Raw genomic sequence first — 115343 nt, 5'->3', positions numbered from 1 at the left:
CTTGAAACACACCAATTAGAAATTGAAACTCAAGATGCCCATGATCTTGTTAATAGTTTAAATTCGGAAATAAAAGCGCTAGGCAATATAAATCTTGATGCAATTGAAGATTTTGAGACCACATCAAATCGACTTGAAAAATTAAAAACTAGTCAGCATGAACTTGAAGTGGCTAGATCAAAAATTTTAGAAGTAATTTCTGATCTTGACAAAATTATAATCGCAAAAACTCAAGAAATTGTTGACCTTGTAAATTCGGAATTTAACTTAGTTTTTCAAAATATGTTTGGTGGCGGAAGTGCTAAAATTTACTTTAGTGACAAAAATGATATTTTGAATTCTGGAATTGAAATAAGCGCTCAACCGCCAGGCAAAACTATCAAGAATATCCGTCTTTTTTCAGGTGGTGAAAAAGCAATAATCGCAATTTCACTATTATTTTCAATTATAAAAGCCCGGCCAATTCCACTCTGTATTCTTGACGAAGTTGAGGCTGCCCTTGATGAGGCTAACGTAATTCGCTATGTTGAATTTTTAAAGCAGCTAAAACAAAAAACACAATTTTTAATTATCACTCACCGTCATGGGACAATGTCACGCGTTGATCAACTTTTAGGAATTACAATGCAAAAACGTGGAGTTAGTTCAATTTTTTCTGTTGAACTTTCCAAAGCAAAAGAAATTTTAAAAGATGAACTTCAATAATTTTGCAATTTGTTATAATAAAATGCAAAATTATGTTATAATTATATATTTACTAAGATTTAAATTTTTTTAAAAGGAGCCAAAATGCCAAGAGAAGGTCTAACATTAAGATGCATTGATTGCAAAATGGAAAATTATATCACTAAAAAAAATAAAAAAACAAAGCCTGAAAAAATTGAAGTAAAAAAACACTGCCATAAATGCAACAAACACACTTTACACCGTGAGAAAAAATAATATGAATCCTAAATATTTAAATAAAGCTTTTGAAGAAAATAATTTAGATGTTATAATTTCATTTTCTTACCAAACTCGCCTTTGACTCACAAAAGTTTCAGCTACTGATGGACTTTTATTTATTCAAAAGAGCGATTCTTATTTGTTTGTTGATGGTCGTTACATTGAAGCAGCCCAAAAAAACGCTAAAAACTGCCAAGTTTTACTAATTACAAAGCAAAATCTTGAAGACTTTTTATCCCAAAAAAACTATCACCGAATTGGAGTTGAGGCTGAATATTTAACAGTTGAACAACTCAATAAAATCAAACAGTGATTCCCTAATTCTGAGATTATCAATTTATCAGCTCAGCTTTTTCGAATTATTAAAACTGACGAAGAAATTCAAAATATCCAAAAAGCAGTTAATATTTCACTTGAAGCCTACAGCAAAATTTTACCAAAAATTCAACCAGGTTTGACTGAAAAATCAGTTGATATTGAACTAAATTATCAAATGAAATTACTTGGGGCTGAAAAAGAATCTTTTGATTCAATAATTGCAACTGGTCCAAATTCAGCAATGCCTCATTGAAGAGCCAGTTCGGCAAAAATTCTTGATAATGATCTTCTAAAAATTGACTTTGGTGCTCTTTATAATGGTTATTGCGCTGATATTACTAGAACTTCATATCTTGGAAAACTTGAGTCAAAAAAAGAAGAAATTCTTGAAATAGTCAAAAAAGCTGCAGAATTAGGCCGTAAAAAAGTTGCCCCTGGTGTTAGAGCATCAGAAATTGACAAAGCCTGCCGTGATTATATCGACCAAAAAGGTTATGGACAATATTTTGTTCACTCAACTGGTCACGGAGTTGGAATTGATATTCACGAATTGCCTGTTGTTAGCGCTAACAGTGATACAATTTTAGAACCAGGAATGGTTATAACTGTTGAACCTGGAATATATATCCCTGGAGTCGGTGGTGCTCGAATCGAGGATGTTGTTCTTGTAACTGAAAAAGGATTTAAAACACTTTCTCGAGAAGAAGAATCATAAAAACCTTATTTTTTTGCAATTAAAATTAGCAAAAAAATAAAAAAATTAATTAAAAATATGTTATAATATTTAATTAATTTGGTGGATGTGGCGAAGTGGCTAACGCATCGGGTTGTGGTTCCGACATACGCGGGTTCGATCCCCGTCATCCGCCCCATTTCTTTAAATAGACCAAAAACAAAACTAGACTTTAACCAGTCTAGTTTTTTATATTTACAATTTTTCCCTGACTTTGGCAGTTTAATTGCAAAAGTTCACTTTTTAGTGAATGTAAATATGACAAAATACCGCTAAATCCGGGTTTTTTGACCTAAAATCTTAATTTTTATAATTTTGAAATTAACCTTTTGCAAAAAAAAAAAAAAAATGTTTAAAAATTAAGTTAATATATTAATTTCAGACACATTCAAAAAAGGTGTGTTAAAATGAAACAATACAAATTTACAGTTGAAGACAAATTTAAATACATTAAAATTGCCGAATCTAAAGGGCTAAAAAACGCAATTTTGGATTTTGCAGAAGAATTTAGAGAAATTTACAAAAACAAATCTAAAAGTAAAAAAGCGGATAAAGAATGAATGTTGCATATATACGCTAATAATTTGATAAGAAATTGGCAAAAAAAGTTTTATAATAATGATATGAAAAGTTTAATTAGTACTCGTGGAAAAATCAAATCTCCACGCAAACCAAAAAAGAAATATACAATTAACGATCTTTCCGAAAATGATCGTGGAATTTATCAAGAAATAGTGGAGAGGGTTCTTAAAAGATCCGGAATTGACCCCGCAATTATTCTTGAGGAGCTCAAAAAATTAAAACAAGAACAAGAGAAAGATAAAGATAAAATCGAAAATTGCACTAGAATTTGTAGCGTTTTTAACGTTAATCGCACTTCTATTTATGAGAAAATAAGGGTGAAAAAACCACCAAAGAAAATGATTTATGATGAAGACTTACTTGAGTGAATTCGTGAAAATTTCTATTTATATCGAAAGGTAAAAGGCCGCGACATCCTATATAATATTTACATAAATCAGGGAAATTATGTAAGCACGTACGTGTTTCAAAAACACTACGAATTTTTAGGATTAAAATCAATTGCTTATAAAAAGCAAGGAAAACCGGCACCAAAAGAGAAAAAGTTTACACGAATTTGGACTGAAGATCATATCAAAGGTGAATTTAGCTCAGAAAATTTTGGTGAAAAATGATTTGCTGATATTAAATTTATCAAAATTAACAACGAATGATTTTACCTACACTCAATTATTGAAACAAAATCCAATTACTTGCTCAATTTTTCGATTTCTAAAACAAGATTTTCAGAAGAAACTATAAACTTAGTAAAACAAACAATCAAAAAGTATAATATTAAACCAAAATTTTTCCATTCAGATCATGGCGTGGAATATGCGAACTACAAATTTGCTAATTTTTTAAAACAAAACAATATCCAACAATCAATGTCACCAAAAGGCAATGCCCTTGCAAACAGACCTATTGAATATTTTTATGCAGTTTTTCAACGAGAATTGCTTAATATTGAGGGCGAAAATTTTGAAAATGTAGCTATTGCTTATCAAAAAATAAGTGAATTTATTGATTGGTATAACTATGAAAGGCCTCAAAGTTGCTTATCATATAAAACTCCAAGCTATTATATGAGGTAAATTATTTGTCCAAATTTTTTAAAATGAACATGCTAGAAAAAATTAACAAAAGTGGTGCAATCAAAATCATAGGTAAAAAACTAATTGTCTGAGATTTTTCTACTTATTTATGTTTGGTCAAAAATAAAGTTGTGTTATAATAAGTCACACTAAGAATAGAGATTAGAATTAAGGGGAATTAGTTATGTTTTTTGTCTAAAAAATCAGAAAATGCGAATTATCCATTATATTTTTAAATGTGATGGAATGCCTTAAATTTAACCGTTTAGAAATCTATAAATTTAGGGTTTTGGTTATTGTTCTTTCAAAACTTCATATGTTTTTTAGGCTCGCTGCAAATAAAAACGAGTTTTCTATTCCCGAGTTTCCCAGTTTGAAGCGCAAAAATTCACTTTTTAGTGAATATAAATATGAAAAAAGACCCGTAAATCGGTGCTTTTTGAATGTAAAACCTTAATTTTAATTGGTAGCATTTGGTAGCATTTTAAGTAATTTTATGGTATAATTATACATTATGAAAAAACAAAATTTGTTTTTATTTAGTGTTTGAGGATCTTCAAAAGATAAACCATATAAATATGTTGGCTGAACACAAGGTTATTCCAAAGATCCAAAACGTTGATTTAGTTTAGGAAATGAGCGGAATTTGGAAAAAATTAATCCAAATGCTGTTCAAATTATCAAAGAAAAATTGAAATTGTTTTCAAATTTAGATGACAAAGATAAAGTCAAGGCTATTTTACTTGATTCTATTAAAAATTCAAGCATAATCGAAGGTTCGGTTTTTGTTGGCGGGGAATTAATTGAAAAACTTATTGAAAAGCACAATATTTTTGAATCACTTCCTAAAAGTAGACATAAAAATATGAAGGAAATTTTTAACTACTTAATTTCAAAACGGATCACTGATCCTGGCAGCATTATTAATGCTTTTGATAAAAAGGATGACTACTCAAATCAAATAAATACTTCCAAAAATAGCTTTTATAGACTTTTAGATCTTGTCTATGAGTCACAAAATCAACTTTTAAATAGTGTCAACAAAATGGTTATAAGCGAACTTGGAAAAAGGGACAGTGAATTTTATTTTGATTCATCAACAGTCTATTTTGAGACATTTGAAAGAAATGGATTAAGAATTCCTGGTTATTCTAAAGATGCTAAATTCAAAGAAGACCAAATTGTCATTGGCTTAGCGTGTGATAAAAATGGTATTCCTTTTCATATTAAAGTTTTTAAAGGAAATACCGGCGATTCTAGTACATTAATCCCTTTTGTATTAGATGTTGAATCCAAATATAATATCAAAAATATGACAATAATCGCTGATCGTGGCATGTCAACTGCCGCAAATATTCGATTTCTTGAATCAAGAAACTATAATTTCATTATTTCTTATCGTGCAAAGGTAGGAACTCAAAAATTCAAAAATTATTTACTAGATCCAAGCGATTATGTTAATGTAAGTGCGGATTTTAAGTATAAAAAGAAGAATTTTATTCATCTTATAAGAATAAAAGATACACCGAAAATATTAGAAGAAGAATTATTACTTACAGTGCAAAAAAGAGCGATAAAAGACAGCAAAGCTCGCGAAGAGCAAATCGAAAGTTTTATTAAAAAGCAAAATAAAGATGGTTTTATTGAAGTAAACAAATTGTTTGGCAAAAAACCTAAATATTTTAAGGAAATTTCAAACATGAAATTTGAATTAGATCAAAGTAAAATTGACAAAGACAAACAATTTGATGGTTACTATGTTTATGAAACAAATATACTAAATTCAAATGTCTTAGACATAGTTGAAAAATACCAAAAACAGTGGAATATTGAAGCTAATTTTAGAAGTCTAAAAGGTTTGTTGAATATTCTACTCGTATTTTTAAGAATTGACGAGCACATTCTAGCTCATACACTTTTGTGTTTTATCTCACTAGTTATTTTAAAAACTATAATATTTAAAATCAACAAACATATTAGTGATAACAAGTTATTTCAAAACAATCAATTAACTGAGGTTAGTTTAGTAACGATGTTGCAAAAATTAAGACAAAGGGTCGAATTTAACACTTTAGATCAGCAAATGATATTTAAAAATCGAGATGGTGTTCCTAGTGATCCGAATATTTGAAATAGGTATGATTTTTACTATGATGTGTTAATAAATCAGTAAAAAAATTGTTATTAACTTTTACCGAAAAACTTAAAAAAGTACCTAAAACCAGATGCTTTTTTAAAATTACCTTATGAAACTGGGAAACTCAGGTTCATATGTTTTTTTAGGCTCGCTGCAAATAAAAACGAGTTTTCTATTTGCATTGAGTTTAAATAGTAGTTGTATTTTTTATGGTTTTTGTTGTTTTATCGATAACTTGATTTTGCTGTGTTTTAAAATAGGTAATTAACTTTTGCCAAAAAAGTTAAAAAAGCGCCAAAACCAAACACCTTTTTAAGATTAGCCCATCAAATTGTGAAACTCGGGATTTTTTCTGTTATAATAAAAAACCCTCAAAATCAAAGGACTTTATGATTTTGAGGGTTTACTTAATAATTAGGAAAATTTTTAAACATGCAAATTATTAAGAGTTCATAATTTGACGAATTTTATCGATTATTTTTTCTTTTGTAATTGTGTGGAAATTTTCACCTTTTGCTAACGGAACTGTAATGTCATATCCAGTAAGACGAGCAGGAGCTGCTTCTAAATATTCAAATGCTTTTTCGTTAACACGAGTTATAATTTCGGCTGAAACTGAAAAAGATTTAACAGCTTCATGAACAACTAAAATACGTCCAGTTTTCTTAACTGATTCGATAATAGTTTCGGTATCAACTGGCTTAATTGTTCTTAAGTCAATTAGTTCAACATCAACATCTTCAAGTCCAGGAGTTGAACTAAGAGCTTGAATAGCGGCGATTGATTCATGAACTTGAGCACCGTAAGTTACGAGTGTTAAGTCACTTCCTTCTTTAATTACATTAGCTTTTCCGATTGGAACTTCGTAAATTCCAGCAGGAACTTCTTGTTTAAATGCACGGTATATTTTTTTAGGCTCAAGAAATACAACCGGATCTGGGTCATTAATTGCGGCAATTAAAAGACCTTTTGTGTCATATGGAGTTGAAGGCATAACAACTTTTACTCCAGGAATGTGGGCAAACATTGCTTCAATTGCTTCTGAGTGGTGCTCTAGAGCACGAACTCCACCTGCCATTGGCATTCTTAAAACCATTGGCACAGTAAACCGACCACGAGAACGGTTACGATAACGGACTGCGTGAGCAAAAAGCTGTTGAAAGGCAGGGTATGAGAAACCTTGGAATTGCATTTCTGCAATTGGACGTAGCCCGGCAATGGCTGCTCCAACTGCAACACCACAAATAGATGCTTCAGCTATTGGGGCGTCTCAAACACGATCAATTCCGTATTTTTTTTGTAATCCTTCAGTTGCACGGAAAACTCCACCTTCAAATCCTGCATCTTCTCCTCAAAGAACAACGCGAGGATCTTTTTCCATCATTAAATCAATAGCATTTGTAACTGCACCGATATTATTTAGAGCGATTTTATCTGAATTTGCCATTATTTAGCTCCTTTAAAAAATTCGATTGCTTCTTGTTTTTGTTCTTCAAGTTCAGGAGGTAAGGTCTCGTAGGTGTAATCGAAAATTTCATCGATTGTTGAATCTAAACCAATTAGAGATTTTTCGTAAGTTTCTTTAACAACAGCTAAAGAATCATCTCAAATTTTTTGTTTTTCTTCTTCAGTTAACATGTCACGATCAAACATGTATTTTTCAATACGGTGCATTGGCTCTCATTTTTCGTGTTCTTTTTCTTCTTCTTCAGTTCGATAAATTCTTGGGTTATCGGAAGAAGTGTGAACACCTTGACGTCAAGTAACAAATTCAACAAGAACAGGGCCATTTCCGGCACGAGCATAGTCCACTGCTTCTTGAATTACTTCGTAGGAAGCTAAAAGGTCATTTCCGTCAACACGAACTCCAGGCATTCCGGCGGCTTTTGCTTTTGCAGCGATTGTTGAAGCGGCATTTTCGTATTTATTAGGGGTTGAAATTGCTCATTGGTTATTATTTACGCAAAATACAACAGGTCATTTTCAAATACTTGCAATATTTAGAGCTTCGTAAAATTCACCTTCAGCAGTTCCACCATTACCAATAAAACTCATTGAAACAATTTTTTTACCGGTTAATTTTGCAGCATAAGCGATTCCGGCAGCATGTGAAAATTGAGTTCCGATTGGAATGTTAATTGGTAAAACATTAACATCTTTAGGAATTACGTTTCCTTTTTCACTTCCGTTTCAGTATTGCATTTGATTTATCATTGGAACACCAAGATATAACATTGTTGCATTTGAACGGAAAGCAGGAACGAATCAGTCTTCTTTTGTAAGCGCCATTCCTGAAGCAACTTGGAGAGCTTCTTCACCAAAGTTAGGGGCAAAAGTTAACATTCGACCTTGACGTTGAAGTTGGGTCATATAAACATCTTGTTGACGTGATAAAACCATAAATTCATAGGCTTTTTTGATTTGATCAGCAGATAATCTAATATCTTTTTTCTCATCAAGTTCGCCAAAAACAGTCGAAGTTAAGAGATTTCCATCAATATCGAGATACCTAATCATTTCATGGTCTTTGTCCATAATTTGGTCAGGTTTGACGTAACGAAATTTTTCCATGAATCTCCTTTTTTATATTTTTTTAATATTTTAAATTATAAACTCAAAAAAAACAATAAATTTTTTTAATTTGAGCTTATATTAATATTATAACAAAATTTAAAAATTTTGCTACTTATTTTTTAAGGCTAAAAATTACTTTATTTTAATGAGTGAAGTAACCTCATAATTTTCTAATTTTTTTCGACCTTCTAATTGTTCGAGCTCAATTAAAAAGATAATTTTTGAAACAATAGCTCCGGCATTTTCGATCATTTTTGTGATGGCATTTACAGTTCCTCCAGTCGCGAGCACATCATCAATAATAGCCACTTTTTGGCCTGGTTTGATCATTCCGGTTTGAACTTCTAAAATTGCAGATCCATATTCTAAATCATAGGCAAATTCTTCGACATCACCTGGCAATTTTCCGGCTTTTCTAACCATTATGAATGGTTTTGAAAGAAAAGCGGCTGTTGGTGTTCCGAATAAAAAACCTCGAGCATCTGGTCCAACAATAATATCTACATCTTTTGCAAGCGATGCCATTTCAACAATTGCATAATTTAAAGCTTTACCATTTGCAAGTAATGGCGAAATATCTTTAAAGCTAATCCCTTTTTTTGGGAAATTATCAACTGTGCGAATATAATTTTCTAAGTTAATTTTCATAACTTTCTTATATTATATTTATAATTTGCTTTTTTTAACAGTTTTTTTTATTTTTTTTGTTAAATAGGCTCAAAATACCGGAAAAACAGGAACAATTATAAATAAAATAAGAACAATAACTTTTGTAACTCTAGTTTTTAGAATTAAGTTAAAATTTTCAATCTCAGGTTGATAAATCAAAATTGTAAAAAGATCGACAATTGGCACAACAACTGCAAATAATAAAATTAATGAAATGCAAATTACGGAAATATAACCAAAAAACAGGAAGTATTTTTGTTTTTCGATAGCAATTTTTTTTGTTTTTCGATTTTTAATGCAACCATAAATGGCAGCAGCAATCAGTAAAAAACTAATCAAAGCCGATCAATTTCCAGTAATATCAGCAAATGAATATAAATTATTTAATTTTTGACCATAAGTTCCATATTCTTGATCATCAAAGCCAAAAACACCAATAAGTGTAAAAATAATTAGAGCCAAGACTGAAAAAATAATTAAAAAATAAGTTGAAACAACAGGTTTATTTAAATTTACATATTTTTTTCACCTTTTGAGCAAAAAAAACTCGTTTTTGTGAATTAATTCCTCAAGTGCCCGCGGACCTCACAATGTAAAAACATTGATAATTCCAAGAAGACTAATTCCAATTAGTAAAAAAGTTGTTCCTAAAATTAATTTAATTGTAAGTGGATGCCATTTTAATTCATTTTTTGCAATATTAATAAATGACGAAATTGAACCATCGCCAACAATTGAAGTTGCAATTGCAATAAAAAGATATATTATTGTGGTGATTCCGATTCCTAAAAGAATAGCAATTGGTGTTTTTTTAGGCTCCTTCATTTCTGATTGCAAACCAGCGGCAGTAAAAAATCCTTCATATGAAAAAAATATTCCAGCCATTGAAATTAAAACTCCAACGCCAGGCAAACTTGAGGAAATTGAAACTCCTTCAGTTTTTATTTTTTCAACACTTGCAAATTCAGGTTGAGAAAGAAGTTTGTTCGAACCACCTTGAAAATATAGAATAAATCCGACAATAACTGTCACAAAAATAGGGATAAATTTTGCAATTAAAATAATTTTATTGTGAAATTCAGCAACTTTTGTGTTTAGACTAATTATAAAAAAGTAAATAACAATAGCAATTGAAACAACCAAAACAATAACTCAGTCAAATTTCATATTTCAATCACTAGATGATTCAAGGCCAAAAGCTGCAATTGCATCTTGCAAAATTTGCATAAAATAAACAGGCAGAACAAAATAAGTAAAGGGTAAATATAAATAAATTATGAAATTTTTCGAAATTTGAAAAAAACTCTCAGAATTAAAGAGTTTATTTCAAATAATGACAGATAAATTTGATTTTTTTGTTGCAGATGAAATTTCAATTAATGCAATTGCCATCGCAACAATTGCAAAACAAGCAAAAACTCAACTTCCAATTGCAAGTCCAAGATTATAACCTGAATTTTCAATAACAGCCTTGGATTTAAAAAAGATTCCCGCACCAATACTTGCGCCAAGGACGATTAAAAGAGCGCCAAAAAAGGTGATTTTCTGAGACTTGTTCTTTCCAAGCGTTCCTGTTGCCATATTTTTCCCTTCTTGAAGTTGGATAATATTATATCATATTTTTCAAAAAGTTCTATAAATTTAAAGGTTTTTTACTCTTGAATCAATGGCAAAAAATATTTTTTCACTAAATTTGTCTTGTCTTGCCCCATAATTAAAAAAGGTGATTCTATCCCGAATTCATCGTATTTATTTTTTAAATTTTCTGTAAAAAATTGGAAAAATTTGGCATAAGCTAACTGGTTATTTATATAAAGTTTGGGTTCATTTAGAAAAACATAGTCAGAATTCATCGAATAGTGAATTTTAGGGTCAAAAAACTCTTTCAAAAATTGATTAATTTCATTGGCTAATGACTTTAAAGTTAAAAAATTATTTTCTTTAACAGTTTTTAGTTTTTCTTTAAGGGCTTGAATTTCTTGGTCAATTTTTTGAACTAAAGCGGAAAAATCACTCTTTTCAGGTTTATTTTTGTCTTCTTTTTCAGATTTGGTTTTTAAGTTTTCTTTTTGTTCAAAAAGTTCTTTAATTTGCTGACTTATTTTATTTTCTTCCTTTTTTGAGTCATCTAATTTTATAGCAAAATTAATGATTGAAATAATAATATTTCTTGTAAGTTCTTGACTTAATTTAATAAAATGTAGGTAAAATCTAGCAAAATTTATGTGCAAAATTAATTTAATTACCGGGTTTCACTGTCTTTTTTTGGCTATTAGTTTTTCTTCGATAAAAAGGTGTTTTTCCTTATTTTTTAAAAATTCATCTAAACTTTTTGATTTATATATGTTTATTTGTTCTTGGTAAAATTTTTTATCATCTAAATTATTAATGTTTAAGTCTGTTATATCAATAGTTCCAAAATTTTCATCAAAATATTGGCCATCATCATTTGCGCCAAGATTTAAACTTAGGTCAATATTTTTAATTTTTTCTTTTAAATTAAGAAAAAGAACCTTTTTTTGGCTAAAATCGATGTTACTATAATATGTATTAAAAAATTGAACTAGAATTTCTTCAAGACCAAAATAGTCTTTTTCCTCAATTTGGCCAATTTTTAGCTCTTCAATTTTGCTTTGATCTAAAATTCCGCTAAATTTTGTCCTTGGTTTTTCCTGATTTTTTGGCAATCCTTTCATAATTGTTTCAAAAACAAACGGTTTTAATTTATCTGTGCTACTTTTTATTTTCCCCTTGTTTTGTGAATGAATTGAGTTTATATTAATTTTAAAGCAACTTGCAAACAAAAAAACCGGCAAAATCCAGGTTAATTTGAAAAAAAAGAAAATTTTAATATTTTTTTTGAGTTTATGCATTATAATTTATATTTACTGTTTTTATCTATATTTTTTTAAAACAGTGAAAAAAGCGATTTTTTTACTTTTTTTGGGAAAAAATCCAAATATAATTGATTTTAATTTGGTTGTAGGTTAGGCAAATTAAAAAAATATTAAAAAAAAACTTTTTTTCTTTTTTTTATGATATAATGTTATATGCTTTTAACTGATAACTGAACAAACCATTAGTGCTCGAGTGGTGGAATGGTAGACACAAGGGACTTAAAATCCCTTGGGAGTAATCCCGTGCTGGTTCGAGTCCAGTTTCGAGCACCAAAAGCGCCCTTAGCTCAGCAGGTAGAGCAAATGACTTTTAATCATTGGGTCAGAGGTTCAAATCCTCTAGGGCGTACCATTTCAAATTTATTTGTCCAACGTTTTTTATAATTTTTCATTAAAAAAGGCTTAAAATGTCAAAAAAAATAGCAATTTTAACTTCTGGTGGTGACTCACCAGGAATGAATTCTGCTATAAGTGCTCTTGTTAAGTCCGCACTTAATTCAGGATTTGAACCATATTTAATTTTAGAAGGCTACCTTGGAATTTTAAATAAAAATATTATATCAGCCTCTGAATTTCCGTATAACGGTATCTCTAGTTTTGGTGGCACAGCAATTGGTTCTACCCGTTTTCCGGAATTTAAAGACGAAGAAATTCAAAAAAAAGCCGCAAAAATCTTAACAGATATGGGTATTTCTTCTTTAATTGTTATCGGTGGAGATGGAACTTACAAAGGTGGTTATAAACTTCATTTGCAAGGAATCAAAGTAATCGCTCTACCAGGAACAATTGATAATGATATTCAATTTACTGATTATACAATTGGATTTGATTCAGCTTTAAATACAATTGTAGAAAGTGTTGATAAATTAAGAGATACTGCTAATTCCCATCGACGTTGTTTTGTTGTTGAAGTAATGGGTCGTCATTGTCCAGATTTAGCTTTGTATTCAACAATTGCAACCGGAAGTGAACTTGTTATTACTAACACAAATCCTCTAAGCGCAGAAGAAGCATCAAAAATTGTTCTTGAACAATTTAAAAAAGGTAAGCCGAGCGTTATTATTACAGTTTTAGAGTATGTTTTACCAAATTTAAAAGAATTTGCTGCTCAAATTGAAAAATTAACTAATATAACAACAAGAGCTTTTGAAGTTGGGCATATTCAAAGAGGCGGAAGACCTTCGGCATTTGATCGAATATTAGCAACTAAGATGGCAATTAAAGCAATTGAGTTAATTGATGAAGGTAAATCAGGACTTGCAATTGGTTATTTAGATGGAAAAATTCAAGCTCACGATATAACCAAAGTAGTGTCAACCTCAGTTGAAAGAATAGGTGAATTAGCTCAAAAAATTAACAAAATTAATCAAAATTAATTTAGAAAAGGTATAAAATGCGTAAAATTAGAAAACTTCAAATGCAAAAAAGGCGAGAAGCACGAAGACTAAAAACTTCTAAAGCCGCTAAAAAATTAAATGCAAAATTACAACTTTTAGTGGAAAAAAGTTTGCAATAATTTAAAAACAGTTAAATAAAAAAAGGTGATTTTCACCTTTTTTTATTTAAGAATTTGAACTGAAAAACTAAAAATTAACTATTTTTTTAGGAAATCAATAAAAATTCTGTTGAAATATTCAGGATTTTCTGTATAAATTAAGTGACCAGTTTTTGGGATGATTTCGGTTTGGACGTGTGGAATTAGACTTTCAAAATATGATTTAGTTTCTTGTTGTAGAACAATTCCATCTTTTTCACCTAAAACAAGAAGTGTTGGACATTTTATTGATTTAATTCCGTCCTCAATTTGATCCATCATATTATTTTTTAGTAAATTTTTGCTGAGAGTTACAATATAGTAATTATTAAAATATTCGTAATTAAAGGTGGCTTTTGCTCATTCTAAATATTTAGGATCTTTATATTTTTCTTTATCATATTCATAAATTGGCAAAAATTCTAGCATTTCTTCAGGTGTTTTTGGGAAGAATTTTTCGTAAAATAAATCTTTCAGTGGCAAATTAGCTTTATTCATAGGGCCAATGAAAACCATTTTTGAAATTAATTCAGGAATTCTTTTATAAACCAAAGCTCCATATCCGCCTCCCATTGAGTGGCCGACTAAAACAACGTTTTTAAGGTTTAATTTTTTAATAAATTCAACTGTCAAATCTGCATAATAATCTACATAAAGTTGTTCGTCTTTTGCGGGAGTTAAATTATTTCCTGGAAGTGTGTAGGCATAAAAATTTACGCCAATTTCTTTGCTAATTGAGTCAATTACACCGCCAAAAACTTTATGACTTGAGTTAAAACCGTGACAAAAAACAATATTAATTTTGTTGTATGGACTTTGATTCATTATAAAAGGGTATGGTCAAATTGAATTAGACATTTTACTTCTCCTTCGCGATTTTTTCTGTATTTAAATATGTATTTAAAATAATTTTTTGTATATTTAAAAATAATTATAAATTAAAAAAATTTTTTCAACTTTTTATTTCAGAAAAAAAATAAAAAGTGATATAATGTTAGTGCCACTAAAATAATAACCTTGTAACCTGGTCAGGATAGAAATATAGCAGCCATATCGAGAAGTATTGTGTTTAGTGGTCTTTTTAATCTTTGAAAAGGTAAAAAAACACTATGTCTTCTCGACAATCTAACAAATCAAGCAACGGACATTGTTCTTGTTCTAATCAGAAAAACCATAATTTAGCTAAATGTTTAAAAAATCAACTTGTTTTACGTGCAGAACGTGAAATTTTTAATCATAATCAAAGCAAAATAAACCTGAAAAATTTCTGGAAAAGACGAACCCTTTCAATCACAATGATGGCTATTTCGGCATTATTTTTTACATTAGGGGTCATTTTTTTCTTAGGAGTTGCAAAAACTGTCCCAACAGGTGTCTCAGCAATTCCAGCACTTACTATAATAATAATTAATTCTCAATATCAGGTAAGTATTGGCTGAAGTTTTGCAATAATTTACTTTGTTATTAATATTCCTTTAATAATTTTTATTCTTGTTAAAGTCTCGAACAAAAGTTTTAGCTATCTTACTTTCATTTGACTTTTTTTTCAAATCGTTTGAAACCAGGTTTTTTCTCTTGACACCCCAATAAGAACATTTTTAATTAACAATATTTTAATTACAGGTCAACAAGGTTCTTGGACTATTTTCTATTATACAATTATTGGTGCCATTTTGTCTGGTTGATCTATCGGAATGGCTTGAAAATTCGGTGGTTCTTGTGGAGGAACTGATTATATAACTTATTATATTGCGCTAAAATATCGCAAACCTATTGGCAAAATAATGTTTAGTATTTCGATATTTTTTGGGCTTTTTTCAATTGTTATCCTTTATTTTTTTGAACCTTCACAAGTTGATGGTCAACTTTTGGGTCAAAAATTAGCGGCTGTTTTTATTTATTTAATTGTAAGTTCGTCAATTGTCAGCCGAATTTATCCAAAATACGGAAAAATTCTTTTAAAAATTTACACTAATCACCCAGATAAAATTGTTGAACATCTTAAATCAATAAAATATTGGCACTCATATAATATTTGAGAAGGTGTTTCTGGATACACCGGTCAAAAACAATGAAGAGTTGAAACAATTATTTACATAATTGAAAAAAATGCGATTTTAGAAGAAATTGCAAAAGCAAACGTTAGTTTTTGGTATTCAGCAACTAAAATCTTACAAACAACAGACCGTTTTGATGCAACAAAAATTAATTAAATTTTCACTTTTTAATTAATTTTTTGCTTTTTTAGTTGAGTATTTTTACACTAGTTTTAAATTCAGCAAAGATTTTTTGATAGTCTAATTAAGACTGTTAAAAAATCTTTGCTTTTTGTTTTTAGTCTTAAATTAAAGTCTGAAATTTTTTTAAATTTTTCCTGAATTCCCCAGTTTTATGGCGAAATTGGCTTTTTAGTGAATATAAGCATGCAAAAATACCGGTAAATCCGGGTTTTTTGGCTAAAATCTTAATTTTTATATTTTAAGATTAACTTGTTGCAAAAAAAAAAAAAAAAAATGTTTGGTTTAAAATAAAATTATGTTATAATAAGTCTCACTAAGAATAAATTAATAAATTTTGATATTGAATTAGGGGGAATTAGTTATGTTTTTTGTCTAATAAAATTAGATAGTGCGAATTATCCATTATGTTTTTAAATATAATGAAATGCCTTAAATTTACCCGTTTAGAAATCTTAAAATTTAGGGCTTTTGGTTATTGTTCTTTCAAAACTTCATATGTTTTTTTAGGCTCGATGTAAGTAAAAACGAGTTTTCTTTTTACATTGAGTTTAAATAGTAGTTGTATTTTTTTTATGATTTTAGTTATTTAGTCCATAAATTGATTTTTGCCAGTGTTTAGACTAAAAAAGGGTAATTTAAATATTTTGTAATTTTGCTTTTTAAGTTAAAAAAGTGCCTAAAAACCAGACACTTTTTTAAGATTACCTCATCAAACTGGGAAACACGGGAAATACTGAAATTTTTTTAAATTTTTTAAACAAAATGTTCCAGTTTGATATTTTTTTAAATTTTTACTATATAATTTTAAGCAGAGTTATTAACTCTGTACACATTTTTAAAATTTAGGAACTAAATTATATGAATGATAATTTTATTTTAAAATTTGCTTCAAAAAACATAAAAGAAAAAAAATTAACTTTCAGCACCGGCCTAATTCTGTGAGCGTTAATTGTTTTTGCTTATATGATTTTTGTCATAAATTGAGGATTTGCATCAGCTGGACTCAACGGAAAAGCTGGTGTAAGTGGATATTTAGGACATTTTTTTCCAGATGCTAGTGCTGCGCCTGGAACTGTGGTTAATCAAGCAGTTAACTGAGGAATTACAATCGGTCGTGGAATTGGATCGATTCTAGTTGGTTGATTTATTGTAAAAATTTCGCATAAATATACTGTAGTATTGTCGCTCGTTTTAATGCTTTTTGGAATAGCAGCGCCTTATTCACCAACTTATGCAGGGTTTATAATTTTAAGAACTATTTTTGCAATTGGTGGAACAATGCAAATTGTTTTAATTCAACCAGTTGTTTCAAATTACTTAAATCCACGTCAAAAAGCGGTAATTTCACAGTTTTCACCGTTTTTTTACCCAATTGGAACAATAATTACACTTATTCCTTTTATATTGAATGATGTAATTCAAGCTTCTGTTCGTTCACATTGACAAACAATTTTCCTAGTAATTGGACTTTTAACACTTATTCCTTTAATTGGTTACATAATTTTAGGAGCAAAATTTGACCTGTATCCTTCAGCTTTAGCAAATCAAGCTAAACAAGAAAAGCTAACTTTAACAAGCTTTTTTAAACAAAAAGATACTTGATATTGAACAATTGTTTATGGTTCATGACTTATTGCGGTTGTTTTCCCCTTTACATTTTCTAAGCCAATTTTTGCTCGTCTAATTGGTGATAGTGCCAATACTTTTAACCAAAAAATCTCAGTTTTCCTAATTGTTTTCTTATCAGGAATGTTTGTTGGCCCATTTACAGTCGGACTATTTTCAAAATATAAACTTCAAAGACGTAAATATATAACAACAGTTATTTCCCTTGGTGTTCTTTTTTATGTTCTTGCTACCGTTGTTTTTGTTACAAAAGTAGGAAAAGACCCTCTAAGTGCAGAAACTTACAAAGATGGTTGAACTTGATTATTTTTAATTTTAGGTCTTTTCATGGGAATTTGTCTCTGAGGTATTCAAGGTGTAATTCTTAATTTACCTCACGAATATCCAGGCGCAAATCCTAAAAGAGTTGGATTCCAATTTGGTCTTATTTGAGGACTAGGGTATGCTGCCTTTACAGTAGCAACAATAATAACTTCATTAATTAATACGCCTCCAGGGGTAGATCTAAAAACAGCAGTTAGTGCCGAAAATGTTGATGGATATGCCTTAGGTGCTTATATTGTAATTATTGGATTTTCACTTGCTTCTGCAATCGGTCTTGCCTTTATAAAAGAGCCTCATCCAAACTATAAGAAACTCTTAAAAATCCGTAAACTCTCAGATATTGAACGTATTTAATATTAAAAAAAATTTCATTTTTTTCAATTAATTTGTAAAAAGCAAGCAAAAGTATATTTTTGCTTGTTTTTTATTCAAAAATGTATTAAAATTTTAGACGTAACATTAATATTTAATATTTTTGTTATAACCATTATAAAAAAACTAGGAGATACAATATGAAGCCAATCAAAATCGCTCTAATCGGCGCAGGAAATGTTGGAAATTCATTTCTTTATGCAGCAATGAATCAAGGTCTTGCATCTGAATACGGAATTATCGATATAAACCCTGATTTTGCAGAAGGAAATGCATTTGATTTTGAGGATGCCTCCGCTTCACTTTTGCGTCCTTTTTCAGTTCGCCGTTATGAGTATAGCGACCTAAAAGATGCAGATTTTATTTTAATTACAGCAGGAAGACCTCAAAAACCAGGTGAAACTCGACTTCAATTAGTTGCAGATAATATTCGAATTATCCGTGATATTGCTTTTAAAGTTAAAGAAAGCGGCTTTAGCGGAATTACTGTTATTGCCTCAAACCCTGTTGATGTTATTACTCGCGCTTACCGTGATGCTTCAGGATTTTCTGACCAAAAAGTTATTGGATCAGGAACAATTCTTGATACTGCAAGACTTCAATTTGAAATTGCAAAAAGATTAAAAATCGCCCCAAATTCAGTTCAGGCTTACGTAATGGGTGAGCATGGTGATTCATCTTTTGTTGCATATTCTAATATTAAAATTGCAGGTGAATGCTTCTGTCATTTTTCAGAACTAACCGGAATTAACAGCTCAAATTACGAAACAGAGCTTGAATATCCAGTTTCACGTCGTGCTTATGAAATAATTAACAGAAAAAGAGCAACATTTTACGGAATTGGTGCTGCATTAGCGCGAATTGTAAGCAACATTATCCAAGACACAAAGAATATTCTAATTGTCGGTGCGAATTTACGTGGTCAGTACGGCTTTGATGGCGTAAATATTGGAGTTCCAGCGGTCCTTGGTGCAAATGGTATTGAAAAAATCATTGAAATTACACTCAATGATAAAGAAAAAGAAAAATTCGCAAAATCAGTCGAAATTGTCGATACTATTTACAAAGACGCTATGAAAAATCTTTAGTTTTCAAAGTCACACACTTAAAATTTAAAGAAAAGCACTCCAAATCGGAGTGCTTTTCTTTAAATTCTTTTTAATTCTTGGCTCACCAGTTTGATGGCAAAAATACCGGTAAATCCGGTTTTTTACGGTAAAATCTTAATTTTTATTATTTTAAATTTAAGCTTTTACAAAAAAAAAAAAAAAATGCTTGGCCTAAGAAAAAATTATGTTATAATAAACATCACTAAGAATGAATTAATAAATTTTGATATTGAATTAAGGGAGGGAATTATTATATTTTTTGTCATAAAAAAATAAGATAGTGCGACTTTTCCATTATGTTTTTAAATATGATGGAATGCCTTAAATTTAACCGTTTAGAAATCTATAAATTTGGGGCTTTTGATTATGGCTCTTTCAAAACTTCACATATTTTTTTAGGCTCAATTAAATAAAATGAGTTTTCTATTTGCATTAAGCTTAAATAGTAGTTGTATTTTTTTATTATTTTTGTTAGTGTTTTAAACTAAAAAAGTAGTTAAAAATTTCATAATTTTGCTTTTTAAGTAAAATTATAGCTTTTTTAGTTTGCTTTATTTGATTAATAAATAGATTTTTCTTTCACGAGTGTTAGATTTAAAATTTAGTGTTTTTGTTTTGATAGTTATTTTTTCTGAGTTTTGCAGTTTAATAGCAAAAATTAAGACAAAGGGTTGAATTTAACAGTTCAAATTTAAAGAAAAGCACTCCAAATCAGAGTGCTTTTCTTTAAATTATTTATAATTAAATTTATAATATGATGAGGTATACTATATTTGGTGGCTCATATCGGACTCGAACCGATACGCATTGCTGCAGCAGGTTTTGAGTCTGCCGTGTCTACCATTCCACCAATGAGCCGTAAAAAGTTTTTAAAATTTATTGTTTTAAAGATAATTATAATATAATTATATCAATCATGGCAAAAAAACAAAATAAATCTTTGAAAAAAATACTAATTAAAATTCTCCCGCTAGTTGGAATTTCAACTACATTTTTTATCGCTTCTTGCACACCGCTTGGTGCGGTCAATGGAATTCTCAAGCGAACACTTGAAATTGGCCAATCAAACCCTTGAGATCAAGAACTGAATCTAAAGAACCCTTTAGATTCAATAATTTCAGGTAAAGTTGCTTTAGGTAGCAGACTTAAGGCATCTGATTTTTTAAAACAGTATTCAACCTTAGATTTAGATGATAATTTGAATGGAATAACTCACCGCATGTTAAATAGGAGAAGTTCATTTTTAGATTCAGCAATTCTTTGAACTTTTATCCCAGGTGTTGATAATTTTGACTTAAATGCAAAATTTGACTTAAAAATTACCCCAGTTACAAATTCTGCTAATGATTTTTACGGTTCAATTAAAGTTAAGGTTGACTCTTATAATAAAGACACACAAACTTTGGTTCAATCAAAAGAGTTTGTTGTTAACGGCTTTGAAACTGATCAAACCGGAATTTATGCTTATAAAGAAAGAATTCAAACCGCTTTTGAAAAAATAGATACTTTAGAATTAAAAAATCAAGAAACTTTTGATATTGACTCATTAAAATCTGACTCAGATATTTGGGAATATATAAATTTACCATCAAATTTTGAAAAAATTGACATAACTAAGCTTAGAAATTCAGATCAATTTGATGTTCCAGGTCAACAACAAGGAGTCCCAAACATTCAAGATATTGCCAAAAATCCTTACCGTTTAAAGGTTAAAAATTTTTATTATTTAAAAGCAACAATTTTAAAAGACTCATATGATTCCCAAACTGGCAATGTCGATGTTGTTCTGTCAATTTATCATGATTCATACCATAATTTTGTTTCAAAAATTGTAAAACTCAATATTAAGCCAAGACAAAATCTAAAAAAATTAACTGAAATTAAAAGTTTTAAACTTAAAGATGAGTATTCTAACTTTTTGCCATCTTTTTTAATAAATTCCTCTGAAAATTCAGGTGAGGAATTATCTAAATATATCGATTTTGCTGATTTAAATCACACAATGTATCACATCAAAAAAGTTCCCTCACTTTCAAATGATCAAAATGGTGATTTTTACCTAATTTTAAGTCCAAAAGAAAACGACTTAACTTCAGGTCCAACAAGTCCTGGTCAAATTATTAAAGTTGAAGGGTTTAACTCATATGATAAGATATTTGCATCAAGCGAATTTACAAGTCAAATCAATTTTAACTTTATTGATTCTTGATATAAATTACCTACTACAGCAAATATTTCAGAAAAACTAAAAAATATTTCACAAAGTTTAAACTCTTCAAGTGATGCACTTTTATGGCCACTTTTTGGTCAAGCAGTCAAAAAAACACTATCAGAACCGACACTTTTTAAAAATACTGCAGAATTAAGTAATTTTGAAAAATTAAATTATAGTTATGGTAGATTAGCTGATTTTAAAATCGATGAGTCAGGAGTTTCATTTCACTTTGGTAATTCAGTTGAAGACTTTTACAGAATTAACGTAAAATTTACCAACACTAACGAAAGTAAAAATATTATTGAAGATTTTGGTGCAAAAGTTCTTGGAAAAAATATAATTAATGACTCATTGCGTTCAAGATCAATGGTAATTCAGTTACGTTCAAATGCTTTTGACCCAAGAACTAATTCAAATACAACCCGAATTACCTCAGGAACAGCTTGAGTTTTTGATCGAAAATTAAAACCTGACCCTGAAAATTCAGGAAAATTTTTACCTACTAACACTTATTATCTTGCCACAAATCTGCATGTTGTTTCAGATTTAATTAACAAACCGGATCAAATTTATTCATTTTCTTATTTACTTGATGGAAATTTGCAAAAGTTAGATGACATTAGTTTTGATGATACTAATTTATTCCGTCGTTTTGATCGAATTTCAAAAACTGAAGGAAACAGAGATTTTTTACCCCCTGAAGGATTTCAGTATATAAACTCTGAGTCAAAAAAATTCTGAAATAATTTAAAAATTAATCCAATTGGCCTAGATATGCCCGACAGAGGAAAATTTCGTGATATTGCAATAATTGAAGTAACTTTTCCTGATGATGAACAGATAAAAAATCCATTTAATATTGGCATTCCCTTTTTAGATACTGACTTGTTTGGCGTGGATCAATACATAAAAAATATTCCTGATGCTGTTCGACATTACAATGAGGCTCCACTTGATGTTTTAGTAACAAATAAATTTCTCCCTACCTTTACAAAAGGTAGCCAACTAAAGACCTCAAAAATTGAATCAGCTTTACCATTGCATGCTTATTTAGGTGGCTTTTTAGGTGGATTTGACTGAATTACTGACGATAAAAATTCATTTGTTACAGTTGACGAGCTAAAAAAAGACAATCAGTTCAAACAAGATAATTCACTTAAACCTTTTCAAGGGGCAACTTCAATTTCACTTCCTGGACTTCGTGGTGGGCGCGGAATGTCTGGTTCGCTCGTTGTAAATGAATATAACCAAGTTATCGGTATTTTTTGGGGTGGATATTTCCCGCAGACAACTCCAGGGAGAAGTCAACTTGTTAAAGGAATTGGCCAATTTGACCCAATTGGTGTAAAAGTTGACAATAATCCAACAGTTTTAGCAAAATGACTTGCTCAGACAAAAGACATTCAAACTGATTTGGACAAAACTTCAGACAAAGTTTTTTCCTTTGAGGATCCAGTCCAAATTGAAAGACTAGCTCACTCAGCACGTTGGCTTAAATTTTCTAGCAATCAAAATCCTCAAGCAACCGCCGATGTTTAACTTTTATTTTTAAAATTTATAAAAAAATTAAAATTTTAAAAATAAAAACGTAGGTGGACTAACAATGGAAAAAAAATTTTTAGACTCTTTAGAAAAAATTCACAAAAAATATCAAGACTTAAGTCAGCTTTTACTAACTGATGAAGTAATTAATAATCAAAAAAAATATTTAGAAATCGCAAAAGAAATTTCTTCAATTGAAGAAATTTCTTTGACTTTTGATTTACTTTTAAAAAATCAGCAAACACTTGAAGATGCAAAAATACTTCTTAGTCAAGAAAAAGACCCTGAATTACAACAGTTAGCAAAATCAGAAATTGCAACTGCCAATAAAAATATTGAAGCACTCGAAGAAAAGCTCTTAATTTTAATGCTTCCAAAAGACGAAAATGACGATAAAGACGTAATTGTTGAAATCCGCGGGGCTGCTGGGGGTGATGAGGCTAATATTTTTGTTGGTGATCTTTTTCGCATGTACCAAAAATGAGCTGATTCCCAAAGGGCAAAAGTTAAAGTTCTTAGCTCATCACTTGCACTTGCTGGCGGTTTTTCACAGATTTTTTTCCAAATTTCTGGTCAAAATATATACTCAAAACTTAAATTTGAATCAGGTGTCCACCGTGTTCAACGAGTTCCTGAAACTGAAACAATGGGCAGAATTCACACCTCAACTGCTACAGTTACCGTGATGCCAAAAATTGACAGCAAAATTGAAGTCGAAATTAACCCTTCAGATCTTAAAATTGACACTTATCGCTCTTCAGGGGCTGGTGGTCAGTCTGTAAATACAACCGATTCGGCCGTTAGAATTACCCATATTCCCACCGGAATTGTCGTCACTTCGCAAGATGAGCGATCCCAAATTGGTAACAAAGAAATTGCCATGGGAATTTTGAGGTCAAAAATTTATAACTTGGAAGTTCAAAAAAGACTTGAAACACAAGCTAATTTTCGTAAACTTGCCGGATCAGGGGCTCGTTCTGAAAAAATTAGAACTTATAACTACCCTCAAGACCGCCTCACCGACCACCGAATAGGATTTTCTTGTTCATTAAAACCGGTCATCCAAGGAAGTCTAAATCCAATAATTGAAGCCTTATTATCTCAAGAAAGAGCCGAGTTAATCTTGCAAAGCTATGGAGATAAATAGTCGAAAATTGGAACTTTTAAAGGAAAAACAACGTTATAATTTGCCCTTAGAAGTTTCCAAACTTGAACTTTTAAAGTTAGAAATGAACTATCCAGTCCAAAAAATCATTGGATTTATCGAAATGGAAAATGTTCGAATTTTTTTGGATCAAAAAGTTTTTATTCCCCGTTATGAAACACAAGAATTACTGCAAAAAGTAAAAAAAGTAATTAAAAAAGACAGTTTTGTTCTTGATTTGTGTTGTGGTTCAGGATTTATTGGCCTTGCTCTTGCCAAATTTAGTGGTGCAAAAATTACTTTGGTTGATATTAGTGATGAGGCAATTTTGCAAACAAAATTAAACGCAAAATACAACAATTTAGATGTAAGTGTTGTAAAATCTGACCTTTTTAGCAATATTAGTGGCCAAAAATTTGACATTATTGTCTCAAATCCTCCCTATCTTAGAAGGCAAAAACTTGATGAGTCAGTTATTAATTTCGAACCTGAGTCTGCATTATTTTCTGAACCGGAGCCTTTTTCATTTTATCAAAAAATAATGGATCAAATTGATAATTTTCTGAATGATAAAGGTTGAATTTTTTTTGAAATTGACAAAGATAGTGTCAATTTTTTCAAAAAAAATTTTCCTGAATTCAAAATTGAAAATGATATAAATCAAAAACCAAGATTTGCTTATTGGCAAAAAAACTCAAATTATCCTATAAATTTATAGCATAATTTGAGTTTTGCAATCTAAAAATTGAAAGGAAAAAATGAAAATTAGAACACGCTACGCCCCTTCACCAACTGGATTTTTGCACATTGGTGGAGCTCGGACTGCGCTTATTAATTATCTTTTTGCAAAACATCACGGTGGCGATTTTATTTTACGAATCGAAGACACTGACACCCAAAGAAATATCAAAGACGGTGAGCGCTCGCAGATTGAAAATTTAGAATGGCTCGGAATTTTTCCAGATGAAAAACCTGGAACAGTTTCAGAATATGGACCATACCGTCAGTCAGAAAAAATTCAGCGCTATCAAAAATTAGCCCAAGAACTGGTTCAAAAAGGTTTTGCATATTATGCTTTTGACAATGCCAGTGAACTTGAAGAGCAAAAAAAAGAGCAAGAAAAACAAGGTATTTTTAGTTTTCGCTATGACAAAAACTGACTTAAAATTTCTGAGACTGAAAAGCAAAAACGTCTAGAAAATAACGAGTTTGTTATTAGATTTGCTGTTGATAAAAACAAAAATTATTGCTGAAATGATTTAGTTCGCGGAAAAATTTGCTTTGAAGGTTCTGCCATTAGCGATTGAGTTATTATAAAATCTGACGGATTTCCAACATATAATTTTGCTGTTGTTGTTGATGATTATGACATGAAAATCACTCATATTTTCCGTGGAGAAGAGCATATTTCAAACACTCCAAAACAAATTGCGCTTTATGAGGCTTTTTCATTTGAAAAACCAGAATTTGGTCACCTTACAATAATTACCGATAAAAATGGTAAAAAACTGTCAAAAAGAGACTCATCACTTTTCCAATTTATCGAGGACTATAAAAATCAAGGTTATCATAGTCATGCTGTTTTTAATTTTTTAGCACTTTTAGGTTGAACTAGCGCTGATTCTCGCGAATTTTTTGAGCACGATGAATTAATTAAAGCCTTTGATTTTAAGAGACTTTCAAAAGCACCTTCATATTTTGACACTGAAAAATTAAACTGGTTTTCAAAATCTTACATTTCAAAAATGGAAACAGACCAAATTTTACCGCATTTAAATCTTGAGACAAACTCTGAATGAAATCGCTTTTTTGTTGAAACATTTCAAAAAAGTGCTGTAAAATACAGCGACTTTTTTGAAAATCTAGATTTTTTCACAAAGCCCCAAGACTCAATGAGCCAAAAAATAATCGATTTGCTTGAGCAATCAAATCACCAACCAATTCAACTTTTTTCACAAAAAATTGACTATGATGACTGGCAATTTTCAAAAATTGAAAATTTAATTAAGGAAATTGGCCAAACCTTAAAAATAAAAGGTAAAAATTTACTGTTGCCTTTACGACTGGCAACAACATGAGCTGAATCTGGTCCTGAATTAGCAAGGGCAATTTGACTTTTAGGTCCGCAAATAATTCAAAAAAGGCTTAAAAAATGAAAGTAAGATTTTCTCTTAGAACTATTATTGGCGACCAAGACACAAAAATGGTCGAATTTATCAACGCAATTTACATTTCAAAGCAAAGAATTAATAACACCGAAACTGATGTTTATGAAACGCAAAATCCTGAAAATAACATGATGATAAGATTTGAAATTTTTGACAAAAATTTAACAGTATTTTCTGGCGAAAACACATTATTTTTTGAATTAAATAACTATGTTGAAAATATGTTTATTACTAATGGAATGGAACTTATAGTCAATACTCTTTTAACAAAATTAGAAATAAATTCAGAATTTATTAAGATTGAATATGACCTTTTTCTCAAAAATAATGGTTCAGAAGATTCGAAAATTTCAACATATCTTACCACTTTGGAGTTTATAAATGATTAACATTGTGCTATTTCAGCCCGAAATAGGCCCAAATACAGGCAATATTATCCGTTCTTGCTTTGTTTTAAATATGAAACTGCATATAATAAAGCCTATTGCATTTGATCTAGATCCAAAACACTTAAAAAGGCCAGCGGCTGGAATTCTTTTGTCTGAAATTCAACATGAAATTCACAGTGACTGACAAAATTTTGAAAAAAAATATAGCACAAAAAATCTTTATTTTATAACTCGTTATGGCCAAAAAGTTTATTCGCAAATAGATTTTAAAACCGAATTTAAGAATAATAATAGCGAGATTTTCCTCATTTTTGGTAGAGAATCAACTGGAATTCCAATTGAAATTCTGAAATCAAACAAGGAAAAATGCCTACGAATTCCAATGTCACCTCATGCTAGATCGCTCAATTTAGCAAATTCTGTTGTTATTGTTGCATACGAAATTTATCGCCAACTTGATTTTAGCGGACTGTCTTGCTTTGAGGTTCAAAAAGGTAAAAATTATCTTGACTAATTGTTTTTGTTATATCTTTTAAAAAAATTCTAAATCTTTTATCAAAAGTTTAGAATTTTTTGCCATTTTTTTATTTTTTCCCGAGTTTGACAGTTTGATGGCAAAAATTCACTTTTTAGTGAATAAAAATATGAAAAAATACCCGTAAATCCGGGTTTTTTACGCTAAAATCTTAATTTTTCATTATTTTAAAATCAACCTTTTGCAAAAAAAAAAAAAAAATGCTTGGCCTAAAATTAAATAAGTAGAAAAATCTCAGACAATTAGTTTTTTACCTATGATTTTGATTGCACCACTTTTGTTAATTTTTTCTAGCATGTTCATTTTAAAAAATTTGGACAAATAATTTACCTCATATAATAGCTTGGAGTTTTTATATGATAAGCAACTTTGAGGCCTTTCATAGTTATACCAATCAATAAATTCACTTATTTTTTGATAAGCAATAGCTACATTTTCAAAATTTTCGCCCTCAATATTAAGCAATTCGCGTTGAAAAACTGCATAAAAATATTCAATAGGCCGGTTTGCAAGGGCATAACCTTTTGGTGACATTGATTGTTGGATATTGTTTTGCTTTAAAAAATTAGCAAATTTGTAGTTCGCATATTCCACTCCATGATCTGAATGGAAAAATTTTGGTTTAATATTATACTTTTTGATTGTTTGTTTTACTAAGTTTATAGTTTCTTCTGAAAATCTTGTTTTAGAAATCGAAAAATTGAGCAAGTAATTGGATTTTGTTTCAATAATTGAGTGTAGGTAAAATCATTCGTTGTTAATTTTGATAAATTTAATATCAGCAAATCATTTTTCACCAAAATTTTCTGAGCTAAATTCACCTTTGATATGATCTTCAGTCCAAATTCGTGTAAACTTTTTCTCTTTTGGTGCCGGTTTTCCTTGCTTTTTATAAGCAATTGATTTTAATCCTAAAAATTCGTAGTGTTTTTGAAACACGTACGTGCTTACATAATTTCCTGATTTATGTAAATATTATATAGGATGTCGCGGCCTTTTACCTTTCGATATAAATAGAAATTTTCACGAATTCACTCAAGTAAGTCTTCATCATAAATCATTTTCTTTGGTGGTTTTTTCACCCTTATTTTCTCATAAATAGAAGTGCGATTAACGTTAAAAACGCTACAAATTCTAGTGCAATTTTCGATTTTATCTTTATCTTTCTCTTGTTCTTGTTTTAATTTTTTGAGCTCCTCAAGAATAATTGCGGGGTCAATTCCGGATCTTTTAAGAACCCTCTCCACTATTTCTTGATAAATTCCACGATCATTTTCGGAAAGATCGTTAATTGTATATTTCTTTTTTGGTTTGCGTGGAGATTTGATTTTTCCACGAGTACTAATTAAACTTTTCATATCATTATTATAAAACTTTTTTTGCCAATTTCTTATCAAATTATTAGCGTATATATGCAACATTCATTCTTTATCCGCTTTTTTTACTTTTAGATTTGTTTTTGTAAATTTCTCTAAATTCTTCTGCAAAATCCAAAATTGCGTTTTTAGCCCTTTAGATTCGGCAATTTTAATGTATTTAAATTTGTCTTCAACTGTAAATTTGTATTGTTTCATTTTAACACACCTTTTTTGAATGTGTCTGAAATTAATATATTAACTTACAAACATTAAATAAGTAGAAAAATCTCAGACAATTAGTTTTTTACCTATGATTTTGATTGCACCACTTTTGTTAATTTTTTCTAGCATGTTCATTTTAAAAAATTTGGACAAATAATTTACCTCATATAATAGCTTGGAGTTTTTATATGATAAGCAACTTTGAGGCCTTTCATAGTTATACCAATCAATAAATTCACTTATTTTTTGATAAGCAATAGCTACATTTTCAAAATTTTCGCCCTCAATATTAAGCAATTCTCGTTGAAAAACTGCATAAAAATATTCAATAGGTCTGTTTGCAAGGGCATTGCCTTTTGGTGACATTGATTGTTGGATATTGTTTTGTTTTAAAAAATTAGCAAATTTGTAGTTCGCATATTCCACGCCATGATCTGAATGGAAAAATTTTGGTTTAATATTATACTTTTTGATTGTTTGTTTTACTAAGTTTATAGTTTCTTCTGAAAATCTTGTTTTAGAAATCGAAAAATTGAGCAAGTAATTGGATTTTGTTTCAATAATTGAGTGTAGGTAAAATCATTCGTTGTTAATTTTGATAAATTTAATATCAGCAAATCATTTTTCACCAAAATTTTCTGAGCTAAATTCACCTTTGATATGATCTTCAGTCCAAATTCGTGTAAACTTTTTCTCTTTTGGTGCCGGTTTTCCTTGCTTTTTATAAGCAATTGATTTTAATCCTAAAAATTCGTAGTGTTTTTGAAACACGTACGTGCTTACATAATTTCCTGATTTATGTAAATATTATATAGGATGTCGCGGCCTTTTACCTTTCGATATAAATAGAAATTTTCACGAATTCACTCAAGTAAGTCTTCATCATAAATCATTTTCTTTGGTGGTTTTTTCACCCTTATTTTCTCATAAATAGAAGTGCGATTAACGTTAAAAACGCTACAAATTCTAGTGCAATTTTCGATTTTATCTTTATCTTTCTCTTGTTCTTGTTTTAATTTTTTGAGCTCCTCAAGAATAATTGCGGGGTCAATTCCGGATCTTTTAAGAACCCTCTCCACTATTTCTTGATAAATTCCACGATCATTTTCGGAAAGATCGTTAATTGTATATTTCTTTTTTGGTTTGCGTGGAGATTTGATTTTTCCACGAGTACTAATTAAACTTTTCATATCATTATTATAAAACTTTTTTGCCAATTTCTTATCAAATTATTAGCGTATATATGCAACATTCATTCTTTATCCGCTTTTTACTTTTAGATTTGTTTTTGTAAATTTCTCTAAATTCTTCTGCAAAATCCAAAATTGCGTTTTTTAGCCCTTTAGATTCGGCAATTTTAATGTATTTAAATTTGTCTTCAACTGTAAATTTGTATTGTTTCATTTTAACACACCTTTTTTGAATGTGTCTGAAATTAATATATTAACTTAATTAACTTACAAACATTTTTTTTTTTTTTTTCAAAAGGTTAATTTCGAAACTATAAAAATTAAGGTTTTAGCCTCAAAAAACACTGATTTATGGGTATTTCTGCCTATTTATACTCGCTAAAAAGTGAATTTGCCATCAAACTGTCAAACTCAGGACTAACTATTTAAAAAGTTTTTCAAGGAAAATTCATTTATTTTTTTGACATTTTTTCAAAAAATAAATGAATTTTTTTAAATTTAAAATAAAATTACTTTAAATATGAATCTAATAAATTTACACACAAGAAGCGAATATACATTTTTATCATCAACAATCAAATTAGACTCTTTAGTTGATTTTGCACTAAAAAATAATCTAAAAACATTAGTTTTAACTGATTTTAACACAATGTTTGGGGTTCCAAAGTTTTACAAATTATGTAAAGAAAACGGGATTAATCCTGTAATTGGTCTTGAAATTGAAATTGAAAAATTTCATTTTATTTTGCTTGCAAAAAACTATCAAGGCTATGTTTTTTTGTCGACAATCTCAACCAAAAAAACAAAAAATGAGGACATTTTTCTCAGTGACTTACAAAATCAAGACAATATAATTATTATTGACCACCCCAAAAAAGGGTTTTACTGTCAAAAAAAGGTGCAACTGTCAACCTTTTTAGGACAAAACAGTTTAAAAAACTACTATATTGTCGAAAATAATCCCAAAATTAGCAATGCAATTTATGTCCAAGAACGAAATGTACTTCATGCATCAGAGAAAATTTATTTAGAAGCGCTTTACAAAATCAAAGGCGAAGTTTTTGATGCTAGCCAAAAATTGTACGATTTTGATGACTGAGAAGTTGAAATTGAACCTGAAATTATCAAGAGAACCAACGGACTTGTTGAAAATATTAAAATTGAATTTCCTAAATTTGGCATTAATTTGCCAAATTTAGACAAAACAGGCCAAAGTGATCCTGATATTATTTTAAAAAATGTTCTAATTGAAGCAATAAACAAAAAAAGAGCTGAGCTTGAAAATTACAACTACTCCTCAAGGTTAAAATATGAATATAAAATAATTTCTGAACTAAAATTCAGTAACTATTTTTTGATAATTTGGGATTTACTTAAATGAGCCAAACAAAATAATATTCTAATTGGGCCAGGTAGAGGTTCGGCTTCTGGATCGCTGATTGCTTATTTATTAGATATTACCGCCGTTAATCCTTTAAAATACAACCTAATTTTTGAAAGGTTTTTGAATCCTAAACGAATATCAATGCCCGATATTGATATTGATATTCAAGATACCCGTCGAAATGAGGTAATTGACTATCTTTTTCAAAAATACGGTCCAGAACATTGTGCGACAATTATCACTTTTTCGACACTTGCGGCAAAAAGTATTTTTCGTGATATTTCAAAAGGTTTTGGTATTCCTGAGGTTCAAATTAATAAAAATGCTAAATTAATTAGCCCAAATACGACACTAGCTCAACTTTATCAAAATACTAAGTCCGAATTTTATAAACTAATCCAAAAAGGTGACAATTTTCAAGGTCAAGACAACAGCGTTATTTACAAAAAAATCTATGAAATCAGTGTCTTTTTGGAAGGAATGCCCCGTCAGTCCTCAACTCATGCAGCCGGAATTGTGCTTTCAAAAAGACAAATTTCTGAGCTAGTTCCGCTTCATTATTCAAAGGAAAATCTTAATCAGATTCAGTATTCTGCTGAATTTATTGAAGATTTTTCACTTTTGAAAATTGACCTTTTAGGTCTCAAAAATTTGACTATTGTGGCAAATATTCTTGCCGAAATTAATAAAAAAGGTCACAATTTACAATTTAATGAACTTCCGATCTATGATAAAAGTGCAAATAAACTTTTATCTGAAGGAAAAACAAGCGGGATTTTCCAACTTGAGTCGCCTGGAATGACAGCAAGTATTATAAAAATCGGTGTAAATTCAATTAATGATGTTGTTGCGGTAATTTCACTTTATCGACCTGGACCAATTAAGCAAATTCCGACCTACGCAACAAACAAAAAAAGTAGAAATTGACCTAAATATTTTCCTGAATATGACAAAATTCTTGAGTCAACTTTTGGAGTTATTATTTACCAAGAGCAAATTATGGAAATTTGCCAAGTTGTTGCAGGTTTTGATTTGGCTCAGGCGGATATAATTCGTGTTGCTATTTCCAAAAAAGATGAATCAAAACTGGAACAAATTAAGAAACATTTCCTTGAAGGAGGCGCTAAATTAGGGCGTGATCCTAAATTAGTCGCTGAAATTTATGATAAAATTTATGAATTTGCTGACTATGGTTTTAATAAAGCCCACGCGGTTGCTTATGCAAATTTAGCCTATAAAATGGCTTATTTAAAAGCTAAATTTCCCCTTTATTTTTTTGCCGAGCTTATTTCAAATGAAAACGGAGCTCAGGCAAATATTAAAAAATATGTTCAAGAAGCAAAAAATTTTGGCATTCAGATTTTACAGCCAAATATTAACTTTTCGTCCCACAAGGCGACTTATTCTGAACAAAATAACAGGATTTACCTCCCACTTTTAATGATAAAAGGTCTTGGAGCAATTGCGATTAAATCAATTGTTGAAGAACGTGAAAAAAATGGAAAATATAAGTCTTTCCTTGATTTTATAAGACGAATGAAAATAATTAATTTTTCAAAAGTTGCAATTGAAAAATTAATTTATGCAAATTCACTAAAAGAATTTGCAAATCAAGAAACTTTAGCTCATAATTTAGATTTACTTTGAAATCATGCTACTTTAGTCTTAACTGATAAAGATGGAAATTTGGTCGCCCTTGAAAATAACAGCGAAACTGAGTCAAATTTGCTTGAAAAACTACCTTATGATGAAGAAGAAAACTACAAAAATGAAATAAAATATCTCGGGATGTCTTTTATTGAAAAAAAGCAGGCTCCGATTGTTGCAGGTCAAATTCCACTTAAAGATTTAAGACCTACTAATGAATATTTATTAGATCTTGAGTTAAAAAATGTAAAGGAATATGTTGCAAAGAATGGTTTTACATTTTATTATCTAACTCTAACAGATGGTGAAACGACAATCAAAGCCTATTCAAACAATCCAGATTATTTATCACTTGAATTAGGAAAAAAGTATAAATTTAAATTGTTTCTATCAGATAAGGGAAAATATAAAATAATAAAATAAATTAAATAATAAAGTTGACAATTATGGATAAAAAAATTTTGCTAATTGATGGAAATTGACTTGCTTTTAAGTCATTTTTTGCTGGCTACTACGGAAATCAGCTAGTTAATTCTAAAGGTGATATGACTTTTGCAATTCATATTTTCTTTAATACTGTTTTTAAATTAATTAAACTTGTTGAGCCAAACAATATTTATTTTGCATTTGATTTTGGCTCCACAACTAGTCGACACCAAAGCTATCCTGATTACAAAAAAGGTAGACAAAAACCGCCTGATTCTTTGTTTCTCCAAATAAATATAATCAAAAAAATCCTTAGTTTATCAGGATTTTTTTGATCACAAGACAGCGAATTTGAGGCTGATGATTTAATTGCATCTATGCAAAAAATAATAAGAAATGCCGATCCTGAAACAGAAATTTTCATTTTTAGTTCAGATCAAGATTTACTACAATTAGTTGATGAAAAAACAACTATTATTAATAAAATTAAAAATGACTCTATTAATGCAGTTAATTTGGAAAATTTTCACCAGAATTTTGGAATTAATCCTGAGCAAATCGTTGATTTTAAAGTTTTAGCAGGCGATAGTTCTGATAATATTAAGATAATTGATGGCCTAGGAGTAAAAGGTGCAATAAAATTACTAGAAAAATATAAAAATGTAGATAACATTTTAGAAAATATTGATAAAATTAGTGCAAAATTGTCAAAACAGATCGACGAAAAAAGGGACAAAATATTGTTTTTTAAAGATTTTATTAGATTAAATTATGGTGCTAAATTTAATTTTGATATTTTTGAGAGTTTAAATATCAAAATTTGTCCTGATTTACTAGAAATTTTAAACGAACTTGAGTTGAAAAAAGTTAGTGATGCTCTAATTGAATTATCTAAAAGGAAAATTAATTAACAAAATTTAATCTAAAATGAAAAAATCTATTTTATTCCCGCTTATTTTTGCAGGATCGGCGGCCGCTATTGGTGCTGCTGGATATTATATTTATAGTACATCTACCGGAGAACAAAATGGAACGGGAGTTATTATAAATAAAAGTGAAACATTGCCTAAAAGTGACTTGTCTACTTCGAATGATGAGGATCAAAAGCAAGATCAAAATCAAGAAAAAATCCAAGAACCTGAAAAAAATGTAGAAAAAGACTCATCCTCATTAAGCGATGAAACTCAAAAGCAAGAGAAAAATCAACAAAAAAGCCCAGAACCTGAAAAAAATCTGCAAAATAATAATATCCAATCAATTCGTGTTGGTTTTTGAAACGTTTTAAATTACACAAATAAATCAAAAAAAAATACAAATACTGCCAAAACTTATGCTCTTGCCAATGTTATAAATTCATCCGGAAGTGATGTTGTTGGTCTTGCTGAAATTACTTCAACTGGTGATGGGACTGATATTATAAAAGAACTTGAAAAATTAAATCCCTCCGCTGGTTGAAAACAAATAACTACTGATAAGTATGGAAAGAGAAACCAACAAGAAAAGTACACTTTTTTATATAAGTCTTCGCTTCTTGAAACAATAAATTTTGAGGGAAAATCTAATCCATACTTAATTCAAGACGGCAAAAATTTGACATGAGCTCGACCAGTTGCGGCTATTAAATTTCAAACTAAAACCAATATTAAAAATGATTTTACATTAGCAATCGGGCATTTTGATGCGCCAGGTGTAAGTAAAAATCGTAACGAAAAGGCCGATTCTGATGCTTCTGGTCAAGGTGATCAAGAAGCAAATGAGGCTCGTGATTTAGTTAATGTTTTAGCTGAAATTGACAAAAAAGATGGACCAAACAATGAAATAATCTTCATGGGTGACACAAATATTCGCACTGAAAACACTGATAAATTATTTAAGTCAACATTAGAGTCATACCGTTTACTCCTTGATAAAGATGAAAAAACAAGTTTATCTTCTAAAAATTTTGGCGAATATGCAAATTCTTATGACAAAATTTTTTATAAAGGCGATTTAAAGACAAAAAATGCGCAAAAATACAACATATTCTCAATTTTTGAGAAAAATGTAGTCGATTTAGAAAAATATGACAAAATGCGTAAACAAGATGGCAGATCAACAAATTATAAAACTACCAACCCAAAAGATATAAATAGAATTAGGGGAATTTCAGATCATACAATGGTTTATTTTGACCTTGAATTAAGCGAATCTGACAAAAACTAAAATAGATAATTTTCTCCCGATAAATCAAAAAAACCTATGAATTTCAGTGTTTTTCCTCCAAATATTAGTGTGCACTGATAAAAAATCCAAGCTTAATTTATTGTGGCTTACATAATTGTACTTTTATTGCTTTTTATCAAGACCAAAAAGTGCAAATTCGAATAGCAAAAAATAATTTTGTTGATTGACAAAATGAAAAAAATTTCATTCAAAATGATCCAAATTTACCAAAAGGGAAATTACATTAAAAAATGGATTGAAAGCCAAATTTTAGATTCTAAAAACTTGGATTTTTATATTAAAAAGTTATGCACTGAACTTTCAAAGTTTCACCAACAAAAAAATCAAAAAATTAGTAAATTTGACTGACAAATTGACGAAATTAACGATGAAAAATACAAAAAACTAGTTCAAAAATATCAATTTGATCCTCAAGTAATTTGTCATAACGATTTACAGTTTAAAAATATTATTGTTTCTAAAACAATAAATTAGTAGAAAAATATAAAAATGTAGATAACATTTTGAAAAATCTTGATAAAATTAGTGCAAAATTGTCAAAACAAATCGATGAAAAAAGGGACAAAATAGTGTTTTTTAAAGATTGTATTAGATTAAATTATGGTGCCAAATTTAATTTTGATATTTTTGAAAATTTAAATATCAAAATTTGTCCTGATTTACTAGAAATTTTAAACGAACTTGAGTTAAAAAAAGTTAGTGATGCTCTAATTGAATTATCTAAAAGGAAAATTGATTAACACAAATTTAATCTAAAATGAAAAAAGCTATTTTATTCCCACTTCTTTTTGCAGGATCGGCGGCAGCTGCTGGCGCTGGTGGATATTATATTTATAGTACATCTACCGGAGAACAAACTGGAACGGGAGTTATTATAAATAAAAATAGTCAAACATCGCCTAAAAAAGACTTGTCTGCTACAGTTGATGAGACTCCAAAACAAGAGCAAAATCAGGAAAAAACTCCAGAACCTGAAAAAAATGTAGAAAAAGACTTATTTGCTTCGGTTGAAGAAACTCAAAAGCAGGACCAAAATCAGGAAAATAACCAAGAACCTGAAAAAAATGTAGAAAAAGACTTGCCTGCTACAGTTGATGAGACTCCAAAGCAAGACCAAAATCAAGACCAAAATCAAGACCAAAATCAAGACCAAAATCAGGAAAAAACTCTAGAACCTGAAAGAAATGTAGAAGAAGAATTGTCTGCAACAGTTGAAGAAACTCAAAAACAAGAGCAAAATCAGGAAAAAACCCAAGAACCTGAAAAAAATGTAGAAGAAGAATTCCCAACCTCGATCAACAAGACTGAAAACGAAAAGGAAAATCAACAAAACACTCAAGAACCTGAAAAGGATTTGCAAAAAGGTAATAACCAATTAATTCGCGTAGGTTTTTGAAACGTTAAAGATTACACAAACAAAATAAATAGTAAAAAACAAACAAATACCGCCAAAACTTATGCTATTGCTAATGTTATAAATTCATCCGGAAGTGATGTTGTTGGTCTTGCCGAAATTACTACAACTGGTGATGGAGCTGATATTGTAAAGGAACTTGAAAAATTAAACCCCACCGCTGATTGAAAACAAATGACTACTAGCAAGTATGGAAAAACAAACCATGAAGAAAAATACACCTTTTTATACAAATCTTCGCTCCTTGAAATGATAAATTTTGAAGAAAATTCTAATCCATACTTAATTCAAGACGGTATAAAATTGGAGAAATGAACTCGACCGGTTGCTGCTGTTAAATTTAAAACTAAAACTAACATTAAAAATGATTTTACTTTAGCAATCGGCCATTTCGATACCGCGGGACCATATAAAAAATCTAAGAAAAATCGTAAGGAAGAGCCTGATTCTGAAGCTCACAAGCAAGGTCAACAAGAAGCAGGTGAAGCGCGTGATTTAGCTAATGTTTTAAATGAAATTGATAAAAAAGATGGCTTAAATAATGAAATAATCTTCATGGGTGACACAAATATTCTCGCTGAAAACACCGAAAAATTATTTAGGTCAACATTAGAATCATACCAATTGCTTCTTGGTAAAGACGAAAAAACAACCTTATCTTCTAAAAAATTTGGTGAATATGCAAGTTCTTTTGATAAAATTTTTTATAAAGGTGATTTAAATACAAAAAATGCACAAAAATACGACTTGTATTCAATTTTTGAGAAAAAAATAGTCGATTTAGAAAAATATGACGAAATGCGAAAGCAAGATAAGAGAGACACAAAGTATAAACCTGGTGATCCAAAAGATACAAAAAGGATTACAGGAATTTCAAACCATACAATGGTTTATTTTGACCTTGAATTAAGTGAATCTGACACAAACTAAAATAGATAATTTTTCCCAATTAATCAAAAACAACCTATGAATTTCAGCGTTTTTCCTCAAAATATTAGTGCATTGATAAAAAATCCAAGCTTAATTTATTGCGGTTTACATAATTGCACTTTTATTGCTTTTTATCAAGGTCAAAAAGTACAAATTCGAATAGCAAAAAATAATTTTGTTGATTGACAAAATGAGAAAAATTTCATTCAAAATGATCCAAATTTTCTTTTTTACCAAAAGGGAAATTACATTAAAAAATGGATTGAAGGACAAATTTTAGATTCAGAAAACTTAGACTTTTATATTGAAAAGTTATTCACTGAACTTTCAAAGTTTCACCAACAAAACAATCAAAAAATTACAAAATTTGATTGGCAAATTGACGAAGTTAATGATGAAAAATACAAAAAACTAGTTCAAAAATATCAATTTGATCCTCAAGTAATTTGTCATAACGATTTAAAGTTTAAAAATATTATCGTCTCTAAAACAGATCTTTATTTTATTGATTTTGAGTGAATTAGGTACAATGATCCTTATTTTGATTATGTTTCTTTGCATCTAAATTTAGGAGTTCCCGCTGATAAGATCATTGAATTTTTTGGTCTAAGCACTGAAAAATTCAGTGATTTTATATATTTATACAAGATTTTTACAGACTTTTGAAATAAAAAGTGGTATGTTTAGCATTAATTTTGGCAACCTATTTTACAGCTAAGTTTAAATTTTTAAACTGATTTTGATAGTATTTCTTCTTATTTTTTAACTTATTTTTTAAAATTATTAATTAAAAAATAAGTTAAAAACACTTGCGTTTTTTGCTTTTTATGGTAAAATTTTAACGTAACCTGTCGGAGAAAAATATAATGTCAAAAGATTATCAAGCTGAAAATATTGTTGTTTTAGAAGGTCTAGAAGCTGTTCGCAAACGACCTGGAATGTATATTGGTGGAACCGGAATTAACGAATTACACCATTTAGTTTGAGAAGTTGTTGACAATGCTGTTGATGAAGCGCTTGCTGGTTTTGCATCTAAAATTACCTTAACAATTATAGATGATAATACAATTAGTATTGAGGATAACGGTCGTGGAATTCCGGTTGGAATTCACCCAAAACACGGTGTTTCGGCTGCTGAAGTTGTTTTTACCGTTCTTCATTCAGGTGGAAAATTTGATGGAAAATCCTATAAAGTTTCAGGCGGACTCCATGGAGTTGGTGCCTCTGTTGTTAATGCCTTAGCTAAAAATTTAAAAGTTTATATTAAACGTGAAGGCAAGTTGTGGTTTCAAGAATATATAAATGGCGGTCAAAAACTTGCTGATTTAAGTCCGATTGCTGACTTGGAAAAAAACGAAACAGGAACAACTATTATTTTTCAGCCCGACTTTGAAATTTTGGAAAAAAATAATTTTCAACTTTTAACAATCGTAAATCGTATTAAAAACACAGCCTACTTGACTCAAGGAATCGAGTTTGTAATTATCGACAAGAGAAACGGATTTAATCAAAGTTTTTGCTACAATGGCGGAATTCGTGATTATGTTTCTGATCTTAGCAAGGATTTTGAAAAAGTTAGTGACAAAATCATTTATGCTGAAGGTGAATTTGAGCATAATGATGAAATTATTAAAATCGAAGTTGCGCTAAATTATATAAGTGAAGATCACGAGCAAATTAAATCATACACAAATAATATTCACAATATCGAAGGTGGAACTCACGAACTGGGACTATCAGACTCACTTCTAAGAATTCTGAATAATTATGCAATTAATAACAAATTTATTAAATCTGAGGCAGACAAGTTTGACAAACAAGATATAAAAGACGGTCTAATTGCAATTATTTCGGTTAAGCATACGAACCCTATTTTTGAGGGTCAAACAAAAGCAAAACTAAATAACAAAGAAGTTCGTCCACTTGTAAACAAAACTCTAAGTGCTGTTCTTGAACGGTTTTTAGCCGAAAATCCAGAAAATGCCGATAAAATTATTAAAAGAAATCTACTAGCTCAAAAAGCAGCTCGGGCAGCTAAATCTGCTCGCGAAGCAGTAAAGCGCAAATCAGCCTTTGATGTAGGTACGCTTCCAGGAAAACTTGCAGATTGTTCAACAAAAGATCCCCAAATCGCCGAATTATATATAGTTGAGGGAAACTCGGCTGGCGGGAGCGCCAAAATGGGTCGTGATCGCAATTTTCAAGCAATTTTACCTTTACGAGGAAAAGTTATTAACTCACAACGCTTTCAACTTGAAAAAGTTTTACGCAATGAAGAAATTATTTCAATGATCACCGCTTTTGGTACTGGAGTTGGTCCTGAATTTAATATTAGTAAGATTAGATACCAAAAAATTATAATAATGACTGACGCTGATTCAGATGGATCTCATATTCGCTCGTTACTTTTGACATTTTTATTCCGTTATTTCAAAAAGTTGATTGAATATGGCTTTGTTTATATTGCAATTCCACCGCTATACAAAATTTCTTACAATAAAAAGATCGAATATGCCTATAATGATGCAGAAAAAGAGGCTATTTTAAGCAAAATTAGTGGCGAAAATCTTAAATTTAATATCCAAAGATACAAAGGGCTTGGAGAAATGAATCCTGAACAACTTTGAGAAACAACAATGGATCCAAAAACCCGTCGAATGACACAAGTTCAAATTCATAATATCCAAGAAGTAGCACAAATTTTTGACTCACTAATGGGTACAGACGTAACTTTGCGTAAAATTTTTATCGAAGAAAATGCCCAATATGCAAAAATTGACGTTTAGTTTTTGCATATTGTAAAAAAAAGAGATAAAAGCTAGAAGTAATTTTTCTAGTCTTTATTCTTTTTTTTCGAGTTTTCCAGATGGACTAAACAGCAAAAATCACAAAAAATACAACTACTATTTAAACTCAATGCAAAAAGAAAACTCATTTTTATTTACATTGAGCCTAAAAAACATATGAAGTTTTGAAAGAACTAAAATTCAAACCCTAAATTTATATAGATTTCTAAACAGTTAAATTTAAGGCATTCCATCATATTTTAAAATATAATGGATAATTGGCATTTTCTACTTTTGTATGACAAAAAACATAATCAATTCACCCTTAATTCATATCAAAATTTATTAATTCATTCATAGTGATGCTTATTATAACATAATTTTATTTTAGACCAAGTATTTTTTTTTTTTTTTCAAAATGTTATTTTAAAATAATAAAAATTAAGATTTTAGCACAAAAAACACGGATTTACAGGTGTTTTTGCTTATTTATATTGACTAAAAACTAAATTTTTGCCATCAATCCGGCAAACTTAGCTCCTTTTTTTTTTTTTTTTTAGTTGAAAATTAGTATAATTACTATGTATAATTATGAAAATAAAATTAGTTTATAATTTAAACTATTTATTTTTTTATTTTTAGTACAACATAGGAGGTTTCTATGAATAAATCATCAAAATCCAAAACCCTTTTGCTGGCGGGGGGGATTTCGGGACTTATCGGGGCTGGTATTGTTGGCCTTACAATCGGTCTTACAGTAAATATAAAATATAATTCTGAAAATCCAAGAACTCAAGTAAATCAGTTTGCATCTCGTGTTTCAAATTTGGCCTTTAATTTAAGTGCTTTTAATGCTGATTCAGATTATAAAGACGTAAAAGCAGCGCTTTTAGATGACAGCAATAAAATTAAAAATGCCGAAAATGCGCTTGAATCCTTTTCTTTTTTTGAGAAAAAGGGTGGGAATTTAGAAAAACTAGACTTTTCTGACTCAGAATTTTCTGATGCAAAAATTAGCTACCAAATTCTAGAAATTCTCCCAGATGATGCTAACCAAAATTTTAAAGTTAAATTTCAAGCTAGCCAAAAATTGCAAAATGGCGATGTTGCCAAATCTGACATTTATGAACAAGTTGTTTCTTTTGTCAAAGAATCAACTATTTTAATTGCCGAATTTAATTTTTCCTTACAAAAAATTACCAACAGACTTAATCAACAAGTTCAAAATTTAATTTCTGCTCGAACCGCAAATTTCGCGGATCAAAATTCAGCAACCTCAAATCCAACAGATCCTAGCACAATTAGACCAGTTGATTTTCAACATGACCTAAATAAATCAAAAGACTCAAAAGAATTTGGTGAGAAAATTAGCTCATATTTTCCTTCGCTTAATAATTTATTAGCTAGTCTTAAAAACTCACAGGAAAATAAACTTCCAAATTCAATGGATACAATTTTTAATTTTGATTTTGCCCGTGATAAGTCAACCGGTCAATTTGTTAGTCTTCAAAATCAAGTTCCTTCATTTTTTTTAGAGGCAAATCTTACTTCAACTGCTAGACAAATGCTTGACTCAAGTTCAAGTTTTTCTACCGTTGTAAATGCAATTAAATTAGAAAAAAACGATAAAAGTTCTTATTTTTTAAATTATTCAGATTTTTTTGATAATTTAAGTTTGAAAAATTTAGATAAAACAGACTTTAAATCAGACATGGGCGACAAACTGGCTGTTGAATTTTTAGCCCAAATTAAATCTGGATTTTTTAGCGACCCTGCTGAGCGCTCAGAGAGTCTAAAGTCAGAAATTTTAGAACTTTTAAAAGACAAAAAACTTGCTTTTAGTTTTGGTAACTTTGGTCAAAAATTTAAAAACCACAACTCAAGCCAAGCTCTTAAAGTTTCATTTGATCCTTTAGAAGCAAAAATTGATGAAACTGACAAGACTAAAGTTTTAATTCCTTATACAATTTCAGTTAATAGTCAATTTTTCATGCCAAGCAATTCTCCTCTCGAAATTAGTCAAAAAACTGGAACTCTAGAAATTGGCGGACTTAAACAATTAGAAAACTTAGGTCAGTTAAATAGCGATATTTTTAAAACACGCTTTTTAGAAGGACTTGGAAAAGAAAACAAACAAAAACAGGCAGTTTTTGACCAATATGGGGCAGGAATAAGAACATCTTCACGCAAGGTTGCAAAAGAAGAAATTGAAGCTCTATTTAAAGACAGTCCAAAAACCAATGAAATTCGCAATATTTTAGAACGTAATTACGATTTAGACTTTGGACCTTATGTTTCTTTATTAGACTCTTGAGTTGGAAAAATTAAATTCCCAAGTTTATCAGATATTAAAAGAATGACCAAAGACGGGACTCAATCAACTAGAAACGCCGGAGTTTCAAGTATTGAGTCTCGTAATTTTTTCCGTGATGGACACCAAGTTGCTAGTTTTTTCCAAGATTTACTAACAAAAGACAGAAAAACCTTCCTTGAAACACTTTTTGAACTTTCCAAAAAATGAGGACTTATTGCTGAATCAAGTCAAATACCTCAAAGTCTTTTAGATTCTAAAGACAATATTTTTGAAGAAGCAAATAAAATTAGTTTGACTGAAGGCGATATCAAAAAACTTTCATTCAATAATTTATGAAGAGATAACGAAGGTATTGGATTTTATGGAACTTTGGTTCTGCCAACAAGTGTTAAAAATGAGCTTGGAAAGAAAAAAGGTGACTCATCACTTTTTGAGTATTTAAAAACTCAAAAAGTGATAACTAAAGAATCAAATGGGACTGGAACTAATACAGAAAATTATGCCAAATTTGAAAAATTTGGCGATGTTTTATCAGCATTTTTCCTAAAAGCTGGTCAGTTTGACAACTTTAAATCTTGGGCAAAACTTGATGACAATTTAAAATATACACTTGAATTTACCAAAGAAACTGAACAAGAAAAAGATGAACTGTCTAAAAAAATTGAAGAAGTAAGCCAAGCACAGGAAGAAAGCATGAAAGCCGAAGGCGTACAAAACCAAGGTAAAAAAGCTGAGGGTGCGCAAAATCAAGGCAAAAAAGCTGAGGGAGCACAAAATCAAGGCAAAAAAGCTGAGGGAGCACAAAACCAAGGGAAAAAAGCCGAAGGTGCGCAAAACCAAGGTAAAAAAGCTGAGGGAGCACAAAACCAAGGGAAAAAAGCCGAAGGTGCTCAGAACCAAGGTAAGAAGGCTGAAGGTGTTCAGAATCAGGGTAAAAAAGCTGAGGGTGCGCAAAATCAAGGTAAAAAGGCTGAAGGGGCTCAAAACCAAGGCAAAAAAGCTGAGGGTGCGCAAAATCAAGGCAAAAAGGCTGAAGGAGCTCAAAACCAAGGTAAGAAAACAGAGGGTGCACAAAACCAAGGGAAAAAAGAGAAAGTTTTACCTGTTAAATTTAGTTTCAAACTTGAAACCAACGACGGAAGTATATTAAATGTTAAAACTCCAGAAATAAAAGTATTTGTAGAACTTGAAGATGAAGACATTTATAAAAATAGAAAAGAAATTAACGAACTAGATAAAGCTGTTATTCAACTTCAAGGTCAATTTAGAGAAACCAGTCTTGACTCAGACGGTTATTCAAAATTAACTTTCCCTAAAAAAGCTGAAGGCGCACAAAACCAGGGGAAAAAGGCTGAAGGAGCTCAAAATCAAGGTAAAAAGGCTGAAGGAGCTCAGAACCAAGGTAAAAAGGCTGAAGGAGCACAAAACCAGGGGAAAAAAGCTGAAGGAGCTCAGAACCAAACTGACCAAAACAGCCTTACAAGTTACCTTCCTGAATTAGGAAAAAAAGTTGAAGAATATCTCGAAACTCATTTTAAAGATAAAAATTATAAAACCCTAGTTGAATCAATTTCAGACTCATTTGGCAAAACTACTAAAGATCTATTTTTTGTTTTAGTAAAAGATGACTCAAGTTCTACTTCAGGTTCGGAATCATCTACAACTTCAACAACCCCTCAAAAAAAATCAACTCTAAGAGTTAAAATTACTATTAGTAAAACTGAAACCGCCTCAACAACAACAACAACAACAGCAGCAGCAGCAGGGACTGTCAGTAGCAGCAGCTAAATAATTTTCAAAATAGGAGAAAAAAATGAAACTATTAAAAAAGCCTTTTTGATTAGTATCAACAATTTTAGGATCAGCAATTGCACTAAGCGCTGTTATTGGGATCCCCTTAGGTCTAAAAGCCTATAATAATTCTTATTATTCATTTTTAAATGAAAGCCCAACAGAGCAAGCCCTTGCAAATACAGCCAGTGTTTCAAGTGAACAATTTAGTACAATTGTCTCAAATTTAAAACTAAATCCAAATATTGCTAATATTTCAGCAAAAACTGCGCTTGCAGCAGCCAAAAGTAGACTTTACCAATTTGACTTAAGTTCAGGTTTTGATTTTGGCGATCTAAAATCAAAAGATTACCAAATTAGTTTTAATTTTGAAAATGCTATTGCTGAAGATACTTCGATTAAAAATGTTGTAGTTTTTGCCCGTTCAGAAAAAGAACAAATAACTTATTCAAAACAAATTGAACTCAAAGGTTTTGCAGCTAGCGATCAAGCCAGTGGTGATCTTGATAAATTTCAAGTTGATGAATCCAAATCTTTTATTGATGTCTCAAGAAGCAATCTTTTACAAAAAGAATTTGAAAATAAACTAAAAACAAATTTCCAAAAATCAACAAGAATTGTCAATAATTTTTCCAAACTTGAAAGCTCACTGGCTTCTTCTGGGGCTAGTCTTAGTCTTTATAATTCTTTAGATGAACCAATTTTCTTGGATAGTGATTATAGTCTTGAAGTTGTTCTTGATTCTAAAAACCAATTATCTTTTACAGAAAAAGATAAAAAATTATTTTTAGATGTTAATTTAGTTAATAAAAAAGATAACAAAACTAAAAAATTAAGTCTTGAAATTCGTGGTTTAATTGATCCTGATGAGTTCAAATCAACTCTTATGACTTGACTTAAAGATCATTTTAGTGGAAACATTAAAATGAAAGAAGCCCTTCAAGATGCACTAATCAAAGATAAAACCACATTAGTTGATTTTTTATACAATAAAAAATCAGGAACAAATACTGAAGAAATTATTCAAAAACCAGTTAGTGAACTTTTTGAAATTGACTTAACTCAGTTAAGTCCAAGAACAAAATTTGGGACTTTTGATCTCAAAATTGAACCAAAACTTTTTGATGCAACCAAAATTAGCCAAGCTGACCAACAAAAACTTCTTAAAGACAAAAAAGTTCGCTTTGAATTTGATATTAACTTTAGCCGTCAAGACAGCACATTAGAACAAAAAATAACTGTTAATCTCGATGTAGTTGTTGATTTAAATAAATACGAGCAAGCCCTAGGACAACTTCTTGGATCAGTAAATTCAGTTCAAGAATTTAGTCTTAAAGATCAAAGTGGACCAAGAACGCTTTCAACTAATGAAATTAAAGAAACAGTTGACCAACTTTTTGAACTAGCAAAAACTACTACCAATTTAGAAGATCCTAGCGATGAAGTTGTTACAAAAGTATTTTTACTTGACAATGGTAGATACCCATCAACTAGGGAAATTACAAAATCTAAAAATGAACTTAAAAAAGTAATAGAAGAAGCTAAAGCAAAAGCTAGCTCAATTAGTTCACAATCTGTAAATGCTTCTAATTTTGCTGATGAAGAATCAACTACGACTGGTGAATCAGGTAATGGTTCAACTCCAACTCCAGCTCCTGCTCCAACCCCTGATTCTGCTCAAAAAATTGGAACTAATGTTTGGACAACACTAAATACAGCTTCAATTTATAATCTTAGTGATGCGAAAATTGAATACCAAATTGAAGTTCAAGAAGATCACCAATTAGTTTTTGACTTTAAATTAGTTTCAACTAATGATGATTCAAAAGTTCTTGCTTCTTCCCAAATTGTTGTTAATAATGTTATTAACTCTGAAAAATCAGCTTATGACATTATTAAAAAATATAATCCTTCCTTATTTTTAGACCCAGTTAGTTTAGAAAACACTGATAAAGATGGCAAAGTTAATTTATTTGACCCTGAAAACAAAAGACTAGCTTTCCAATCCGAACAAGCAAGAAGAACTGCTGATGGTCTTGAGCTTACAAAACCTTTAAAATTTCAAAATACTGAACCTGAAGGTTCTAAAACCGAAGCGACAAAAACAGAAGCTACAAAAACTGAAGCAGCGAAACTTATGGCCACAAAAACAGAGGCTACTAAAACAGAAGTCGCAGAATCTGCATCTATTTTGAAAGAGGCTCCTGCAAAACCATTTTCGCGTCTTGATTCAGGTGCACTTTATTTAGCTTTTAGTGCCAAAGGTATTTCTGATGGAAAACAACACTATCTTTTATCAGATAAAGACGGAAAAGGAATTTTTATCCAAAAAGTTGCATCAAATGGGGATCAAAAACCGGTTTATGTTATTGGAATGGATTATAAACAGCTTTCGAATTATGCTTATTTAAATAGACGTTTTACCGACAGGAAACTCGGATTTAGCGCTTATACTCAATTTTTTGGTGGATATGCTAATTTATTAAAAATTCTTGACAAACAACAAGTTTTAGTTACATCAGGAATTTCTAGAAATAATACAGTTTCAGGAAATAACCGTTCTAATAATCCAAGTCTCAAACCTTCTTCATACTTGTACAAGTCATGAGATGGTGTTGGTTTATTCCCTAACGATAAACCAACAAAAATGCTTTATGAAAAAACTGAATATTTTGTAACAGTGCCAACAGAGGCAAAAGTGCCAACAATTAATGACACTGCAAATAACGTTTATTTTAGCCAATCTTTTTACTCACCAAAAGATGCTGATGTTACAAAAAATAAAAATTTAATTGAAGAGGATTCAAATCTTTTATTAGAAATAATAAAAACCCCTTTTTCAATAACTCTAAGTTTATATTCTTCAAACAGTCAGGATCCTAAAAATTACAAAGAAGTAGGCGATGTTATTTATAATATCGACCCTTCAAAAACTTGAAATCCTTTCCCAAACTACTTTAATTTAGATTGAACCCAAATAGGTCCAGTTGAGCCAACACCAGCAACCGCCGAACCTGTGCCTACAACACCAAAAGAACCAGCTCCTACTGCTCCAAAGGAACCAGCACCTACAGCGCCGGCGGCTCCTCAAACTAACGAGTCTGGTAAATCTCAATCTACAATTACATTAAAAGCTTTTGCCGTTTTTGATCATCCTGATTTTACAAATGGTAAAACTTCTCTTGCTCGTCAAGAAATAGTTGATGCATTTATTGATGCTTACATTAAAAAATAGTTTTTATTAAAGTTAACCAAAAAAACCTATGGATTCATAGGTTTTTTTGGTTTTTGAGAAAGAAAAAGTTAAACAATTCTGAAATCCCGAGTTTCCCAGTTTTAAGGCAAAAATTCACTTTTTAGTGAATATAAATATGAAAAAACACCCGTAAATCAGTGTTTTTTGAACGTAAAACCTTAATTTATATCAATGTCATTTAATTGCATTTTAAGTAATTTTATGGTATAATTATAAATTATGAAAAAACAAAATAAAGATGGTTTTATTGAAGTAAACAAATTGTTTGGCAAAAAACCTAAATATTTTAAGGAAATTTCAAACATGAAATTTGAAAAAAGTTATTTGGAAACAATCAATAATTTGATATCTTAATAAATTACTAATAAAATTGTAATTAACTTTTACCAAAAAACTTAAAAAATTGCCTAAAACCAGATGCTTTTTTGAAATTACCTTATCAAACTGGGAAACTCAGGACAATTCTGAAATCAAACTTAAATTCTTTATCTTTAAATTTATTCTTGAAGCAAAAATTTTTTAAAACTGAGTGTAAATTTGACCAAAAATTGCCACCATCTTTAGATTAAAATCATCATCAACAATAACAAAATTTGCCTTTTGGCCAACTTTGACTGTCCCAAAATAATCTAAAAGATTGTGAGCTTTTGCAACGTTATACGAAGAGCAAAAAACAATTTCTTGTCATGAAAGTTTAAGGTTTTGCTTTAAATTTTTGAGAATACTAAGATAGCTCATACCACTTCCGGCGATTTGTTGTGAATTTTTCAAGTAAAATAAATCGCCTTTTTTCTCAGTTTCTAAGTCTCCTAAATTATAAAATCCGTCTTTAAGTCCTTTTTGGGCAAGCGAATCTGAAACAGCAATTCAATTTTCCTTTTTAAGATTTTTTATTGTGAATTTTAATGTTGAATTTCTAATATGAAGTCCGTCGGTAATTAGCTCAACTAGAAAATTTCTAGGTAATTTTGATTCAAAAATTAGGTTAGTAAGCGATTGACTTCTATGATCAAAGTTAGAACTGCCATTAAAAAAGTGTGTAAATCTACGGTAGTTTTTTAATTCATGACCTTTTTCAAAGTCAAAACAATTTGAATGGCCAATTGCAAAATTAATTGACTTGTGATAAAAATCAATTAATTTTGCCGAGTTTCTTTCGGGGGCAACTACAACTGTAATTTTTTTAGCAAATTTTTTTGCCAAAAATTCAAAATGAAAATTTTTAGCCGAAATAATTAAGTTTGCATCATGAGCGCCCTTTTTTTCAACAGAAATAAAAGGTCCTTCTAAATACCAATTTAGCAAAAAGTATGGATATTTTTTAAGCAAAAAACTAAAAAACTCAGAATTGTGTTGAATTTTAGATCAAGATTGAGTGACTGTTGTTCCAAAAATAGCCGCTACACCTTCAAATTTATGTAATTTTTCTTTATACTCAAGAAAATTTTTTTCTCAATCTGGGTTAGAAAAATCCTCAAAAGAAAAACCATAACCACCATGAGTGTGCGAATCGATAAAAGCTGGTAACAAAATGTTATTTTTACAATCAATACCTTCAAAATTGGTATTTCCACGTCCTAAATTGACAATAGTTCCGCTCTCATCTAACTCAATTCAGCCAAAAAATTCTTCTAAATGACTTATAATTCTTAAATTTTTGTATAACATTTTTGAAGTTTACCTTTATTTTTAAGCTATTTTTAGAATACTTGAATTTATTAAATAATTGTATCATTATTTAATAAATTAGTAGAAAAATTAACAAAACTGGTTCAATCAAAATCACTGATAAAAAACTAGTTGCCTGAATTTTTTGTACTAATTTAGTGTCCGGTTTTGTGCACTTTTTTAACTTTTTTAGCAAAAGTTAATTACCTATTTTAAAACACTGAAAAATCAATTTATGGTAAAATAACAAAAATCATAAAAAAATACAACTACTATTTAAACTCAATGTGAATAGAAAACTCGCTTTTATTTACATCGAGCCTAAAAAAACATATAAAGTTTTGAAAGAACAATAACCAAAAGCCATAAATTTCTAGATTTCTAAACGGTAAAATTTAAGGCATACCATCATATTTAACAATATAATGGAAAATTCGCATTTTCTGATTTTTTTATGGCAAAAACATAATAAGTCCCCCTTAATTCAATATCAAAATTTATTAATTATTCTTAAGCAAACCTCATTGTAACACAATTTTATTTTAGACCAAACATTTTTTTTTTTTTTTTTGCAAAAGGTTAATTTCAAAATAATAAAAATTAAGATTTTACCCCAAAAAACACGGATTTACCACTATTTTTGCGTATTTGTTTTCACTAAAAAGTGATTTTTTTGCAATCAAACTGTCAAACTCGGGAAATTCTTCCTAAAAACATAAAGTTGCAATTTTTAAGACTTTAAATCCAGCAATTTTAATGTACTTAAATTTGTCCTCAACTCTAAATTTGTATCGTTTCATTTTGACACACCTTTTTTTAATGTGTCTGAATTAATATACTAACTTTTTTTACTTTCTTATACTTTTTTTTACTTTTTTTTTTTTTTTGTCTGTTTTGATAAAATTATAATTGAGCAAATAATAATAACAACTTTTATTTGCTATTTTAAATTGGAGAACATTAAAATGAAAATATTAATTTTTAAAAAATTAACTGACCTACACAAATATTGTGCATACCTTTTTATTGAACAAATCAGAACAAAACCTAATTCAGTTTTAGGTTTTGCAACCGGGGTTTCACCAATTGAAACTTATAAACTTTTAATTGAAGACCACCGCCAAAACGGGACTTCCTGGGATAAAATTACAACATTTAATCTTGATGAATTTGTCGGAATTGACCAAGATCATCCAGAGGCATTTATCAAACAAATGAAAACTAATTTATTTGACCATGTTAATGTTCCAGTCTCCCAGATTAATATTCCTAACTCAAAAGCGGTAGATCTTGAACAAGAAGTAAAGCTATATGAGCAAAAAATCGCTGAAAATCCGATTGATTTACAATATATTAGCATCGGAGTCAACGGTCATATGGCCTATAATGAACCTGGAACACCTTTTGACTCAAGTACTCATGTTACTAATTTAACAGATGAGACAATTATTGATATGGTTAAAAAAGGGAAATTTTCCGATTTTGACCAGTGTCCAAAACAAGCAATGACAATGGGAATTCAAACAATTTTAAAACACACAAAAAAAGCAATTATGGTTTCTTTTGGTGCACATAAAGCCGATGTGACAAAACAAATGTTAGAAGAAAAACCTAATTCAGAAATTACTGCTTCTTTTTTACAGTTGCACCCAAATTGTATTTTTATTTTAGACAAAGAAGCTGCCTCTAAATTATCAAAAGAAACACTTGATAAAGCAATTTTTTACTAAAAAATTAAGAGGTGTTAAATGACCGTTAAATTTTCTGGTAAAATTAAAAAAATTACTCCAAAACAAAAATCACATAAATCAGAAAATTCGGTTTTCAATCGAATTTTAAACCAATTACAACGACTTGGAAAATCACTAATGTTTCCAATTGCAGTTTTGCCAATTGCTGCACTTTTATTAAGAATTGGCGCACTGATTCAAGATCCTTCAGCAAATGGTTCTATCGGAATTTCCGAGGCACAAAAATTTATCGGGCGACTAATTTCAACTCCGGGTGGAATTGTTTTTGATAATTTGGCAATTATTTTTGCAATTGGAATCTCGTTTGGTTTTGCTAAAGATAATCGCGGCGAAGCCGCACTTGTTGGTGCTGTTGTCTGATACGGAATGACAGCACTTTTAAAACAAAATCAACTTGCTGAGGCAATTTATTCAAAAGTTTTAGTGGCCGACTCGGGCGAACTTAAAGGACTGACGCAACTTTTGTATTTCCTAAAAGCTGGCAAGCCCGTCTACCAGTTAGACTCGGGAGTTATTGGCGGTATTGTTGTCGGAATTGTTGTCGCGTTTTTGTATAATAAGTACAAAAACGTTAAATTACCACAGACACTTTCATTTTTTGGTGGTAGACGATTTGTGCCAATGTTAGGAATTTTATCAATAATTCCGCTTGGGTTATTTTTTGCAATTATTTGACCTTGGGCTCAATACGGACTAATTAAAATTGGTTCAGCCCTTTCAGATCAGAGCGCGAATCGTTATGCCCGGGGATTTTATGTCTCAGTTTATGCATTTCTTAATCGACTTTTACAGCCTTTTGGACTTCATCATATTCTAAATACTTTTGTTTGATTCCAATTGCCAATTGAAGGTGTATTAATTAGTCCTGTTGTTGATTCAGTGGGAAAAACTATTGCAAATGCTGGCGATATTCATACTGTAAATGGAGATATAACTGCATTTAATACCGGAATTATTGGTTCTGGTGGATTTACAACTGGATTTTTCCCTTTATATTTAGGTGGACTTCCTGGTGCTGCTGTGGCAATGATTTTTGCCGCAAAACGGGAAAATCGCAAAACAATTACTACATTTTTGGCAGGGGCAACACTTGTAAGTTTTCTTACTGGAATTGATGAACCCTTAATTTTTACTTTTATTTTTATTTCACCACTTTTATGACTTTTAAATGCTTTTCTTACTTCATTAATTTATATGTTCGTGACATGAACTGGAATGAGTATCGGAATTGGATTTAGTGCCGGATTTATTGACTATATTGTCTCTTTCCCACGTTCTTGAGCCTTTGCCAAAAATGCTGGAATTCTGGCAAATCCACTATGAATTTGGGCATTTTCAGCAATAATGTTTTTAATTCAAGGCTCAAGTTTTTACTTTTTCATTAAAAAGTTTGACATTAAAACCTTAGGTCGCGAAGACAAAATTGAAACACAAATAAGCGAAAATAATGAAAATTTAGAAACTGACAGCACTAAAAAAACAGACTCACATAATGAAAATATAGCCCAAAACACTGATAAAGTTAGTGACAAATATGAAAAAATGGCACTAGACTTTATTGAAATTATAGGCAAAGAAAACATTGAAGAAGTCTCAAATTGCGCAACAAGACTGCGACTTATTGTTAAAGATAATAAAAAAGATGATCAGTTAGATGCAAAAATTCTTGCAGCTGGTGGTCGAGGAATTGTTCGTGTTGGCAATAAAGGTCTGCAAATTATAGTTGGCACTGATGTTGAATTTGTTGCCGATCACGTTCGCAAAATAATAGGAAAATAATAGGAAAATAATGGCACTTATTGATCCAAGATCTGTATTTTTGAAACTAAATGCAGAAAATAAAGCAATTTTTGCTTTTAATGTTTTAAATTTAGAAACACTTTTGGCCGTAATTAAAGCAGGCGAAATTTCCCAAAAACCTTTAATTATTCAGGTAAGCCAAGGGGCGATAAAATATTCGCGCATTGAAATTTTAGCACCTATGATTTTATCAGCGATTCAAAATTCCTCTGGTAAATTTATTTTTCACCTTGATCACTGTGATGATTTAAATCTTTTTGAAAAATACCTTGAATTTGGTTTTAATTCTGCAATGTTTGATGGTTCAAATCTTCCAATTAATGAAAATATCGAAAAATCACTAAAAGCTAAATCAATTGCTGATAAAAAAAATGTTTTTCTTGAGCTAGAAATAGGCCAAATTGGCGGCAAAGAAATTGGACATCAAGAAAATACTGAGCAAATTCTTGAAATTGATAGTGTTAAAAAATTCTACCAAAAAACACAGCCAGATCTTCTTGCAATTGCTTTTGGAACCGCGCACGGAATTTACAAAAAAAAGGCTAACTTAGATTGAGATTTAGTCAAAAACTTTAAAAAAGACTATAAAATCCCACTTGTTATGCACGGAACCAGTGGCCTTTCTCTAGAAGAAATTAAAAAAGCAATCAATTTTGGAATTAATAAAATTAATGTTGGCACTGACCTTTTAGTTAGTTTTTCTAACGAAGTTGAAAAATATTTTCAAGAAAATGCTAAAAGTTATGACATTAGAAAAATTAATCAAAAAGGAATTGAAAAAATGATCCAAAAAGTGCTTTTTTACCTTGAATTATCATAAAATCTTATGATTTTATATTTAATTTTTTCAATTTTAATTGCCATTTTTCTATTTTTGATTGCTGTTTTTCTGTGATTTTATCAAAAGAAACGCAATCAAAACTGATCAGATTTTAAAAAAGAGATAATTAGACTTGTAATTTTTATATTTATTGTGTTTGGTTTTGTCTTTATAATTTCAGGTTTTTATCTTTTTTTTAAAAATTAACCTAAAAATAAATTTCTAAACAAAGTTAGATAAATTTAGCCATTTTCAAATGACTTTCAAATTTGAAAATGGCTTTATTTTATATTTGAAGAATAAAAAATATTTAAGAGTTTTTTGTTTGAAAACCACAAAAAAACCTATGAATTATAGGTTTTTTTGATTTTTAAGAAAGATTATTTATTATTTAATTTATAATGTCGGTTAAAAGCATTGGCACAAGTTTTTTTCTTTTATCTTCAAATTCTTTATTGTCAATGTCGTTAATGTCAGTTTGGGTTATTTCATTAAAATCAATTTTATCTTGAATTTCTTCTAAATTAGAATATCCAGCAAAATAAAGGTCTCCTTGTTGAACATCAACTCAACAAACAGCTAAAGTTAAATTTTTTTTATTTATTTGATTTTTTTTGAAATATTGATTATAACCGCTTATTAATAATTGGGTTTTTTCAGGATCTAAATCTTTATAATTTTTGATTTCAAAATAAAAATAATTTCCATCTTTGCTAACCAAAAAATCAGGATGTGATTTTGCAATTTCATGTCCGTTAATGTATTGAAAGCCTAATTTAGTATGGATTGGGTTTTTAGCTCAAAAATGAATATTTCGCTTTGCTTTACTAATTCTTATTAGTTCTTTTGCAAAAAACTGTTCTGCATTTGAATCTAACGGAAGATTATCTTCTGATGTTTTGTCATCAATTTTTTCATAACCAAAAGAAGAATCATTAGTTTTTACCAATTTATCATTTTCAGCACTATTAAATTCAATTTCTTCAGGCAAATCTTCAAAAATTAGTTTATACTGAGCGTTTTCAACTTGGTCTTTAATTGTTTTTTTATAAATTTTAGCAAGCTCTCGCCCGAATTTTAACAAAATAATTAAATCTAAAATTTGTCTATTTGTTTTTTTATTTGCTAAAAATTTTTGTTTCATTTGGGCAAAAAAATCTTCAATTTTAGAAGTAAAATATTTTTTTAAATTGTTTTTAAGTCTAATAATTGCTAATTCTAATTCAATAATGTTGGAAATTTTTGATTTAATCAGTCTTGCTGAACCATATTCTTCAGTATCGATAGAAATGAATTTATTGGTATTATAGGCTTCTTCATATTTTTCCAAATGATAGTTAAAAAAATCGCTAGCTTTTTTGTCATTGGTGTATTTGTTAAATTCATTTTCAAAATTGTTATAATATTGATCTTCATTAATTATTTTAGTTCTATTTTCAACAGGTGTTCCAGGAAGTTCGATTTGACCTGATATAAATATGTCATTTTTATATTCTTCCTTCAAAATAAGTCTAAGCACATTTTTATCTTTAGGGTCGACATTACTATAGATAAAATATTCATGAGCGATGGAATTATGTTTCAAATCTTCATACAAAGGGCAAGGATTTCTTTTTATTCTTCCAATTGTTTGAATACTTAAATTAGAAGATGAAATATTTCTAAGTTGAACTAACATACATGCTCTTGGAATATTTCATCCTGTTGCAGGGCCAATTTTAAAAATTATTACATCAACCGAGGACATATTTTTAGAAATATCTCGTAATGTGAAATTAGATTTTTGACGCAAATTACTTTCTTTTTTATTTTGGTCAAAATATTTGACCCAACTAAGATTATGCTTTTCGAGTATTTTAATTATTTTTTCAATATTTTCATCAAATTTTTGTGCTTTTTGGTCATCTTTTTCACTACTATTGTCAATTTGGATTAGCATTGCAGGGTTAATACCGACTAAACCAGGCTCTTCAATATTATCATTATATTGTTTTTTGATTTTGTTAAATTTTTTACAAGCTATTCCCAAAATTTCTTCATCATCATAATCTTTACCTGTTTCTAAGTCAAGATTATGATGTTTTGTAGTTTTTAAAAGCCGAATATCATCTTTTCTTAAATCTTTTTCAGATAATTGAACTAATGGCAAGTCAGTTTTTGGGGTTGCTGTCATTTTCAATATAAATGATGCATTTTTTTGCATTTTTTCTTCAAAAGATTTCTCCTTTGAAGTAATTTTAATATCAGAACCAATATGAGCCTCATCTCTTATATAAATAAGAATTTGCCCTTTTCGTTTAATTTCGGACAAAAATGCTTCAATTGCTCCTTGTTCACGTAAAATAGATTTTTCTTTAAAAGACGCTCCACCCATAATAAAAACCGAATCTGGTGTGGCAAAAAATTCATAGTTTTTATCAACTTTTGCCGTTCTTTTCAAGTTTGAAGGACTTTCAATTCTTTCTATATTCAAATTTGAATTTTCGATAAAAATTTTATATTCATTAAAACTTTCTTCCATTTGCTTAGGCAATTCAGCACTTGATAATGTTACAATTACAAAAACTAATTCTTTACCAGCTTCTTGTTTATTTCATTGAATTAATTTATCAATATAGTTCAGAATCATGAAAGTTTTTCCCGATCCAGTTGGCACTTTAAAATAAATTGCATTTTTTAGCTTTGCTGGATTTGTTTGGTTTTTATCATTCTGTAATTTTGTCTCAATTTCTTCGCTATTAGTGAGATATGAAGTTGTTTTTTCAACTAATTGCTCAACAACTTTAAGTTGGGATTGCGTTAATTTCATAATTTTATACATCCTTTTCTTGTGGTTTTAGCGCTAAAAGATGATTTAAAAGTTCAACATACTTGGTATTTTTAGTGTTTATATGATTTAAACTGACTTTAATATCAAAATCTTTAAAAAGTTTTAAAAATAAATTAACCAAATCATTAAGTCCACTTTCTGAGTCAAAAATTTGAGTATTATAATAAGAAATGTCAAAAACCTTTAAATTTTCCAAGTAAGGTTTGTTATTTTTGCTTCAGTTAAATTCTTCATTTTTGGTTCCTTTGCCGTTTGAAACTCGGAAAAGTCGTTCGTATGTTACATCTGTTGCAATATTATTTTGATTGTTGGTTACCAAAGTAAAAGTTCTTTCCCCTCCATCTTGGCGGTTTAAATTCCAAACTGCGTGACCAGTTGTCCCACTGCCGGCAAAAAAATCAAGAACTCTTGCATTTTTATTGGGATGAATATTAATTAAATGACTAATTAGTTCAACTGGTTTGGGAAAATCGAAGATATTTTTACTATTAAAGATTTCTTTAAGTTCTAGGCCTCCATTTAGTGAATAAAAATCACTAATAATATTTTTAAATGGTAAACCAGCTTGAATTTGTTCAATTTTTTTAGTTTTAGGATTAAATTTAACATTTTGATACTGTTTGCGTTTAGCGACTCAGTCGCCACGAGAATTTTTAACAATTTCAATAAATCCGTGTTTTTCGCCTTCGACAAAAGTGTCTTTTCCTCAAGTATAGCATGCTGATTCTGGGCTGTTTTTATTTAAATATAAAGTAAAACTGGTACCATCTGGGGCAATAATAGGATAATCTAAAGACTTTATATATTTAAATGCGCCAGTAGAGGATGTATGATGAAGGTCAATCAATTTATAATAACCTCTTTGCTCGAAATATTTATCTTTAAGCGTATAACCTAATTTTTTAAGAGTTTTTTCATCATGTTTTTGGTAATTGAACTTGCATTTGTTTAAATTTTTAGCGTAGGTAAGAATATATTCTGTGTTTTGTGTTATTTTATAATCAAAACTAGTGTTTCCACCTGGACTATTTTTTTTAACTCACACAATATTTGTAACAAAATTTTCCTCACCAAAAATTTCATCCATTAAAACTTTTAAGTAGGCGTGTTGATTATCATCAATTGAGACAAAAATTATTCCATCTTGTTTTAAAAGTTTTTTGGCTAAATTTAGTCGTTCGTTTAATAAATTTAGCCAACCATTTCGTGAATATTTATCTCGGTAAATAAATTTTGAAGGTAAGATATTTTCTTTATCGTTTGCAACTTGATTACCTTCGTCAAAACTAGCCTGGGTATTATAAGGTGGATCAATGTAAATTACATCATAACCGGGCGCGGTCTCTCTCTCTCTCTCTCTCTCTCTCGAGAACTACAAGATTTTTAAGAGCATCATAATTTTCACCTATTATTAAGGTATTTTCTTCAGATTGGTTTTTGTCTAAAACAAAAGATTTTTCATCGTTTTTTTGTAAAATTGCAACTTGATTCGAATCAGATTCAGGAGCTGCATCAAAACGAAATCCAGTTTTGATTCGTTGAGAAATAAACTGAAAAACATATTCGAGTTTACTTGGTTCAAATTTTTCTAAAATTTGAATTGCTAAATTTTTTTGGTCTGAATTTAGCTCTTTTGAGGAAATTTCCTCAATTTGCTTTTTATATTTTTCTAAGAGATTATTTTGATTCATATTTTAGGCCTTTTTAGTTGTATTTTGTAATATTTTACCATTTTTCGGCTGTTAAGGCGATGGAAACAGAATAAAACTAGAAAAAAATAGTGCAAATTTTCTCTTAAATTAATATATTAATTTAAAAAATTCAGTCACTTTTTGGTTCGCCTCAGCATAATTAAGTCCTATGTTAAAATATGCCATTTTTAACGATTTTTTATCTCCGCTCTAAAAAATAAAATACCAAATATTTTGAAAAAAATATTTGGTAGTAAATTGTCTATTTTTAAAAAATGATCGTTAAAATTGATCGAATTTTAGCAATTTTGTGACAGGTTTTCTATAATTAATCCATGAAATCAATAAGTAAATAAATGAAATTATAAAAAACATTGCTATTCATATTATGAAAATTAACATTACTATTTGTGAAGTCGAAGGATATATGGCATCTTCACCGAGTATTTTAATGTAAATTTTTGGAATTAAGGGGAGAGACACTGATAAGTTAATGACTAAAATTAGAAATGAAATTATAATTATATTTAATCAATGATAAAGAAAAATCTGCCATGTCTTAGCGCGAAGCGCCTTTAGGATTCCAATTAATTTTACTTTTGAATCAGTTAGATTTTTTGTATAAAAAATCGTTTGTATTAATAAAATTACTATAAAAACAATTAAAATTGCTCCTACAATTATATTTATAAAATTTTGTAAATTATAAGTTAATTTTGATACACCTTTTAATGAGGAGTCAACATTATACTCTTTATTATTCTCAATAAAATTATCAATATTATTTTCCAAATTATCATTTTCAAAATACAACCTTAAAATAATTGGTTCTATTTTTTTGGTCTGACTGGTTTGTGAATTGTCTGGTTCCCTGTTTTTGCTTTTTTGTAATTCGATATCTTCACCAAATTTATGATGCAAAAAACTTAGGTTTAAGTTTTTTGCATTAAGCAAATTATTTATTCCAACAACTTTTAATGTTTTTTTATCTTTGGGACCAGTTAAGACAGCAATTTCTTGTTCTTTTGGTTCTTTGATATCTAATTCTGTAGCCACTTCTTTTGAAATTATAATTTCATCTATGTTTTTAATGTTTCTTCCTATTAAATTTTTTTGATCAAAATTGAACCTATTTTTAAAAAATTCACTTTCATCAATGTAATCAATATGTGCTCCAAGCTTTCTTTTGTCATTATATTCAAAACCTAATGATGGGAAAGTAAAGAAAGGAATAATTTTTTTTATTGATTTATTTTTTTCTCTGAGATTATTAATGTCATTATGTGTGAAGGTTGCCACATCTCTCTCTGATTTTTTGCTAATTAAAACAGAATCAAGTTGCAATTCATTAACTTTAAGAGAATTAGAAGCAAAAATATTTAAATTTAAAACACCAAATAATAATGTCCCAAAAATACTTGTTAGAAAAAGTATTACAAATAAAATAGTTGAAACTAATTTTGATTTATAGTCTGACAGAGTAAGCAATAAACCTGTTTTTAATTCTTGCTTAATTTTTGCAATTTTCGAATAGGAGGAACTCTTAAAAGAAACTAATTGACTACTTTTTTCATGGTTAATTGCTAAATTTTCTTCAGTTTTGTCAATATTTTCTTCGGAAATTTTTCCTTTTTCAATACGAACGATCTTGTCGGCATATTTTTTTGCAAATTCTAAATTGTGGCTGACCACTAATATTGTTTTATTTTTTACAATATTTTTTAGATTTTCAAATACAGAAACACCGTTTTCAAAATCCAAATTTCCTGTTGGTTCGTCAAGCAAAATAAAATCACTATCTCTTGAAAGCGAACGGAGAATTGCTATTCTTTGTTTTTCGCCGCCAGATAAATTATTTACTTTTTGCTTTAATTGCTGAGTTTCAATTGACACGTATTTAGCCTGTTGTTGCAATTCTTTTGGGTCTAAAAGTCTGTTTATTACATTATTTGCAATTAAAATGTTATTTTCTGATGAAATATTAGTGATTAAATTGAAGTCCTGAAAAACAACATCGACTAATGGTTTTTTAATTTCAGAACCATTTTCATCCAAAAAAGAGATTTTTCCACTATCTTTTTTAGTAAAACCGGCAATTAAATTAATAAGAGTTGTTTTCCCTATTCCTGATTTACCAATTATAAACGTTATTTTTCTTGAAGGTATATCAAGATTTAGATTATCGAAAATGATTTTCTTATCAATCTTTTTCGTTAAATTTTCAATTTTTATCATTTTGCTCCGAGTTTATTGTATTCTTCTTATTCAACATAATAAAATTAAGGCTTTTGATAAAAAAATATAATTTTAATAATTTTTAAAAATTATTTTAATAATGCCACAATATCTTTTTTATAAGTTATATAAGAAATTAATGAATATATGATTGATAAAATAAGGAAACTAGCAAACCAGATAATTATAAAAATAACGCTAATTTGCTGATAATCAGGAAAAATTGAATTTTGATGTGAAATTGCACCATAAATTAAAGGCACAAAAGAAATTGAAAATATAATACCAAAAACGAAAACAAAAGCAGAAAGTATTACCAAATTTAATCAATGATACAAGAAAATTTGTGATGTTTTGCCACCAAGAGACTTTAGAATACCAATTGATTTTTTCTTGAATTTAGAAAGATTAGTTGCATATAATGACACAAAAATTAACAAACTTATTCCAAAAATTATTATTGACACAAAAATAATTAATAACAAAGTATATTGAGAGGAAATTGCTCGATTTAGAATTTGATCCGGGCCGCCATTTGTCGAGTAATAACGACTAACGCCCAGTTTACTATATTTATTTAAAAATTCAGTAATATTATTATATAAATTATCATGATCAAAATAAACCACAGCAGCTATTGGAAGTAATTCGTTGGAATATTTTTCAATATTATTGTTAAAAATAGCAATATTTTCCTCATCTTTTTCAGGATCAAAAACTCCAACAACTTTAAAAATTAAAGTATTTTTATTGTTAGAAATTTTTAAAAGTTTTCCTGTTTTGTCAGTTATATTCGAGCTAACTGCTATTTCATTAAAATTTTTAGGCAATGTACCATTTTTTAAGTTTATTGAATTGGCTTGATTTGAATTCTCATAGAAAGACTTATGTATTTTATTGGGTTTTGCAAGTGTCTCGTCAGTTTCTACGGTTGTTGGCCTACTAAAAACATACTTTTCAAAGTCTAATGAAAAATAATCATCAGGTAAAAAATCAAATTGATCAAATTTACTTTCTTTTTCAATTGGTTTTGATTTTTGATAAACTGACTTTAGTTTATCTATGTGAACAAGCGAAAAATTGTTACCATCATCAAGAGACTTATCTAAAATTCCCACAATTGTTGCTGATTCAGAAAAGGGAACTAAATCTTCAAGGTTTTCCCCTAAATTTAATGAATTAAGGTGAACAATTTTAATTGTTTTTCCGATTGGATTATCAATTTCTAATTCTTCAATTAATTTTTGTGAGAGGATAACTTCATTTGGATTGGTAATAAACCTATTACTAAAATTTCCATCTTTACTAAATGAACTAAATCTGTTTTTAAAAAAATCGGATTCATCAGTTGATCGAATAGAACGATTATTGAGAGAAACATTATCATTATAGATGAATGTATAATCTTTAAGGCTACTATATAGTAAACTAGTGTGTTTTATTTTGGGGTTATCCTTTTTAAGTTGGTCGATTTCTTCAGGGGCTAAAGAAATAATATCCTTTTCGCGAATTGCAATAGCATCAAAATTTGATTGGGCAAGCGTGTCAGTGACTATATTTTTTGCTGAAACATGTAAGTTCATGAAAATAACCATGCTAAAAATTAAAGCAAAAAATGTTACTAAAACTAAAATAAAACTCGTAATTTTTGACTTAAAATCCGCGAGCACAAGCAATAAAGCTACTTTAAATTTTTGTAAGAAACCAGGTTTTTTATAGACTTGGTTTGATATTGGGTTTGAGTGTTTATTTTTTGATTCAACATTAATTTGTTTGTTATTTTCTATAACATTAACGGATAAATTTTCTAAATTAATAATTTGATCAGCATATTGGTTTGCTAATTCTAAATCATGACTAACAATTAAAATTGTTTTACTTTCAGAAGCTTTAACTAACAAATCGAGTAAGGCAATGGAATTTTCATGGTCCAAATTACCAGTTGGCTCATCAAGCAAAATAAAATCACTTTTTCTTGATAGACTTCTTAAAAATGCAGCACGTTGTTTTTCACCACCCGATAAGTTTTTCGCTAGCTGATCTAATTTGTTGGTTTCAATACCGATAGAATTCGCGGCTTGTTGTATTTCTAAATCATCTGATTCACGATTCAAAATGTGATTTGCTATTAAAATATTATTTTTTATGCTTAATGACTCAATTAAATTAAAGTCTTGAAAAACAACATCAACTAATGGTTTTTCCAATTCAGAACCATTTTTGTCAAAAAAAGAAATTTTTCCACTGTCTTTTTTTGTAAATCCGGCAATTAAATTAATAAGCGTGGATTTACCAATTCCAGATTTTCCGATTACAAATGTAATTTTATTTAAAGGGATTTCCAGATTTAAATTATTAAAAATAAAATTATTATCAATTTTTTTAGTTAATTTTTCTATTTTTATCATTATTAAAATTTACTTTTTTTATCCATATAATGCGGGAATATGGCGGGTCTGTAATTTGAATTTTTGTCGCGAATCAGCGGGTTATTTGTTGCGATTGAAGTATATTCATAGTCATCTATCACTAATCCGGTTGCATATTGACCGAAATCTGATATTTTGTAATTCCATCCAACACCTTGATAATTCATTACTAGTCTATCAGCATTTCTTTTTTCAAATGTTTCTATTAATTCATAGGAATTAAATTCAAATTTTACTGATGCACCAAGTTCAGCAGTTACTTCCCTTTTTTTAGTAGCATAAGCTACCTTACCATTTATTACAAAAGACGGGGTAGCTAGTCCAGAAATTCAAGAATGCGTCTTTAAATTAATTTCATCTGGTTTATAATTATAATAATAATTATAATAATTGGAAAAATTTCTGTTTTTGGTGTACTGAATTTCTGCTCTTCCTAATCACGCAGCTTTATCTTGCCAAAATAATCCGCCCCAATATACAACTTGTTTAACGCCCTTAATAAGAATTTCTAATTCTCCTTGATCGGTTATTCGGATTTTGTGATTTTCTTCAAAATCAAGTTCTTCTGGATTAAAATCTTTTGGATTAAAGTAACTATTGTAACCATTGTAATCATTTTTTTTAGATAGTCCCTTGTGATTTGATCCGCGAAGTTCGTTTAAAATAAGCTGTGCTTTTGTTGCTCTTCATGCTTTGTCTGGTTTATAATATGAAAATAATTGAGGTTGCGATTTTTCGCTTGTTAAATTTATGTTGTTGTGGACGCTACTATAAGAAAAAAATGTTACAGGAATAAGACCAATAAAAGTGAAGCCTAAAATTTTTTTTAATTTTGAAATAATCATAATTGTGCCTTTCTAAATAATAATAATAATAATAATAATAATAATAATCATTTTTTTTTTTATATTTTTACTATTATACCATTTTTACAAAATATTTTTGTATTTCAAATTAATTTTTTAATTAAAGTCTATAATTTGCTAAGAAAGTAAAAATTATTTAATTAGAAACATGTTGATTTTAATTTTATCTACAATAATTTTTTATAATTTTATAAAAAAGTAGTGACTGTTTATAATTTTGTTTTTAAATGTAATTCTCCATTCTCTCAATTTGACGCTGTATTCTTGATTTTTTTGAAATTAATATAGTAATTTATCGAATTTTTGAACTTATTTATTTATATTTATAGATTTTTTGCCATTAGTTGCTTTTTTGTGGTAATATCATTTTAGATATTAACAAAAAATTTAAGAGGATTGCTATGAAAAAAATTGCTAATTTCTTGATAATTGAACAAAAAAATGAAATTTTTACTATCTATTTAACGGCCGAATTACAAGATGATCTTGGAACAATCGGATTTTTAAAATTTACTAATAAAAAACAACTAGAAAAAGATGATGTTGTCGCTAAAATTGAAGCATCAAAAACTGTTTTTTCAATAAAAACACCCTTAAAATGTAGAATTATTGAACTTAATCAATTAGCTGAAAAGGATCCAAAAATTTTGAATTCGCATGAGTCAGATAAAAATTGACTTTTTAAAGCAAAAGATATAGACCAAAGTGAATTTGATGAACTTGAGGACTTTTAGTATACTAGATCAAGCGATAGAAATTAAGAAAATCCTTGATTCAGCTGATGCAATTGTTGTTGGAGTTGGTTCAGGACTAACAAGTGCAGATGGAAATAATTATTATGGATCAAAATTCAGTGATAAGTTTAAAGATTTTATCGAAAAATACCATTTTTTAGATATGCTTCAAGCTTCGCTTTATGATTTTGGATCATGAGAAGTATACTGAGCTTTTCATAGTAGATTTGCAAAAGTTAATTTTTTAGATCTTAAAGAATCAGAAAGTTTTTTGAATTTGAAAAAAATTTTAGAAAATAAGAATTTTTTTATAATAACCACAAATTCTGATAGTTTTTTTGAAAAATCAGGATTTGACAATCAAAAAATTTTTTACATCCAGGGTAAATATAATTTAATGCAGTGCTCAAAAATGTGTAAAAATTTTTTATACCAAGATGATGAATTGATTCTAAAAATGGTACAAAATCAAAAAAATATGAAGGTTGACTATAATTTATTGCCAAAATGCCCAGAATGTAATGCCTTTTTAGAAATAAACAAAAGAATTTCGTTTAAAGGAATGGTAGAAGACCAAAACTTCGACAACCAAAAAGCAAATTACAATAATTTTATTGAACAAAATAAAGATAAAAACTTAGTTTTTCTTGAAATAGGGGTTGGATTTACGACCCCGCAATTAATTAAATTGCCGTTTCAAGAGATGACAAAAAAATTCAAAAATGCAAAATATCTAGTTATAAATCAGAAAAAATACCGTACTAACAAGGATATTCTTGAAAAATCCTATTTTTTTCATGAGGATATTAAATTACTTCTACAAAAAATAACAGAACAGGAATAAAAATGTACTTAATCGAACCAAAACGCAATGGAAAATGAGTTTTTGACGGTGCAATTTTGCTCGCAATTCAATATTGAGCAATCAAAAACTTAAAACTAGATGAAACAATCGTTTTTCCTTATATTTGTGATCCACATGTCCAAATTGGTTATTTCCAAAATCCAAGTGTTGAAGTTAACCTTGAACTTCTAAAGCAAAAAAATATTGAAGTTGTTAGACGCGACACTGGTGGTGGAGCAATTTATTTAGATAGAAATGGAGTAAATTTTTGTTTTTCATTCCCATATGAAAAAAATAAAAATTTACTCGGAAATTATGCACTATTTTATGAACCGGTTGTTAAAGTTTTGCAAAACTTAGGGATAAAAAATGTGCAATTTAGTGGAAAAAATGACCTTCAAATTGAAGAAAAAAAGTTTCTGGTGCGGCAATGTCGCTTGTAAATGATAGAATTTATGCAGGTTTTTCACTTTTATATGATGTAGATTTTGATTTTATTGGCAAAATTCTAACTCCAAACCAGAAAAAAATTGAAGCAAAGGGGATAAAATCTGTTTCTCAACGGGTAACTAATTTGAAAAATAAGCTTTCAGAAGAATACCAAAATTTTTCCATTTTTGAAGTGAAAGACTTATTTTTGACTGAATTTTTGAAAGTAAATTCAGAAGAAAAGTTTAAAAAATACGAACTTACTGATAGTGATTGAGTTCAAATTGACAAAATGGTTGCTGAAAAATACAAAAATTGGGATTTTGTTTGAGGACTTAGTCCAAATTATTCGTTCAACAGATCGATTAGAACAAAAGTTGGAACAATAACATTTTCTTTAGAAATTGATGAAGGAAAAATTAGCAAAATTAAAATTTCAGGCGATTTTTTCCCGAAAAAATCACTTTTAGAGTTAGAAAATTTCTTAATTGGGACAAAATTAACTCATGATCAACTATTAAATCGGCTAAAAGATGCAAAATTAGATGATTATTTTAGTCAAAAAATTGATGAAGAAGAAATTTGTAACTTACTTTTAAACTAAATATGAAAAACAAACTTTTTAAACCGTATCAAATTGGTAATTTCACATTAAAAAACCGATTTGTTTTTAGCCCAATTAATCTTAATCTTTCTGAAAAGGGCCAAGTTTGCCAAGCAGATTTAGATTTTTTTAGTGCTAGAGCTCATAGTGCGCCAATGACAATTACAGGCGGAGTTTATGTTTGTAAATCAGGTAGTTTGTTCAAATATGGTCATAGTATCGAAAATGACAGCGATATTGAAGGTCTAGCAAAACTTGCAAAAGCAATAAAATCAAAGGGAAGTATCGCAATTTTGCAATTAATTCATGCTGGTTCTCACTCTGTTTCAAAAATTGAAAAAGATGGTTTTTGCTATGGGCCTAGTGCTGAAAAGCGAAATTATCCTGTAAAATACAAGGTTTTTCGTCTTACACAAAAACAAATTCAAAAAATTGTTAGCCAATATGCAGATGCTTGTCTAAGGGCAATTAAGGCTGGTTTTGATGGGGTTGAAATTTCTTCAGCCCAAAAATTATTACCGCAAGAATTTTTCTCACATTATACTAACAAGCGAAATGATAAATATGGCTGTCAAAATATTGAAAATAGATCTCGGTTTTTAGTAGAAATATTAGAAAAGGTACAAAAAACTATTTTAAAATCAAAAAATCCTAATTTTTTGTTAGGTTACCGGGCAACACCTGAGGAACGAAGAGGCGATAATTTAGGTTACACAGTCGAAAATTTCCTAGATTTCTTAGATTTAATCGAAAAAAGGGGGATAAAAATTTCTTACCTTGCAATTGCCGGTTGGGGTTTTGACGTTTTTCGTGACAAAGTTCGTTCAAAATCAAATAATTTTAACCGCTTAATTTCCGATGTAGTTTATGAAAAATTACAAGGAAAAATCCCGGTTATCGCTAGTGGTTCAATAAATTCCTTAGAAAAAACAGTCGAAGCTATTCAATTTTCTGATTTTGTCGGAATTTCCTCAGCATTTGTACCTGATCCTGATTTTGTTGAAAAAATTGAGAAAAATCAGCCAATAAAATTAAGTCTCGAACCAGAAGAATTTGAAAAATTAAAAATAAGTAAAAATGCCTTTAAGGAAATTGGCCATTACTTTGAATATGGCAAATCTTTGCCTGAAAATGCTCGAAAAACTATTTTAAATAATTCAAAAAAACCAGAATAATTTTTTTTGCGAGTTTCCCAGTTTGATGAGATAATCTTAAAAAAGTGTCTGTTTTTTGGGCACTTTTTTAACTTTTTAGCAAACAAAGGAAAAATAACTATCAAAGTAAAAACACTAAATTTTAAATCTAACACTCACGAAAGAAAAAAACAACTACTATTTAAACTCAATGTAAATAGAAAACTCGTTTTTACTTAAATTGAGCCTAAAAAAATATATGAAGTTTTGAAAGAACAATAACCAAAAGCCCTAAATTTAAAGATTTCTAAACGGGTAAATTTAAGACATTCCATTATATTTAAAAACATAATGGATAATTCGCATTTTCTGATTTTTTTATGACAAAAACATAACTAATTCTCCCTTAATTCAATATCAAATTTATTAATTATTCTTAAGTGACTCTAATTATAACAGAATTTTTTTCTAGACCAAGCATTTTTTTTTTTTTTTACAAAAGGCTAATTTTAAAATAATAAAAATTAAGACTTTAGCTAAAAAAACACGGATTTACCGTTATTTTTGTATATTTTTATCCACTAAAAAGTGAATTTTTGCCACCAAACCAGGAAACTCTGGAAAATGCAAAATAATTTTTTTTCTTTGAAAAATAAACAAAAAAATATATAATTATACATTTATTAATTATATATTTTTTTGTGTGAAGTAATATGATTGTTGATTTAAAACTAATTTTTGAAAAACAAAAAATTTTAGATAAACTTTTTGCTGAATATAGTTATGGTAATGATTTAATTACAAAGGTTGATCACCAATGGCAAGATAAGGTAATAATTGCTGCGATAGTCGAAATTGCTGAATTTGCAAATGAAATTGAAAGCTTTAAATATTGAAAAATTAACAAAAAGTCTAATTTTGATAAAACTATCGAAGAATTTGTTGATGCAATTCATTTTCTTGTTTCAGCCGGAATTCACTTTCAGAGCCAACAAGTTTTTGAAACAAAATTTGTTGAGAACGAAGATATTAACGAACAATTTAAAAAAGTCTTTATTTTAGCCTCTGAGTTTTTGCATAAAAAGGAAAAAGAAACTCTTGTGAATTTGTTTGAATATTTCCTTGGCTTTATTGAAATTTTGAACTGAAATATTGATCAAGTAACTCAAGCTTATTTGGAAAAGTACAATAAAAATCTTGAAAGAATTAAAAATCAATATTAAATTTAATTTTTCAAAATAATTTTATTTTGAAAAATTAAACGGCACAAGACTCGCAAAATTCATAGTTTTCTGAATCTTCAAGGACATCTTGGCGAATTCTTACATAATAAATTGACTTGCAACCTTTTTTAAAGGCATGAATATATGCTTTATTTAAGTCGCGAGTTGTTGCTTTGTCAGTTAAAAATAATGTCATTGAAATTGACTGGTCCACGTGTTTTTGGGCCTCGGCGACCATGTTAATAATTGGAATTGGTCCAAGTTCGTATGCTCCTTTTTGATAAAAGTCATATGTTTTTGGTCCTAATTGATATGAAGGAACATAAATTCGCCCTAATTTCCCTTCTTTTCTAACTTCAACAGGGGCAACAACCGGCTGCAATGAAGGAGTACAAGAATTAAGATAAGAAATTGACCCAGTTGGAGCAATTGCCATTAAATGTGAATTTGCAATTCCGTGAGTTTTAATTTGCTCGACAAGTTCAATTCAGTCTTGTTGAGAGGGAATTTCAACTTGATAGTCTTCAAAAAGTTGCTGAATTCTAGCGGTTTTTGGTACAAAAGTGGACTTATCAACTTTTGTATATTTTTCAAAATATTTGCCGCTGGCAAATGTGGTTTTTTCAAAACCAGCAAAAGGCCCAAATTTTTTTGCCAATTCTAAAGAAGACTTAAAAGCAGAAAATGCTAGACAATAAAAGAAAATATTTGTAAAGTCAAGAGCTTCTTCTGAGTCATACATTATTTGGTTTTTGGCCAAAAAACCGTGTAAATTCATAGCTCCAAGTCCAATTGCGTGGTTTAAATTATTCCCTTTTTGAATTGAAGGGGCAACTGAAAGATCAGAATTTCTTGAGACACTATCAAGTCCGACGATTGAATAGTGAACCATTTTTTGAAAATCTCTACCTGATTCCATGGCTTTGTCAATATTTAGTGAACCTAAATTACAACAGATATCTTGGCCAATTTCTTTAAAACTTAAGTCAGGAAAATAAGAACTTGGAGTTGAAGGTTGAGTAATTTCTGAACATAAATTTGACATTACAACCCGATCAGGATGAGCATTTGCATCATTAACAGTGTCTTCAAATAAAATATAAGGATAACCGCTTTCAAATTGTAGTTCAGCAATTGTTTGAAATAATTTTCTTGCTGAAATAAAGGTTTTTTTAATTTTGGGATTATCTAGCATTTTGTAGTATTCTTGGGTGATTGAAATGTCACTAAAAGGTTTTTTGTAAAATTTTTCGGTGTCATAGACAGAAAAAAGTGCCATTTGTTCGTTGTTTTTAGCCAAGGTCAGTGTTATATTTGGGATTATAACGCCTAAAGACAGCGATTTTATTCTGATTTTTTCATCAGCATTTTCCCTTTTTGTATCAAGGAAAGACAGAATATCAGGATGGTGAACATTTAAATAAACAGCACCAGCACCTTGACGTTGACCAAGTTGGTTTGCATAGGAAAAAGAGTCTTCAAGTATTTTCATGACAGGAATTACACCTGTTGCTTGATTTTCAATGTTTTTAATTGGCGCCCCTAGTTCACGTAAATTTGTCAGCAAAACACTAACTCCGCCACCACGCTTTGAAAGTTGCAAAGAAGTTGTAATTGCCCGCGAAATTGATTCCATATTGTCTTCAACTCTAATCAAATAGCAAGAAACAAACTCTCCTCTTCTTAGTTTTCCTGCATTTAAAAAAGTTGGGGTAGCTGGTTGAAATCTGCCTAACATTATTTGCTCAAGAATTTCTCTGGCGTCTTCAAAATTTCCGTTAGCCAAAAATAAACTATTTAACAAAGCTCGGTCAGGAAAATGTTCTAAATATGTTAGATTATCATCAGATTTTAGGGCATATGAAGAATAAAATTTAAAAGCACCCATAAATGAAGGGAAAAAATGATTGTAACTTCAAGCTTTTTGATTTAATTCCTCAAGTTGTTCAAATGAGTACTGATTTATGACTGCAGGGTCATAATAATTTTGGCTAAGCAAAAAATTAATTCGGTCTTTGAATGAATTAAATACTTTAAATCGAGGCTCAATATGTTCAGAAATATATTTTTGCCCGGCTAAAATATCAAATTTATATGCATCTGGATTTTTTGAAAATAATTTGGCCTTTGCATTTAGGCTAATATAACTTTCAGAACTACTAGAACTAAAAGCATGATTTTTGTCGTGTGTTTTCATTTATTTTTCCCAAAAATTATTTAATATTGTCTTAACATTAATAACATCGTCAGAAGTCCCTAAGAGCTCAAAGTGATATAAAAAAGGGACATTCAATTTTTTTGACAAAACCGGGCCAGCAAGAGCATATGTATCGCCAAAATTAGTGTTTCCAGAGGCAATAACTCCTTTACAAAATTTACGGTTTTGTTCATTATTTAAAAATTTTATTACCGGTTTTGGCACCGAACCGCTTGTTTCACCTTTTCCGCCGCTGTAAGTAGGACAAAAAAGTACATAATCTTGATTGACTTCAATTTGCGAGTCAAGATCAATTGGAATTCTTTGATTTTTAAAGCCAAGCTTTTCAATAAAACGGTGAGTATTATTAGAAATTGAAGAGAAATAAACAAGAAAAATTTCACCTTTAGGTTTAGAATAATCACCTAATTCATAGGGTTTTTTGTTATTTTCCATTTTAAAACTCCCAGTCTTCATCTTCAGTTTCTTCAGCAAGGGCCATTACATAAGAAGAACCATTTCCTGAGAAAAAATCATGATTCTCGTCTGCCCGAGCTGATAATTGACTAAAAACTTCAGGTTCAATTTCAGTTTCTTCTTTTGTAAAAGGTGAGTCATATCCTAAATTTTGTAAAAATTTGCCAGCATTATAAAGACTAAATTTTATTGCAGATTCAGCAATTCCAACTTCAGAATATAAGTCATATAAATAATCTTTTTCTAAGTCGATTAATTTATAAAGTAAATCAAAAACAAAGTCTTTCATTTCTTTTTGTTTTTCAGGACTTAGTTTTTCAACTTTTCTTTGATATTTATAGCCTGAATAATAATTGTGGATCACTTTGTCGCGTAAAATTAAACGAATTATATCAGAAGTATTTGGCAGTTTTGATCTTGAAGAAAGGTAAAAAGGGAGATAAAAACCGCCATAAAGTAGAAAACCAGGCATTAGTGCGGCAGCAACTTTTGATTTTAAAGGATCTTTTCCAACATAAAAAGGGATTAGGATTCTTGCTCTTTTTTGTAATTTTTCATTATTTATTACTCAATTGTGTGCCTCTTCGATTTCCTCGCTTGAACAAAAAGTTGAAAAAATCGAACCATAAGAACGAGCATGAACTCCCACCATAAAGGCAAAATTAGCATATATAACTTGCTCGTGATCGGTCAGAGAATGACCAATTTGGGCTACATCACCAATTGTTGCTTGAATTGTATCAAGCAAAGTTAGACCTGTAAAAGTTCGGGTTACAAGTTGTTGTCATTCTGGTGACAGACTTCTTCATGATTCTAAATCGTTTGAAAGCGGAATTTTTTCTGGAATTCAGAAATTTTGAACTACACGGGTTCAAACTTCTAAATCTTTAGGATCATTGATGACATTTCAGTTTACTGACCGCATTTTGCCCGAAAAATTGTTATAGGCATATTCCAGAGGCGAAACTGAAAGGTTATAGTAATCATTTTTTTGTTTAATTTTTGAATTGTTGTTTTCTTGACTCATTTTCCCACCTCTAAATAGCTATTTAAATAATTAAAAAATTAAATGGAATATAATTTTACCAAAAAGAAAAGGTATTTAAGAAAAATTTATTTTTTAATTTAATTTTGTTTGTTTTTTTGGCCTGAAAAATTAAAAAAACCCTATGAATTTATAGGATTTTTTTGTATTTGGGGGGTAAAAAAGGAAAAATTTTATTGTCAATTTTTTGAACCTTTTGGAAAAAACTAAGAAAAAATAATTTTAAAGACAAAAATAACAAAATTAGACTTATAAAGTTGTCAAGGTGTTGCCAAATACAAAAACAAAACCGCCAACAACAAAAATTACACACAAAAAAATATGGGCATTGTATTTTGCTCTTTGTCAAGCAGGTAAAAACATTTTTGTCTGCTCGTAAGTAAAATGTTTTTTGCCCGGATTTTCTCTTTTTCAATCTTCCATTTGAAGTTCTTTGTATTGTTGAATTTTTTTTCTTGTATATTTGTGAAATGAAATTGAAACTATCGCAAGAACAAAGAAAATAACAGAAAGACTAATTAAAACTGGTTGTGGAAGATCTATTAGTCTAATTCCAGAATAAAAAGGATTTATGTTTTTTTGCATAATATAATAATTATAATGATTTATTTTATATTTTAATGTAAACTGTTGTTATTAATGTAAAAAAGTAAACTTTTGCCTTTAAAAGTTTACTTTTTAATTTCTCAATTTTTTATTAAAAAATTATTTAATGAATTTTTTAATAAAAAGATTATTTAAGGTTGAAACTGTTTCAACATTTGTTGCTAAAGTAGGTGAGTCATAAACTGCAAAACCTTTGAACAAGATTTGAGTTGGAGATGCAGTTTGAGCAGTGTTAGTTTGAGTTTGAGTTTCTCCGGATGTGGTTGAACTTGTTTCAACTTTAGGACCTAAATGAGTTCAGGTTAAATTTTTAGCGTGATCAACACGTGAAAAACTTAGGTCTAAAGAACTAGAAATTCTTTGACTATAAGGATTTTTTGCTTTCGTTGAAGTAAGTCAAATTGTCCATTTATTTTGATTTTTTATTAAAGTTAGGAACATTAAATCTCCATCTTTAATAAAGTCAAAGTCATCAGCTTCTTCCTTATTTACATTAGTTTGTCTGAAAGGATTTGGTGGAGCAAATCCAAAAATTAGTTGAACTATATTTTCTGCCTCAGCGGTAGACCCACTACCTGAACCACCACCAGAACTAGAAGCTGAACTTGGTTCTTTAAATTGGAGTCTTGTATCAGCTTCTCCATCAGCACCGGAAATTAAAGCAACAATTGAGTCAACTTTTTTACTTCCATCAGAAGAAGTATAACCCGGATTTTCATCAAGTCCTAAAACAAATTTCTCAGTTTTTCCGTCGCCTAATTTGGTTTTCTTAATAAAAATACCTTTACCGTCTTCAGATGCAATTAAATAATGTTTTTTATCATTGTTAATATTACGCGGTTGGAAAGCTAAAAATATTACTCCAGATTCAAGAATTTGTTTTTTAGGTTCAGGAGTAGGTGTTGGTGTTGGTGTTTCAGTAGTTGCTACTGTTGTACTTGCTTCTGTCGTTTCAGCTGCATTTTCCTGACCTGGACTTGTAGGAACCTCTTTAATTTCAACAGCTTTTTTTACTAATAATCCATCTTTAGTCGCAACATTTTCTTTATCATTTTCAAGATCAATTGTTACATCACCACGGTTAAGTGGTTGTATTTTTGTAATTTTGTCACTTCCATCTGTTTTTTGATTTTGACGAAAATCAAAAAATACGGTTGGATTATAACTTCTTAGAACATCATAATCAGCATCATTTTCTAATTGTGTAATTGAGAAAATAGCTTTAGGATTTGAATCTTTTTGCTCTGTTTCAGTTTTTCCAAAACTAAGAATTACATCAATTTGACTATTAGATTTTGTAACTACTTCTGCTTGATAATCAGTTTGACCAAGTGCAGAATAATTAGATTTTTGTAAAAATGCTCAAAGTTCAACACCTAAACCTTTAAAAGTTGAAACTTCATTTGTTTCAGTTTTAGTAGTTGAATCATCTTTAGTTTTAGCAGGATCGTCTTGGAATGTTGTTGTTTGGGCTCCAGAGGTTGAGGTAGCGGCGGCAGGGGCGGCAGCAGGTGGTGAAGCAGGAGCAGGAGGTGTAGCCGGAGCTGGCGGTTGAGATTCTGCTGGTTGGCTTCCGGACGTTGTGCCTGTTTCTGCTTCTGGTTTTTTCTCACCTTCTTTTGGTTTTTCGCTACCAGTGTCTTTAGAAGCAGGCTCAAATCTTGGTTTGTTTAGATCTATATATTTTTGAAGAGCACTGGCACTTTCAGGTTCCATTCCTAAATCTAAAATGAAAAGTTTTTTAGCTACTTCGGTAAAAGTTTTTTGTTTTTTAGCATCTTCAACAACTTCTAACACTAGAGATTTAACATATTCTAAAGTTAATTTTGGACCATTAGGATTTTCTTTGAATTCAAAAGTTTTAGCCAGTGGATTAAAGTTTGCAAACTTTGGATCTTTAGGATCAATTTTGTCTAAATTTGTAAAGTCAACTTCTGAATTTTGTTTTAAAACGGCATTTAAAACTTTTCGTTGATTTTCATCATAATCAAGTTGAACTTCAACATTAGATTTTGAAGAACCAAGATCAACTAAAACAAATTTAGAATCATTTCCTTTTCCTAAACTAGCAAGCGAAGATTCAAGAACTTTCGGATAATTTGACTTAACAAATTCACTTTCAAGGTAAGGTGCTTCAATATTTAGTTGTTTTTCTATTTGAAAATCAACCTCAAAAGAAACTTTATTTTCTTGTACAAGTTTATCTTTTTGCGCTTGGGTTAAATTTTCTGCTAATTTAATGCTATTAATTTTAACAAAATAACCATCAAGTCCAGGAACTTGGAATTTTTCAGACTTTGAATTGAAAAAAGCACTTAAATCTTGGCGGTTTATGTCAACTTTTGCATTATTAGCTTGTGAATTTTGGCCTGAATCTTGGAAAAGTTGGGTCGAAACTTGGCTCTGTCGTCCATTTTGTTGTGAGTTTTGCGTAATTTTGCTCAAGACTGTGGCGAGATTAACGGGGTTATTATCAGTTTTGTAGACGATTTGGGCCAAACTTAGATTATCTTTAACAAGTGCAATTTGAACCAGTGGTTTCAATTGAACAAAATCGCTAAATTGTGAAAGAATTTTTTGCTCAACAGCTTTTACATCATCGCTTAATTTTTTAATTCCTAAAATTGGAAAGTCAAATTCTTTGATAAGTTTGCCAGATGGATCTTTTAGTTCAAAAGAAATTGAAAGAGTTCCGGCTTGATCGTTAAGATTTTTGAAAACTAAGTTTTCAACTTTCATTAGACTGTCAACTCTTTTGGTATCTGAATCGCCAACCATAACTATTTTTTCTTGTTTAGCTTTTTGGTTTTCAACTGTTTTTGGTGCTAAAACATAACCTTTTTCCAAAATTGAAGGTAGACCTAAAGTATTAACTAAATTATAAGCCAGTCCATTTTGGAATAAAGCATCAGAAAAAGCTTGTGATTTTGAACGTGTTCTTTTATAAAAAGCTTGAAAGTCATTATCAAGTTTAAAAGCAACTTCTGAGGCTACTAAATTGGAACTTTTTGTACCTGTAAGTTCTAGTTTTGACTTTTCAAGATCAATTTGGAATCCAACTAAATCACCATCAGCCTTATCGCTTTGGGCAAAACCTTTGAGGTCAGTTTGTTTTGAATAAGTAAGTTTGAATTGGTCTGAATGAGCATAAACTACAACATTTTTTACTTCAGTGCCAGAAGGACTTGCTTTTTCAATGTCTAAAACTACCCGAAAATTGTGTTTAGTTATTGGACTAAAGTCATATGCATTTAAAAAATTAAATGCATATGAAGGATTTTTAGCCAATGCAAGTGCTGTTTTTGCTGATAAATTTTTATACTGGTCGTGTAATTTTAGATTATTAAGGGCATTAATAAAATCTTCTTCGCTAAAGGTAGACTGAGTTTTTAAATTGACAACTTCATTTTTATCAACGTTTCCAAAAATTTGTGAACTATATGAACGCTCAAAAATTGTTAAACCAATAGGAACTGCAACGATTGTTGTAAGAATTGCGGTGATCGAAAAACCTGTTGAAATTATTGTTTTTATACTTTTTGATTTATTTTCTTTATTTAACATTTTTTCTCCTTTAAAATGGTAGAAATTTTCTTTATTATTGTGTATCGTCTAGTGCAATTCTAACTTGGAAACTAAGACTTGACTTAACTGACTGAGCAGGTGAAGAACCTTCAGTAGTTGTTGGTGCAGTTTTTTCGATTTGCAAATTCACAACTTTAAATCTTTGCGGACTGATTTTATCTTCATCTATTGAAACAACTGAGAGTTTGAGATCTTTATTGTTTTCTTGAATTTTTGACTGAATTTCTTTGAATACTGCAGTTTCTTCGAATTTTTTACCTTCAGATTCAGTAGATCCATCTTTTTTGAGCTTGTCAAAATCCTCTTTTTTGAGGTAAAATAGTGAAAATGATGGCGGAATACTTAAAACAGCTTTATTTAGTTCATCTCTTTCAGTTCTTTGAGTATCTTGTTTATTAACTCATAAATTTAAGTCAATTTTTGGAGTTTGATATTTATCAACGCCAGTTTTTTTGTCAAAAACCTTGTAATAATAGGTTAATTTATAGTCCTCAAGTCCAGAAGGTGTAGTAAGAGTTTCGCTAGAACCTGAAGTTGAAGCTGAATCTGAACTTGTCTGTTTTTCAAAAACAATTTTATAGTCTAGATCATTACCTAATTTTGATCAAGCACTAAAGTTGGTTAATTCCTTAGCTTTATAGTAAAATGCTAGCAATAAATCTTTTAAAGTGCTAAGTGGTTGTGTTTTTTGTTCGAAGAATTTTTTGATTTCGGCTTCAATTGAAGTTGGAGTAGTTGAACCTGAACCACCAGCGCCAGCTCCTCCGCCTCCGCCACCACCGGCTCCACCGCCAGATCCACCTTCAGCACCAGCTTTTAAAATTGAGGAACTTTGTGTTTTTAGATGTTCTTTAATTTTTTTAGCGGCTTCTTGCAATGTTTTATAAAGTTCATCACCTGTTCCTGAGCCAGTCATCGCTGAACCAGAAGATGTACTTGCACCAACCTTCACAGGTGAATATTTATTTAATTCATTAAAAATATCACTGTCATTAATTAAAGTATTTGTTTTTTGCCAAACAGTTTTCGGTAAAAATAGATTAGAAATTCAACCACGAGAGTCAAAACCTAAAAACTGGTTGTTAAAATCAAGTGAATAAACTGGGTTGTCTTGAGTTGTCTTAAATTTAACATCTGAGGCAATTTTGAAAATATTGTTATCTACTATATCATTTAAATTAATTGAAGCATTTTTATCAACTAAACCATTTGCTTTAGCAATTTCAAATAGATAATTTAAAACTTGAGCGGGTTCTTTTTGGATTAAATACGCATAAAAGGAAGCAACATCATATTCATTTTTGAAGAATTTATCAGATCTGAGTGATTTTATTTTGTAATCTGATGCAATGAAATTATTTTCCATAAAACTAGCAAAATCTTCGAGTTTAGGGAATTTTTGCTGTCCAACTCAAGCTTTTAGCATTGATTCATTTGCATCAAAATCATAGGCATATTGGAAAGGATTTCCAATAATTTTCTTAATTTCTTCAAATTTAGGAGCTTTTGAGCCACTGTTTTGATCAGTTTCACCACCAGTTTGACTAGTTTGACCGATTAAATTTTCTAATTCAGTTTTAGAAATGTAAGCTGTTGTTGAACCAATTCTAATTTGTTTATTTGCGGTAGTGTTAGCTGTTGTTGAAGCAGCAACTGGAGTTGAAACAGGTTGAGAAACTGCGGTTGCTTGAGAAGAAGTTGTAGGTAAACCGTCAAGATTATAGAATGTTTTTCGCTCTGTATCTAAATTAGATTCAATATTTGTTGTGCCTGTACCTGTTCCTGCTCCAACCTTCTTGAAATTAGGAATTTCAAAAACTGAAGTTTTAGATCCTAAAAGTTTATTTTCTGAGTCACCAAAAAAGCTTGAATAAAGATTAATAACAACTGGAATTTCAAGATTTGAATTTTCTGGATTAACACCATCTTTTTCCTGTGCTTTAGAAAGATCTAAATAAAAATCAACACCCTCTGGTTGTTTTTTGTCAAAATACTGATTAAAATCACCAAAATCAAGGGAAATTGGTTTAATTAATAATTCAGAATTTATTTTATCTACTAATTCTTTAGATTTTTCTCTAACAGAAGAATATATTTTTTTATTAAAACTAGCGAAAAAATCATTTACAGTGCGAGTTGAAATTTCAAGATATTTGACTAATTCCTTTGTTTTGTCTTCAGATTGAGCTGGAGTAGTTACAGAAGGTTGTTGGTCTGTGGTTGCGCCTGAGGCCTCTCCTGATGCTGCACCATCCACACCTGACCCGGTTGACCCGTTTGATGCTGTTCCTGGGCCGGCTGCTCCTGCCATTGTGCCTGTTCCAGCTGATCCTGAAGCATCTCCAGTGGCACCTTGTTGCCCGTTGGTTCCTTGTTGCCCAGATTCCGCGGCTTGAGGTTGTGCCTGAGCTTGGGTAAGATCGGTGGCAACTGGAACTAGTTGCTTAATACCTTCAGAAGTTAATAAGCTAGCTTGAGCTTGAACTTGAGTGTCAACTGGCTTACTTCCAGCTTTAAAATCAGTAAACTGTAATTTTCTGAGTGAAATTTTTGATAAAATATCGTCTACATCGGCAAAATAAGTTGCCTGTTTAGCTTGTTTTTCTCCAGTTTGATCCTGACCTGACTCAGATGAACTAGCCTGAGGCAATAAATCAATTTTTTCAAGCAATTGGGCATCTTCGATATTGAAATTTTTAAGTTCAAATTTTGCATCATCACTTAATTCAGCTTTAACTAAAAAACTAGGAACTGAATTTGGGCCAACTGAAATAAAATTATTTGTTCCAGGATGTTTTTCTAAACTAAAATTGTAAATTGTTCCTTGTTTAAAAGTGAAAAAATTATTTTTGTCAAAGTTTAAATCGTTAATTATTTTTTGAAAATCAGGGAAATATTGACTTATTTTTTCAATAGCCTCGGCTTCAGTTCCAGATTTATTAATATCAGCGGCAAAATCTTCTGCACGAGTTAAAGATGCAATTTTTTGATCAGTTAAACTTGGATTTATAACACTTGAGCTAAAATCTGTTCTTCTTAAATTTTGGATATTTTCTTTGAAACTTTTAGTTATTTTTTCTAAGTTTGAATTAAATTCGGCAAGAGCAAATTGTGAACGTTGTGCAAATGACACCTTTTTTGAGATAATGGTTGAAAATGCTGTGTGGTTGTTATCAACTTGGTGCTTTGCACGAAATTGAAGCTCAAAACTTTGATCATTATCATTTGGAATTAAGTCAATAAATTCTAAAAATGGCTTATTTGGTGCAAAAGTTGGCTCAAATTTACGTAGTTTGGAGTTAACCTGTGTGTAAAAAGATATAAATTTATTTAAATCTGTGCCAGCTAATAATTTTCCACTTTGGTCAAAAAGTTGTGATTTTATTTGGCTATATGTGGTAGAATCATCAAAGACATCAGATTTAAAGGCAACATTTTGGACTCGCGAAACTAAACTTTCTAATTCAGCTCGGGGATTTTCTCCTGTATAGCGAATTCGAGTTACAAGCCCAATAGTCGTTGCAAAAATAGCAACACCGCCAACAGCGGTTATTGCTATTGCTAATCTATTAGTATTTTTAGGCATATATATTTTTTCTCCATGTGGTTTTTAATCAAATATTTAAAATTATAGCACTACAATGGTGTTTTTTTATTATTTTATTAAATAAAAAAGTAAAATTTAATTCATTTTACCTTTTAAAAGTAAATTTTACTCTTTTTTTAGTATTTTTTTCAAATTTTTGCGACTTTTTTGGATTAAATTGATTTTGAACTTTTTAGCTTTAATGTCAATAAAATCGGCAAAAATCGAAAAATTTAAATAAATAGACTAAATTAATAAACTAATTTTGGACTTTAAAATTATTTTACTTTTGAAGATCTTTGAAAAATCAGGGAAAACTGTATTCACGCAGGCACTGAGTTTGACAGTTTGATGGCAAAAATTCACTTTTTAGTGAATATAAATGCAAAAAATGCCCGTAAATCCGCGATTTTTGACCTATAATCTTGATTTTTATTATTTTAAAATGAGCATTTTGCAAAAAAAAAAAAAAAATGTTTGGTCTAAGAAAAAAATATGTTATAATGAATCTCACTAAGAATGAATTAATAAATTTTAATATTGAATTAGGGACTTAGTTATGTTTTTGTTATAAAAAAATCAGAAAATGCGAATTATCCATTATATTTTTAAATATGATGGTATGCCTTAAATTTGACCGTTTAGAAATCTACAAATTTATGGCTTTTTATTATGGCTCTTTCAAAACTTCACATATTTTTTTAGGCTCAATATAAATAAAAACGAGTTTTCTATTTATATTGAGTTTAAATAGTAGTTGTATTTTTTACGATTTTTGTTAGTGTTTTAAACTAAAAAAGTAGTTTAAAAATTCATAATTTTGCTTTTTAAGTTAAAATTTTAGCTTTTTTAGTTTGCTTAGTAGTAGATTTTTCTTTCGTGATGGCTAGATTTAAAATTTAGTGTTTTTGCTTTGATAGTTATTTTTCCTGAGTTTGTCAAAAAAGTTAAAAAAGTGCCCAAACTAATAAACCAGGACACTTTTTTAGGATTATGTCATCAAACTAGGAAACTCGGGATTTTGAACTTTTTAGTTTTAATGTTAATAAAATCAGCAAAAATAGAAAAGTTTAAATAAATAGACTAAATTAATAAGCTTATTTTTGTGATTTTAAAATTATTTTACTTTTCAAAATCCTTGAAAAATCAAGGAAGACTGTATTCACGCGGATTTTGAGCATTAAGTCGCATTATCATTGATGACAAGCTATATTTACTTTTTAGTTCAAGTGGTTTTTCATTTTGTCAATTTATTCCAAAATAATTATAACTTGCTGTTGAATAATTCCAACTTTGTAAAAATGTAAGTGGCGAACCTCCATTAATCGTTGAAATATACTCATCATCTGGTCCTAATACTCCAGTTCCGGAATTACCAGCGTTAAAATATGATGGAGTATAACCTTTTTGATTCAAAATAGTAACATTTTGTTGATCTGAATTAGCCCTGTTAATTACATAACCGCTTTGTTTTGCATAAGGAAATCCATTCATTCCAAAATGTTTAACATTTTGACCAAAAAATGTTAAATCTGTTTGACCATTTGAGTTTAATTTTAAGTTAGGTAATTTATATCAATTTAATAATCAGGCTGCTTTTTGGAACTCACCGCTTTCATAAGCCGCTTTAATTAAAGGCTTAATATCAACAATTAAAACAGTTATGTCAACATTTTTTGGATTTTTTCCATCTACATCCGGTTGTTTAATGCCAGTTCAAACTATCCAAGCAGGAACATTTTTGACACTGTTCGGCCCTCCTCAATAGCTATAACCGCCGTCAATTGAATTAGAATAATATTTACTTGCAATAGCCATGTAACGATTATTTGATAAAGAATGGGTTAAATCTTTACCAAAAAGGGTATTTAAATCAAAATTTCCGCCACCTTCGACGTGATTATTTGTGATTATGTAAAATTTACCATCATCTGGATCATTATTTACTTTTGCAAGCATAGTTGCACTTCCAAAACTAAAGCCAAAGGTTCTACCTAATAGATTTTTTGCTAGTGGGAATTTTTTAGTATCTCAAGATTTATGTAAAAATTCTAAATCTTGTAAATATCCTTCATGTAATTTATAAGGAACATTTTGGTTTGGATTATATTTTTCTAAATTGTAAACATCTGAATTGCTGAAAAATGAAATTGGTTGCTCTTCATTAGTGTAGTCAATATTTTTATAGTCAAATTGATTTGTTTTAGAACCAAAATCTTCGTTTTCAAGCGAGTTTGTATATTCAATATGAACTCTTGCTCCGGCTTTATGTAAAATAAAGGCTTTTTTTGGATCAAAAGTGTCAAATTTTGGGCTACTATAGAAGCCAGCACCTTGTTCAACATGATTAAAAACATTATCAACTATCAAACCAAGATTAGGATCATTTAGTCATAATTTAAATTCAATCCCTTGACCTTTGATATATTGAGCGCTTAAATTGAAACTAAAATCCTGAAATTTTTTGTTTGAATCTTCAAAAAACACATTTTTGGTTTTTTCAGTAATTGCTATTATTTCCCCGTTTGCTAATTTTTCAAAGTCAAAAACAAAATCATAACCGCCTTTAGTTGGTTTGTTTGTGGTTAAGTCCATTCCACCACTAATTCGGGTAAGCCTTCGGGTATTTTGAACTAAAGCATTTCCAAATAATTGCAGATTTATTTTCCGGTTTTTAGGATTATTCTTTAAAAATGTTTCAGAAAAATATTTTTCTTTTAATGTTCATTTAGCTGTTTTTGTAGAATTATCGTAATTTCAATATAAATCTTTATAATAAGGTTCAATTTCACGACTTCTAGTTACTTCTTTTTCAGATTCAAATAAAGTAACTAATGGTTTTTGTGTGTCTAAATCTATATTGGCTTGATTATTTTGACTATTAACATTTGTTAAAAAATATCAAGTTGAACCTTCAACAATATGAGGTCCATTAACATATTTTAGACGGAAATATAATTTATTATTATGTTTTTTTGTCTCAAGAAATTGTAAATTTTGCTTTGAGATTTTGAAATTATTATAACGAAGAGCTTCTTCTTTGATGTCAAAGAGATTTTGAAAATCGCTATTATTTAACACATTTGTTGTAAGTAAACTAGTATTTTTGCGAACAAAATCAGAATATTTGATTTTATTTAGAATTACTTCAGGGTAAAGTTTATTTTTATAATCATTTTCTAAGTTTTGTAATTTAATATCTTTCTTAGAACTATAGCGGATTTTTGTGTTGTGTTTGTTAATAAAACCAAGTTTGAAAGTCATTTCCCCTAGTGTATTAGTGGTTTTAACATCATAATAATAGACAAAATAATTATTTAAAATTTTTGAAGTGTTAAGTGAAACTTGAGGATCCTCATTAAAAAATATTGGCTTTTCAACAATTATTGGTAATTTTTCGCTATTTTGTCCACTTTTTTTGTCTTCACCCTCAAGTTTGACCTCTTGATTTTTAAACTTATCTAAATCACTATTTCTAGCGGTTTCATTGTTGGCTTTAATTTGAAGTAAATAATTTAACTTTGACTCAGCTTTTTGTTCAACAATATCAGCCGGGTCAATTAGTCTATATTTTATTTCTTTTTGTGCTTTTTTATAAAATTCACCTGTTACTCTACGATAATCAAAGTGTCGACTGTTAATTTGATCAATTATTGATTTGTCATCAGCGGAAATCTCATTGGGTTTTGAAACTAGTTTGCCATTTCTATCCCTTTGACCTGTTTCTTCTGGAATAGGCACAAAATCTTCACTGGTGAAATTAGAACCATTTTTAGGCTTAATATCGCTATAAGTGGCTGGCAGTCAATTTGAAAAATTAATGGCTTTTTCAGTTTTAAACACATCAGTACGTTTAGTTCCTTCAACAATTAACGGAAATTCCAACCCGTTAAATTTGTATCAAAAGAAAATTTTTGCCTCACCTTTTAAAATGTTTGTAGAAATAACATCTTTTGCAAAAATTTCAAATTTTCCAATTTTAGCAAATGTATAAAGCTTGTTAAGCGAGTCAATTATTTGTGAATTCGTTTTTCCGGCTAGTGAAATTTGGCCGTGCGTATAATCAATATCATTAATTTTTGTGTTTTTAAATAATTCTTTACCGGTAGAATCGCTTAAAATTTTTTCAATTAACGATAAATCAGCTTTATCACGTGGTGATAAAATTGGTTTTAAGAAATCTTTAGGCGCAAATTGTAGAATTTCTTCTTTAGTGTCTTGGCCTTTTTTTATTAATAATTTTAGGTAAATACTTTGAGTAGTACTTGAGGTTAAAACTCTTCTTTTTTCATTATTAACATCAAAAGTTGAAAACGAAATTGTCGAATTTTCAGGAATTTCATAGTTAAAAAATTGTTTATCTTTTAAAATTTTATCAAAAATTTTATCAAGGTCAGTCTTACTTAGTTCATCTGGTTGTGTTGGTTTTTCTAAACCAAATTCTGAAACCTTTACAACATTTGGGTAATCTTTAAAAGTTTTAAATTTTTTATTTTTAGGAATTTCTCCTGTTTGTTGCAATGTTTCTAAGGCTGATTTTAATAAATATTTATAAAATCAATAACTACCAACCCCGCCTCCACCCGAAGGTTCTTCGACTTGCCAAAAATAAGCATATGGATCTTTTGATCTAGTAAAGTCATAATCTATATATTCGGAATCAGTAAGGTAAGTTTGCTTATAAAAACTGGTGTTTTTAAAGTTTTGAGTATATTCAATTTTTACTGGCAAGTTATCTTTTTGTTTAAAATTAACTGGGTTCTTGGATTTTACTGTGACTGTTTTAATAACTTGATTATTAAATTTAATCTCTAATTTTAAAGATATTTTATTATCACTGGTAAAGGTTAATTCAGGTCGCTCTGGTAATGCAACATGGAAAAAATTTCCGATTGTTTGTTTTGATTGAGAAAAATTTTCTAAAATAATTTTTTTTACGTCTTGCTTAGGGAAGTCTTCTTTTTCAAAATCAAGGAACGAATTATAGTAAATATCAAAATAGTCATCAAGAGAATCTATATTTAATGAAGAAATTATCTCATTTAAGTCAACATCACTATTAGGAATTGGAAGTTGGGTAGATAAAATCGTTGAATGTGAAGGGTTTTTTACTGAAGTTGCCTCATAATTAAGGACTAAAATATTTCTGTTGCTATTATCCAATGATAAATCTAATAATTTGAAATTTATTTCATCATTTTGTGGTTGTTTTAACCAAAGACTTGCATTTTGAAGGTTAAAAGAAGCAGAAGTAAGATATTTTTTTATACTATGACGGTCAAGACCTTGGTCATCAAGACTAACTTTTAGGGCATTTTGAGCCTGTTGTTTAAAATCTGATAAATTTTGCGCAACTTTTGCTGGTGGTTTTTCTTGCACAATTTGCTCATTTTGCGCTTTTGAATCTGAAATTGTTTGTGAAAATGAAGTGACTAAATTAGCAAAGTCATCAACAAATCCGGGCAAATTTTCATTATCAAATTCATTAAGTCGAAGATTTTGGTCTAATTTTTGTTTAATTTTGTTATTTTTTTCTTGAAGTTCTTGCTTATTTTTTGTAGATGTACTTGAGTTGTTTAATAATAATTGAAAATTTTTGACTTCAGCATTATACAAATCAAGGGAATCTGCTAATTTTAAAATGCTAGAACTTATATGTCTAATATCAGAAACTAATTTTTTTGAATCTGCTAATTTTTTAATATTAGAAATAAAATCTGGACTAAATTTGTCTGATAATAATTGATTTTCCAAAGTTTTTTTAGCTTCACTTAACTTAACATCACCATTAAGACGTGCTATTTCTGATTTTACGTTTTCATAAACTGTTAAAGCATTAGATAAATAATATTTTGTATTATCAGAAATCTCATCATTTAATGCAAGTTTATTATCTTGATCTAAAAAATTTAGCGAACTTATTAGCTCATCTAATTCTGTTTTATTTTCAGAATTTAAATAATTAGAATCATTTTCTAGTTTTGTTTTTTCTGTTTTCAATGAAGATAGAAGTGATGCAACACGTTCTAATTCTGAAATAAATTCCTTAATTTGACTAATTTGTGATTCAGTAATTGAGTTATTTATTTTTTCTTTAAAATTACTTTGAACATTTTGGGATAAATTAGTGGCTTTATCAACTTCTGAAATAGCAGATTTTTTTAATTCTTGTAATTTTTCGTTTTTTTCAGCTGACTTATTAACAATTTTTTCTAAATTAGTTTGGATATTTTTAAGATTTTCAATTGAATCAGTAACATTGTTAATTAGGTTATCAGAATTTATATTTGAATTAAAATTTGTAATTAAATTATTGAAAGCTTCGTTTTTCTCAGTTGAATATTCATTTTTTATTGATTTAATTTGAGTGATAATATTTTCCAAAATCATTAAATTTGAGGTGAAATTTTCAATTTCTTCTTTATTATCATTTTTATATAAAGTGGTAATTTTGTCATTAATTTGCGCACTTAAGGCTTTAAGATTAACAAGGTTTGCGTGTTTTAAAACCGTGTTAAATCAGCTAAAAGTTGAAAGTTCCTGACTAAGGGTGTCGTTGGTTTTAGTAATTTCTGCGTTTAATTCACTTATTTTGGCTAAAAATTCATCCAATTTAGTTTCAAAATTAGATGAATTTAGAATTTTTTGATTAAACGTTTCAATTTCACTTTTTAAATTATTGTATTTTTCCTCGTTAACACTAAAAGACTCATTAATTGTCTTAGATTTAAAATTCGACTCGAATTTTCCAAACAAATCTAATGTTGATGAATATTTTTCTACAAATTGAGAAAGTTTGGGCATATATTCTGAATTTGAGAAATTTTGTGAGGAAATATTTAAGGAATCTTTTATTTTATTTTTAATATCTTCGGGAAAATTAGGATACTGAAGAAAAAAATTATCTACCTGATTTTTTTGAAGACTTTGATTTGGATCAGTGTAATTTTGAAATGAATTTGAGTTTGAAGTTGAACAAGAGGCAACAACAAGTGAAAAAATACCAACCCCGAATAAAAATATTGGGTTGGTTTTTGCTTTTTTTCTGTACATTATTTTTCCTATTTCGTGAGAGTTTTAATTTATTAATTATATAATTATACAACAAAAAATTAAAAAACCTATATATTTAAATTTTAATTTGTATACTAATTTATTTTTAAACACTCGTATTAAATTCTCGTAGCACTTTGTAGCTAGAATTAGTCAATGTTTAACACCAACATTTTGAAAATGTTACTATTGCTTATCAAAAAATAAGTTCATTTATTTTTGTATAACAATTCAAGACTTTAAAGTCGTTTTTCATATAAAAACCAAGCCTTCATATGACTAAATTATTTTCACATTTTTTAAGTTCAAATTTCGGAAAACATAAATAAAAGGCTCCAATCAAAATCATTGATAAAAAAGCTAATAGTTCAAATTTTTTGTGTAATTTATTTTAAAAATATTTGATTTTTTATTTTTTTAAATTTTTTTTCATTTAATAAAAAAATGTATTCAAAAAACTAAAAATTTGTTATAATTTTTTTATTAATTAAATTAATAATATGTGAGGTTTATCATGAACAAAGTAAAATCTAAGTTAGTGACTTAATAATTGCATACTTTTTGATATTCACAATATCTGCTAAAACCTAAAAAACAAACACAAATATTAAAAACTAACAACAGCGAACTCAATATTAATGTCAAATATGTCGGTACGTATTGATTTTTATGCTAAAGAGCTTATTAATTACCTCAAAAATATGAGCAAAGTTCCTATTGAATCATTTAATTCCAAACAAGAGGTTTATTTAGATGATAAAAATTCAAAATTTATCAAAAAAATTTAACAATAAAATTATTTTTAATTCAATAAATCTCGAGATTCCTTCAAATAAAATAACCTTTATTGTTGGAAAATCAGGGATTGGGAAAACCACCCTGATTAACTTAATTGCTGGCTTTACAAAAAAGGATAGTGGTCAAATTTCTTTTTTTAAAAATGGTAATGAAATTGAAAATCCTTTGGTAGACGTTGTTTTTCAAGATTTCAATTTGATAGAATCACTTTCAATTAAAAATAATATTTTAATTGCAAATCATATTCTAAATCGTTATGTTGAAAATAACCAAATTGAAAACGAAGCTAGTGTAATTAACATAAATAGTCAAAAATTAAATCGATTAGCTAAAAATTTATCAGGTGGCGAAAAGCAAAGAGCTGCATTTTTAAGAAGTTCATCAAGAAATGCCGATTTTATTTTGCTTGACGAGCCAACTGGGAACTTAGATAAAGAAAACTCAATCGCATTACTTGATTTGTTAGTTAAAATATCACAAAATAAGACTGTTTTAGTTGTAAGTCATAATTTAGAACTTGCAAAAAAATATGCTGATCAAATTATTTATGTAGAAAAAGAAAATATTCAATCAATAGAAAATAAAGATAAACCTCAACAAAATCTACAAGAATCTACGAATAATTTTTTAGCAAATTCTGAAAATAAAGTATATAGAAAACCATCTTTTTACCAAAAAGCAAAAGTTGCCTTACTTTTGTCATTTGCTGATTTTAGGTCGAAAATTACTACTTTTATTCTTGTTTTACTTTCATTTTTAGCAATGATTTTTGGTGTAGTTTTATTTGTTAACTTGAATATTTCCGCTAAAAATATTAATTTTGACAACGTTGTTCAATATAATTTAGACACCTTAAACGTAAGCGAAAAGGGGCTTTCTTCCTTAAATATTAATGAATTAGAAAAACTTAAAAAAGAAAACCCAAAAATAGAGAAAATAATACCAATATATACTCATTTACAATCATTTGAATTCAGTTATGATGATAAAAAAGTTTCAACAGGCCCAATTTTCCCCGTTGATGAGTCAGATTTTTTTAAAAATAGATTCGCTGACATTATTAAAAGCCAAAAATTTAATAATAATTTTATATCTAATCAAGACGAAGTTATTTTACCTGAGAAAATTATTAATCAACTTCAAATCACAAACCCAATAGGAAAAAAAATAAAAATTTCTTTTTCTAAGCATTTTGAAGAAGTAAAAATTGTTGGAGTAATTGAAGAAAAAAGTTTTGATCAACCTTTGTTGTCTTTAATCCATACAAATAAATTAAAGACAACATTTGAAAAGGGGTATAAAGAAAGATCCAAAAATTTTAATAGATTTGATATTTTGCCAGATAATTATTATTCTCTTGACTCTCGTACTTCAGGAACAAATGACAATACGACAATTATTGATCCGACTATTACCAAATCTTTTTATCAAAATTCAAGTCAGGTAAATTCAATAAATTTAACTAAAGGTAATTTACCTCAATCATTCGACGAAATTGCAGTTAGCTCTAATATTACTAGTAAAATTGGAAAACTAATAGAAATTAATACTACTTTTCGCAGTTGTTATATTTTTAAAGTTGTTGGTATTTTTGATGCCGATAAAACTACTAATAATGCTTCAGAAGAACCCGAGAATGTAGTAATTTTTAACAGTGAAATTGAAAATTTTTTCAGCCAAGTACAACCTAGTGAATTTTTAGTCTTTTTTAATCATGAAAATCTTTATAATAATATTCAGGATTTTTTAGATAAATATAGTAAATCTGGTGTCGAACGTTATTATTCCACCTCTGGAGGAATTGATGAACTAAGACATTCTTTATTTGCCTCTCAATTTACTTTGATTGCGATTATTTTTGCTTCAATTATAGTTCTTGGTATTACTTTATTGATTTTTATTAGCGTTTATGCTGTAAATCTTTCCAATTTTAAGAAAAAATCGATAGCAGTTTTAAAATCACTAGGCGGTAAAACGTTAGAAATTTTCATGTACCATTGATTAAATTTAATAATTATTAGTGTTTTTGTATTTTTTGTAGGTATAATTTTATCAACTTTGATTGTCCCGGAAATTTATAAAATAGTTCTGAATCAAAACTTATTTCAACCAGATTATTCGCAAATTATCGTAATTTTTCTTTTAACTTGGTTAATTAGTTTTGTTTCTATGTCTTTTATTTACCTATTAATTTCTTATAAAACATATCGAAAAGATGTCGCAACTTTATTGAGATAATCTAAAATCCCGTTCGTGATTTTTTATATTTATATAAAAAAGATTTACAAGTTTTTTAATTTTAGGCCTGAGGAAAAATGATAAAAATTCAAAATTTAACAAAAAAAATTGATGATAGATTTATTTTTAGTTCACTAAATCTTGAAATTCCTTCGAACAAAGTAACTTTTGTAGTTGGTGAATCCGGAATTGGTAAAACAACTCTTATTAATTTAATTGCAGGTTTTACAAAAAAAGATAGTGGAAACATTTCTTTTTTTGATGAAAATGGTTCTGAAATTAAAAAACCATTAGTTGATGTTGTTTTTCAAGATTTTAATTTAATTGAAAAAATTACATCTAATGACAATATTTTAATAGGAAATAATGTAATAAATAAACTTTTAGACAAAAATGCATTAAATCAAAATGCAAATTTAATGTCGATAAAAACTGAACAACTTGAACAAAAAGTAAATAATTTATCTGGCGGCGAAAGGCAAAGAATTGCAATTTTACGCTCACTTTCACGTGATAGTAGTTTTATATTGCTTGATGAACCAACAAGAAATTTAGATATTGAAAATGCAAAAATTGTATTTGAAAATTTAGCTAATATTTCCAAAAATAAAACTATTTTAGTAGTCAGTCATAACCTTGATTTAGCAAAAAAATATGCCGACAAAATTGTTTATATTGAAAAAAACAAAATTTCTGAGGAAATTTTTGACAAAAATGGCCAAAATCAGTCCTTAATTACTAAAGACACAGCTAAAAACAGCGATTTAAACTATCAAAAAACAGCTAAAAATTCAAAACTTTCAAAAATTAAACAAGAATTTAAGACAGGTTTTTTATTAACAATCACAGATTTTAAATCAAAACTTACTTCAAGTATTTTATTTTTATTGCTTTTTTTAACCAGTTTTTTTGGGACATTATTATTTGGGGTCTTAAATTTAAATATTAGCAGCACTAATTTGCAAAACACGATTGAATATCAATTAGATTCGGTTGTAATAACCAAAAAATCAAATGCAGAAATAAACACATTTTCTACTAATGAAATCACAAAACTTAAAGAAGATAACCCAAAAATTGTAAAAATCGTTCCTATTTTTAGCTTTCCTAAGGTTACTTTCACTTATGGCGATAAAGTAGAGTTTGATTCTTCTGTTGACTATATCGATGAAAGTGATTTTTTTAAAAATAGATTTATTTTTGACAACAAAAATTTAGTAGGCAGAAATATTCAAAACAAAGATGAAGTAATAATTTCAAAATCGCTGGCAACAAAATTTAATATAGAACAACCAAACAATCAAAAAATTAGTGTCACAAGTTTTCGAAACACAGCCGTAGATCTAAAAGTAGTTGGTATAAGTAGTTTATCTACTTTAGATAGATTAAATTTTAGCTTTTTACATCATAAATTTTTTGAACTAGCAAAACCTGTCCAAAAAAACAACGGGCCAAATGAAAATCTTGACAACAATAAGCCAGAAAAAATTGACCCTTGAGTATTGAAACTGTATTTTAATATTGATGATGATTTAGCTAATAATATTGAAAACTTTGCTAAAAACAACAAAGAATTTGAAGTCCAATCGTCTCTAGGTGGAATAACAAAATCAATATTAAATACACAATCATTTACAAATATAGTTATTGGTGCTATTTTAGTTTTATTTGTTATAATTTTGCTAATTCAGACAGTCTTTTATGGTAAAAATCTGAGTGATTCAAAAATGAAATTAATTGGAATTCTTAAGGCACTAAATGCTAAAACCTGGCAAATTTTCTTTTACCATTGACTAAATATTATTATAATTTCACTCTTTATTTTATTTATTAATTCAGTTGTTTTCATTCCGTCAATGGGAAAAATTTATACCGCAATAATTGGCCAAGATATTTTACTACCCTCACTGAGCCAAGTTGGCGCTTTACTTATAATAATATGACTTATAATGTTTGGATCTATTTCGGTAATTTACCTAATAATTTCTTGACTAAGTTATCGTAAACCGGTAATTAAATTGCTAAAATTTGAGCAATTCTAATTTTTGGATTTACTTGTATAGTTAGGGCTAAATTTTATCTAAATTTGCCAAATCTCTTTGTTATTCATTATAAATTCCTAAAGATTTAAAGCTGTTCAAGGCTTAATTCTTTAGGAATTTTTGCTATTTAAAAGGCAAAAATTAGTTGCTTTTTGCTTAAATCCTGAGTTTCCAGTTTGATGGTAAAATTCACTTTTTAGGAATGCAAATATGAAAAAATACCCAGATTTACGGGTATTTTTGAGGTTAAAATCTTAATTTTTATTATTTTAAAATTAAGCCTTTGCAAAAAAAAAAAAAATGTTTGGTCAAAAATAAAATTGTGTTATAATGATTCTCACTTAAGAATAAATTAATAAATTGACGATATTGAATTAAGGAGGAATTAATTATGTTTTTTGACATAATAAAATAAGTGCGAATTATCCATTATATTTTTAAATATGATGGGATGCCTTAAATTTACCCGTTTAGAAATCTATAAATTTAGGGCTTTTGGTTGTTGTTCTTTCAAAACTTCATATGTTTTTTTAGGCTCAATGCAAGTAAAAACGAGTTTTCTATTTGCATTGAGTTTAAATAGTAGTTGTATTTTTTATGGTTTTTGTTGTTTTGTCCATAGCTTGATTTTGCCGTGTTTTAAAATAGGTAATTAATTTTTAGCAAAAAAGTTAAAAAAGTTCCCAAAACCAGACACCTTTTTAAGATTAGCTCATTAAACTGGGAAACTCGGGAAAAATTAGTTGCTTTTTGCTTAAATTAATATTCTAATTTGTCCTATTTATTCAAAATTTGTAAGCTTTTTTAGAAATTATTCTTTATCTATGACACTAATTTTGATATTGTATTCAGATAATGACTCAGGATTTATTGATGAAGGTGAATTTAGCAATAAGTCCAAACCTTTTGAATTTACTGGAAAAGCAATAACATCACGAATTGAGTTAGTTTGTAATAAAATCATAATTAGACGGTCAAGACCGAAAGCAAAGCCTCCATGAGGTGGGACTCCAAAATTAAAAGCTTTTAAAAGACTGCCAAATTGAAGGTTAATCTGATCTTGATTAAGACCTAAAATTCTAAAAATTTTACTTTGTAATTCAGAATTATTAATTCTTATTGAACCAGAACCAAGTTCAAAACCATTAAGCACAAGATCATAAGACTGAGCGCGAACTTTTATAGGGTCAGTATCTAAAAATTCAATATTTTCAACAACAGGCGCTGTAAAAGGGTGGTGAGCAGAAGTTATTTGCTGATTTGAATCAAGTTCAAAAAGTGGTCAGTTAATAATTCAGGCAAATTTAAATTCATTTTTATTGATAATAAGGTCGTATTTTTGTGCTAATAAATTCCGTAAAGCCCCAAGAGCTAATGATGTTTCTTGATAATTATCAGAAATTAAAAATAAAGTTCCGTTTTGATAATTGTTGTCTAATAGTCAACTTTCAAGCTTAGATTTCAAGACAGATTCATCAGTTTTAAAAGAAAAATACAAAATTTTTCCAGACTCAATATGAATGTATAAAAGTCTGTTTGCATTATGTTGTCTTATTTTTTCAGAAAAAATTCGGTAATCTGCTTTTGAAATTAAAACATTTTCAAGAAAAATTCCACGAGTTTTACCTTGAAAAAGTGGGTCTTGACCATCAAGAAAATCAAGTGAAAATAATTTATTTTCAAATCGCAAGTCAGGTTTATCGGTTCCATATTTGTCAATTACAAAATCATAGTCAAGCCGCGGAAATTCAATGTTTGAATTAGAGTAAATTTTTTCTCACAAATATTTTATAAGGTTTTCAATTTGATTGGAGATTTTTTCAAAATTACTAAAACCAAATTCTAAATCTAGTTGACAAAATTCAAATTGGCGGTCCTTTCTTAGATCCTCATCGCGAAAAACACGGGCAAATTGGAAGTATTTTTCAAATCCAGAAACCATTAAAAGTTGCTTATAAATTTGAGGTGATTGCGGTAAGGCAAAAAATTTTCCTTTTTGTCGAGTAGGAACTAAAAAAGATCTCGCTCCTTCAGGTGTTGATTTTGACAAAATCGGAGTTTCAATTTCAATAAAATTATTTTCAAAAAGGAAAGAGCGAATATAGTGAAAAACTTTATAGCGAAAAGTCAAATTTTTCTGCATTACTTCACGGCGTAAATCTAAAAATCGGTATTCCAAACGTAAATCTTCATTGGCGTGAGCTTCATTATGAATTTCAAACGGAATTGGCTGTGAAAATGAAAGTGTTTCAAAATTTATTGCGTTTATTTCAAGATCACCGTTATGAATTTTTGTATTTGGATTGCTTCTTAGTGATAAAATACCTTCAACACGGACAACAGATTCTTTTGAATATTTATCGACTTTTTTGGTATTTTCATCAATAATTACTTGAAAAATTCCGTGATAATCACGGATTACCACAAAGGTTTTACTTTTAATTTTACGAATATTTTGGACTCAGCCTTGAATTGAGACTATATTTCCAATTTGATCTTTGGATAAATTTTTTGAATTATACATGAGTTTCTCCGTCTATAAGTGTTTTTAAAAATTTAAAATCAATATTTAAAAGTGAAATTACTTTATTAATAGATGTTTGAAGATTTTTGATTGATATTTGGCCAGGTTGTTCGTCTTTTTCAAAGAAAAAAGCAAATTTTGCACCTGATTTTTTTGCTTTTTGGAATCCATCTTTAATTGATAGAGGCGATTTATTTAAATCAACTCGAAAATTTTGCTCGCGGAGTAAAATTGCAAGTTCAAAATTTTTAAGAATTTCATCTTTACTAAAGCCGATTAAATAAAAATCTAAATTTGTTAATTTAGTAGGGGAATTAGATTTAAAAATTTCTATTAGACGCTCAATTCCAAAGGCAACCCCGATACTTTTAAAATTAGACATCCCAAATTTTTGTGGTAAATTATTATAACAACCTCCACCAGCGAATGTTAATTTTGAACCTAAAATTTTGCCATTATCAATAAATTCAAAAACAAATTCATCATAATAATCAAGCCCTCGAACTAATGAGTAGTCAATCACGTAATTAATTTTAAATTTTTCAAAAATTGAAATTATTGAATTGAAATTTTTCTTATCCTCTGTTGATCAAAAGTCACTTATTTTTGGGGCTGATTTAACAAAATCTTTAGAATATTCTATCTTGTCATCAAGAATTCTCAAAGGATTATTTTTAATGCGCAATTTAGAGATAGGCTCGAGTTTATCGATATATTTTTCAAAATATTGACTTAAAGCTTTAGAATATTCTTGTCTTGTTTGTGAATTTGAAAGGTAATTAATTTTAAGTTGGTAGTTTTGAATTTTAAGATTTTCAAGAATTTTAATAACTAAAAGAATAACTTCTAAAACTTGTAAAAAAAATGACTCTGGTTTATAGTTAGTAATTTCAAATCCGGCTTGATAAAACTGACGAAAACGTCCTTTTTGTGGTTTTTCATAGCGAAACATGGGACCAAAATAAAAAAATTTTTTTTCAACTTGGTGCAATTTGTGCTGTCAAATTGCTCGCATGATTGGCGCAGTTCCCTCTGGCCTTAAAGCTAATTGTCGATTTGATTTATCTAAAAATTTATAGAGTTCTTTGGTTACTACATCTGAATCTTGACTAGTTTTTTCAAAAATTTCTGCATATTCAAAAATTGGTGTTTCAATATATGCGAAATTAAATTTTCCAGCATATTGGAAAAAAATATTACGGATTTTTAGGAATATTTCACTTTCTTGCTCAACAATATCATAAGTACCCTTAGGACTTGAATTTAAGAATGATTTCATTTTTAACCTTTAATTTTGAACCATAGAAAATTTTACAAAATAAAAACCAAAAATTAAAATAGATATTTTTTAGTAATTATTTTAATTTTTGGTTACTTATTTCTCATAGTCATTAATACTTGCAAATGTTTGTTCATGAACTTTTTGGATATTTCAGTATTTAGCGTTAATTCTTTTTTGTTTTTTATAGTTTCGATATGCTTCTAATTTATTTCATATTCTAGTTGCGACAAATAATGAAGAATATGTTCCGATTATAACACCTATAAGCATTGTTAAACTGAAAACTACGTCAATTGACTCATAAAAAATCATTAAAACTATGATTGTAAAAATTGTTGTTAGAGATGTAAAAATAGATCTTTTGGCTGTGTCTTTGATTGCCTCTAGTGAAATTTGTTTAATTTTTTCACTTTTGTAAACATCAACGTGATTTGTTTCACTAAATTTTGTCTTAATACGGTCAAAGACAACAATTGTATCATTTACGGTATAACCAATTAGAGTTAAAATTGCAACAACCAAATTTTGAGATATTTGAATTCGAGTGATAATAATCGCAGAAAATACCATTAAAACATTAAATAATTGGGAAAGAATAATTGCAAATGAAAAAGTTCATTTAAATCTAATCAGTGTAAAAATACTTACAAAAACAAGTGCTAAGCCAACTGAAAGTATTGCATTAAAAATTAATTTTTGTGCTTCTTCATTTGAAATTGAATAATTTGTCATTCGAATATTTGAGAAATTGCTTTGAATTTCTGAATTAAGGGCAGAAAGTCTAGAAGCTAAATCTAGTTGGGTTTTGACTTCAATATTAAAAATAGAAGATGATTCATTTAACGGATTTAAAATTATTTGCGAATTTGTACTATTAATATTATGTGAATTTAAAAAATCAATTATTTTGTTAGCTTTTTCTTGATTTATCAAGTCAAAACTTGAATTTGAGGTTTCAATTAGCAAGTTTGTACCACCACTAAAGTCAATAGCTAAATTAAATCCTGAACCAAAAGACTTATAAATTCCGGCAAAAGTTGCAAAAACCACTATTGAGCCTACAAACAAAACAAGCGGAGTCCATCTAGAATATTTATAAATTTTTTCATAATTAATTCTTGAATAAACTGATTGGTAACCTCGTTCATATTTTTTCAAGTAATAATTTTTTATACCTAAAAGTCAAAATCTGTTACTTTTTTGGAAATAATCAGCTTTAAGGATAAAGCTTGTGAAAAATTTTGTAAATCCAATTGTCACTATTAGTGTAAAGACAATTGAAAAAATAAGAGTAATTGAGAAACTTTTTACATTTTTTGTTCCAAAAAAGAACAAAACAAGTGCGGCTATCAGTGTTGTAACATTTGAGTCAATAATTGCATTAAAAGAGGTTCGATTAGCCTGGGAGTTTGCTTTTATTGCCGAATTACCGGCATAAATTCTCGACTTAAATAATTCAAAACTAATGACATTTGCGTCAATATTCATCCCAATTCCAACAACAAGCGCTGAAATAGTTATTGGAGAATATTCGCCTCGAACAATTGTGAAAAAAAGTAATGTCAAAAAGACATAAAGCGAAAGTGAAATTGTTGCAACAATTCCTAACATCCCGTAATTTACAATTAAAAATAGCGAAATTATCGCAATTGCTAGACCAATTGCAATTCATCCAGCAATAAAGGCTGACTCAGACTTGGTTTTGCTAACAAATGAAGCTGACAAAAAATCTAATTTATAATCAGCAGTCCCATAATTAATATCAAGTGCTAATTGTTTTGCTTCTTGAGGAGAAAAATTACCTGTAATTACAAAGGATTTTCCATTTAAAGCTTGACTAACTGTTGCATCAGAAATTAAATATCTTTTTGCATCAATTTGGAATTTTTTAAGTGAAGGTTGTAAAATTTTTCGGTCTGGCAAAAAATCAGGGGTAGTTTTTTCACCAACGTGCAAAAAATTATATATATTTTTATTAGCCCTTTCCCACTGAAGCGGGAATTTTTCTTGAGCAATTTTTTTAAGTTCAGAAATATTAGACCAAATTAAAATTCTGTTTTGACCACGGGGCAATTTTGAAATATGTTCAGTGGCTTTAGTTCACTCTAATTGAGCATTGTTGTCTTTTAATTCGATTAATACTTGATTACTTGATGGATTTTGGGGATTTGGCTGTGAAAGGGCAGAACCTGGAGCAAATGGAACTAACCAATTTGACTCATCGCCGTTTTCAAGACTAAGGTTTGTTTCAAATTTACCGTCAAAAAAAAGGGGATTTGTATTAACATCTGTAATTGTTAGTGTTGGTTTATTAACAATTTCTTCAATAAATTGCTCTAATTCACGGTTATTTGATATTTTATTACGTGAAATTCTTATTCGTCCTTCACCTTCGGTAAAAACGTTGGTACCATTCAAATTAGCCCCGCCGGTTAGCCGCTGGAAAATAGCCGAATCTGCCTCCTGAACAACTTTTGAAGATGGAATTTTTCCGTCCAAAGTTTTAACTTGAACTAAAACCTCAGCCCCGCCACCATATTCAATTGAGCGATTGATGTTCTGAGAAATATAGTAATTTGAAACGAGAAAAACACCACTTCCAAGAAAAGAAAATGTTAAAAAAGCAAGAAAAAAACGCTTTCAACTATTAAGCGAAAACAACCTAGCAAAAAAACTACGTATTTTCATGACTTCCCCTTCTAGTAAATTTAAAATTATACCATGTTTTGCTTAGCAAATGCAAAAAAAATTTTTTGCAAAATGTTGGGCGTTTTTCGAATATTACCTTATTTTTATAGTATAATTTCTATGTTTTTTGAGAAATGTACAAGAAAATTAATATTAAAGATCAACAAATTTCTGAGCTAATTAACTTAGAAAGTCAAAGACAAAACGACCAAATTGAGCTAATTGCCAGCGAAAATTATGCTTCGCAAGATGTTCTAAGCGCAAATGGAACAAGTCTGAGCAATAAATATGGCGAAGGTTATCCCGGAAAACGCTATTATGGTGGCTGTGAGTTTATTGACAAAATTGAATTAATTGCAATTGAACGGGCAAAGCAACTTTTTGGGACAAAATTTGCAAATGTCCAACCCTATTCAGGCTCAAGTGCAAATTCAGCCGTTTTTGCCGCACTTTTAAAACCTGGAGACAAAATTCTTGGCCTTGATTTAAGCTCAGGGGGCCATTTAACTCACGGATATAAAGTTAATTTTTCCGGAATTTTTTACACCGGAATTAGCTATTTTCTTGATAAAAATGAAACTCTTGATTATGATGAGATTGAAAAAATCGCTGTTGAGACCAGGCCAAATTTAATAATTTGTGGCTATTCGGCTTATTCAGGTCTGATTGACTTTGGGCGTTTTCGGCAAATTGCCGACAAAGTTGGAGCCTATTTGTTGGCTGACATTGCCCATATTGCCGGCCTTATTGCTGCAGGCGTCCATCCTTCGCCAGTTGGAATTGCTCATGTAATAACATCAACAACCCAAAAAACTCTGCGTGGACCTCGAGGTGGCCTGATTTTAACAGACATTGAAGAAATTGCAAATAAAATCGACAAAATTGTTTTTCCCGGAATTCAAGGCGGTCCACTTTTTAATACAATTGCCGCAAAAGCTGTTGCATTTAATGAAGCCCTCCAGCCTTGATTTAAAGATTATTGCCAGCAAATCGTTAAAAATGCCGCTTTTTTTGCTAACGAATTTGCAAAAAAAGGTGCAAGAATTGTCTCAGGAAAAACTCAAAATCACCTTTTTATTGTTGATGTTAAAAAAACCTATGATCTAACAGGCAAACAAGCACAAATTTTACTTGAATCAGTAAATATTATTACAAATAAAAATACAATTCCAAATGATAGTCTAAGTCCTTTTGTAACTTCAGGAATTCGTTTTGGCACTCCAGCAATGACTTCTCGTGGTTTTAAGGAAAAAGAATTTGCTATTCTTGCTGAAATTATTGATTTTGTCTTAAGAAAGAAAAATTTAAATCCTATTGAAATTGAGGAAATTAAACTAAAAATTCAGGAATTAACAAAAAAATTTCCGGTTAAGTCTAGTTATTGGATTTAAAAAATGAATTATTTTTTTAATAGCAAAAATCATCTCCATTTTTAAGAAGATGATTTTTTTTTTTTTTTTTTTTTGAGCTACCCAGTTTAATGGCAAAAATTCACTTTTTAGTGAATATAAATATGCAAAAACACCGGTAAATCCTGGGTTTTTGACACTAAAATCTTAAGTTTTATAGTTTTGAAATTCACCTGTTGCAAAAAAAAAAAAAAAAATGTTTGGTCTAAAATAAAATTGTGTTATAATAAAGTTCACTTAAGAATGATTAATAAATTTGGATTTTAGAATTAAGGGGGAATTAGTTATGTTTTTTGTCATAAAAAAATCAGAAAATGCGAATTATCCATTATATTTTTAAATATGATGGAATGCCTTAAATTTGACCGTTTAGAAATCTACAAATTTTAAGGCTTTTAGTTATTGTTCTTTCAAAACTTCATATGTTTTTTAGGCTCACTGCAAATAAAAATGAGCTTTCTATTTGCGTTAAATTTAAACAGTAGTTGTATTTTTTCTTTTATTATGGTTAGATTTAAAATTCAGTGTTTTTCTTTGATAGTTATTTTTTCTGGGTTTGCCAAAAAGTTAAAAAGTTCCTAAAACCCGACACTTTTTTAAGATTATCTCATCAAACTGGGAAACTCGGAAAAAATAAATTATTTTTTAAATAAAAAAACATGACGTTAAAAAATAAGTTAATATATTAATTTCAGACACATTCAAAAAAGGTGTGTTAAAATGAAACAATACAAATTTACAGTTGAAGACAAATTTAAATACATTAAAATTGCCGAATCTAAAGGGCTAAAAAACGCAATTTTGGATTTTGCAGAAGAATTTAGAGAAATTTACAAAAACAAATCTAAAAGTAAAAAAGCGGATAAAGAATGAATGTTGCATATATACGCTAATAATTTGATAAGAAATTGGCAAAAAAGTTTTATAATAATGATATGAAAAGTTTAATTAGTACTCGTGGAAAAATCAAATCTCCACGCAAACCAAAAAGAAATATACAATTAACGATCTTTCCGAAAATGATCGTGGAATTTATCAAGAAATAGTGGAGAGGGTTCTTAAAAGATCCGGAATTGACCCCGCAATTATTCTTGAGGAGCTCAAAAAATTAAAACAAGAACAAGAGAAAGATAAAGATAAAATCGAAAATTGCACTAGAATTTGTAGCGTTTTTAACGTTAATCGCACTTCTATTTATGAGAAAATAAGGGTGAAAAAACCACCAAAGAAAATGATTTATGATGAAGACTTACTTGAGTGAATTCGTGAAAATTTCTATTTATATCGAAAGGTAAAAGGCCGCGACATCCTATATAATATTTACATAAATCAGGAAATTATGTAAGCACGTACGTGTTTCAAAAACACTACGAATTTTTAGGATTAAAATCAATTGCTTATAAAAAGCAAGGAAAACCGGCACCAAAAGAGAAAAAGTTTACACGAATTTGGACTGAAGATCATATCAAAGGTGAATTTAGCTCAGAAAATTTTGGTGAAAAATGATTTGCTGATATTAAATTTATCAAAATTAACAACGAATGATTTTACCTACACTCAATTATTGAAACAAAATCCAATTACTTGCTCAATTTTTCAATTTCTAAAACAAGATTTTCAGAAGAAACTATAAACTTAGTAAAACAAACAATCAAAAAGTATAATATTAAACCAAAATTTTTCCATTCAGATCATGGCGTGGAATATGCGAACTACAAATTTGCTAATTTTTTAAAACAAAACAATATCCAACAATCAATGTCACCAAAAGGCAATGCCCTTGCAAACAGACCTATTGAATATTTTTATGCAGTTTTTCAACGAGAATTGCTTAATATTGAGGGCGAAAATTTTGAAAATGTAGCTATTGCTTATCAAAAAATAAGTGAATTTATTGATTGGTATAACTATGAAAGGCCTCAAAGTTGCTTATCATATAAAACTCCAAGCTATTATATGAGGTAAATTATTTGTCCAAATTTTTTAAAATGAACATGCTAGAAAAAATTAACAAAAGTGGTGCAATCAAAATCATAGGTAAAAAACTAATTGTCTGAGATTTTTCTACTTATTTACATGACGTTAAAAAATGCCATGTTTTTAAGTATTAATTTTTAATAACGTGTTTTAGGGTCTGATTAAGAACTAGAGGTTGAACCTGTTGAAGCAGAAGTTGATGGAGTTGAAGTTGAGTTGCTTGAAGTTGAAGGAGTTGACGATGATGAAGTTGATCCTTTACCTGTTAACTTGGGTAAATCCACTAAAACTTTCGCAATATCAAGATTTGAAACAAAGGTAGAAATAATGCTTTTAATTATTGAAGGAAATGTGATTTTTGAGTGGTTTTTAGAGTCTTTTGTATTTTTTTCTAGATCAGTTAATACTTTATTAAGCGCAACTTTAACTATATCAGTATCTGGTTTATTTAGATAAGGTTTAGCAAAATCTCCAAGTAATTTTAAAACTTCTGCAAGAGATTGTTCTGATGCTGATTCAGGAATAAATTTGACAAAAGAACCTGCTAGTCAGTGTCCTGATTTTTTAACTAAGTCTTTAAAATCTAATTTTCCAAAAATATTTGAGCTCAAAACTGATAACATTGAATCAGCTAAATCTCTTTTATCGCCCTCGATTACTGAATTTTGGGTTTTTTCAAATTCAGATTCTTCATCAATGAAATCATTTTCGGATTTATTATCATTTATTTTCTTCAATAATTCTTCGTTAGTTTTTGCTACACTGGAGAGATCAAGAACATGTCTATATGTTAAATTTCCTGAATCATTATCAGTGAATTTTGTAGATTTTTTAATGTTATCAACAACAGTGCCAGCTTGAGATTGATCAGTTGCTAATTTTAGCAGTAATTGTTCAGCTATTTTTTTATATCCCTTAACTTGAGGGTGGATATCAAATTTTGTTGCTCCTAATTTTGTATCAGAATCATTTCAAATTTCTGCATCAAATGGATCAACATAATTTACTTTAGCTTTTTGGGCTGTTTGGCGAATTGCAGTATTAATTTCAGTTGTAACTTTTTGGAAGTAATCTTTTTCTAGACCAAAATCATTAGCAAAAAGGTTACTTAAAACTTGAACTAAAAGTGAGTTTGGCAATTTATATGCAAGTAAATTTATATGTAAATTAGGATTAATTTCTTTTAATTCTTTTAAAAGCTTTTCTAAATCTGCTTTAAATTCTGTTATTTTGGTTGAAATTTCGTTTTTTATATATTTGGCTATTTTGGGTTTTAAATCCTCTTTTTTCTTAGCATCTTTCTTAGGATCAGCAGGAGCTGTTTCTTGAGTTGTTGCTGGAGCTGATTCTACTGTAATTTTATCTAATTCCTCTTTAATTCCGGATGTTTCAGGAGATAAAAGTGAGCCAAATTTAGTTGCAACTAAGAAAATATCATTAGCACCAAGAGTCATTGTCAAAAGATTAGCGTTTTTAATTTTCTGAATTAATTCAGGGTAACTTGATTTATTAAAATTGCCAAAAACGGTAGATAAATCATTAAATTTTGTATTTTGATCGTTATTTTTAGGGACAAAAGGATTATCAGCGACTTTTCCTGTTGTATATTTTGTAGGATTAATTAAATTAAGTCAATTTTTTACTGTTGCACCAGAAAAGGCCAAATTATCATATGAAACTAGCGAATCTTTGTTCAACTTTTGCAAATAGTGCGCAAAAAAGGAAGGATACGAAAGGCCACTTACGCCCCCCCCTTGCGAGTTAAGCTTACCTTGAAAATCGCGATAAGTTTCTTGATTAAATCCGGCGGTAACAGAATCACCAATCGCTAAATATTTGAATGATTGTAGTTTTGCTGAGTCCTGAGAAACACACGCAACAAACGTTACTGCAGTAGCTATTGGTAATAAACCTAATGATATAAGTTTTAATCTTTTTCTAACGGGATAGTTTTGAACATTTTTGAATTTCATACTGTTTCCTTTCGATTTTAGTTTAATAAGTTAAAAATTATACTAAAAAAAAATAAAAATAAAAAAACTAAAAAATCTAAATTAGTAGAAAAAAACCCACTTTGAATTTGTGAGCTTGATATTTTTTCTGTAAATTTAAGGCAATTTTGATCAAAATTGCAACAAAAAAATTAATTTAAAATTAGCCTGGATATTTTATTATTTATTAAAAAACTTTATCTTCGCAAATTAATATGCTAATTTAGTTTAATTTGCTGGATCCTGAGTTTGACAGTTTGATGGCAAAAATTCACTTTTTAGTGACATAAAAATGCAAAAATACCGGTAAATCCGCGTTTTTTGATGCTAAAATTTTAATTTTTATTATTCTAAAATCACCCTTTTGTAAAAAAATGCTTGGTCTAGGAAAAAATTATGTTATAATGATCCTCACTAAGAATAAATTAATAAATTTTGTATTGAATTAAGGGGGAATTACTTATGTTCTTTGGCTAAAAAATCAGAAAACGCGAATTTTCCGTCATATTTTTAAATATGATGCAATGCCTTAAATTTAACCGTTTAGAAATCTATAAATTTAAGGCTTTTAATTATGGCTCTTTCAAAACTTCACATATTTTTTTAGGCTCAATGTAAATAAAAATGAGTTTTCTATTTACATTGAGTTTAAATAGTAGTTATATTTTTTATGGTTTTTGTTATTCTGTCCATAAATTGATTTTTGCCAGTGTTTTAAAATTGTAATTAACTTTTGTCAAAAAAGTTAAAAAAGTGTCCAAAAACCGGACACTTTTCAAGATTATTTCATCAAACTGGGAAACTCGGGAATATGCTAATTTACTTTAGTTTGCTGGATCTTTTTAATTTAAAGAAAACTTAAGTACAATTAATTTCAATAAGAAACAATGGTTTTAGAATTAACCAGTTTAAGGAAAAAAAGAAACTAATTTCCTAAAATTTTAACTGAAATTTTAGTCTAAAAAACAGTAATTATTAGGATTTTTTACTAAAAGCGATATTTCTAGAAATATAATAAACGGATTCAGCAAGTGTAGGGTGGGTAAAAGCTGAAGTTTGAAGGTCAAAAATTGTCATATTTTTGCTTATTGCTAATGCTATTTGGTTAATCAATGTCGCTGAATCTTCAAGAAAAATAGTTGCTGATAGAATTTTGTAAGTGTGTTTTTCGTAATTAATTTTAACAAAACCAATTTCAAAATCTAAGTTAGCGTGGGCTCTTGGCAAATTTCTTGCAAAAACTTGCGCTGATTCAAATTCAATTTTTGCACTTTCTAGCTCTTTTTCACTTTTTCCAACAAATGAAATATCTGGATTTGTGTAAATTGCAAACGGAATATTGGATTTTACAAATTTTTCATCAGATTTTTGGTGCAAAATATGTTTTGCAACAACATCTCCATGTTTATATGCACTTGTTGATAACATCATAATTGCGTTTAAATCACCAATTGCATAAATATTTTCTTCAGAAGTTTGGAAAAATTCGTTTACTTTTAAAACACCATTGTCATATTTTTCTAGATTTAACTCAGAAAATGATTCATTATTAACAGTTCTACCAACTGCAAGTAAAATATTTCGGGTTTTATGTTTAGAAGTATTTTCGCCTTGTTGAATAAGCAGACCATCAGTTTCGTATTTTAAAACTTTTGCATTTGTTATGACATTTATTTTATCTCTTTGGATAATTGAATTGACAGCATCTCTTATTGATTCGTCAAAATTACCAAATAATTGATTATTTGATTCAATTATAGTTATTTTTTTGTCAAAGTTAGCATAAAAACTAGCAAACTCAAGAGCAATAACTCCGCCACCAATTATTGTTAATTCATCAAAATCGTGATAATCTAAAATTAAATCATCAGAAGTATAAACATTTGCGTTTTCAATGCCTTCAATTTGTATTTTTCTTGGTCTACTTCCGGTTGCAAGAACTATTTTATCGGCATAAATTTCGTTGTTTTCAGCTTTAATTATGTTTTTAGAAACTAATTTTGCTTCTTTGTTAAAAACAGAAACGCCCGCACCATCTAGGGCGCCTTTGATTGCTTGTTGCAATTTTTTACTGTTATTACGGGCATTTTCAAAGATTTTTTCTAAATTAAATGTGTGACTAGATTCAAAACCGTATTTGTCAGAATTGGACATTAATTGTCTTATTTTTGCAGACTTTAAAATTGTTTTAGTTGGAATGCAGCCCCTATTTACACAAGTTCCGCCTAAGACATTTGATTCAAAAAGTGCGACATTTTTGCCGTTATTAGCTAAAATAACTGCCAAAGAGTATCCACCTGGGCCACCACCAATTACTGCAACATCAAATTTTTTCATATGTTACTCCTTTTTTGAAGTTAAAATTAATAAATTATGAACAGCAAGCTTTTTAAATAATTTTAAAAAAGAATGCTTGCTTAGTTAAATATTTTACAGCAAAATTGTAAAATATTTAATTTATTAAAATTAAAATCTATTTTAATAAATTTTAATAATTTTTTTTAGTAATTTTAGCACCAAAAAATGCTGTTTAGCAATAGTTGCCAAATTACTTATTTAAGGGAAAATTTATACAAATTTAAATTTTTAATAGCCAAATTTCTTAATCATTTTAGGGTCATTAAACCATTTTTTAGCAACAGCTACTCTGTTTTTTAAGACAACTTTTTTGCCAAAAATCTCTTCAAGTTCTTTGCGAGCGTTAGTGCCAATTTGTCCAAGAACTGAGCCAGCTTTACCAATAATTATTGGTAAGTGCGACTTTCTACCAACATAAATTGTTGCATCAATTCGAATACAATTTTTTTCTGATTCATCAAAATTGTCAATGACAACAGCAGTTTGGTGCGGAATTTCATCATCAACATTCAAAAGTATTTGTTTTCTTATTATTTCCTTTGCAAAAAAACGTGAGCTTTGATCAGTAACATCTAAATTATTGAAAAAATGATTTGAGGGATAGGCATATTTTTCAATTTGACTTAATAAATTAGTTCGTAAATCCTCAAAATTAGTTGAAAAAGGTAAAATATTGTCAAATTCAAGTTCAAATTCTTTCATTTTTTGTGACTGATTTTCAAAAGTAAATTCGCCATCTTCAATATCAGTTTTAGTAATTATTGCGATTTTGTTTTTAATATTTGAAATTTTTTTAGCAAATGCCTGTGTATTTTCATCAATTGGCTCGTTAACTGGGTGCAAAAAAAGAACAAGATCTATTCCCTCAAGTGTCGAATTTATTGCGAAATTTAGAGAATTACTTAAATTATTAATTTTATTATGAAAACCGGGAGTGTCAACAAAAACTATTTGAAGATTATCTTTATTATAAATTGCGTTAATTGCATCTCTAGTAGTTTGGGCTTTTAGACTAACAATTGAAACTGGAAATTGAACAATCGAGTTTATTAGTGAAGATTTACCTGAATTAGGTTGGCCAATAACTGCAACAAAACATGTTTTTGTATCCATATTTATAAAAAATCCTTTTTAAATTGCAAAGGGAGAAGTTGATTTAATTTTTTCTCAATAAATTCTGCTTTTGAATTATAAAGAAAAATGCTAACATTTTCAGAAAAAAATTCAACAAAAACTTGCAAACATTGACCACAAGGGACAATAAACTTACTAGATTTTGGGCTATAAATATGAATTTCTTTAAAATCTTCAGGATTAACTCCTTGGGCAATTGCTTGAAATATCGCTACTCTTTCGGCACAAATTCCTGCAGGATAAACGGCATTTTCAACATTAATGCCTTCAAAAGTGCGCTCTTGTTTTGTTAGCAAAATTGAGGCTACTGGAAAATTGGAATAAGGACAGTAGGAATTTTTGCTTAGTTTTTTTAGGGATTCAAATATTTGTTCCATTAGCGAAAAATCTCCAAATTTTTTAAAATGTTCTCTACTTTTTCGTGCATAAATTTATTATTTTCATCATTATCATGATCCAAACCTAGTAAATGATAAAGGCTATGAGCAAAAAGGTATGAAAATTCGCGCTCTTGAGTGTGATTATAGTCTTTTGCTTGTTTTTGAATTTTTGATGGTGTCATAAAAATTTCGCCTAAAAAATGAATTTGCAAATTATTTTCTTGAATTTTCAAACCACTTGGAAATGATAAAACATCAGGAACATAGTCTTTATTTTTGAATTTAAGGGCTAGTTTTTGGGCCTTTTCTTCACTTATTAGCATTAAATCTAGATTAATTTCACCTTGTAAATTTTCATTTTTTACAAAAATTTCAAAAATCTTTTTAAACAACTTTAAAAATTTAAACTTAACCTTACTTTGATTCTCAAAATTAATTAGAATTTTCACCATTTATATTTAATTTTATTCTATTTTGTAAAAAGATCTAAAAAATTACCTGTATTTTTTAAAAAAAGAACTGCCGGCAATTGAGTTTTTGGTTTTAATAACAGCGATTTTGTGAACTCAATAACAAATTCATTCTGTTTTACATTAACAATTTTTGTAATTTCAAGTCTAATTACTCGGTCCTGGAATTGAAATTGGGCGAATGAATCTTTATCCATTAAATAATATATGTCTGAATTTACTGTTGCAAATGTTTTATGTTTTTCATCAATTTCTAAAATAAAATTAACGGTCCTGTAAGTTTTTATTTGAAAAAAATAGTAAAAACTTACACCCATCAAAATTAGCAAAAAGACACTAATTATTATTGTTATCTTATTGTTTTGATATATCTTTGATGTCAAAAGTTTCTCCTTGTTCAATTACATATCTTTTTGAATGAGAGATCTCGATAAACATTGCATTTTTTTGGTAATTTGAGATTACTTTCTTTAAAAATTCGAAATTTTTCTCATCGATATTTTCAAAAGCTTCATCTAGTAAAATTAAGTCAAAATCCTTGGTCAAAAGTTGCAAAAGTGCAATTATTTGTTTTTGCCCACTTGAAAAATTTGAGCCATTATTAATAAATTTTGAATCAAGGGAAATTTGCCATTCATAAAGCATTTCTTGAATGTCAAATCGTTGAAAATTATTAATTAAATTCTGAATTTTTTCAGGATTTTCATTTGTTATAAAGGAAAGAACACTGATGTTGGGAAAATAATTTTGCGATTTTATATAGCAAATTCTCTTGCGTAATTCATTTTGGTCATAATATTTTAAATCAAGATTATTAATTAAAAAATCACCGTTATAAACAATTTCCTGGTTTAAAAGTCGCAAAAATGTAGACTTTCCGCTTCCATTTTTTCCAATTATGTGCAAATTTTCTTTGATTTGCATTTTTTCAATGTAAAAAAGTGTCTTATTTTTATAATAACTCACGCTTAAATCTTTTAGTTTTATATCTGAAATTTTTTGGTGATATTTGCCAGTTGTTTCTTTTTCAATGTTGAGCACAAAATTTAAAAGCTCAAATTCCTTTAAAAAAATTGGCAAATTAGTGACTATATTAACAAATGAAGAAAGCGGATTAATAAAAAAACTGAAAAAACTTAAAAAAAGCAGCAATTCTCCGATTGATAATTTTTTGTCAAAAATTCAAAAAGAGGAAATAACCACGATTAAAATCGGCGCTATTGAAAAAAGAAAATTATTAAAACTTGATAAATAACTCTCTTTTTTCCAAATATTGAATTCTGTTTTTTTATAACGGTAATATTTTTCATCAAATTGATGTTTTAAATTTTTATAAACATCATCACGTTTTAAATTTTCAAGCGAAAAAATCATGTCATTTGTGCTTGTCAAACTATTTAGTTGATCTTCCATTAAAAATTGGTGATTTTTTGAGATACTTTTTCGCACAATTATGCTAATAAAAAGGTAAATTATACCTATTCCGATAATTAAACCCAAAATTTTAATGTCTATCCACAACAATATAAAAAATGAAATTAAAAAAGTAATAACTTCGTTAAAAATATGGTAGTAAAAACTGGCCGAAAAAGCTGCAAAACTTGGAATTAAATTGATTCTTCTAATGTAATCATGATTGTCTAATTTTAAAAGTTGAAAATTTTTACCTGTTTTTAGAGCGTTAAAAAAGCGATCAAAAATATCTTTTTCGATTTTAAGTTCAATTTTATGAATATATATTTTTTTAATAATATCCTGTAAAATTCGCCAAATTACAATCCAAGCAAAGAAAATACTCACTTTTATGACAAGGCCAATATCTTGTTGTGGCAAAACCTTGTCAATTATTGTTTTCATGAATAATGAAGATAAAAAATTACTAACTGCAGTTATAAAAAATAAAAAAATAAGATATCAGTTACTTTTTGACTCAAGGAAAAACCACCAATTATTCCATGACTTATCTTTTATTTTTGATCTTTTATATTCAGGATCTTTTTGGGCAAAAATTACAACATTTTGGAAAATTTTTGCCATTGTTTCAGCTTTGATTTTTACTTTTCCTTTTAAGGGATCGATAATTTCAAATTTTGATTTTTTTACTTTTGTCAATAAAACATAATGATTTAAATCCTCAGTTTTAATTAGAATAATCGTTGGTTTTACAATCTCTAAGGTTTTTAAATTCTCATAAGGACCACCGTAAGATTCAAGAATAATTCCAAATTCCTTTGCCAATCGCTCTAAATTAGCGATGTTTATCCCGTCATTTGAATAAAAAGCTTTTGTTTTTAAAGAGTTTATTGATATTTTTTTATCATAAAAGAAATGATAAATTGATTGAAGAACCGCCAATCCACAATCTTTTAAATCCTTTTGCAAAAATACTTTCATCTTCTGCCCTAATTGTTGTAAAATTAATTAAAATATTAAAAAATAGAAAAATTTAGGAAAAACTAACAAAAAATTATGGAACAATACAAATTTAATCGAATTTTCTTAATAGTAACTGATTCGCTTGGAATTGGGGACGATGGTTTTCAAGACGTTTTTGGCGATTCGGGCGCAAATACTTTATATTGTGTTTCAAAAACTGGTGAATTAAGAATTCCTTTTTGAAAAAAAATGGGAATTTCTAATGTGGCTAAAATCGAAAATAGTGGCAAAATAAATAAAGAACCACTTGCTTATGTTTCAAAAATTATCGTAAAATCAAATGCAAAAGACACCCTCGCGGGTCATTGAGAAATGATGGGAATTGAAACTGTTCAGCCTAACCCAAATTTTGATCAGGGTTTTCCTAATGAACTAATAAGAGAGCTCAAAAAAGCCTTTGATAATCGAGAAATTATTGGCAATAAATCAATTAGCGGGACTGTGATTTTGTCAGAATTAGGACAAAAATCTATCGATGAGGGCAAAATAATTGTCTATACCTCGCCTGATTCGACTTTACAAATTTGTGGTCATGAAGAAACATTAGGGCTTGAAAATCTATATCGCTATGCAAAAGCTGCAAGAAAAATTTGCTCTTCAAGGCCAGAATGAAACGTAGCTCGCGTTATTGCTCGCCCTTATATTGGTCAAAACGGAAAATTTACACGCACTTTTAATAGACATGACTATGCAAATACACCGCCAAAATCAATTCTTGATAGACTACAGCAAAAAGGAATTGAAACTATCGGAGTTGGTAAAATTGGTGATATTTTTTCAAAACAGGGACTTGATAAAATTTTTGGGCCTGACAGTGATGAAAATAATATGGATATCGCAATTGATATTGCCTCCAAATCCACGAAAAATCAATTTATTTTTGTGAATTTGGTCGAATTTGACTCAAGTTATGGCCACCGTCGAGATATTATGGGCTATTGTCAAAATTTAAATAATTTTGACATTAAACTAGCAAAATTAGTAAATACTCTAAAAGATGATGACTTATTAATTGTTTCTTCTGATCACGGAAATGACCCTTGTTTTCCCGGCACAAATCACACACGTGAGGCTCTACCACTAACAATTTTTTCAAAAAAATTCACATCAAAATCCAAAAAATTAAAAAATCCAGTTGATTCACTTGCAACTATCGGAAACATAATTGCCAGAAATTTTCAAGTTGAGCTAGCAGAAATAGGTGAAGATATTTTTGACTCTTTAGAATAATTATTCCTTGAACTTACAGTTTTAAATATTTTAATTTCAGAATTTTTCCAACAAAAGGGCTAAATAATTGCTATAAGTTCTTTTTAATATATTGAAAAATGATAAAATTTTATTAAATTTAAAGTATAATTTATTATTTTTTTATAATTAGTCAGATTTAAGCTCAATTATTCAGCCAGTAAAAGCAAAAAAGTGGAATAAAATGAATCATTTAAACAAAAAAAATTCGGCAAAAAGCCAAAAATATAGGAATAAGAAAAAAAATACTCTTCCTTATTTCGATCTAGAAGCAAAGGAATTTGCGCACGTTTTACAAAAACAACGCTCTCTTTTTGTAAGTTCGCTCGACTGCAATAGTTCTAAAAATTTACCTGGTAATTCAAGTCAAAATGAAACTCAAGACGGCCTAACAAACTGCGAGATCTTGATACCCCAAAGTTGTCAACATAATAGTAATTTAATGAAAATAACCTATGAAAACCGAGCTTTTTGCTCAAATAGTGAGTCAATAAATCATCAACATAAGCATACTAAAATCTCTGAAGACGACGAAGAAGATCAGTGTCTTGAGTTTCAAAGTCTATCCAAACAACGAATCAAAAGAATGGCCAATATTTCAATTATTTATGGTTCACAACTTTTTGATAAAAATATTGACATTGATGAAATAAAAAATAAGTATTTTGAAGTGACTTTTGACCAGTTAAAAATTCTTACTTTTGTCAAGAAAAATTACGTTTTTTTGAAAAAAGTTATTACTTTACAATTAAAATCTAATTGAAGTTGAGACAGAATGTTGCCATTAATTCGATCAATTTTGCTTTTGGGAGCTGCCGAATTATTTTTCCAACCTCGCCGAATTATTTTTAATGAGGCTATTGAAATCACTAAAATTTTTAGCATTGAAGGTGGTGATGAATTTAGTTTTGTAAATGCTGTTTTACAAAAAGTATACAATTATTATGAAAACAAGAATCTTCTTAGACCTCAAAAATAAACATGAAATAAAAAGTCATATTAAAATTGAGGTTAAATTTTGAAAATATAAAAAAATACTTGGAAAAAAATTTAAATTTTTATTTTATAACCTTTCAAAAATTTTAGAAATTAGTGTTTCAAATCAACAATGTGCCCAACTTGATTTAAAATTAGTTAATAATATTTACAAAGTTGAAAATTGAATTTCATGCATGAAACAGTTTTTAAACTTAAATTTACTTTCAAACTTAAGAATTCATAAAAATTTAGCAATTTTTTTGTTTTATAGTTGACAAATTTACCTACAAAGATTTAAATTCAGACAAAAATTATTCGACTTTGAAGACCGTCGAAGAGACGCTTTTAACAATTTATCGCTTGAATGAATAAAAACTGATCCAAATTTTAATATCAAAATCATTGAAATTTTAAGGAGATGAAAATAAATGAACCTACTTAGTAAAATTCTAAGCATGGGTTTTGAAAAAGCCGAATCATTAATTAAAACTGGTCATGTAAAAGTCAATAATAAAATATGCCTTCTGCCAGCATATAAAATTAAAGATTTAGACGAAGTGACAGTTGAAATAAAGGAAAAATATGTCTCCCGTGGCGCGATAAAATTGCTTTGAGCTTACGAAAAATTCGGACTTGATTTTAATGACAAAATTGTTCTAGATATCGGCTCTTCTAAAGGCGGTTTTACACAAATTTGCCTTGAAAAAGGTGCAAAAAAAGTTTTTGCACTTGATTCAGGTTTGAATCAATTAGATTATTCTTTAAGAATGGACCCTAGAGTTTCAGTAAAAGAAAAAACCAACATTAAATATGTTACAAGCAATTTTTTTGACGAAAAAATTGACATAATTGTTTGCGATGTTTCCTTTATTAGTCTTAAAATTGTTGTTAGTGTTGTAAAAAATCTGTTAAAAAAAGGGCAAAGTTTTATTGCTTTATTTAAACCTCAATTTGAGGCTAGCTCAAAATATGTCCAAAAAGGGGGTTATGTTTCCCCTGAATTTCATGAGTTTTTAATTAACAGACTAGTTGAATTTGCTAAAAATGACTTTGATTTTGTTAATTCAACTGAATCACCAATTAAAGGACTAAAATCAAAAAATATCGAGTATTTTTTGCATTTTATCAAGAAAAATGACTAATTATAAACAGTTTTTTCCTTTTTTAAATAAAGTAACTTATTTAGATTCAGCAGCAATGACGCAAAAGCCGATATCTGTAATTGAAAAAATTAACCATTTTTACACAAATTGTGCCGTTAATACACACTCATCAAATTCAAAAATCGCCTTTGAAAATTTACAGATTTTAAACCAAACTCGCGAAAAAATTGCAAAATTAATTGATGGTTTTGCTGAAGAAATTATTTTTACTTCTGGAACAACAGAATCGATAAATCTTTTTGCCAACATGATTAAAAAATTCATAAGAAGGGGAGATGAAATTTTACTATCACCCTTAAATCATTCTTCAAATCTACTTGTTTGAGTCAAAATTGCTCAAAAGGTGGGCGCAAAAATTGTTTATAGCACAAAAATAATTGACAAAATTTCACCAAAAACAGCTGTTATTGCTTTAAGTCAGGCAAATAATTCAATTTTAGTTGATCTAGATTTAGCTAAAATTTGAGAAAAAGCTATAAAACACGGCGCTTTTGTAATAAATGATGCAACACAATCAATAAATTTTCAAAAAGTTAGTATGAATTTTTGCCACG

The 115343-nt window shown here is 29.0% G+C and carries 81 protein-coding genes, 4 tRNA genes, 1 other RNA gene and 1 pseudogene (2 of these 87 cut by a window edge); 51 read left to right on the top strand and 36 right to left on the bottom strand.

What is annotated here, in order from left to right; all coding sequences use genetic code 4:
• The 6 genes from PWA39_RS00985 to PWA39_RS00960 all read left to right on the top strand — a co-directional run.
• Positions 1-705, top strand: the end of a protein-coding gene (locus tag PWA39_RS00985) for an AAA family ATPase (RefSeq protein WP_069099656.1). It extends 2232 nt beyond the left edge of the window; 705 of the gene's 2937 nt are visible here — the last part of the coding sequence; the start codon falls outside the window, past its left edge; it ends in the stop codon at positions 703-705.
• Between the two features lie 84 nt (positions 706-789).
• The gene (gene rpmG, locus PWA39_RS00980; protein WP_010321078.1) at positions 790-942 is read left to right on the top strand and encodes a 50S ribosomal protein L33; all 153 of its coding nucleotides are present in this window, start codon (positions 790-792) and stop codon (positions 940-942) included.
• A 1-nt stretch (position 943) separates the two neighbouring features.
• A complete protein-coding gene (locus PWA39_RS00975) occupies positions 944-1978 on the top strand; it encodes an aminopeptidase P family protein (protein WP_069099655.1) in 1035 nt (344 codons plus the stop codon).
• An 81-nt stretch (positions 1979-2059) separates the two neighbouring features.
• A tRNA-His gene (locus tag PWA39_RS00970) sits at positions 2060-2135 on the top strand.
• A 268-nt stretch (positions 2136-2403) separates the two neighbouring features.
• Positions 2404-3651, top strand: coding sequence for a DDE-type integrase/transposase/recombinase (locus PWA39_RS00965; protein WP_129643620.1), 1248 nt, complete (start codon positions 2404-2406; stop codon positions 3649-3651).
• A 514-nt stretch (positions 3652-4165) separates the two neighbouring features.
• Positions 4166-5824 (top strand): IS1634 family transposase, encoded by a 1659-nt coding sequence (locus tag PWA39_RS00960; RefSeq protein WP_274827456.1) that lies wholly within the window; start codon positions 4166-4168, stop codon positions 5822-5824.
• Between the two features lie 406 nt (positions 5825-6230).
• Here PWA39_RS00960 and PWA39_RS00955 read toward each other — a convergent pair whose 3' ends face one another.
• The 5 genes from PWA39_RS00955 to PWA39_RS00935 all read right to left on the bottom strand — a co-directional run bounded on the left by PWA39_RS00955 (position 6231) and on the right by PWA39_RS00935 (position 11847).
• Positions 6231-7235, bottom strand: a complete 1005-nt coding sequence (locus PWA39_RS00955) for an alpha-ketoacid dehydrogenase subunit beta (protein WP_069099531.1) — start codon at positions 7233-7235, stop codon at positions 6231-6233.
• Positions 7235-8359: a pyruvate dehydrogenase (acetyl-transferring) E1 component subunit alpha gene (pdhA, locus tag PWA39_RS00950; protein WP_069099532.1), complete on the bottom strand. Its 1125-nt coding sequence runs from the start codon at positions 8357-8359 to the stop codon at positions 7235-7237. The genes PWA39_RS00955 and pdhA overlap by 1 nt, the downstream gene beginning before the upstream one ends.
• A gap of 135 nt (positions 8360-8494) precedes the next feature.
• Positions 8495-9010, bottom strand: a complete 516-nt coding sequence (locus PWA39_RS00945; protein WP_044284485.1) for an adenine phosphoribosyltransferase — start codon at positions 9008-9010, stop codon at positions 8495-8497.
• Between the two features lie 18 nt (positions 9011-9028).
• Positions 9029-10612 (bottom strand): amino acid permease, encoded by a 1584-nt coding sequence (locus PWA39_RS00940; protein ID WP_069099533.1) that lies wholly within the window; start codon positions 10610-10612, stop codon positions 9029-9031.
• A 71-nt stretch (positions 10613-10683) separates the two neighbouring features.
• Entirely contained in the window at positions 10684-11847 is a 1164-nt protein-coding gene (locus PWA39_RS00935; RefSeq protein ID WP_274827471.1) for a hypothetical protein, read from the bottom strand.
• Between the two features lie 268 nt (positions 11848-12115).
• On the opposite strand from PWA39_RS00935, the gene PWA39_RS00930 reads away from it, so the two are divergent.
• The 4 genes from PWA39_RS00930 to PWA39_RS00915 all read left to right on the top strand — a co-directional run bounded on the left by PWA39_RS00930 (position 12116) and on the right by PWA39_RS00915 (position 13444).
• Positions 12116-12201 (top strand) — tRNA-Leu (locus PWA39_RS00930).
• 3 nt (positions 12202-12204) lie between these two features.
• Positions 12205-12280 (top strand) — tRNA-Lys (locus PWA39_RS00925).
• Between the two features lie 55 nt (positions 12281-12335).
• The gene (gene pfkA, locus PWA39_RS00920; RefSeq protein WP_069099534.1) at positions 12336-13304 is read left to right on the top strand and encodes a 6-phosphofructokinase; all 969 of its coding nucleotides are present in this window, start codon (positions 12336-12338) and stop codon (positions 13302-13304) included.
• A gap of 17 nt (positions 13305-13321) precedes the next feature.
• Positions 13322-13444, top strand: coding sequence for a hypothetical protein (locus PWA39_RS00915; protein WP_258825113.1), 123 nt, complete (start codon positions 13322-13324; stop codon positions 13442-13444).
• Positions 13445-13522: 78 nt separating this feature from the next.
• Here PWA39_RS00915 and PWA39_RS00910 read toward each other — a convergent pair whose 3' ends face one another.
• On the bottom strand, positions 13523-14320 hold the full coding sequence (locus tag PWA39_RS00910) for an alpha/beta fold hydrolase (protein ID WP_069099535.1): 798 nt from the start codon (positions 14318-14320) through the stop codon (positions 13523-13525).
• A 134-nt stretch (positions 14321-14454) separates the two neighbouring features.
• On the opposite strand from PWA39_RS00910, the gene ffs reads away from it, so the two are divergent.
• The 4 genes from ffs (at position 14455) to PWA39_RS00890 (ending at position 19112) form a co-directional block, all read left to right on the top strand.
• An RNA gene (gene ffs / locus PWA39_RS00905) (signal recognition particle sRNA small type) lies at positions 14455-14552 on the top strand.
• A gap of 19 nt (positions 14553-14571) precedes the next feature.
• Entirely contained in the window at positions 14572-15675 is a 1104-nt protein-coding gene (locus PWA39_RS00900; protein WP_069099536.1) for a YitT family protein, read from the top strand.
• Positions 15676-16560: 885 nt separating this feature from the next.
• Positions 16561-18006, top strand: a complete 1446-nt coding sequence (locus PWA39_RS00895) for a hexose phosphate transporter (RefSeq protein ID WP_069099537.1) — start codon at positions 16561-16563, stop codon at positions 18004-18006.
• Between the two features lie 158 nt (positions 18007-18164).
• Entirely contained in the window at positions 18165-19112 is a 948-nt protein-coding gene (locus PWA39_RS00890; RefSeq protein ID WP_069099538.1) for an L-lactate dehydrogenase, read from the top strand.
• A gap of 795 nt (positions 19113-19907) precedes the next feature.
• On the opposite strand, the gene PWA39_RS00885 is transcribed toward PWA39_RS00890, so the two are convergent.
• Positions 19908-19991 (bottom strand) — tRNA-Leu (locus PWA39_RS00885).
• A gap of 58 nt (positions 19992-20049) precedes the next feature.
• Between PWA39_RS00885 and PWA39_RS00880 the strand changes: the two genes are divergently transcribed.
• The 6 genes from PWA39_RS00880 (at position 20050) to PWA39_RS00855 (ending at position 27105) form a co-directional block, all read left to right on the top strand.
• Positions 20050-22887, top strand: a complete 2838-nt coding sequence (locus PWA39_RS00880) for a DUF31 family putative serine protease (RefSeq protein ID WP_069099539.1) — start codon at positions 20050-20052, stop codon at positions 22885-22887.
• 64 nt (positions 22888-22951) lie between these two features.
• Positions 22952-24037 carry a peptide chain release factor 1 gene (gene prfA / locus PWA39_RS00875; RefSeq protein ID WP_069099540.1) on the top strand — a complete coding sequence of 362 codons (1086 nt, stop codon included), beginning with the start codon at positions 22952-22954 and terminating at the stop codon, positions 24035-24037.
• Positions 24024-24752: a peptide chain release factor N(5)-glutamine methyltransferase gene (locus PWA39_RS00870; RefSeq protein ID WP_069099545.1), complete on the top strand. Its 729-nt coding sequence runs from the start codon at positions 24024-24026 to the stop codon at positions 24750-24752. Before prfA ends, PWA39_RS00870 begins: the two co-directional genes overlap by 14 nt.
• 40 nt (positions 24753-24792) lie before the next feature.
• Positions 24793-26196, top strand: a complete 1404-nt coding sequence (gltX, locus tag PWA39_RS00865; protein WP_069099541.1) for a glutamate--tRNA ligase — start codon at positions 24793-24795, stop codon at positions 26194-26196.
• Positions 26187-26591 carry a hypothetical protein gene (locus tag PWA39_RS00860; RefSeq protein ID WP_069099542.1) on the top strand — a complete coding sequence of 135 codons (405 nt, stop codon included), beginning with the start codon at positions 26187-26189 and terminating at the stop codon, positions 26589-26591. The genes gltX and PWA39_RS00860 overlap by 10 nt, the downstream gene beginning before the upstream one ends.
• Positions 26584-27105: a tRNA (cytidine(34)-2'-O)-methyltransferase gene (locus PWA39_RS00855; protein WP_069099543.1), complete on the top strand. Its 522-nt coding sequence runs from the start codon at positions 26584-26586 to the stop codon at positions 27103-27105. The genes PWA39_RS00860 and PWA39_RS00855 overlap by 8 nt, the downstream gene beginning before the upstream one ends.
• Positions 27106-27288: 183 nt before the next feature.
• Here the strand turns inward: PWA39_RS00855 and PWA39_RS00850 are convergent, their stop codons facing one another.
• Genes PWA39_RS00850 through PWA39_RS00830 form a run of 5 tightly spaced genes read right to left on the bottom strand, consistent with a single transcriptional unit; the run spans position 27289 to position 30110 of the window.
• Positions 27289-28065 (bottom strand): DDE-type integrase/transposase/recombinase, encoded by a 777-nt coding sequence (locus PWA39_RS00850; RefSeq protein WP_274827470.1) that lies wholly within the window; start codon positions 28063-28065, stop codon positions 27289-27291.
• A gap of 8 nt (positions 28066-28073) precedes the next feature.
• Complete coding sequence (locus PWA39_RS00845; RefSeq protein ID WP_274827469.1) at positions 28074-28700, bottom strand: hypothetical protein; 627 nt, start codon at positions 28698-28700, stop codon at positions 28074-28076.
• 39 nt (positions 28701-28739) lie between these two features.
• On the bottom strand, positions 28740-29477 hold the full coding sequence (locus PWA39_RS00840; RefSeq protein WP_274827468.1) for a DDE-type integrase/transposase/recombinase: 738 nt from the start codon (positions 29475-29477) through the stop codon (positions 28740-28742).
• 8 nt (positions 29478-29485) lie between these two features.
• Positions 29486-29896 (bottom strand): hypothetical protein, encoded by a 411-nt coding sequence (locus PWA39_RS00835; protein ID WP_274827467.1) that lies wholly within the window; start codon positions 29894-29896, stop codon positions 29486-29488.
• A gap of 31 nt (positions 29897-29927) precedes the next feature.
• Complete coding sequence (locus tag PWA39_RS00830; RefSeq protein ID WP_274827466.1) at positions 29928-30110, bottom strand: hypothetical protein; 183 nt, start codon at positions 30108-30110, stop codon at positions 29928-29930.
• A 306-nt stretch (positions 30111-30416) separates the two neighbouring features.
• Here PWA39_RS00830 and dnaE point away from each other — a divergent pair, with 306 nt between their 5' ends.
• The 11 genes from dnaE (at position 30417) to PWA39_RS00775 (ending at position 48421) form a co-directional block, all read left to right on the top strand.
• The gene (gene dnaE, locus PWA39_RS00825) at positions 30417-33350 is read left to right on the top strand and encodes a DNA polymerase III subunit alpha (protein WP_069099579.1); all 2934 of its coding nucleotides are present in this window, start codon (positions 30417-30419) and stop codon (positions 33348-33350) included.
• A 23-nt stretch (positions 33351-33373) separates the two neighbouring features.
• The gene (locus PWA39_RS00820) at positions 33374-34264 is read left to right on the top strand and encodes a 5'-3' exonuclease (protein WP_069099580.1); all 891 of its coding nucleotides are present in this window, start codon (positions 33374-33376) and stop codon (positions 34262-34264) included.
• A 16-nt stretch (positions 34265-34280) separates the two neighbouring features.
• Positions 34281-35555, top strand: coding sequence for an endonuclease/exonuclease/phosphatase family protein (locus PWA39_RS00815; RefSeq protein ID WP_240534044.1), 1275 nt, complete (start codon positions 34281-34283; stop codon positions 35553-35555).
• A gap of 192 nt (positions 35556-35747) precedes the next feature.
• The gene (locus PWA39_RS00810; RefSeq protein ID WP_069099581.1) at positions 35748-36050 is read left to right on the top strand and encodes a protein kinase family protein; all 303 of its coding nucleotides are present in this window, start codon (positions 35748-35750) and stop codon (positions 36048-36050) included.
• A gap of 29 nt (positions 36051-36079) precedes the next feature.
• Entirely contained in the window at positions 36080-36316 is a 237-nt protein-coding gene (locus PWA39_RS00805; protein ID WP_069099582.1) for a hypothetical protein, read from the top strand.
• 17 nt (positions 36317-36333) lie between these two features.
• Positions 36334-37920, top strand: coding sequence for an endonuclease/exonuclease/phosphatase family protein (locus tag PWA39_RS00800; RefSeq protein WP_274827465.1), 1587 nt, complete (start codon positions 36334-36336; stop codon positions 37918-37920).
• Positions 37921-37956: 36 nt separating this feature from the next.
• Positions 37957-38607, top strand: coding sequence for a phosphotransferase (locus tag PWA39_RS00795; protein ID WP_211264777.1), 651 nt, complete (start codon positions 37957-37959; stop codon positions 38605-38607).
• A gap of 179 nt (positions 38608-38786) precedes the next feature.
• On the top strand, positions 38787-40706 hold the full coding sequence (locus PWA39_RS00790; protein WP_069099585.1) for a DNA gyrase/topoisomerase IV subunit B: 1920 nt from the start codon (positions 38787-38789) through the stop codon (positions 40704-40706).
• A gap of 661 nt (positions 40707-41367) precedes the next feature.
• Positions 41368-44808 carry a P97 family adhesin gene (locus tag PWA39_RS00785; RefSeq protein ID WP_274827464.1) on the top strand — a complete coding sequence of 1147 codons (3441 nt, stop codon included), beginning with the start codon at positions 41368-41370 and terminating at the stop codon, positions 44806-44808.
• Positions 44809-44833: 25 nt separating this feature from the next.
• Positions 44834-48046 carry a P110/LppT family adhesin N-terminal domain gene (locus tag PWA39_RS00780; RefSeq protein WP_069099587.1) on the top strand — a complete coding sequence of 1071 codons (3213 nt, stop codon included), beginning with the start codon at positions 44834-44836 and terminating at the stop codon, positions 48044-48046.
• Positions 48047-48286: 240 nt separating this feature from the next.
• A complete protein-coding gene (locus tag PWA39_RS00775; protein ID WP_274827463.1) occupies positions 48287-48421 on the top strand; it encodes a hypothetical protein in 135 nt (44 codons plus the stop codon).
• 165 nt (positions 48422-48586) lie between these two features.
• Here PWA39_RS00775 and PWA39_RS00770 read toward each other — a convergent pair whose 3' ends face one another.
• Positions 48587-49735, bottom strand: coding sequence for an amidohydrolase family protein (locus PWA39_RS00770; protein WP_069099337.1), 1149 nt, complete (start codon positions 49733-49735; stop codon positions 48587-48589).
• Between the two features lie 965 nt (positions 49736-50700).
• Here PWA39_RS00770 and PWA39_RS00765 point away from each other — a divergent pair.
• From PWA39_RS00765 to PWA39_RS00755, 3 genes are read left to right on the top strand one after another with little or no spacing between them, the layout of a single operon-like run.
• Complete coding sequence (locus PWA39_RS00765; protein ID WP_069099336.1) at positions 50701-51465, top strand: glucosamine-6-phosphate deaminase; 765 nt, start codon at positions 50701-50703, stop codon at positions 51463-51465.
• An 18-nt stretch (positions 51466-51483) separates the two neighbouring features.
• The gene (locus PWA39_RS00760; RefSeq protein ID WP_069099335.1) at positions 51484-53265 is read left to right on the top strand and encodes a PTS transporter subunit EIIC; all 1782 of its coding nucleotides are present in this window, start codon (positions 51484-51486) and stop codon (positions 53263-53265) included.
• A 10-nt stretch (positions 53266-53275) separates the two neighbouring features.
• Positions 53276-54106 (top strand): class II fructose-bisphosphate aldolase, encoded by an 831-nt coding sequence (locus PWA39_RS00755; RefSeq protein ID WP_069099334.1) that lies wholly within the window; start codon positions 53276-53278, stop codon positions 54104-54106.
• Positions 54107-54497: 391 nt separating this feature from the next.
• Here PWA39_RS00755 and PWA39_RS00750 read toward each other — a convergent pair whose 3' ends face one another.
• The 6 genes from PWA39_RS00750 to PWA39_RS00725 all read right to left on the bottom strand — a co-directional run bounded on the left by PWA39_RS00750 (position 54498) and on the right by PWA39_RS00725 (position 64136).
• The gene (locus PWA39_RS00750; RefSeq protein ID WP_069099338.1) at positions 54498-56915 is read right to left on the bottom strand and encodes a DEAD/DEAH box helicase family protein; all 2418 of its coding nucleotides are present in this window, start codon (positions 56913-56915) and stop codon (positions 54498-54500) included.
• A gap of 4 nt (positions 56916-56919) precedes the next feature.
• A complete protein-coding gene (locus PWA39_RS00745) occupies positions 56920-58251 on the bottom strand; it encodes a site-specific DNA-methyltransferase (protein WP_124983457.1) in 1332 nt (443 codons plus the stop codon).
• On the bottom strand, positions 58235-58627 hold the full coding sequence (locus PWA39_RS00740; protein WP_069099331.1) for a type III restriction endonuclease subunit M: 393 nt from the start codon (positions 58625-58627) through the stop codon (positions 58235-58237). Before PWA39_RS00740 ends, PWA39_RS00745 begins: the two co-directional genes overlap by 17 nt.
• A 282-nt stretch (positions 58628-58909) precedes the next feature.
• Positions 58910-60862, bottom strand: a complete 1953-nt coding sequence (locus tag PWA39_RS00735) for an ABC transporter ATP-binding protein/permease (RefSeq protein WP_069099330.1) — start codon at positions 60860-60862, stop codon at positions 58910-58912.
• 89 nt (positions 60863-60951) lie between these two features.
• Positions 60952-63270: an ATP-binding cassette domain-containing protein gene (locus tag PWA39_RS00730; protein WP_069099329.1), complete on the bottom strand. Its 2319-nt coding sequence runs from the start codon at positions 63268-63270 to the stop codon at positions 60952-60954.
• A 2-nt stretch (positions 63271-63272) separates the two neighbouring features.
• Positions 63273-64136, bottom strand: a complete 864-nt coding sequence (locus tag PWA39_RS00725) for a hypothetical protein (protein WP_069099328.1) — start codon at positions 64134-64136, stop codon at positions 63273-63275.
• Positions 64137-64558: 422 nt separating this feature from the next.
• Here PWA39_RS00725 and PWA39_RS00720 point away from each other — a divergent pair, with 422 nt between their 5' ends.
• The 5 genes and pseudogenes from PWA39_RS00720 to PWA39_RS00700 all read left to right on the top strand — a co-directional run bounded on the left by PWA39_RS00720 (position 64559) and on the right by PWA39_RS00700 (position 69124).
• The gene (locus tag PWA39_RS00720) at positions 64559-64891 is read left to right on the top strand and encodes a glycine cleavage system H family protein (RefSeq protein ID WP_010321305.1); all 333 of its coding nucleotides are present in this window, start codon (positions 64559-64561) and stop codon (positions 64889-64891) included.
• The gene (locus tag PWA39_RS00715; protein WP_069099327.1) at positions 64872-65735 is read left to right on the top strand and encodes an SIR2 family NAD-dependent protein deacylase; all 864 of its coding nucleotides are present in this window, start codon (positions 64872-64874) and stop codon (positions 65733-65735) included. Before PWA39_RS00720 ends, PWA39_RS00715 begins: the two co-directional genes overlap by 20 nt.
• Positions 65736-65737: 2 nt before the next feature.
• A pseudogene (locus PWA39_RS04055) lies at positions 65738-66768 on the top strand (lipoate--protein ligase).
• 2 nt (positions 66769-66770) lie between these two features.
• Complete coding sequence (locus PWA39_RS00705; protein WP_069099326.1) at positions 66771-67943, top strand: NADH-dependent flavin oxidoreductase; 1173 nt, start codon at positions 66771-66773, stop codon at positions 67941-67943.
• A gap of 671 nt (positions 67944-68614) precedes the next feature.
• Positions 68615-69124: a dUTP diphosphatase gene (locus PWA39_RS00700; RefSeq protein ID WP_075949641.1), complete on the top strand. Its 510-nt coding sequence runs from the start codon at positions 68615-68617 to the stop codon at positions 69122-69124.
• A 34-nt stretch (positions 69125-69158) separates the two neighbouring features.
• Here PWA39_RS00700 and nrdE read toward each other — a convergent pair whose 3' ends face one another.
• The 7 genes from nrdE to PWA39_RS00665 all read right to left on the bottom strand — a co-directional run bounded on the left by nrdE (position 69159) and on the right by PWA39_RS00665 (position 87673).
• Positions 69159-71321, bottom strand: a complete 2163-nt coding sequence (gene nrdE, locus PWA39_RS00695; RefSeq protein WP_069099324.1) for a class 1b ribonucleoside-diphosphate reductase subunit alpha — start codon at positions 71319-71321, stop codon at positions 69159-69161.
• Positions 71322-71777: a class Ib ribonucleoside-diphosphate reductase assembly flavoprotein NrdI gene (gene nrdI, locus PWA39_RS00690; protein ID WP_069099323.1), complete on the bottom strand. Its 456-nt coding sequence runs from the start codon at positions 71775-71777 to the stop codon at positions 71322-71324.
• A 1-nt stretch (position 71778) separates the two neighbouring features.
• A complete protein-coding gene (gene nrdF, locus PWA39_RS00685) occupies positions 71779-72825 on the bottom strand; it encodes a class 1b ribonucleoside-diphosphate reductase subunit beta (RefSeq protein WP_075949642.1) in 1047 nt (348 codons plus the stop codon).
• A 267-nt stretch (positions 72826-73092) separates the two neighbouring features.
• The gene (locus PWA39_RS00680; protein ID WP_069099322.1) at positions 73093-73428 is read right to left on the bottom strand and encodes a hypothetical protein; all 336 of its coding nucleotides are present in this window, start codon (positions 73426-73428) and stop codon (positions 73093-73095) included.
• A 120-nt stretch (positions 73429-73548) separates the two neighbouring features.
• Complete coding sequence (locus PWA39_RS00675) at positions 73549-77013, bottom strand: P110/LppT family adhesin N-terminal domain (RefSeq protein ID WP_069099321.1); 3465 nt, start codon at positions 77011-77013, stop codon at positions 73549-73551.
• A 34-nt stretch (positions 77014-77047) separates the two neighbouring features.
• Complete coding sequence (locus tag PWA39_RS00670) at positions 77048-80620, bottom strand: P97 family adhesin (RefSeq protein WP_069099320.1); 3573 nt, start codon at positions 80618-80620, stop codon at positions 77048-77050.
• Between the two features lie 1122 nt (positions 80621-81742).
• Entirely contained in the window at positions 81743-87673 is a 5931-nt protein-coding gene (locus PWA39_RS00665) for an MGA_1079 family surface serine endopeptidase (protein WP_069099319.1), read from the bottom strand.
• Between the two features lie 647 nt (positions 87674-88320).
• Here PWA39_RS00665 and PWA39_RS00660 point away from each other — a divergent pair.
• The 3 genes from PWA39_RS00660 (at position 88321) to PWA39_RS00650 (ending at position 92751) form a co-directional block, all read left to right on the top strand.
• Positions 88321-88461, top strand: a complete 141-nt coding sequence (locus PWA39_RS00660) for a hypothetical protein (RefSeq protein WP_169815916.1) — start codon at positions 88321-88323, stop codon at positions 88459-88461.
• Positions 88427-90709, top strand: coding sequence for an ATP-binding cassette domain-containing protein (locus PWA39_RS00655; protein WP_069099318.1), 2283 nt, complete (start codon positions 88427-88429; stop codon positions 90707-90709). Before PWA39_RS00660 ends, PWA39_RS00655 begins: the two co-directional genes overlap by 35 nt.
• Positions 90710-90786: 77 nt before the next feature.
• Positions 90787-92751: an ABC transporter ATP-binding protein gene (locus PWA39_RS00650; protein WP_069099317.1), complete on the top strand. Its 1965-nt coding sequence runs from the start codon at positions 90787-90789 to the stop codon at positions 92749-92751.
• Between the two features lie 811 nt (positions 92752-93562).
• Here the strand turns inward: PWA39_RS00650 and aspS are convergent.
• From aspS to secDF, 3 genes are all read right to left on the bottom strand, one after another.
• On the bottom strand, positions 93563-95275 hold the full coding sequence (gene aspS, locus PWA39_RS00645) for an aspartate--tRNA ligase (RefSeq protein WP_069099316.1): 1713 nt from the start codon (positions 95273-95275) through the stop codon (positions 93563-93565).
• Positions 95268-96554: a histidine--tRNA ligase gene (gene hisS / locus PWA39_RS00640; RefSeq protein WP_069099315.1), complete on the bottom strand. Its 1287-nt coding sequence runs from the start codon at positions 96552-96554 to the stop codon at positions 95268-95270. Before hisS ends, aspS begins: the two co-directional genes overlap by 8 nt.
• Before the next feature lie 96 nt (positions 96555-96650).
• Positions 96651-99245 carry a protein translocase subunit SecDF gene (gene secDF / locus PWA39_RS00635; protein WP_069099314.1) on the bottom strand — a complete coding sequence of 865 codons (2595 nt, stop codon included), beginning with the start codon at positions 99243-99245 and terminating at the stop codon, positions 96651-96653.
• A 134-nt stretch (positions 99246-99379) separates the two neighbouring features.
• On the opposite strand from secDF, the gene glyA reads away from it, so the two are divergent.
• The 4 genes from glyA to PWA39_RS00615 all read left to right on the top strand — a co-directional run bounded on the left by glyA (position 99380) and on the right by PWA39_RS00615 (position 102619).
• Positions 99380-100636 (top strand): serine hydroxymethyltransferase, encoded by a 1257-nt coding sequence (gene glyA / locus PWA39_RS00630; protein WP_069099313.1) that lies wholly within the window; start codon positions 99380-99382, stop codon positions 100634-100636.
• 738 nt (positions 100637-101374) lie between these two features.
• Positions 101375-101602, top strand: a complete 228-nt coding sequence (locus tag PWA39_RS00625) for a hypothetical protein (protein WP_274827452.1) — start codon at positions 101375-101377, stop codon at positions 101600-101602.
• 97 nt (positions 101603-101699) lie between these two features.
• Positions 101700-101999, top strand: a complete 300-nt coding sequence (locus PWA39_RS00620) for a hypothetical protein (protein ID WP_274827462.1) — start codon at positions 101700-101702, stop codon at positions 101997-101999.
• Positions 102000-102007: 8 nt separating this feature from the next.
• On the top strand, positions 102008-102619 hold the full coding sequence (locus PWA39_RS00615) for a DDE-type integrase/transposase/recombinase (RefSeq protein ID WP_274827461.1): 612 nt from the start codon (positions 102008-102010) through the stop codon (positions 102617-102619).
• 173 nt (positions 102620-102792) lie between these two features.
• Here PWA39_RS00615 and PWA39_RS00610 read toward each other — a convergent pair whose 3' ends face one another.
• The 7 genes from PWA39_RS00610 to PWA39_RS00580 all read right to left on the bottom strand — a co-directional run bounded on the left by PWA39_RS00610 (position 102793) and on the right by PWA39_RS00580 (position 111358).
• On the bottom strand, positions 102793-104604 hold the full coding sequence (locus PWA39_RS00610) for an SGNH/GDSL hydrolase family protein (RefSeq protein WP_069099546.1): 1812 nt from the start codon (positions 104602-104604) through the stop codon (positions 102793-102795).
• Between the two features lie 993 nt (positions 104605-105597).
• A complete protein-coding gene (locus PWA39_RS00605) occupies positions 105598-106959 on the bottom strand; it encodes a dihydrolipoyl dehydrogenase (protein ID WP_069099547.1) in 1362 nt (453 codons plus the stop codon).
• 249 nt (positions 106960-107208) lie between these two features.
• The gene (era, locus tag PWA39_RS00600; protein ID WP_069099548.1) at positions 107209-108093 is read right to left on the bottom strand and encodes a GTPase Era; all 885 of its coding nucleotides are present in this window, start codon (positions 108091-108093) and stop codon (positions 107209-107211) included.
• 2 nt (positions 108094-108095) lie between these two features.
• Complete coding sequence (cdd, locus tag PWA39_RS00595; RefSeq protein ID WP_069099549.1) at positions 108096-108491, bottom strand: cytidine deaminase; 396 nt, start codon at positions 108489-108491, stop codon at positions 108096-108098.
• Positions 108491-108943 (bottom strand): rRNA maturation RNase YbeY, encoded by a 453-nt coding sequence (ybeY, locus tag PWA39_RS00590; RefSeq protein WP_044284404.1) that lies wholly within the window; start codon positions 108941-108943, stop codon positions 108491-108493. The genes cdd and ybeY overlap by 1 nt, the downstream gene beginning before the upstream one ends.
• A 20-nt stretch (positions 108944-108963) precedes the next feature.
• Complete coding sequence (locus PWA39_RS00585; RefSeq protein ID WP_211264776.1) at positions 108964-109347, bottom strand: MAG1140 family protein; 384 nt, start codon at positions 109345-109347, stop codon at positions 108964-108966.
• A complete protein-coding gene (locus PWA39_RS00580; RefSeq protein WP_069099550.1) occupies positions 109319-111358 on the bottom strand; it encodes an Mbov_0121 family peptidase domain-containing ABC transporter in 2040 nt (679 codons plus the stop codon). Before PWA39_RS00580 ends, PWA39_RS00585 begins: the two co-directional genes overlap by 29 nt.
• A gap of 75 nt (positions 111359-111433) precedes the next feature.
• Here PWA39_RS00580 and PWA39_RS00575 point away from each other — a divergent pair, with 75 nt between their 5' ends.
• From PWA39_RS00575 to PWA39_RS00555, 5 genes are all read left to right on the top strand, one after another.
• Complete coding sequence (locus PWA39_RS00575; RefSeq protein WP_069099551.1) at positions 111434-112630, top strand: phosphopentomutase; 1197 nt, start codon at positions 111434-111436, stop codon at positions 112628-112630.
• Positions 112631-112832: 202 nt separating this feature from the next.
• On the top strand, positions 112833-113627 hold the full coding sequence (locus PWA39_RS00570) for a transcription antitermination protein NusB (RefSeq protein WP_081311152.1): 795 nt from the start codon (positions 112833-112835) through the stop codon (positions 113625-113627).
• Positions 113593-114054, top strand: coding sequence for a hypothetical protein (locus PWA39_RS00565; protein WP_069099552.1), 462 nt, complete (start codon positions 113593-113595; stop codon positions 114052-114054). Before PWA39_RS00570 ends, PWA39_RS00565 begins: the two co-directional genes overlap by 35 nt.
• Positions 114055-114768 (top strand): TlyA family RNA methyltransferase, encoded by a 714-nt coding sequence (locus PWA39_RS00560; protein ID WP_069099553.1) that lies wholly within the window; start codon positions 114055-114057, stop codon positions 114766-114768.
• Positions 114761-115343, top strand: partial view of a cysteine desulfurase gene (locus PWA39_RS00555; RefSeq protein WP_069099554.1) — the 5' portion only. Its footprint extends 563 nt past the window's final position; only the first 583 of its 1146 coding nucleotides appear in the window; it begins with the start codon at positions 114761-114763; its stop codon lies beyond the right edge, outside the window. The genes PWA39_RS00560 and PWA39_RS00555 overlap by 8 nt, the downstream gene beginning before the upstream one ends.

The organism is Mesomycoplasma ovipneumoniae ATCC 29419, from assembly GCF_028885435.1.
Taxonomy (GTDB): domain Bacteria; phylum Bacillota_I; class Bacilli_A; order Mycoplasmatales; family Metamycoplasmataceae; genus Mesomycoplasma; species Mesomycoplasma ovipneumoniae.
Note: the sequence above shows the minus strand (reverse complement) of the source record. Positions and strands in the feature narration are given on the sequence as shown.